Source organism: Jeongeupia chitinilytica (assembly GCF_014652315.1).
Taxonomy (GTDB): Bacteria; Pseudomonadota; Gammaproteobacteria; order Burkholderiales; family Chitinibacteraceae; genus Jeongeupia; species Jeongeupia chitinilytica.
The window spans coordinates 396,228-509,198 of record NZ_BMYO01000001.1; the positions used below are offsets into that span (position 1 = coordinate 396,228).

General features: G+C 65.4%; 105 protein-coding genes (2 of these 105 running past the window's edge). 48 read left to right on the top strand and 57 right to left on the bottom strand.

Annotated elements, in window-relative coordinates:
* Window positions 1–499: the 5' portion of a pseudouridine synthase gene (locus IE097_RS01910; RefSeq protein ID WP_189458446.1), read on the bottom strand. It extends 236 nt beyond the left edge of the window; only the first 499 of its 735 coding nucleotides appear in the window; it begins with the start codon at window positions 497–499; the stop codon falls past the left edge of the window.
* 339 nt (window positions 500–838) lie between these two features.
* Between IE097_RS01910 and IE097_RS01915 the strand changes: the two genes are divergently transcribed.
* The 5 genes from IE097_RS01915 to IE097_RS01935 all read left to right on the top strand — a co-directional run bounded on the left by IE097_RS01915 (window position 839) and on the right by IE097_RS01935 (window position 5,258).
* Window positions 839–2,071, top strand: a complete 1,233-nt coding sequence (locus tag IE097_RS01915; RefSeq protein WP_229797364.1) for a nucleotidyl transferase family protein — start codon at window positions 839–841, stop codon at window positions 2,069–2,071.
* The gene (locus IE097_RS01920) at window positions 2,068–2,703 is read left to right on the top strand and encodes a GNAT family N-acetyltransferase (protein ID WP_189458447.1); all 636 of its coding nucleotides are present in this window, start codon (window positions 2,068–2,070) and stop codon (window positions 2,701–2,703) included. Before IE097_RS01915 ends, IE097_RS01920 begins: the two co-directional genes overlap by 4 nt.
* Window positions 2,700–3,899 carry a M20/M25/M40 family metallo-hydrolase gene (locus tag IE097_RS01925; protein WP_189458448.1) on the top strand — a complete coding sequence of 400 codons (1,200 nt, stop codon included), beginning with the start codon at window positions 2,700–2,702 and terminating at the stop codon, window positions 3,897–3,899. The genes IE097_RS01920 and IE097_RS01925 overlap by 4 nt, the downstream gene beginning before the upstream one ends.
* Window positions 3,896–4,438: a cysteine hydrolase family protein gene (locus tag IE097_RS01930; protein ID WP_189458449.1), complete on the top strand. Its 543-nt coding sequence runs from the start codon at window positions 3,896–3,898 to the stop codon at window positions 4,436–4,438. The genes IE097_RS01925 and IE097_RS01930 overlap by 4 nt, the downstream gene beginning before the upstream one ends.
* Window positions 4,439–4,517: 79 nt before the next feature.
* Window positions 4,518–5,258: a DUF6671 family protein gene (locus IE097_RS01935; protein WP_189458450.1), complete on the top strand. Its 741-nt coding sequence runs from the start codon at window positions 4,518–4,520 to the stop codon at window positions 5,256–5,258.
* Window positions 5,259–5,285: 27 nt separating this feature from the next.
* Here the strand turns inward: IE097_RS01935 and IE097_RS01940 are convergent, their stop codons facing one another.
* From IE097_RS01940 to putA, 8 genes are all read right to left on the bottom strand, one after another.
* Window positions 5,286–6,221: a LysR substrate-binding domain-containing protein gene (locus IE097_RS01940; protein ID WP_229797365.1), complete on the bottom strand. Its 936-nt coding sequence runs from the start codon at window positions 6,219–6,221 to the stop codon at window positions 5,286–5,288.
* A 234-nt stretch (window positions 6,222–6,455) separates the two neighbouring features.
* Window positions 6,456–7,361, bottom strand: a complete 906-nt coding sequence (locus tag IE097_RS01945) for a DMT family transporter (RefSeq protein ID WP_229797366.1) — start codon at window positions 7,359–7,361, stop codon at window positions 6,456–6,458.
* A gap of 40 nt (window positions 7,362–7,401) precedes the next feature.
* Window positions 7,402–8,121, bottom strand: a complete 720-nt coding sequence (locus IE097_RS01950; RefSeq protein ID WP_229797367.1) for an ABC transporter ATP-binding protein — start codon at window positions 8,119–8,121, stop codon at window positions 7,402–7,404.
* Complete coding sequence (locus IE097_RS01955; RefSeq protein WP_189458452.1) at window positions 8,118–8,936, bottom strand: ABC transporter ATP-binding protein; 819 nt, start codon at window positions 8,934–8,936, stop codon at window positions 8,118–8,120. The genes IE097_RS01950 and IE097_RS01955 overlap by 4 nt, the downstream gene beginning before the upstream one ends.
* Window positions 8,933–10,219, bottom strand: coding sequence for a high-affinity branched-chain amino acid ABC transporter permease LivM (gene livM, locus IE097_RS01960; RefSeq protein ID WP_189458453.1), 1,287 nt, complete (start codon window positions 10,217–10,219; stop codon window positions 8,933–8,935). Before livM ends, IE097_RS01955 begins: the two co-directional genes overlap by 4 nt.
* A complete protein-coding gene (locus IE097_RS01965) occupies window positions 10,219–11,133 on the bottom strand; it encodes an ABC transporter permease subunit (RefSeq protein ID WP_189458454.1) in 915 nt (304 codons plus the stop codon). The genes livM and IE097_RS01965 overlap by 1 nt, the downstream gene beginning before the upstream one ends.
* 195 nt (window positions 11,134–11,328) lie before the next feature.
* Window positions 11,329–12,435, bottom strand: coding sequence for a branched-chain amino acid ABC transporter substrate-binding protein (locus IE097_RS01970; RefSeq protein ID WP_229797368.1), 1,107 nt, complete (start codon window positions 12,433–12,435; stop codon window positions 11,329–11,331).
* A 268-nt stretch (window positions 12,436–12,703) separates the two neighbouring features.
* A complete protein-coding gene (gene putA, locus IE097_RS01975; protein ID WP_189458456.1) occupies window positions 12,704–16,603 on the bottom strand; it encodes a trifunctional transcriptional regulator/proline dehydrogenase/L-glutamate gamma-semialdehyde dehydrogenase in 3,900 nt (1,299 codons plus the stop codon).
* Window positions 16,604–16,916: 313 nt separating this feature from the next.
* On the opposite strand from putA, the gene IE097_RS01980 reads away from it, so the two are divergent.
* Window positions 16,917–18,638, top strand: a complete 1,722-nt coding sequence (locus IE097_RS01980; protein ID WP_189458457.1) for a serine hydrolase domain-containing protein — start codon at window positions 16,917–16,919, stop codon at window positions 18,636–18,638.
* A 106-nt stretch (window positions 18,639–18,744) separates the two neighbouring features.
* On the opposite strand, the gene kdpC is transcribed toward IE097_RS01980, so the two are convergent.
* The 4 genes from kdpC to kdpF are packed head-to-tail and all read right to left on the bottom strand — an operon-like array spanning window position 18,745 to window position 23,402.
* Entirely contained in the window at window positions 18,745–19,326 is a 582-nt protein-coding gene (gene kdpC / locus IE097_RS01985) for a potassium-transporting ATPase subunit KdpC (RefSeq protein ID WP_189458458.1), read from the bottom strand.
* 12 nt (window positions 19,327–19,338) lie between these two features.
* On the bottom strand, window positions 19,339–21,468 hold the full coding sequence (gene kdpB / locus IE097_RS01990) for a potassium-transporting ATPase subunit KdpB (protein ID WP_189458459.1): 2,130 nt from the start codon (window positions 21,466–21,468) through the stop codon (window positions 19,339–19,341).
* 52 nt (window positions 21,469–21,520) lie between these two features.
* Window positions 21,521–23,302 carry a potassium-transporting ATPase subunit KdpA gene (kdpA, locus tag IE097_RS01995; RefSeq protein WP_189458460.1) on the bottom strand — a complete coding sequence of 594 codons (1,782 nt, stop codon included), beginning with the start codon at window positions 23,300–23,302 and terminating at the stop codon, window positions 21,521–21,523.
* Between the two features lies 1 nt (window position 23,303).
* Entirely contained in the window at window positions 23,304–23,402 is a 99-nt protein-coding gene (gene kdpF / locus IE097_RS02000; protein ID WP_189458461.1) for a K(+)-transporting ATPase subunit F, read from the bottom strand.
* 400 nt (window positions 23,403–23,802) lie between these two features.
* Here kdpF and leuA point away from each other — a divergent pair, with 400 nt between their 5' ends.
* Window positions 23,803–25,497, top strand: a complete 1,695-nt coding sequence (gene leuA / locus IE097_RS02005; protein ID WP_229797369.1) for a 2-isopropylmalate synthase — start codon at window positions 23,803–23,805, stop codon at window positions 25,495–25,497.
* A gap of 48 nt (window positions 25,498–25,545) precedes the next feature.
* Here the strand turns inward: leuA and IE097_RS02010 are convergent, their stop codons facing one another.
* Window positions 25,546–26,847: an SUMF1/EgtB/PvdO family nonheme iron enzyme gene (locus IE097_RS02010; protein WP_189458463.1), complete on the bottom strand. Its 1,302-nt coding sequence runs from the start codon at window positions 26,845–26,847 to the stop codon at window positions 25,546–25,548.
* A 232-nt stretch (window positions 26,848–27,079) separates the two neighbouring features.
* Between IE097_RS02010 and IE097_RS19515 the strand changes: the two genes are divergently transcribed.
* The 4 genes from IE097_RS19515 (at window position 27,080) to IE097_RS02030 (ending at window position 29,672) form a co-directional block, all read left to right on the top strand.
* Entirely contained in the window at window positions 27,080–27,835 is a 756-nt protein-coding gene (locus tag IE097_RS19515) for a methylated-DNA--[protein]-cysteine S-methyltransferase (RefSeq protein ID WP_189458464.1), read from the top strand.
* Complete coding sequence (locus tag IE097_RS02020) at window positions 27,832–28,545, top strand: 2OG-Fe(II) oxygenase (protein ID WP_189458465.1); 714 nt, start codon at window positions 27,832–27,834, stop codon at window positions 28,543–28,545. Before IE097_RS19515 ends, IE097_RS02020 begins: the two co-directional genes overlap by 4 nt.
* A 22-nt stretch (window positions 28,546–28,567) precedes the next feature.
* Window positions 28,568–29,227, top strand: coding sequence for a DNA oxidative demethylase AlkB (gene alkB, locus IE097_RS02025; RefSeq protein ID WP_189458466.1), 660 nt, complete (start codon window positions 28,568–28,570; stop codon window positions 29,225–29,227).
* 91 nt (window positions 29,228–29,318) lie between these two features.
* On the top strand, window positions 29,319–29,672 hold the full coding sequence (locus IE097_RS02030) for a YkgJ family cysteine cluster protein (protein ID WP_189458467.1): 354 nt from the start codon (window positions 29,319–29,321) through the stop codon (window positions 29,670–29,672).
* 35 nt (window positions 29,673–29,707) lie between these two features.
* Here IE097_RS02030 and IE097_RS02035 read toward each other — a convergent pair whose 3' ends face one another.
* Entirely contained in the window at window positions 29,708–29,896 is a 189-nt protein-coding gene (locus tag IE097_RS02035; protein WP_189458468.1) for a hypothetical protein, read from the bottom strand.
* A gap of 174 nt (window positions 29,897–30,070) precedes the next feature.
* Here IE097_RS02035 and IE097_RS02040 point away from each other — a divergent pair, with 174 nt between their 5' ends.
* Window positions 30,071–30,448, top strand: coding sequence for a hypothetical protein (locus IE097_RS02040; RefSeq protein WP_189458469.1), 378 nt, complete (start codon window positions 30,071–30,073; stop codon window positions 30,446–30,448).
* Window positions 30,449–30,510: 62 nt separating this feature from the next.
* Here IE097_RS02040 and IE097_RS02045 read toward each other — a convergent pair whose 3' ends face one another.
* Entirely contained in the window at window positions 30,511–31,770 is a 1,260-nt protein-coding gene (locus tag IE097_RS02045) for a 6-phosphofructokinase (RefSeq protein ID WP_189458470.1), read from the bottom strand.
* Between the two features lie 11 nt (window positions 31,771–31,781).
* Window positions 31,782–32,768: a LacI family DNA-binding transcriptional regulator gene (locus tag IE097_RS02050; RefSeq protein WP_189458471.1), complete on the bottom strand. Its 987-nt coding sequence runs from the start codon at window positions 32,766–32,768 to the stop codon at window positions 31,782–31,784.
* Between the two features lie 286 nt (window positions 32,769–33,054).
* Here IE097_RS02050 and pfkB point away from each other — a divergent pair, with 286 nt between their 5' ends.
* Together pfkB and IE097_RS02060 are read left to right on the top strand one after the other, a co-directional pair.
* A complete protein-coding gene (gene pfkB, locus IE097_RS02055) occupies window positions 33,055–35,172 on the top strand; it encodes a 1-phosphofructokinase (RefSeq protein ID WP_189458472.1) in 2,118 nt (705 codons plus the stop codon).
* A gap of 3 nt (window positions 35,173–35,175) precedes the next feature.
* Window positions 35,176–36,939, top strand: coding sequence for a fructose-specific PTS transporter subunit EIIC (locus tag IE097_RS02060; protein WP_189458473.1), 1,764 nt, complete (start codon window positions 35,176–35,178; stop codon window positions 36,937–36,939).
* A gap of 67 nt (window positions 36,940–37,006) precedes the next feature.
* Here IE097_RS02060 and IE097_RS02065 read toward each other — a convergent pair whose 3' ends face one another.
* Genes IE097_RS02065 through IE097_RS02085 form a run of 5 tightly spaced genes read right to left on the bottom strand, consistent with a single transcriptional unit; the run spans window position 37,007 to window position 42,170 of the window.
* Window positions 37,007–38,416, bottom strand: coding sequence for an erythromycin esterase family protein (locus tag IE097_RS02065; protein ID WP_189458474.1), 1,410 nt, complete (start codon window positions 38,414–38,416; stop codon window positions 37,007–37,009).
* On the bottom strand, window positions 38,413–39,414 hold the full coding sequence (locus IE097_RS02070) for an ABC transporter ATP-binding protein (protein ID WP_229797370.1): 1,002 nt from the start codon (window positions 39,412–39,414) through the stop codon (window positions 38,413–38,415). The genes IE097_RS02065 and IE097_RS02070 overlap by 4 nt, the downstream gene beginning before the upstream one ends.
* Window position 39,415: 1 nt before the next feature.
* The gene (locus IE097_RS02075; protein WP_189458475.1) at window positions 39,416–40,222 is read right to left on the bottom strand and encodes an ABC transporter permease; all 807 of its coding nucleotides are present in this window, start codon (window positions 40,220–40,222) and stop codon (window positions 39,416–39,418) included.
* A complete protein-coding gene (locus IE097_RS02080) occupies window positions 40,219–41,037 on the bottom strand; it encodes an ABC transporter permease (protein WP_229797371.1) in 819 nt (272 codons plus the stop codon). Before IE097_RS02080 ends, IE097_RS02075 begins: the two co-directional genes overlap by 4 nt.
* Entirely contained in the window at window positions 41,034–42,170 is a 1,137-nt protein-coding gene (locus tag IE097_RS02085; RefSeq protein ID WP_189458476.1) for a serine hydrolase domain-containing protein, read from the bottom strand. Before IE097_RS02085 ends, IE097_RS02080 begins: the two co-directional genes overlap by 4 nt.
* Before the next feature lie 196 nt (window positions 42,171–42,366).
* Between IE097_RS02085 and IE097_RS02090 the strand changes: the two genes are divergently transcribed.
* The 5 genes from IE097_RS02090 to IE097_RS02110 all read left to right on the top strand — a co-directional run bounded on the left by IE097_RS02090 (window position 42,367) and on the right by IE097_RS02110 (window position 47,459).
* Window positions 42,367–43,152, top strand: coding sequence for a type 1 glutamine amidotransferase (locus IE097_RS02090; RefSeq protein ID WP_189458477.1), 786 nt, complete (start codon window positions 42,367–42,369; stop codon window positions 43,150–43,152).
* A gap of 46 nt (window positions 43,153–43,198) precedes the next feature.
* Window positions 43,199–45,826: a DUF4118 domain-containing protein gene (locus IE097_RS02095; protein WP_189458478.1), complete on the top strand. Its 2,628-nt coding sequence runs from the start codon at window positions 43,199–43,201 to the stop codon at window positions 45,824–45,826.
* Complete coding sequence (gene kdpE / locus IE097_RS02100; protein ID WP_189458479.1) at window positions 45,826–46,533, top strand: two-component system response regulator KdpE; 708 nt, start codon at window positions 45,826–45,828, stop codon at window positions 46,531–46,533. Before IE097_RS02095 ends, kdpE begins: the two co-directional genes overlap by 1 nt.
* A gap of 135 nt (window positions 46,534–46,668) precedes the next feature.
* Window positions 46,669–47,040, top strand: coding sequence for a MerR family transcriptional regulator (locus IE097_RS02105; protein ID WP_189458480.1), 372 nt, complete (start codon window positions 46,669–46,671; stop codon window positions 47,038–47,040).
* 2 nt (window positions 47,041–47,042) lie between these two features.
* A complete protein-coding gene (locus tag IE097_RS02110) occupies window positions 47,043–47,459 on the top strand; it encodes a carboxymuconolactone decarboxylase family protein (protein ID WP_189458481.1) in 417 nt (138 codons plus the stop codon).
* Window positions 47,460–47,541: 82 nt separating this feature from the next.
* Here IE097_RS02110 and IE097_RS02115 read toward each other — a convergent pair whose 3' ends face one another.
* The 10 genes from IE097_RS02115 to aroQ form a co-directional block, all read right to left on the bottom strand.
* Window positions 47,542–48,498 (bottom strand): carbohydrate-binding protein, encoded by a 957-nt coding sequence (locus tag IE097_RS02115; RefSeq protein WP_189458482.1) that lies wholly within the window; start codon window positions 48,496–48,498, stop codon window positions 47,542–47,544.
* Between the two features lie 295 nt (window positions 48,499–48,793).
* Window positions 48,794–49,552 carry a DUF3025 domain-containing protein gene (locus IE097_RS02120; RefSeq protein ID WP_189458483.1) on the bottom strand — a complete coding sequence of 253 codons (759 nt, stop codon included), beginning with the start codon at window positions 49,550–49,552 and terminating at the stop codon, window positions 48,794–48,796.
* A 24-nt stretch (window positions 49,553–49,576) separates the two neighbouring features.
* Window positions 49,577–50,062: a hypothetical protein gene (locus IE097_RS02125; protein WP_189458484.1), complete on the bottom strand. Its 486-nt coding sequence runs from the start codon at window positions 50,060–50,062 to the stop codon at window positions 49,577–49,579.
* A gap of 93 nt (window positions 50,063–50,155) precedes the next feature.
* Window positions 50,156–50,656, bottom strand: coding sequence for a thiol peroxidase (gene tpx / locus IE097_RS02130; protein ID WP_189458485.1), 501 nt, complete (start codon window positions 50,654–50,656; stop codon window positions 50,156–50,158).
* A gap of 114 nt (window positions 50,657–50,770) precedes the next feature.
* On the bottom strand, window positions 50,771–51,148 hold the full coding sequence (gene gcvH, locus IE097_RS02135) for a glycine cleavage system protein GcvH (protein WP_189458486.1): 378 nt from the start codon (window positions 51,146–51,148) through the stop codon (window positions 50,771–50,773).
* Complete coding sequence (locus tag IE097_RS02140) at window positions 51,145–52,074, bottom strand: DUF3426 domain-containing protein (protein ID WP_189458689.1); 930 nt, start codon at window positions 52,072–52,074, stop codon at window positions 51,145–51,147. The genes gcvH and IE097_RS02140 overlap by 4 nt, the downstream gene beginning before the upstream one ends.
* Window positions 52,075–52,111: 37 nt before the next feature.
* A complete protein-coding gene (gene prmA, locus IE097_RS02145; protein WP_189458487.1) occupies window positions 52,112–52,999 on the bottom strand; it encodes a 50S ribosomal protein L11 methyltransferase in 888 nt (295 codons plus the stop codon).
* A gap of 104 nt (window positions 53,000–53,103) precedes the next feature.
* Window positions 53,104–54,471 carry an acetyl-CoA carboxylase biotin carboxylase subunit gene (gene accC / locus IE097_RS02150; protein ID WP_189458488.1) on the bottom strand — a complete coding sequence of 456 codons (1,368 nt, stop codon included), beginning with the start codon at window positions 54,469–54,471 and terminating at the stop codon, window positions 53,104–53,106.
* Window positions 54,472–54,522: 51 nt separating this feature from the next.
* On the bottom strand, window positions 54,523–54,981 hold the full coding sequence (gene accB / locus IE097_RS02155; RefSeq protein ID WP_189458489.1) for an acetyl-CoA carboxylase biotin carboxyl carrier protein: 459 nt from the start codon (window positions 54,979–54,981) through the stop codon (window positions 54,523–54,525).
* A 64-nt stretch (window positions 54,982–55,045) separates the two neighbouring features.
* A complete protein-coding gene (aroQ, locus tag IE097_RS02160) occupies window positions 55,046–55,501 on the bottom strand; it encodes a type II 3-dehydroquinate dehydratase (RefSeq protein WP_189458490.1) in 456 nt (151 codons plus the stop codon).
* 223 nt (window positions 55,502–55,724) lie between these two features.
* Between aroQ and queA the strand changes: the two genes are divergently transcribed.
* The 5 genes from queA to IE097_RS02185 all read left to right on the top strand — a co-directional run bounded on the left by queA (window position 55,725) and on the right by IE097_RS02185 (window position 62,446).
* Entirely contained in the window at window positions 55,725–56,771 is a 1,047-nt protein-coding gene (gene queA / locus IE097_RS02165; RefSeq protein ID WP_189458491.1) for a tRNA preQ1(34) S-adenosylmethionine ribosyltransferase-isomerase QueA, read from the top strand.
* A 123-nt stretch (window positions 56,772–56,894) separates the two neighbouring features.
* Window positions 56,895–59,714 (top strand): bifunctional 2',3'-cyclic-nucleotide 2'-phosphodiesterase/3'-nucleotidase, encoded by a 2,820-nt coding sequence (locus tag IE097_RS02170; protein ID WP_229797372.1) that lies wholly within the window; start codon window positions 56,895–56,897, stop codon window positions 59,712–59,714.
* Between the two features lie 58 nt (window positions 59,715–59,772).
* A complete protein-coding gene (locus tag IE097_RS02175; RefSeq protein ID WP_189458492.1) occupies window positions 59,773–60,552 on the top strand; it encodes a tetratricopeptide repeat protein in 780 nt (259 codons plus the stop codon).
* Between the two features lie 144 nt (window positions 60,553–60,696).
* Window positions 60,697–61,827 carry a tRNA guanosine(34) transglycosylase Tgt gene (tgt, locus tag IE097_RS02180; protein WP_189458493.1) on the top strand — a complete coding sequence of 377 codons (1,131 nt, stop codon included), beginning with the start codon at window positions 60,697–60,699 and terminating at the stop codon, window positions 61,825–61,827.
* Between the two features lie 157 nt (window positions 61,828–61,984).
* On the top strand, window positions 61,985–62,446 hold the full coding sequence (locus IE097_RS02185) for a bacteriohemerythrin (protein WP_189458494.1): 462 nt from the start codon (window positions 61,985–61,987) through the stop codon (window positions 62,444–62,446).
* 11 nt (window positions 62,447–62,457) lie between these two features.
* Here IE097_RS02185 and IE097_RS19520 read toward each other — a convergent pair whose 3' ends face one another.
* The gene (locus tag IE097_RS19520; RefSeq protein ID WP_189458495.1) at window positions 62,458–63,162 is read right to left on the bottom strand and encodes a glycine zipper 2TM domain-containing protein; all 705 of its coding nucleotides are present in this window, start codon (window positions 63,160–63,162) and stop codon (window positions 62,458–62,460) included.
* A gap of 144 nt (window positions 63,163–63,306) precedes the next feature.
* Here IE097_RS19520 and yajC point away from each other — a divergent pair, with 144 nt between their 5' ends.
* The 7 genes from yajC (at window position 63,307) to IE097_RS02225 (ending at window position 69,071) form a co-directional block, all read left to right on the top strand.
* Window positions 63,307–63,630, top strand: a complete 324-nt coding sequence (gene yajC, locus IE097_RS02195; protein ID WP_189458496.1) for a preprotein translocase subunit YajC — start codon at window positions 63,307–63,309, stop codon at window positions 63,628–63,630.
* Window positions 63,631–63,708: 78 nt separating this feature from the next.
* Window positions 63,709–65,568 carry a protein translocase subunit SecD gene (secD, locus tag IE097_RS02200; protein WP_189458497.1) on the top strand — a complete coding sequence of 620 codons (1,860 nt, stop codon included), beginning with the start codon at window positions 63,709–63,711 and terminating at the stop codon, window positions 65,566–65,568.
* Window positions 65,569–65,580: 12 nt separating this feature from the next.
* The gene (gene secF, locus IE097_RS02205; RefSeq protein WP_189458498.1) at window positions 65,581–66,516 is read left to right on the top strand and encodes a protein translocase subunit SecF; all 936 of its coding nucleotides are present in this window, start codon (window positions 65,581–65,583) and stop codon (window positions 66,514–66,516) included.
* A 76-nt stretch (window positions 66,517–66,592) separates the two neighbouring features.
* Window positions 66,593–67,234 carry a DedA family protein gene (locus tag IE097_RS02210; RefSeq protein WP_189458499.1) on the top strand — a complete coding sequence of 214 codons (642 nt, stop codon included), beginning with the start codon at window positions 66,593–66,595 and terminating at the stop codon, window positions 67,232–67,234.
* The gene (bioC, locus tag IE097_RS02215) at window positions 67,231–68,127 is read left to right on the top strand and encodes a malonyl-ACP O-methyltransferase BioC (protein WP_189458500.1); all 897 of its coding nucleotides are present in this window, start codon (window positions 67,231–67,233) and stop codon (window positions 68,125–68,127) included. Before IE097_RS02210 ends, bioC begins: the two co-directional genes overlap by 4 nt.
* Window positions 68,128–68,132: 5 nt before the next feature.
* Entirely contained in the window at window positions 68,133–68,456 is a 324-nt protein-coding gene (locus IE097_RS02220; RefSeq protein ID WP_229797373.1) for a low molecular weight protein tyrosine phosphatase family protein, read from the top strand.
* 27 nt (window positions 68,457–68,483) lie between these two features.
* Window positions 68,484–69,071, top strand: coding sequence for an acyl carrier protein phosphodiesterase (locus tag IE097_RS02225; RefSeq protein ID WP_189458502.1), 588 nt, complete (start codon window positions 68,484–68,486; stop codon window positions 69,069–69,071).
* Between the two features lie 41 nt (window positions 69,072–69,112).
* Here IE097_RS02225 and IE097_RS02230 read toward each other — a convergent pair whose 3' ends face one another.
* Both IE097_RS02230 and IE097_RS02235 read right to left on the bottom strand, forming a co-directional pair.
* On the bottom strand, window positions 69,113–70,384 hold the full coding sequence (locus IE097_RS02230; protein ID WP_229797374.1) for a DUF1615 domain-containing protein: 1,272 nt from the start codon (window positions 70,382–70,384) through the stop codon (window positions 69,113–69,115).
* Window positions 70,385–70,451: 67 nt separating this feature from the next.
* Window positions 70,452–71,588 (bottom strand): BamA/TamA family outer membrane protein, encoded by a 1,137-nt coding sequence (locus IE097_RS02235; RefSeq protein WP_189458503.1) that lies wholly within the window; start codon window positions 71,586–71,588, stop codon window positions 70,452–70,454.
* A gap of 107 nt (window positions 71,589–71,695) precedes the next feature.
* Between IE097_RS02235 and fumC the strand changes: the two genes are divergently transcribed.
* Window positions 71,696–73,102: a class II fumarate hydratase gene (gene fumC / locus IE097_RS02240; protein ID WP_189458692.1), complete on the top strand. Its 1,407-nt coding sequence runs from the start codon at window positions 71,696–71,698 to the stop codon at window positions 73,100–73,102.
* Window positions 73,103–73,114: 12 nt separating this feature from the next.
* On the opposite strand, the gene IE097_RS02245 is transcribed toward fumC, so the two are convergent.
* Together IE097_RS02245 and IE097_RS02250 are read right to left on the bottom strand one after the other, a co-directional pair.
* Window positions 73,115–74,041 (bottom strand): DUF7916 family protein, encoded by a 927-nt coding sequence (locus IE097_RS02245; protein WP_189458504.1) that lies wholly within the window; start codon window positions 74,039–74,041, stop codon window positions 73,115–73,117.
* 102 nt (window positions 74,042–74,143) lie between these two features.
* Window positions 74,144–75,004: a polysaccharide deacetylase family protein gene (locus tag IE097_RS02250; protein WP_189458505.1), complete on the bottom strand. Its 861-nt coding sequence runs from the start codon at window positions 75,002–75,004 to the stop codon at window positions 74,144–74,146.
* Between the two features lie 142 nt (window positions 75,005–75,146).
* On the opposite strand from IE097_RS02250, the gene IE097_RS02255 reads away from it, so the two are divergent.
* Both IE097_RS02255 and IE097_RS02260 read left to right on the top strand, forming a co-directional pair.
* Window positions 75,147–76,034 carry a carbohydrate ABC transporter permease gene (locus IE097_RS02255; protein WP_189458506.1) on the top strand — a complete coding sequence of 296 codons (888 nt, stop codon included), beginning with the start codon at window positions 75,147–75,149 and terminating at the stop codon, window positions 76,032–76,034.
* Between the two features lie 2 nt (window positions 76,035–76,036).
* Window positions 76,037–76,924, top strand: coding sequence for a carbohydrate ABC transporter permease (locus tag IE097_RS02260; protein WP_189458507.1), 888 nt, complete (start codon window positions 76,037–76,039; stop codon window positions 76,922–76,924).
* On the opposite strand, the gene IE097_RS02265 is transcribed toward IE097_RS02260, so the two are convergent.
* Window positions 76,921–77,640 (bottom strand): glutathione S-transferase family protein, encoded by a 720-nt coding sequence (locus tag IE097_RS02265; RefSeq protein WP_189458508.1) that lies wholly within the window; start codon window positions 77,638–77,640, stop codon window positions 76,921–76,923. The genes IE097_RS02260 and IE097_RS02265 overlap by 4 nt on opposite strands.
* Window positions 77,641–77,738: 98 nt before the next feature.
* On the bottom strand, window positions 77,739–78,344 hold the full coding sequence (locus IE097_RS02270; RefSeq protein WP_189458509.1) for a LysE/ArgO family amino acid transporter: 606 nt from the start codon (window positions 78,342–78,344) through the stop codon (window positions 77,739–77,741).
* Between the two features lie 168 nt (window positions 78,345–78,512).
* Between IE097_RS02270 and IE097_RS02275 the strand changes: the two genes are divergently transcribed.
* Complete coding sequence (locus IE097_RS02275; RefSeq protein WP_189458510.1) at window positions 78,513–79,406, top strand: LysR family transcriptional regulator ArgP; 894 nt, start codon at window positions 78,513–78,515, stop codon at window positions 79,404–79,406.
* A 23-nt stretch (window positions 79,407–79,429) separates the two neighbouring features.
* Here IE097_RS02275 and IE097_RS02280 read toward each other — a convergent pair whose 3' ends face one another.
* The gene (locus IE097_RS02280) at window positions 79,430–80,302 is read right to left on the bottom strand and encodes an energy transducer TonB (protein WP_189458511.1); all 873 of its coding nucleotides are present in this window, start codon (window positions 80,300–80,302) and stop codon (window positions 79,430–79,432) included.
* Window positions 80,303–80,528: 226 nt separating this feature from the next.
* Here IE097_RS02280 and IE097_RS02285 point away from each other — a divergent pair, with 226 nt between their 5' ends.
* The gene (locus tag IE097_RS02285; RefSeq protein WP_189458512.1) at window positions 80,529–80,735 is read left to right on the top strand and encodes a hypothetical protein; all 207 of its coding nucleotides are present in this window, start codon (window positions 80,529–80,531) and stop codon (window positions 80,733–80,735) included.
* Between the two features lie 106 nt (window positions 80,736–80,841).
* Entirely contained in the window at window positions 80,842–81,819 is a 978-nt protein-coding gene (locus IE097_RS02290; protein ID WP_189458513.1) for an MBL fold metallo-hydrolase, read from the top strand.
* Between the two features lie 56 nt (window positions 81,820–81,875).
* On the opposite strand, the gene IE097_RS02295 is transcribed toward IE097_RS02290, so the two are convergent.
* Together IE097_RS02295 and IE097_RS02300 are read right to left on the bottom strand one after the other, a co-directional pair.
* Window positions 81,876–82,070, bottom strand: a complete 195-nt coding sequence (locus IE097_RS02295; RefSeq protein ID WP_189458514.1) for a hypothetical protein — start codon at window positions 82,068–82,070, stop codon at window positions 81,876–81,878.
* A gap of 21 nt (window positions 82,071–82,091) precedes the next feature.
* Window positions 82,092–82,496, bottom strand: a complete 405-nt coding sequence (locus IE097_RS02300) for a YkgJ family cysteine cluster protein (RefSeq protein ID WP_189458515.1) — start codon at window positions 82,494–82,496, stop codon at window positions 82,092–82,094.
* 176 nt (window positions 82,497–82,672) lie between these two features.
* Between IE097_RS02300 and IE097_RS02305 the strand changes: the two genes are divergently transcribed.
* Window positions 82,673–83,176, top strand: a complete 504-nt coding sequence (locus IE097_RS02305) for a GyrI-like domain-containing protein (protein WP_189458516.1) — start codon at window positions 82,673–82,675, stop codon at window positions 83,174–83,176.
* A gap of 23 nt (window positions 83,177–83,199) precedes the next feature.
* Complete coding sequence (locus tag IE097_RS02310) at window positions 83,200–84,096, top strand: glycoside hydrolase family 16 protein (protein WP_189458517.1); 897 nt, start codon at window positions 83,200–83,202, stop codon at window positions 84,094–84,096.
* A gap of 60 nt (window positions 84,097–84,156) precedes the next feature.
* Here the strand turns inward: IE097_RS02310 and IE097_RS02315 are convergent, their stop codons facing one another.
* From IE097_RS02315 to IE097_RS02350, 8 genes are all read right to left on the bottom strand, one after another.
* On the bottom strand, window positions 84,157–84,936 hold the full coding sequence (locus IE097_RS02315; protein WP_189458518.1) for an EI24 domain-containing protein: 780 nt from the start codon (window positions 84,934–84,936) through the stop codon (window positions 84,157–84,159).
* A gap of 127 nt (window positions 84,937–85,063) precedes the next feature.
* The gene (locus tag IE097_RS02320; protein ID WP_189458519.1) at window positions 85,064–85,306 is read right to left on the bottom strand and encodes a VF530 family protein; all 243 of its coding nucleotides are present in this window, start codon (window positions 85,304–85,306) and stop codon (window positions 85,064–85,066) included.
* 111 nt (window positions 85,307–85,417) lie between these two features.
* Window positions 85,418–87,085 carry an energy-dependent translational throttle protein EttA gene (ettA, locus tag IE097_RS02325; protein ID WP_189458520.1) on the bottom strand — a complete coding sequence of 556 codons (1,668 nt, stop codon included), beginning with the start codon at window positions 87,083–87,085 and terminating at the stop codon, window positions 85,418–85,420.
* A 119-nt stretch (window positions 87,086–87,204) separates the two neighbouring features.
* Entirely contained in the window at window positions 87,205–87,807 is a 603-nt protein-coding gene (locus tag IE097_RS02330) for a hypothetical protein (RefSeq protein WP_189458521.1), read from the bottom strand.
* Window positions 87,808–87,820: 13 nt separating this feature from the next.
* Window positions 87,821–88,360 (bottom strand): hypothetical protein, encoded by a 540-nt coding sequence (locus IE097_RS02335; protein WP_189458522.1) that lies wholly within the window; start codon window positions 88,358–88,360, stop codon window positions 87,821–87,823.
* A gap of 211 nt (window positions 88,361–88,571) precedes the next feature.
* Window positions 88,572–89,888, bottom strand: a complete 1,317-nt coding sequence (locus IE097_RS02340) for an MFS transporter (RefSeq protein WP_189458523.1) — start codon at window positions 89,886–89,888, stop codon at window positions 88,572–88,574.
* Between the two features lie 178 nt (window positions 89,889–90,066).
* Window positions 90,067–90,810, bottom strand: a complete 744-nt coding sequence (locus IE097_RS02345; RefSeq protein WP_189458524.1) for a pseudouridine synthase — start codon at window positions 90,808–90,810, stop codon at window positions 90,067–90,069.
* The gene (locus tag IE097_RS02350; RefSeq protein WP_229797375.1) at window positions 90,807–94,415 is read right to left on the bottom strand and encodes a DNA translocase FtsK; all 3,609 of its coding nucleotides are present in this window, start codon (window positions 94,413–94,415) and stop codon (window positions 90,807–90,809) included. The genes IE097_RS02345 and IE097_RS02350 overlap by 4 nt, the downstream gene beginning before the upstream one ends.
* 356 nt (window positions 94,416–94,771) lie before the next feature.
* On the opposite strand from IE097_RS02350, the gene IE097_RS02355 reads away from it, so the two are divergent.
* On the top strand, window positions 94,772–95,884 hold the full coding sequence (locus tag IE097_RS02355; protein WP_229797376.1) for a VIT1/CCC1 transporter family protein: 1,113 nt from the start codon (window positions 94,772–94,774) through the stop codon (window positions 95,882–95,884).
* Window positions 95,885–95,887: 3 nt separating this feature from the next.
* On the opposite strand, the gene IE097_RS02360 is transcribed toward IE097_RS02355, so the two are convergent.
* The 3 genes from IE097_RS02360 to IE097_RS02370 form a co-directional block, all read right to left on the bottom strand.
* A complete protein-coding gene (locus tag IE097_RS02360) occupies window positions 95,888–97,198 on the bottom strand; it encodes a hemolysin family protein (protein ID WP_189458525.1) in 1,311 nt (436 codons plus the stop codon).
* A 216-nt stretch (window positions 97,199–97,414) separates the two neighbouring features.
* Entirely contained in the window at window positions 97,415–98,323 is a 909-nt protein-coding gene (locus tag IE097_RS02365; RefSeq protein ID WP_189458526.1) for an alpha/beta hydrolase, read from the bottom strand.
* A 45-nt stretch (window positions 98,324–98,368) separates the two neighbouring features.
* Window positions 98,369–99,262, bottom strand: coding sequence for a helix-turn-helix transcriptional regulator (locus tag IE097_RS02370; RefSeq protein ID WP_189458527.1), 894 nt, complete (start codon window positions 99,260–99,262; stop codon window positions 98,369–98,371).
* A 256-nt stretch (window positions 99,263–99,518) separates the two neighbouring features.
* On the opposite strand from IE097_RS02370, the gene IE097_RS02375 reads away from it, so the two are divergent.
* From IE097_RS02375 to IE097_RS02405, 7 genes are all read left to right on the top strand, one after another.
* Window positions 99,519–101,579, top strand: coding sequence for a TonB-dependent receptor domain-containing protein (locus tag IE097_RS02375; protein WP_189458528.1), 2,061 nt, complete (start codon window positions 99,519–99,521; stop codon window positions 101,577–101,579).
* Window positions 101,580–101,658: 79 nt separating this feature from the next.
* Window positions 101,659–101,955 carry a DUF2218 domain-containing protein gene (locus IE097_RS02380; RefSeq protein WP_189458529.1) on the top strand — a complete coding sequence of 99 codons (297 nt, stop codon included), beginning with the start codon at window positions 101,659–101,661 and terminating at the stop codon, window positions 101,953–101,955.
* A 103-nt stretch (window positions 101,956–102,058) separates the two neighbouring features.
* Window positions 102,059–103,183 carry an ABC transporter substrate-binding protein gene (locus tag IE097_RS02385; protein ID WP_189458530.1) on the top strand — a complete coding sequence of 375 codons (1,125 nt, stop codon included), beginning with the start codon at window positions 102,059–102,061 and terminating at the stop codon, window positions 103,181–103,183.
* The gene (locus IE097_RS02390; protein WP_229797377.1) at window positions 103,180–104,247 is read left to right on the top strand and encodes a FecCD family ABC transporter permease; all 1,068 of its coding nucleotides are present in this window, start codon (window positions 103,180–103,182) and stop codon (window positions 104,245–104,247) included. Before IE097_RS02385 ends, IE097_RS02390 begins: the two co-directional genes overlap by 4 nt.
* A complete protein-coding gene (locus tag IE097_RS02395) occupies window positions 104,247–105,026 on the top strand; it encodes an ABC transporter ATP-binding protein (RefSeq protein WP_229797378.1) in 780 nt (259 codons plus the stop codon). Before IE097_RS02390 ends, IE097_RS02395 begins: the two co-directional genes overlap by 1 nt.
* Before the next feature lie 117 nt (window positions 105,027–105,143).
* On the top strand, window positions 105,144–105,644 hold the full coding sequence (locus IE097_RS02400; RefSeq protein WP_189458532.1) for a PadR family transcriptional regulator: 501 nt from the start codon (window positions 105,144–105,146) through the stop codon (window positions 105,642–105,644).
* Between the two features lie 58 nt (window positions 105,645–105,702).
* Window positions 105,703–106,527 carry a siderophore-interacting protein gene (locus IE097_RS02405; protein ID WP_189458533.1) on the top strand — a complete coding sequence of 275 codons (825 nt, stop codon included), beginning with the start codon at window positions 105,703–105,705 and terminating at the stop codon, window positions 106,525–106,527.
* A 32-nt stretch (window positions 106,528–106,559) separates the two neighbouring features.
* On the opposite strand, the gene IE097_RS02410 is transcribed toward IE097_RS02405, so the two are convergent.
* Complete coding sequence (locus IE097_RS02410) at window positions 106,560–107,411, bottom strand: carboxylate/amino acid/amine transporter (protein WP_189458534.1); 852 nt, start codon at window positions 107,409–107,411, stop codon at window positions 106,560–106,562.
* Window positions 107,412–107,540: 129 nt separating this feature from the next.
* Here IE097_RS02410 and IE097_RS02415 point away from each other — a divergent pair, with 129 nt between their 5' ends.
* A complete protein-coding gene (locus IE097_RS02415) occupies window positions 107,541–108,545 on the top strand; it encodes an LLM class flavin-dependent oxidoreductase (protein ID WP_189458535.1) in 1,005 nt (334 codons plus the stop codon).
* Window positions 108,546–108,550: 5 nt separating this feature from the next.
* Here the strand turns inward: IE097_RS02415 and IE097_RS02420 are convergent, their stop codons facing one another.
* The 3 genes from IE097_RS02420 to IE097_RS02430 form a co-directional block, all read right to left on the bottom strand.
* A complete protein-coding gene (locus IE097_RS02420; protein WP_189458536.1) occupies window positions 108,551–109,267 on the bottom strand; it encodes an MgtC/SapB family protein in 717 nt (238 codons plus the stop codon).
* A gap of 194 nt (window positions 109,268–109,461) precedes the next feature.
* Window positions 109,462–112,155, bottom strand: coding sequence for a magnesium-translocating P-type ATPase (gene mgtA / locus IE097_RS02425; RefSeq protein WP_189458537.1), 2,694 nt, complete (start codon window positions 112,153–112,155; stop codon window positions 109,462–109,464).
* Between the two features lie 360 nt (window positions 112,156–112,515).
* Window positions 112,516–112,971, bottom strand: the 3' portion of a protein-coding gene (locus IE097_RS02430; RefSeq protein ID WP_189458538.1) for a 4'-phosphopantetheinyl transferase family protein. The gene runs 177 nt beyond the window's last position; the window shows 456 of its 633 coding nt (coding positions 178–633); its start codon lies off the right edge, out of view — the gene reads right to left on this strand; its stop codon occupies window positions 112,516–112,518.

Sequence of the window (112,971 nt, forward strand, 5' to 3'; positions counted from 1 at the left end):
GCAGCGAGACCATTTCCTCGGTGATCGTCCCGGCGACGCGGACCTGGTATTCCTTCTCGTAATCGAGGTCGTCGGCGAGCAAGGCCTTGGCGACGCGGCCGTCCTGCGTCAGGACCAGGAGGCCCGACGCGGCGAGGTCGAGCCAGCCGGCGGCGGCCAGATGGCTGAAATGGCGCTTGAGCGGATGGATGCCGGAACGGTCGCCGGCAAAGTGCGTTTCCGGCTTGACCAGCTGCCAGGCCGGGCGGATGCCCGGTTCGCCGGGGCCGGCCAGAAAACCGGCCGGCTTGTGCAGCAGGATCGTCACCCTTTCGGCCTGCACCGCCGTCGCGCGGCGCTGCAGCTCGATCTTCTGGTGCGGAAACACGCGGCTGCCGAGCACATCGACGACCTGGCCATCGACGCGGACCCAGCCCTGTTCGATGAACTCGTCGGCTTCGCGGCGCGAGCACAGCCCGAGTTCGGTCATGCGTTTGGAAAGGCGGATGGAGTCGGTCATGGCGTGCGTCTTCGGCGTGTCAATCCACCATTGTACGCGGCTTGCCGGCCGCGGCGGTTCCAGTGTCGCACGGCGGTCTTGAACTCCGACGAGCCCGCGGAAAACCGGCACGACCGGATCCTCCGGCATTCCGTACGCGCATGCAGCGCGTGCGAAAAAGTCATTTGTCGGTGACGGAATTGATCACCAGAATTGCCGGTATACCGATGGTATTGGATTTCTGCCGGATCGATTGCGGTCATTCCATGAAAGCCCGCATCGCAACGCTCAATCCGGCAGGGCCCCGCATTGCATCAATGCAGGTGCCGTTTTCGCTGTCTTGATATTCGAGAGGAAGTGATGAAACGACCAATGTATCTATTGAGTCCTTCGGTTCAACTTGGGCTGACCATTGGCGCGCTGATGTATGCCAGTTACGGCATGGCCCACAATGCGTTTGATAATGCAGCCCTGATCGGATTGTGCACCTTTGTGGGGTTTTTCATTCCCTACTATTCGAAATTCAGCAACCGGATCGAGGAATACATCAATCTGCGCACGGCGTGCGTGAGTCTCGGGCGACTGGGGCGCTTTGTGCCGCAGCTCGCGTTCAATATCGGCATCTTCCTGATCCTGACCCTGGGCGGGGTATTTCCGGCGACAAGAATCGATACGCTGGGGGGCGTGCTGGGCGTTGCCCTGCTGACCACGTGTGCCTCGCAGGGGATGCAGTACCTGGCGCTGGCGCTGTCCAATCGCGAAATCGGTGACCGGAACCGGAATGTCCTGCTGGCGCTGTCGATCAACATCGTCGTCACGGCGCTGGCCACACTGGGGCTGGCGTGGTCGCGCGGGCTGTTCCTGACGCTGGGCTGGACATTCGGCGCGGCATTCTTCGTCATCGGTCTGCTGTCGGACTGGCGCTCGCTGCGCTATCGCCGCGGCGGGATCGGCGTGTTCTTCGGCACGTTCAATCCGATCCACAAGACGCATCTGGCGCTGATTCGCGACGCCATCGAAACCCGCGGGCTGGAAAAGGTTTACCTGCACAGCACCACGATTCCGAAACTGCACGCCCAGGCCCTGCAGCGCGGTGAAATCCGCATCGCCCGGCACGACCAGGGAATGCGCATTTACGAGAAAACCGAACGGGCCGACGTCCACGTCAATTACTTTCCGACCGGATCGCGCTTTTACGAGTATGAAACGCGCCTGGCAATGATGCGGGCTGCGGTGGCCGAGGCGGGCCTCGGGGACAAGGTGGAGGTGCTGTCGCTGCCGAACGAATACGCGCAGGGCGGCTTCTACGCGGTGCTGCAACGGATCCGGGAAGCGGCCGGGCCGTTGCCGGTGCACGGCATCCACGGCAGCGACCTTGGCGGGATGTGGGTACGCAGCATCTATGACGAGTCCGGCTGGATCTATCCGTACCCGGTGGTCCGCCGCGACAAGGTCTCCGCCACCGCGATCCGCAACGGCGAAATCGGCCTGACGACCCCGTCGGTGCAGAAAATGATCGTCGCCTTGCGCAAGTCGGGCGAAGCGGGTGCGCCGACGCGGAGCGCCGGGGCGCAGTTGGTGGGGCAGCCATGACCGTCCACCCCTTCCTCAAGTCCGGCCCGGCCGTGACCGAGACCGAGACCGCGAAACTGACGATCAAGGTCGTCGAAAGCGAGGACGAGCGCTTCAAGGCCATGCTGGTCCGCGCCATCGTCTACATGCACGAGCAGCTGTGCCCGTACCGCGAGGAGTTCGACCTCAACGACCACGCTGCCACGCAGATCATCGGCCTGACCGACGAGGGCGAACCGGTGCTGACCGCGCGGATCCGCTACTTCAACGGCTTCGCCAAGATCGAGCGTCTGGCGATCCGCAAGGAGTACCGCGGTCGCGGCTATGCACACCGGTTGCTGTCCTTCGTGCTGGACGTTTGCCGCAACAAGGGTTACTCGCGGTTCTACCTGCATGCCCAGGAGCGCCTGCAGCCGTTCTATGCCGGCTACGGATTCCGCGCCGTCGGCGGCGATTTCTCGTTCTCGGACCACGACTATCTCGAAATGGAAATGCACGAACGCGAACCCCACGGCCAGCCGGCCCAGCACATCGGTCTGGAGCCGATGATCCTCAACCGCCCGGAAAACAACCTGCATCACGCCGGGCCGCTCGAGCACGGGGCATTCCGGCATGCAAAACGGGCCGTTACCGTTGAACGGGGGCGGGTATGAAGCGCTGGCTGTTCGTTTCCGCCCTCGCGCTGGCCGGTACGGCCGGTGCGGCGACGCAGGCGATCGACCCTGCCCACCTGCAGCTTTTGAAGCAGATCGTCGACATCAATACCGAAACCCGGAATCTGGCCGGACTTGCGCAGGTGCGTGACGTGCTCGTTCCCAGGTTCGAATCGCTGGGGCTGAAGACCACGCGGCATTCGCTGGGCAACGGCCGCGAAGTCCTGAGCTTTGACACGCCGGGCAGCACGCCGAAGGTGCTGCTGGTCGGGCATATCGATACGGTTTTTGCGCAGACCGGCGATTTCCAGCGCCTGAGCGAGCAGGGCGACCAGTTGGTCGGGCCGGGCGTGATCGACATGAAGGGCGGCATCGTGCTGATGCTGAACGTGCTGGCACAACTGAAACAGGCTGGGAAGTTGCAGCACGTTCGCGTGGTGCTCAACGACGACGAGGAAATCGGCTCGCCGTATTCCAAGCAGACGCTCAGGACGCTGGCCGGGGGGATTCCGTACGGACTCGTGTTCGAGCCCGGGCTGGAGGATGGCGCGGTGGTGCGAAGCCAGTCCGGCGTGCGCTGGATCAAGCTGACGACGAACGGAAAAGCCGCCCACGCCGGGCTGGAGCCCGAGAACGGCATCGATGCCTGCCTCGACCTCGCCCGGAAGATCGCAAAAGTGAGCCAGCTGGCGCAGCCGTCGAAAGGCCTGACCCTCAACCCCGGCGTGATCGAGGGAGGCTCGAAACCCAATGTGGTGTGCGACAGGGCCAGCGTGACCTTCGATGTCCGTTTCCGGGCCGACGCCGACTGGCAGGCCGTATCCGCTGCCATCGGCGAGATCGGCCAGCACAGCGACGTCTACAACCCGCAGCTCAAGCAGGGTACACGGACCGAAGTGACGCAGCTGGCCGAAATGCCGCTGCTGCCCGAACAGCAGACGCAGGCGCTGGCCGCGCGCGTCGAAGCCATCGCCGGCGCGATCGGCCAGCCGTTCCACGCCCGGTCGGTCGGCTACGGCAGCGACGGCAACAACCTTGCGGAAACCGGCATGCAGTTGCTCGTCGGCGTCGGCCCCTACGGCGGCGGCATGCATTCCAGAAACGAACACATGCTTGTCAGTTCCTACCAGAACCGTTTGACCCTGATGACCCAGCTGATTTCGCAGCTCACCGATACCCAAGGAGATAAACCATGAAGGCACTCGTCGTTATCGATATCCAGCGCGAATACATTGCCGCCGGACGCAAATTCCAGATCAAGTTGATCGGCAATTCGCTCAACAATGCCTATTCGATGCTGAATTTCGCCCGCAATGAAGGCTGGCCGATCATTCACGTCCAGCATTTGCAGGACGGCGATCTTTTCAATCGGGCCTCGGATACGTCCGATTTCATCGACGGTTTCGTCCCGCAGGCCAATGAAGCACTGGCCGTCAAGGGCAATTACTCGTCGTTCTCCTCGCCGGCATTTGTCCAGTTCGTTGCCGCGCATGCCGATCACGAATTCGTCGTCATCGGCTACGGCAGCACGATGTGTTGCCTCTCGACCATCGTCGACGGTTATCACCGCGGTTACCGCTTTGCCTTCGTCAAGGACGCCAGCGCTGCGCTGGCGGTGAACGGCCACTCGGAAACGTCGATGCACGAACACGCGTCGGCCATTCTCGAACGCTTTGCCCGCGTGACCGGCACCGACGAAGAAAGCATGGTCGAACCGTTGCATCTGGCGGCGTGAGCGGTGCGGACACGACACCGGATGAACCGCCTGATGCATTGCCTGCAAACCCCCGATACGCCTGAAAGGCGAGGATGTCATGGCCGCTAGTATGCCCTTGCAGTTGAAATCCATTGCCGGCCCGCAAGACGGCCCGGAGTTGCTCATCGCCACCATGCACGGCAAGGAGTCGGTGCTGGGCCCGTCACTGGCCACGCTGGGCTTCAACGTCCTGCTGCCGCTGGACTACGACACCGATGCACTCGGGACGTTTTCCGGCGACATCCGCCGGCCGGGTACCGCGTTCGAAGCGGCGCTCGAAAAGGCCCGCCGTGCCTGCGACGCCACCGGTGTGCCGCGGGCGGTGGCGAGCGAAGGCTCCTACCGCCCTTGCCAGACGCTATTTCCGGGAGCCCGGAATGCCGAGCTGCTGGCCTTCGTCGACCGCGAGCGCGGCGTGGAGTTCGTCGAATATCTGACGGACCTGCCGACCAGTTTCGTCAAGGGGCGGGTTCCGGCGGATCCGGCATCGCCGGCGGCCCGGGCGTTGCTGGCGGACATGGGCTGGCCGGGCATCCGGGCCATGGTGGTGCCGCATGATCCGGGCAACGGCGTCCCGCCGACGCTGGTGTTCAAGGGGCTCGGGACCGAAGCCGAGCTGACACAGGCATTCGCCGTTTGTGCGGCGCATTCGCAGGACGGTCAGGTCCATCTGGAGACCGACCTTCGCGCGCACATGAACCCGACGCGCATGACCTCGGTGGCCCTGATGGGCATCCGCCTGATCGAGCGGCTGCAAAGGGAAGGCTATGCAGATCTGAAGCACGTGCTGGCCGCGTGAGTTGACTGCGTTGCCGCGACGGTGACGTCAGTCGCCGTCGTCGCCCTCGGGGGGCCACGGCGGGCGGGCCATGGCGGCATGCAGCCACTGGACGAACGACGCCACCTGCGCATCGCGCCGCAGGCCGTGACAGAGAAAGAACGAACGCGGGCTGACCAGACGTTCACCGAGCGGCGCGACCAGCACGCCTTCCTCAAGCAGATGGTCGACCAGCGGCGAGCTGCCCAGCGCCACGCCGTGCCCGCGGGTTGCAGCCTGGATCATCTGGTCGAGCTGACTGAAACGGAAGCCGATGTCGCCGACCGGCAGGTTGGCGCCGATGTCCTTGAACCAGGTCGACCATTGCAGCCACGGCCAGGCATTCAGCGGATCGGCCAGATGCAGCAGCGTGTGGTGCCGCAGGTCATCGACGCAAGCGAGCTTGCGGCCGTTGCGGCGCAGGAGTGCCGGACTGCAGACCGGGAAGACCTCTTCGCCGGACAGCAGGACGCTGTCGTCCGGCGGCGCCTGATCGCGGGTGCAGTAACGGATGGCCAGGTCGATGCCGGGCTGTTTCAGGTCGACAAGCCGGTTGTCCGCCTCGATGTGCAGCGCGACCTCGGGACAGAGCGCCCGCAGCCTGGCCAGCCGCGGCACCAGCCAGAGTGCGGCAAAGGCCGTTGTCGTGGAAATGGTGATGCCCTGGCTGAGCGGCTTCTTGCGCAGGCTTTCGACGGTGTCGGACAACTGGGCCAGCGAATCGCTGACGACTTCGAAAAGCACGCGTCCCTGTTCGGTCAGTGCCAGCGATCGGTGGCCGCGCTCGAACAGTTCCAGTCCGAGGTGTTCCTCGAGTTTGCGGATCTGCCGGCTGATGGCCGACTGGGTCAGGAAAATCTCCTCGCCGGCTTTCGAGAAACTGAGCTGACGTGCGGCGGCTTCGAAACCGATCAGCAGGTCCAGGGGAGGAAGGGGTCGGGCCATGTCGTTGATCTTCTGGGTACGCAGCTGGGCAGGGGACCGCCGCGCGAGCCGGCAGACGGGCCGTACCGGGCGATCGGGGCGCTCACCGGGGAGGCGTACTCGTTGGCACGATCCGGTCGCCCGGAAAAGGCTACCACGAATGCAATTCTGGCGAAATTTGCGTGAATGGAATGCGCAGGGCATGCCGGTGCAACGCGAACGCCCGCCGACCGGTTGCCGGGGCGCGACGACGCGTCAGTGCGATTCCCTGGCGCTGGCCAGCACGATGGCGCCGAGCACGCACAGCAGGGCGATCGCGTGGGCCGGCGCCGGTTTTTCCTGCAGGAAGACGATGGCGTAGCCGACCGCGGCGACCGGCAGTGCGGCGGTGAAGACACCGGCCTGCTGCGCCGGAACGTGGCGGATGCCCTTCATCCACAGCCAGAACGACAGCACGCTGGCGGCGAGGCCGTACCAGAACACCAGTGCCCAGGTCGGTGCGTCGACGCTGGTGAAATCGAAATGCCACCACGCGGAGAGGCCGAGCGGCAGCATCAGCCCGAGGCCGATCAGGTGCGTGTACGCGCAGATGTCGATCGCCGGCAGCGACTGCGTGAGGCGTCGTGACAGGATCACGTAGACCGATTCGCAGACGACCGCGCCGGCGATCATCGCGTTGCCCAGCAGCGACGATTCGCCGGCATCGCCGGCCCGGTTCACGTTGATGATCACCATGCCGAGCACCGCCAGCGCAACGGCGATCAGCGCGCGCGGGCCGAGCTTTTCGCGCAACAGCAGCCACGAGAGCACGATGACGACAGCCGGAATCGTGCTGGTGATCACGCCGGCGGCCAGCGCGCTGGTGTGCGACACGCCGTACAGCATCAGCAGCGTGAACAGGAAGGTGCCGAACAGCGCCTGCAGGAACAGCCCCAGCCACTGCCGGCGCGTGACGGTGCGCATTTTTTCGAGACGGTAGCGCGGCAGCAGCACGCCGACGCCGATCACGAAGCGCAGCAATGCGAACAGCGTTACCGGCAGCGCCATCACGATGGTCTTGCCGATGCCGACATTGGCACCGACGAGCGCCATCGATGCGATCAGGTACAGCGTGTAGCGGTTGAAGTTCATCGGGGCGGCGTGGCAGGAGGAATGAAACACGCCCGGGCAAGCCGGGCGTGGGGCGGGAACGAAGGGGCGGTCAGTGGCTGCCTTCGAGGTAGGCGGCGCGCACCTCGGCGCTGGCGAGCAGTTCCTCGCCGGTGCCGGTGAGGACGATTTCGCCGTGCTGCAGCACGTAGGCGCGATGCGCGACCTTGAGCGCGTGGTGGGCGTTCTGCTCGACCAGCAGGATGGTCATCTTGTCGCGGGTGTTCAGCTCCTTGATGATCTTGAACACCTGCTTGATGTACAGCGGTGCGAGCCCCAGCGACGGTTCGTCGAGCAGCAGCAGCTTGGGCCGGCCCATCAGCGCGCGGGCAATCGCCAGCATCTGCTGCTCGCCGCCCGACAGCGTGCCGGCACGCTGCTGCTGGCGCTTTTCGAGGATCGGGAACATCTCGAACATGCGCTTCAGGTCGGCATCGAAATTCGCCTTGTCGGCGAAGGTCGCGCCCATCTGCAGGTTTTCCATCACCGTCATGCGCTGGAAGATGCGACGGCCTTCCGGCACCAGCGCAATGCCCTCGCGCGAGATCTTGTGCGTCTGCGTCCGGGTGATGTCGTCGCCCTGGAAGCGGATCTGCCCGCTCGACGCGGTCGGCTTGCCGAACAGCGTCATCATCAGCGTCGACTTGCCGGCGCCGTTGGCGCCGATCAGCGTGACGATCTCGCCTTCGTTGACGACGAGGTCGACGCCGCGCAGTGCGTGGATCGCACCGTAGTAGGCGTGCACGCCCGAGTATTCAAGCATGGTGCTCATGCAGCCTCCTTGTCGTCGGCGTCTTCTTCGCCCAGGTACGCCTTGATGACGTTCGGATCGTTCTGGACCTGCTCCGGTGTACCTTCGGCGATCTTGGTGCCGAAGTTGAGCACGCAGATGTGGTCGGAGACGCGCATCACGACGTTCATGTCGTGCTCGATCAGGAGCACGCCCTTGCCGTGCTCGCGGCTCAGGTACAGCAGCAGCTCGTTCAGCTCGGCCGATTCGCGCGGGTTCAGGCCGGCGGCCGGTTCGTCGAGGCAGAGCAGCAGCGGGTCGACGCACAGCGCGCGGGCGATCTCGATCCGCCGTTGCGTGCCGTACGACAGGTTGCCGGCGGCGGTGTCGGCCAGCTCGATCAGCTTGAGCCGGGTCAGCCACATCTCGGCCTTTTCCAGCGCGGCTTCGCGTGCCTGCCTGAAGCCGGCGCGGCCGAACAGGCCGGCGAGCGAGAAGCGCGATGCGGCCTGCAGCGCGTTGTGCTGCGCAACGATCAGGTTTTCCAGCACCGACATGTTCGGAAACAGCCGGATGTTCTGGAAGGTGCGCACGACGCCGGCCTTGCGGGCGACGTGGTACGACGGCATCTCGTTCAGCAGCAGCGGGCCGTGCACCGGGTGGTGCATCCGCACGCTGCCCTCGGTCGGCTTGTAGAAGCCGGTCAGGCAGTTGAAGAACGTCGTCTTGCCGGCGCCGTTCGGGCCGATGATCGACGTGATCTTGCCCTTCGGCACGGCAACCGACAGGTCGTCGATCGCGGTCAGGCCGCCGAAGCGCATCGTGAGGCGGTCCACCTCGAGCAGCATTTCGCTCATGCCTTCGCTCCTTGTTTGCCCAGGCGGTAGGTCGGTTCGCGATGGGCGATCAGGCCGCCCGGTCGCCACACCATGATCAGGATCATTGCCGCACCGAACATCAGCATCCGGTATTCGGAGAAGTCGCGGCCCAGCTCCGGCAGCAGCACCAGCAGCACCGAGGCGATCACCACGCCGAGCTGGCTGCCCATGCCGCCGAGCACGACGATGGCGAGGATGGTGGCCGATTCGGAGAACACGAAGCTTTCCGGCGAGATGAAGCCCTGGCGCGCGGCGAAGAACACGCCGGCAAAACCGCCGAGCATGGCGCCGATCGCGAAGGCCGAGAGCTTGACGTTGGTGACGTTCATCCCCAAGGCCTTGCAAGCCACTTCGTCCTCGCGCACGGCTTCCCAGGCCAGGCCGACCGGCAGCTTGCGCATGCGCGAGACGAACAGGTTGGTCAGCAGCGCCAGCACCAGGATCAGGTAGTAGAGGAACATCACCCGGTGTTCCGGCGAGTACTCGAGGTGGAAGAACGAGGCGAAGGTCGGGCCGGCGTCGCTGTCCGGCGAGAACGGCAGGCCGAAGAAGGTCGGACGCGGGATCGAACCGATGCCGTTCGGGCCGCCCGAGAAGTCGGTCCAGTTGACCAGGATCAGCCGGATGATTTCACCGAAGCCCAGCGTCACGATGGCCAGATAGTCGCCGCGCAGCCGCAGCGTCGGCCAGCCGAGGATGACGCCGAAGGTCGCCGCAGCCGCGCCGGCGACCGGGAGGGTTTCCCAGAAGCCCCAGCCGAAGTGGGTCGACAGCAGCCCGTAGGTGTAGGCACCGACGGCATAGAACGCGACGTAGCCGAGGTCGAGCAGGCCGGCGAGGCCGACGACGACGTTCAGGCCCCAGCCCAGCATCACGTAGATCAGCACCGTGGTCGCGGTGTCGACGACGTAGCGGTTGCCGGAAAACGCGATCGGCAGCACGAGGGCAAAACCGACCACGGCGTAGCCGATCCATTTGAGCCACGGCCGCGTCGCGCCGATTTCGGGACGGGTACGGGCACGCTTGGCCTTGTTCAGCTTCACGTGATCGAGCACGAACTGCAGGACGAGGCGGCCGACGAACATCGTGGCGACGAAGGCCAGCAGCCACGGCCAGCGCGTCGCGATGGCGAGCGCGCCGCCGGCGTCGACGGTCTTCAGGCCGATCATCGGCACGCCGAGCAGCAGGGACACCAGCGCGATGCCGGTGGCGTCCTTGAGCCGGCTGGCCACGTTCGGCAGGTGGTGGGCGTGTGTGGTCATCAGACTTTCTCCACTTCCGGACGACCCAGCAGGCCACTGGGACGGAACATCAGAACAAGGATCAGCAGCACGAAGGTGGCGACGTCCTTGTATTCGGGCGACAGGTAGGCGCTCCAGAACGATTCGATCATGCCGATGATCAGGCCGCCGAGCATGGCGCCGGGCAGCGAGCCGATGCCGCCGAGCACCGCGGCGGTGAACGCCTTGATGCCGGCAAGGAAGCCGATCGAAAAGTCGACCACGCCGTAGTAGACGGTGACCATCACCCCGGCCACGGCCGCCAGTGCGGCGCCGATGACGAAGGTCATCGAGATGGTCCGGTCGACGTTGATGCCGAGCAGTGCCGTCATCGTACGGTCCTGCTCGCAGGCGCGCTGCTGGCGGCCGAACGAGGTCTTGGTGATCAGCCAGGTGAACACCGCCAGCAGCACGGCGGTGACGACGATGATCATGATCTGCGTATAGGCGAGGTGGACGGTGAAGCCGTTGCTGGTGAACAGCTCGAAACCGCCGGGCAGCAGGGCGTTGATCGGCTTGACGCGGGCACCCTGGGTCAGCTGCACCATGTTCTGCAGGAAGATCGACATCCCGATCGCCGAGATCAGCGGTGCCAGTCGGGAGGCGTTGCGCAAGGGCCGATAGGCGATGCGCTCGACCGACCAGCCGTAGACCGAGGTGAAAATGATGGCGACGACGAGGGTGATGAGCAGGGCGACCGGCACGGCCATGATGCCGAGCGAGCCGAGCAGCGTCAGCACGGTGACGGCGATGATCGCCGCGATCATGTAGATGTCGCCGTGCGCGAAGTTGATCATGCCGATGATGCCGTACACCATCGTGTAACCCAGCGCGATCAGGCCGTAAACGGAGCCCAGCGTCAGGCCGTTGATCAGCTGTTGTATGAGTTGTCCCATGAATGCGTGCTCCGGAGTATTGAAGGTGCTGCGGAGGCGTGCCGGCCTTGTGGCGCGGGCGTTGCCTTCTTTCAAGGAGTCGGGTGGATGCCCGGTTTTCCCTGGCACCTGTGGTGCGTGCGGGCCGGCGGCCTGGGGGCGGTGCCGGCCGGCCCGGATGCCGCGCCGGCAAGCCGGCGCGGACGGGTCAAGGACTTACTTGACCATTTCGTACTTGTTGCCCTTCCACTGGTAGACGACGAAGCCCGGGGCCTTCAGGTTGCCCTTGGCATCGAACGACAGCTTGCCGACGACGGTGTTGAACGTGCCGCTGGCCAGCGCCTTCTGCAGGTCGCCGTACTTCACGCTCTTGGCCTGGGTCGCGGCTTGCTGGAACAGCTGCATGGCGGCGTAGGCGTAGAGCACGTAGCCGTCCGGCTCGACCTTGGCGTTGCGGAACTCCTTCACCACGTCGGCTGCGGCCGGGTTGGCGCGGGCGTCCGGCGCGAAGGTGAACATCACGCTGTCGGCGTTGCCGCCGGCGGCGGTCACCAGTTCGTTGTTGCTCATGGTGTCGCCGCCCATCACGGTCAGCTTCATGCCGGCCTGCTTGGCCTGACGCAGGATCAGCGCGACTTCGGTGTGGTAGCCGCCGTAGGCCAGCACTTCGACACCGGCCGCCTTCAGCTTCGACACCAGGCCCGAGTAGTCCTTTTCACCGGCGGTGATCGATTCGCGCAGCGCCGGCTTCAGGCCCTTGGCGGTCATGCCCTTGGCCATTTCGTCGGCCAGGCCCTTGCCGTAGGCGCTCTTGTCGTCGATCACGGCGACCTTCTTGCCGGCGAAGTGCGAGGCGATGTAGCCGCCGGCGATGCCGCCCTGCTGGTCGTCGCGGCCCATGATGCGGAAGATGTTCTTCAGGCCGCGCTCGGTGACCTGCGGGTTGGTCGACACGGTCGCCATCGGGATCTGCGCTTCGTTGTAGATGTCCGATGCCGGGATGGTCGAGCTGGAACACCAGTGGCCGTGCATGAAGACGATCTTCTTGTTGACCATGGCGTTGGCGACCGACACGGCCTGCTTCGGATCGCAGGCGTCGTCGCCGATTTCGAGTTTCAGCTTCTGGCCGAGGACACCGCCCTTGGCGTTGATGTCGGCAACGGCCATTTCCGCGCCGCGCTTGATCTGCTCGCCCGCCGACGCGTAAGCACCGGTCATCGGGCCGGCAATGGCCACCGAGTAATCGGCGTGGGCCTGCGCGGTGAACAGGGCACCCAGGCCCAGACCGGTCATGGCAATCAGTTGCTTCATGTTCGACTTCATCGTGCCTTCTCCTAGATGGACTGTCGTCCGTTGCTACAGCGGTAATGCCGTCAGCCCTTGCAGGCTGCCGATACGTTTTTCAAAACAGCTTACGAACAAAGCTTTCAACCAAACCTACACCAGGCGCCGATTTGTCTGATGTAGGTGCTTTCCAGCATCTCTGCCGGGCCCGCAGCCGCCCGGGGGCTTCCGGCGCGTCGCGGGAACGCCGTGTCCCTGCGGAACCACCGGTTTGCCGCGCGGTCGGCGTGCGGCCCGCGAGTACCCGTCAGGCGATCGTCATCAGGCTGGCATTGCCGCCGGCCGCCGCGGTGTTCACGCTGACCGACTGCTCGGCAAACAGCCTGATCAGGTCGTAATCGTCACCGGCGTCGAGCTCGGCGCCCGACAGGCCGAATACCGGCACGATGGGGCCGTCGCGGCGGGCAATCCGGCGGCCGAGCTCGAGCAGCGCATCGCTGTCGCCCTCGAACAGCACCGCGCCGACCGGGCTGGCCGTATCGATCTCCTCGGCCGAAACACGCCGCACCTGCGAGGCCAGCGCTGCCGGCAGGCCGGCAATCAGCGCATTGGCCACCGCGCTGTCGACGAAGCATGCGACATTGCCGCTGGCCAGTGCCGCCGCGAGTTGCGCCTGTGCGCCGGTCGTTGTCGACGCAAGGCACAGCAGCGGGCCGCGCGGCATGAGCCGGTAACGGTTCAGCTCGCCGGTCGGTCCGGTCAGCGTCACGTCGGCACCGAGCGGCGAGACCGCGCGGTAACGATCGCAGCGGGCCGCGGCATTATCGGCACCCTCGGCGGCGAGTACATTGCGGTAAGTCGCAAGTGCCGCCAGCGCCGAATCGGTGGCAGCGGGCAGGGCGCAGGTTCCCTGGGGACGGCGCGACAACAGTCTGGACAGGTAGAGCGGGCCGCCGGCCTTCGGGCCGGTGCCCGACAGGCCTTCGCCACCGAACGGTTGCACCCCGACGACGGCGCCGACAACGTTGCGGTTTACATACAGGTTGCCGGCGTGAATGCGGCAGGTGGCGCGGGCGATGGTTTCGTCGATGCGGGTATGCACGCCGAAGGTCAGGCCGTAGCCGGTGTCGTTGATGGCATCGACCAGTGCATCGAAGGCATCGCGCTTGTAACGCAGCACGTGCAGCACCGGACCGAACACCTCGCGTTCGAGCGAAGCCAGCGTGTCGATCTCGATCAGGGTCGGCGGTACGAAGCTGCCGTGGCGGGCTTCGGCCGGCATGGGCAACTGGCTGACCGCGAAGCCGGCGCCGCGCAGCCGGGCGATGTGGCGCTCGATGTTCTGCCGGGCTTCGACGTCGATGACGGGGCCGACGTCGGTGGCCAGCCGGTCCGGGTTGCCGATCGCCAGCTCGCGCATCGCGCCCTTGAGCATGGTCAGCACCTTGTCGGCGACATCCTCCTGCAGGCAGAGCACGCGCAGTGCCGAGCAGCGCTGGCCGGCCGAGTCGAAGGCCGAGTTCAGCACGTCGAACACCACCTGTTCGGGCAGCGCCGACGAATCGACGATCAGTGCGTTCTGACCACCGGTTTCGGCGATCAGCGGAATCGTCCGGCCTTGCGGGTCGAGCCGGTCGGCCAGCGTGCGCGAGATCAGCCGGGCGACTTCGGTCGAGCCGGTGAACAGCACGCCGCGGATGCGGGCATCGGCGACCAGCGCCGCGCCGACGGTTTCACCGCGGCCGGGCAGGAGTTGCACCGCACCGGTCGGTACGCCGGCCTCGCGCAGCAGCCGCACCGCTTCGAAGGCAATCAGCGGCGTCTGTTCGGCCGGCTTGGCGATCACCGGGTTGCCGGCAGCCAGCGCTGCGGCGACCTGGCCCATGAAGATCGCCAGCGGGAAGTTCCACGGGCTGATCGCCAGCACGGGGCCGAGCGGACGGTGGCTGTCGTTGTCGAACTCGCGTTCGATCTCGCCGGCGTAGTAGCGCAGGAAGTCGACCGCCTCGCGGACTTCGGCGACGGCATTGGCCAGTGTCTTGCCCGCCTCCCGGACGATCAGGCCCAGCAGCGAGGGCATCTGCGCCTCGAGCCGGTCGGCGGTGCGGCGCAGGATCGCGGCGCGTTCGGACACCGGTGTCGCGGCCCAGATCGGCGCGGCGGCCACGGCATGCTGCAGCGCGGCCTCGACGTCGGCCAGGTCGGCTTCGACCACGGTGCCGATCACGTCGCGGCGATCGGCCGGGTTGCACACGGGCTGGGCGGTGCCGGCGCTGGTACGGTCGTCGCCGAACAGCGGGGCCGCGCCCCATTGTCCGCCGGCAAGCAGCGCGGCCGACAGGGAGGCCAGCCGCTGTTCGTTGGCCAGATCCAGCCCGGCCGAATTGTCGCGCTCGGCACCGAACAGGGCGCGCGGCAGCGGGATCTTGTCGTGCGGTGCGCCGACCGGGCGGACCGCGCTGGCGGCGCTGACCGGATCGGTGATCAGGCTGTCGATCGAAATCTTTTCGTCGGCAATCTGGTTGACGAAGGAGGTGTTGGCGCCGTTTTCCAGCAGCCGGCGTACGAGGTAGGCCAGCAGGGTTTCATGCGTGCCGACCGGCGCATAGACGCGGCAGGGGCGGCCGAGCTTGCCCTCGGTCACGGCGCCTGTGACTTCCTCGTACAGCGGTTCGCCCATGCCGTGCAGGCACTGGAATTCGTACTGGCCCGGATAGTAGTTGGCGCCGGCAAGGTGGTAGATCGTCGCCAGTGTCTGTGCATTGTGGGTGGCGAACTGCGGGTAGATCGCATCCGGCACGGCCAGCAGTTTTTTCGCGCAGGCGAGGTAGGACACGTCGGTGTAGATCTTGCGCGTGTAGACCGGATAGCCCTCGAGGCCGTCGAGCTGGGCGCGCTTGATTTCGCTGTCCCAGTACGCGCCCTTGACCAGCCGCACCATGATCCGGTGCCGGCTGCGGCGGGCCAGATCGATGATGAAGTCGATCACGAACGGGCAACGCTTCTGGTAGGCCTGGACGACGAAGCCGATGCCGTTCCAGCCGGCGAGGTCGGCATCGAAGCACAGCGCTTCGAGCAGGTCGAGCGAGAGTTCTAGCCGGTCGGCTTCTTCGGCGTCGATGTTCAGGCCGATGTCGTAGCGGCGGGCCAGCAGCGCCAGCGCCTTTACGCGCGGCAGCAGCTCGCTCATCACGCGCTCCTGCTGCGCACGGCTGTAGCGCGGATGCAGGGCGGAGAGCTTGATCGAAATGCCCGGACCTTCGTAAATGCCGCGACCATTGGCAGCCTTGCCGATGGCGTGGATCGACTGTTCGTACGATGCGTAGTAACGCTGCGCGTCTTCCTCGGTCGTCGCCGCTTCGCCGAGCATGTCGTACGAGTAGCGGAAGCCCTTGGCTTCGAACTTGCGGCTGTTGGCCAGCGCGTCGGCAATCGTCTCGCCGGTGACGAACTGCTCGCCCATCAGCCGCATCGCCATGTCGACGCCCTTGCGGATCAGCGGCTCGCCGCCCTGGCCGATCAGCCGGGTCAGCGCCTTGGAGAGACCGGCCTCGCTGCTGGTCGCGGTGAGCTTGCCGGTCAGCATCAGCCCCCAGGTCGCGGCGTTGACGAACAGCGACGGCGAGTTGCCGAGGTGCGAATGCCAGTCGCCCTTGCTGATCTTGTCGCGGATCAGCGCGTCGCGGGTCGCCTTGTCCGGAATGCGCAGCAGCGCTTCGGCCAGACACATCAGCGCGACGCCTTCCTGGCTCGACAGCGAGAATTCGTGGATCAGCCCCTCGACGCCGCCGCCCTTGCGCTTGCCGCGCAGGCGGGCCACGAGCTTGTGGGCCAGCATCTGCACGTCGCCGTGCATTTGCGGATTCGGCAACCGGGCCTGTTCGACCAGCAGCGGCACGCATTCGGTTTCCGGCCGGCGCCAGGCGGCGGTGATCGCCGCACGCAGTACCGATTGCGGTGCCACGTTCTGGGCAAACTCGAGGAAGGGAACCGGCAGGGCCTCGGCCGACGGTTGCGCCTCGTCGATCTCGGCGGTGCTACCGTTGCCGAGCTCGGCCGGCCGAACGCCCTGTTCGACGCGCTCCAGATAGGCGTAGATCGCCTGCTTGATCAGCCAGTGCGGCGTGCGTTCCAGCGTTTGCGCCGCGTCGCGGATCCGTGTCCGCAATGCGTCGTCAACCTTGATCCCCAGCGTGGTATTGGCCATGTCCGTTGCTTACAAGTTGAATGTTCGGTCCATAGTACGATCTAGTTCGACCGGTACAACTACGGACAATCCCTAGGGGTTGCACCGTTGCGCAGGCCATAAAAGTGATGCAATGCAAGGGGTTGGGCGCGGTTGTGCATTTCGGGTTGCACCCTTGCAAGGCTTGATTTGACTACATCACTACATCTTTTTGATTGATTTACGCATCTTTTTTGTAAGAGTTGAAGATCGGTCCGTTGCCGTCCTTCGGGGCATCCCGGCCTCGAAAAATGCGTCCTTCAAATGGCAGGCAGGCAGATGAACGGTTGGTTTTTTGCATCGGCATGCGGTCGATTCGCATTCGTACAACGATGCGGCGCGTGCCAATCGCCGCCCGCGATGGTGTGCGCAGCGGGAGGATCGATTCAGCGGCCCGGGAGCGGCTGCATGCACAGCACAACCTTGGCATGGCCGCCATCGAACGCGGCCACGGCGCGCCGGGTATACTCGAATGTTTTCGTTTGCTGACTTGATTATGAAGAAAATTGAAATTTTCCTTGCGGCCGCATGCTGTGCGGTGGCGCTGCATCCGGCTGGGGCCGCCGATTCAGGCTGGCCGCGGGCGCGGCCGGAGACGGTCGGCATTGCGCCGGCGAGCATCGGGAAAATGCTCGACTATCTGGCGATGGTGTCGCGCAACGGCGCAAGCCTTGATGGCCTCGTGATCGTGCGCGACGGCAAGCTGGTGTTCGAGCACTACACCCCGCCTTATCGCGGCGACATTCCCCACCAGCTCAATTCGGTGACCAAATCGTTCGTCAGTACCCTGGTCGGCATCGCGCAGGGTGAAGGCAAGATCGGCCCGGTGACGACGCCGGTGCACGCCTTGCTGAAGGACTGCCGTGGCGCGTTGTGCGACAGCCCGGCCACGCTGAAAGACGTGCTGACGATGAGTTCGGGGCTCGAGTGGTACGAGGCCGGCTTCTCGGAGGAGGAAGACCCGAGCAAGATCTTGCGGAGTGCCGACTGGCGGCGCTATGTGCTCGACAAGCCGATGGCCGAAGCGCCGGGGCAGACCTTTGTCTACAACAGCGGTGGCTCGCATCTGTTGTCGCTGATGCTGCAGGACAGCCTCGGCGGTGAATCCGAAGCGGCGTTCGCGGATGACAGGTTGTTCAAACCGCTCGGCATCAGCGACTACCATTGGCCGGTTGATCCGCAAGGCGCGCTCATCGGCGGGCGCGGATTGACGCTGCGGCTCGACGATCTGGCCAGGTTCGGTCAGCTTTTCCTGCAAAACGGCCAGTGGCAGGGCAAGCAGATCGTGCCGGCGACATGGGTACACGATGCGACACACGCGCAGATCAAGACCGTGCCGCCATTCGGCTGGGTGCCGCAGTACGGCTACCAGTGGTGGGTCGATGGCTCGGGGCACAACTATTCGGCGCAAGGCTGGGGCGGACAGGTGCTGATCGTCGCTCCCAAACTCGGGATGGTCGTCGCCATGCTGACCAGCTCCGATGCCAACGGCAACGGTGCGTGGATGACGCCCGATATGCTGGAGCAGTTTTTTGCGCAGGAGCTCAAGTGGCAAGGGCCGATTCCGCTTGACGATGCTGGATGGGGACGTTTGCAGCAAAGACTGGCGGCCATGGCGCCGAAGCCGGAAAAAACGGTCCTGCCCGCATGGTTCAAACGGCTCGACGGCAAAACGGCGCAGTTCTCCGGTCTGGGCTGGCAAAGCAAGCCGCAGTTCAGGCTCGATGCCGACGGCGTGCAAATCGTCGCCGACTACCGCAACCGGCAGCAGCAGGACCGCGCGACCTACAGTTACGGCCTTGGCCAGTGGCGCAACTTCGATCACCCGGTCTATGGGCCGTGTGTCGGAAAACTGACGGTCTCGGGCGACAAGGTTCAGTTGCGGGCGCGCTCGTTGCGCGAGGGGAAAGAGATTCAGACGAGCTACCGCATGCAGGATGCCAAACGCATCGAGAGCGTCAGCGAAAATGGCGGCAACGCGGTGAGCGAACGCGCGGTCGGCCTGATCGCGAACTGAGCCGATTGCGCCACTCCATCCCTTCAGCCCGCCTCGCGCGGGCTTTTTGCACTCAAAAAAACGCCCGCGCGAGGCGGGCGTATCAAGGCGCACGGAGGGTGGTGCTTTACTTGCCGAGCGCGTCGAGTGCGAGGTTGAGCTTCAGTACGTTGACCCGGGCTTCACCGAGAAAGCCCCACTGCTTGCCGGTGGTATTCGCGGCGACCAGCGCCTCGACCTGCGGGATCGACAGATTGCGAGCCTTGGCAATGCGGCCGATCTGGTAGGCGGCGGCTTCCGGGCTAATGTCCGGGTCGAGGCCGCTGCCCGAGGCGGTAACGAGGTCGACCGGCACCGGCGCGGTGTTGCCCGGATCGGCGGCCTTCAGCGCGGCAACGCGGGTCTTGACCGCATCAAACAGTGCCGGATTGGTCGGACCGAGGTTGCTGCCGCCCGAGCCGGCGCCGTTGTACGGCATCGGCCCGGTGGCGGACGGACGTCCCCAGAAGTAGCGCGGCTCGGTGAAATTCTGGCCAATCAGCCCGGAGCCGACGGCGCGGCCGTCCTTGCTGATGACGCTGCCGTTGGCCTGGTTCGGGAAGACGCCCTGGGCGATACCTGTGACGGCGGCGGGGTAGAGCACGCCGGTCAGTGCGGTCAGCAGCACGAAGATGGTCAGCGCCGGGCGGAGTTGGGAGGAAAGGTTCATGGTGTTTCTCCGTTAGGCCAGATGCAGGGCAACCAGCAGCAGGTCGATCAGCTTGATGCCGACGAAAGGCACGATCAGGCCGCCCAGTCCGTAGATCAGCATGTTGTTGCGCAGCAGTTGCGCCGCCGATTGCGCGCGGTACTTCACGCCTTTCAGCGCCAGCGGGATCAGGAAGACGATGATGATCGCGTTGAAGATCACCGCCGACAGGATCGCCGACGCCGGCGTGTGCAGGCCCATGACGTTGAGCGTGCCGAGCTGCGGGTAGGTGGTGGCGAACGCGGCCGGGATGATCGCGAAATACTTGGCGATGTCGTTGGCGACCGAGAACGTCGTCAGCGAACCGCGCGTCATCAGCATCTGCTTGCCGATCTCGACGATCTCGATCAGCTTGGTCGGGTTGCTGTCGAGGTCGACCATATTGCCGGCCTCTTTCGCGGCCTGCGTGCCGGTGTTCATCGCCACGGCGACGTCGGCCTGTGCCAGCGCCGGGGCGTCGTTGGTGCCGTCGCCGGTCATCGCGACGAGGCGGCCCTCGGCCTGGTGATCGCGGATCAGCTTGAGCTTGTCTTCCGGTCGAGCCTGCGCGAGGAAGTCGTCGACGCCGGCTTCGGCGGCGATCGCCGCGGCGGTCAGCGGGTTGTCGCCGGTGATCATCACGGTCTTGATGCCCATCGCGCGCAGTTCGGCGAAGCGTTCCTTGATGCCGCCCTTGACGATGTCCTTGAGTTCGATCACGCCGAGCACGGTGGTGCCGTCGACGACGACCAGCGGCGTGGCGCCACGGCGTGCAACGTCGTCAGCCGCCTTGCTCACGGCATCGGGGAACAGCCCGCCGACATCGGCGACGTGCTGGCGCACTGCGTCGAGCGCACCCTTGCGGATCTGCCGGCCGTCGTAGTCAACACCGCTCATGCGGGTTTGCGCGGTAAACGGCACGAACACGGCCTGGTGCGCGGCGAGTTCGCGGCCGCGCAGGGCAAAACGCTGCTTGGCGAGTACGACGATCGAGCGGCCTTCCGGCGTTTCGTCGGCCAGCGACGCAAGCTGCGCGGCATCGGCCAGTTGCTGCTCGGTGACGCCCGGTGCGGCGATGAAGGCGGACGCCTGACGGTTGCCGAGCGTGATCGTGCCGGTCTTGTCCAGCAGCAGCACGTCGACGTCGCCGGCGGCTTCGACCGCGCGGCCCGAGGTGGCGATCACGTTGGCCTGCATCATCCGGCTCATGCCGGCGACGCCGATGGAGGACAGCAGCGCGCCGATCGTGGTCGGAATCAGGCAGACCAGCAGCGCGATCAGCGCGGTGATCGTGATCGGCGTACCGGCGCCGGCGACCGAGACGCTGTACTGCGAGAACGGCAGCAAGGTGACGGTGACGACGAGGAAGACGATGGTCAGCGCGACCAGGAGGATGGTCAGCGCGATCTCGTTCGGCGTTTTCTGGCGCTTGGCACCTTCGACCATCGCGATCATCCGGTCGAGGAAGGCTTCGCCCGGGTTGACCGACACGCGCACGACGATCCAGTCCGACAGCACGCGGGTGCCGCCGGTGACGGCCGAGAAGTCGCCGCCCGATTCGCGGATGACCGGCGCCGATTCGCCGGTGATCGCCGATTCGTCGACCGAGGCGACGCCGTCGAGCACTTCGCCATCCATCGGGATCGTGTCGCCAGCCTCGATAAGGATGAAATCGCCCTTGCGCAGGCTGGGGCTGTCGATCAGCTCGTAGGCACCTTTCTTGGGGGCCTTCAGCTTCTTGGCGATGACGTTTTTCTTGGTCGCGCGCAGCGCCGCGGCCTGCGCCTTGCTGCGGCCCTCGGCCAGTGCTTCGGCGAAGTTGGCGAACAGCACGGTGAACCACAGCCACGCCGCAATCGCGCCGATGAAACCGGCCGGTGCTTCGCCGGTGCCGAACAGTGCCTGGCCAAACAGCACTGTGGTCAGGATGCTGCCGACGTAGACGACGAACATCACCGGATTGCGCCATTGCACCTGCGGTGCGAGCTTCTTGAACGCGTCGGTCACGGCCGGCGTCAGCAGTGCCGGATCAAGCAGCGGCAGCTTGCGCTTGTCGTTGCCCGAGCGTTCGTCCGTGCCGGTTTCAACGTGATCCGGGATCGGTGTTTCGAATCTTTTGGTCATTTCTCTATTCCCCTGAAGGGTATCGCCCGGGCCCGGTCGGGCCCGGAACGAATCAGCCAATCATCTGCAAATGTTCAACAATGGGTCCCAGCGCCAACCCCGGAATGAAGTTCAGCGCACCGACCAGCAGCACCGCGCCGATCAGCAGCACGACGAACAGCGGGCCGTGCGTCGGCAGCGTGCCGGCGGTCACCGCGAGGCGCTGCTTGCCGGCGAGCGAACCGGCCATTGCGAGTACCGGGACGATGATCGCGAAGCGGCCGAACCACATCGCCAGACCGAGCATCACGTTGTAGAACGGCGTGTTGGCGGACAGGCCGGCGAAGGCCGAACCGTTGTTGTTGGCGGCGCTTGAGAAGGCGTAGAGGATTTCCGAGAAGCCGTGCGCCTGCGGGTTGAGTACGCCTGCCTGGCCGGCGCTGACGCTGACGGCGATCGCCGTGCCGGCGAGTACGAGGATCGGTGTGGCGAGGATGGCGATGGCGGTCATCTTCATCTCGAACGATTCGATCTTCTTGCCGAGGTATTCCGGCGTACGGCCGACCATCAGCCCGGCGATGAACACCGCGAGGATCGCGTACACCAGCATGCCGTAAAGCCCCGAGCCGACGCCGCCGAACACCACTTCGCCGAGCTGCATCAGCGCCATCGGCACCATGCCGCCCAGCGGCGTGAACGAGTCGTGCATCGCGTTGACCGCGCCGCACGACGCGGCGGTGGTGATCGTTGCGAACAGGCTCGACGCGACGATGCCGAAGCGCGTTTCCTTGCCTTCCATATTGAGGCTGCTGGCGGCACCGGCGTGCTGCAGGGCCGGGTTGCCTGCCAGTTCGGCCCAGACCGTCACGCCATAGGCGGCGACAAACAGCACCGTCATTGCCGCAAGCACGGCCCAGCCCTGGCGCTTGTCGCCGACCATGCGGCCGAAGACGAAGCACAGCGCCGCCGGGATCAGGAAGATCGCCAGCATCTCGATGAAGTTGGACAGCGGCGTCGGGTTCTCGTACGGGTGCGCCGAGTTGGCGTTGAAGAAGCCGCCACCGTTGGTGCCGAGCATCTTGATCGCTTCCTGCGAGGCGACCGGGCCCATCGGCAAGGTTTGCGTCGTCGCTGCGGTGTCGACCATCAGCGGTTTGCCGTCGGCGCCGTTGACCGGTGCACCGTGCGCATCAAGCCTGGCGGTCTGATAGACCGTCGCCTGCACCGTCTGTACTTCGGTGTACGGCCTGAAGTTCTGGATCACGCCCTGGCCGACCAGCAGCACGGCGACAACCAGCGAGAGCGGCACCAGCACGTACAGCGTCACCCGGGTCAGATCGGCCCAGACGTTGCCGATGGTTTCGAGGCTCTTGCGTGCAAAGCCGCGGATCAGTGCGATCACCACGGCAATGCCGGTCGCCGCCGACAGGAAGTTCTGCACCGACAGGCCGAGCATCTGGGTCAGATAGCTCATCGTCGATTCGCCGGCGTAACCCTGCCAGTTGGTGTTGGCGACGAAGGAGATCGCCGTGTTGAACGACGAATCCGGGCTGATCGTGCCAAAGCCTTGCGGGTTGAGCGGCAGCACGCCCTGCAGGCGCTGCAGCGCATAAACGGCGACGACGCCGGTCAGGTTGAACAGCACGAGGCCGACAGCGTACGACTTCCAGCCGGTTTCACGGCCGGCATCGACGCCGGCGAGTTTATAGAATAGCCGCTCGACCGGTGCGAGCAGCCGGGTCGGGCCGAGGTGTTCGCCGCGCATGACGCGCGTGATGTAGCCGGACAGCGGCCACGCAAGAACCAGCAGCACCGCGAGGTAAAGCGCGAGCTGCATCACTGCATTGGTGTTCATGTCAGAAACGCTCCGGATTGAAGAGGGCGTAGACGAGGTAGCCGAGCAGGCCGATGGCGGCGATGCCTGCAAGGGCGGCCAGCAGTGCGATCGTTGTCATGACGGCCTCCGCGTGAGGTGGCACAGCTGGATCAGCAGAAATATCAGCGCGGCGATCAGGCCGGTGAGCGCGAGGTAAGCGAGGTCCATGGCTTTCTCCCTGGGTGGTAGGTCAGGCGTCTGTTGCGGCAAAGGCCGGCGGGCACCTGTTCACCCCGAACTCTAGGGAGGACGGCATAAAGACCCCGGTAAAAGGCGGGGCAGGGATGTAAAAATTGCGTAAACGACGGTTCGCCTGAGTCTTTTACTTCTTGTTTTGACGTTATGTCTGATTTTGTGGTGACTTGGTCAAAACAAAGTACTGTTTCTGAATTCTTGTTGACGATTTCAGGGACGTTTTGTAGATTTTCAAATGAATCCATTTGATTTGTTTACAAAATGTCCAATCAATGAGGTCGATGATGCTTGCCCTGCCCGCCACCAAGTACCGTGCCTTTACGCCGATTGCCTTGCCGGACCGCACCTGGCCCGATCGCGTGCTGACCGCGCCGCCAATCTGGATGAGCACCGACCTGCGTGACGGCAACCAGTCGCTGATCGAGCCGATGAGTGTCGAGAAGAAGCTGCGGATGTTCGAGACGCTGGTTGCCATCGGCTTCAAGGAAATCGAGGTGGCGTTCCCGTCGGCGTCGCAGACCGATTTCGACTTCGTCCGCAAGCTGATCGACGAGGGCCGGATTCCCGACGACGTGACGATCGAGGTGCTGACGCAGGCGCGCGAGGACCTGATCGAGCGGACGGTCGAATCGCTGGTCGGCGCACGCCGCGCCATCGTCCACCTGTACAACGCGATCGCGCCGAACTTCCGCCGCATCGTGTTCAATACCGACCGGGCCGGCGTGAAGGCGCTGGCGGTGAACGGCACACGGATGGTCAAGGCGGCCACGGCCCGGCATCCGGACACCGAGTGGGTGTTCCAGTACTCGCCCGAGGTGTTTTCCGGCTCCGAAACCGATTTCGCCAGGGAAGTCTGCGATGCGGTGTCCGACGTCTGGCAGCCGAGCCCGCAGCGCAAGATGATCATCAACCTGCCGGCAACGGTGGAAATGGGCACGCCGAACACCTACGCCGACCAGATCGAATGGATGAGCCGGCATCTGGCCCGGCGCGACAGCATCATCCTGTCGGTGCACCCGCACAACGATCGCGGCTGCGCGGTGGCGGCGGCCGAGCTGGCGGTGATGGCCGGCGCCGACCGTGTCGAAGGCTGCCTGTTCGGCAGCGGCGAGCGCACCGGCAACGTCGATCTGGTGACGCTGGCACTCAACCTCTACAGCCAGGGCGTGCATCCGGGGCTGGATTTCTCAGACATCGATGCGATCCGCCGTACCGCCGAGTACTGCACCCAGTTGCCGGTGCATCCGCGCCATCCGTATGCCGGCGATCTGGTGTTCACGGCGTTCTCCGGTTCGCATCAGGATGCGATCAGGAAGGGGCTGGCGCAGCAGCGTGCCGATGCGGTCTGGGAAGTGCCCTATCTGCCGATCGACCCGCTCGACGTCGGCCGCAGCTATGACGCGGTGATCCGCGTCAACAGCCAGTCGGGCAAGGGCGGTGTGGCTTACCTCCTGCAGCAGGAGCACGGTTTCGAGCTGCCACGGCGGCTGCAGATCGAGTTCAGCCGCGCGATCCAGCGCGAGTCCGATGCGACCGGCCGCGAGGTCACGCCGGACGACATCCACGCGCTGTTCCGCCGCGAATACCTTGATCGCGTCGCACCGTGGACTTACGTGCGCCACAGCCTCGAGGAAACCGGCGGCGCCGGTGGCGATGCCGGTTCGGGCGGGGCCGTGATCGAAGTCGAGCTGGCGTACGAGGGCGAATCGCGCATCGTCATCGGCACCGGCAACGGCCCGATTGCCGCGTTCGTCGCGGCACTGGCCGGTGCCGGCATCGAGCTGGCCGTGCACGACTATCACGAGCATGCGCTCAGGGGCGGCGCCGACGCGCAGGCGGCGTGCTACATCGAGATGGCCGTGAACGGTGCGCCGTCCGGCTTCGGTGTCGGCGCCGATCGCAACATCGTTGCCGCGGCGATCAAGGCCTTGCTGTCGGGCGTCAACCGCGCGCGGGTGGTCGAGGCGGCAACGGCCTGAGCAAACACCCCGCCGGCGGCGGGGTGTTTTCAACAAAGGTCGGCGTCCTCAGTCTTCGCGATCATGGGCCTGACCGGCGACGACCGAGCGGGCCAGCCGCAGACCGGTGGCCGAGGTCGACTCGGCCGGGTCGCCGGCGTAGCGGTCGGTGATGTGCATGTCCTGCCCGTTGTCCCAGCTGGCGCCGCGCATCACCCGCCCCGGCGCGTCGCCGGTGCCGACCGGGTTGGTCTGCGCCTGCGTGGTGTAGGTCCGCTCTCTGTCGCCGGTCCATTCCCACGCGCTGCCGGACATGTCGAACAGCCCCAGCGAGTTGGCGACGAAGCTGCCCACCGGCGCCTGCCGCGCGTAGCCGTCGGTCACCGGCCACGGCACCAGCCACGCCGGCAGCGGTTCGCCGAACAGGTCTTCGAAATACTGCTTGAAGCTGTTGTCGGCGATGTTGGCTGCCGGCTTGCCGTTGACCAGCGGTGCGCCGTTGCCCCAGGCGTTGACGATGTCCTGGCCGCGATCGCGCGCCGCGTACTCCCACTCGGCTTCGGTCGGCAGCCGGTAACCGATCACCCTGGCGACATCGGTCGTCGGCTGGCCGGCGGCGTCGAGCAGGTCGCCGGTCGTTTCGTCGTAGGCCCTGGGCCAGCCCTTGCGCTGGTTCAGCCAGTTCACGTACCTGATCGCCGCCCACCACGTGACGTTGACGGCCGGATTCTCGCCCCGCCCCATGTCGACGCCGCCCATGTCGGCCGAGCTGAGCGGCGCCTGACCGGTGGCGCGGGTGTAGCGGTCGAACTGGCGGTAGGTGACTTCGGTGGCGCCGAGCCAGTACGGCGACAGCGTCACCGTGTGAACCGGATACTCGTTCGGATAATTGACCGGGCCGGCGATCGTCGCACCCATCACGAAGCTGCCGCCGGGCACGCGGACGAACTGCCGGCCGTTGACGCCGGTGCCGAGCGCCCGCCAGACCGGGCTGCCGGCACCCGGTGCGTCGCCACGTGTCCACCAGCGTGCCTGATACAGCTCGCCACCGAGTGCGGCCAGTTCGCCGGCGGCATACGCACGCGCAACTTGCCAGTCACCGGCCGTGTCTTCGGCCGGCGCGGCCAGCCACGGCGCTACGCCGGCAGCCGGTGTGTCGCCACGGGTCCACCAGCGGGCCTGCCATTCCTGTCCCTGATGCGTCACCACATCGCCCTGAAGGTAGACGGCACCCGGCTGCCAGGCTGCCGCAAGCGCGCCGTGCATGCCGGTGGCGAGCAGCACGCCGAGCAGCAGCCGGTGCAGGCGCGTACCGGGTGGTTTTGCCGATGCCGGGTGGCGGGGCGGGATGGCGTGATTGACGTGTTTCATTGGTAATTCCCCTGTCCTTGGTGTCTTTCTGTTTGATTGCATGACATTGTCATGTTTTGCCAAATTGCCAGCGGCAGACCAAGGACTCAAGTGCCGGAGTGCCGGGAAGCGGCCGGTACAACAGCTGCATCAGCCGATGCTGATCCGGGGAAATGAAACGTGCGCAAGAACCGGAGTGCGGCGTGGCCCGAGCGGGCGCAGCATGAGGCCATGATCTCTACGGGAGCCGATCATGAAGCCGAACCCGACCGCCGCGCGTGCCCTGGCCACGCAGTCCGATCCACGCTGGGCCGCCGTGCTCGCCCGCGACCGCGAAGCGACGTTCTATTACTCGGTCGCGACGACCGGGGTGTATTGCCGACCGTCGTGTGGCGCGCGACCCAAACCGGAGAACGTCGCCTTTCACGCCAGTTGCGATGCCGCCGAAGCTGCCGGCTTCCGGCCATGCAAACGCTGCCGGCCGCGCCTACAGCCGGAAGTGCTGCGCCATGCCTGCGGCGAATCGCTCCTCGGCACGGTGCTGGTTGCACAGAGTGCCGGTGGCATCTGTGCGGTGCTGATCGGCGATGCAGCTGCATCGCTGCTCGACGATCTGCAGGCACGCTTTCCGAAAGCGCGGATCGGTCAGGGCGACGAAACGACGGTGGCGCTGCTCGCGCAGGTGCTGGCGCTGATCAGCCGGCCGGCACACGCGATTGCCGTGCCGCTCGACGCGCGCGGCACCGCGTTCCAGCAGGCCGTGTGGCAGGCGCTGCGGCAGATTCCGGCGGGCGAGACGCGCAGCTATGCCGAGCTGGCCAAAGCGCTCGGCGCGCCCTCTGCGGTCCGTGCGGTGGCAGGGGCGTGCGCCGCCAACCCGCTGGCCGTCGTGGTGCCGTGCCATCGGGTCTTGCGTAGCGACGGCACGATCTCCGGCTACCGCTGGGGCGTGGAACGCAAGCAGGCGTTGCTGGCGCTGGAAGCGCGCGGGGCGGAGGCGAGGGCATGAACGCGCCACTGCATGCGCCGCTGGCTGCGCTCGACTGGACCGGCACCGAAACCGCGCTGGACGCGCAGGGCTGGGCGCTGCTGCCCGGCCTGCTGTCCCCGGCCGATTGTGCGGCGCTTGCCGGCCTGTACGCCGGCGATGCGGGCTTTCGCAGCCGGGTCGTGATGGAACGGCACGGCTTCGGTCGTGGCGAATACAAATACTTCGCCCATCCGCTGCCGGACATCGTTGCCCGCCTGCGCACCGCGCTGTACCCGCTGCTGGTGCCGGTTGCCAATCGCTGGAACGCGGCGATGGGGTTGGACGTGCGCTATCCGGCCGACCATGCGGACTTCATCGCCCGCTGCAATGCCGCCGGCCAGCTGCGGCCGACACCGCTGCTGTTGCAGTACGGCGCCGGCGACTACAACTGCCTGCACCAGGACCTGTACGGCGAACACGTGTTTCCGCTGCAAGTGGCGATCCTGCTATCCGAGCCGGGGCGGGATTTCGATGGCGGCGAGTTCGTGCTGACCGAGCAGCGGCCGCGGATGCAGTCGCGCGCCGAGGTCGTGCCGTTGCGGCAGGGCGATGCGGTGGTGTTCGCCGTCAACCAGCGGCCGGTGCAGGGCACGCGCGGCGTCTACCGCGTCGCCATGCGTCATGGCGTCAGCCGGGTGCGCGCCGGGACGCGGCATACTGTCGGCATCATCTTCCACGATGCCCAGTGAAGTGCATGACGAGCAACCCGCGATGACCGCCGACCTGTTTGCTGATCTGTTCAACGAGGCCCCGCCCGACTGGCGCGAAGACCTCGCCCCCGGTGCCGTGGTGTTGCGCGGCTTCGCGCTGCCCATGGTGCCGGCGCTGCTGGCCGGCGTTGAAGCGGTCACCGCCAGCGCGCCGTTCCGCCATCTGGTCACGCCGGGCGGGCAGACGATGTCGGTGGCGATGAGCAACACCGGCGCGCTCGGCTGGGTCAGCGACCGGCGCGGCTACCGCTACGATGCGACCGACCCGCAAACCGGCCGACCGTGGCCGGCGATGCCGGCGGCGTTCGCGCAACTGGCGCTGGACGCCGCGCACGCAGCCGGTTTCGACGGTTTCACGCCCCAAGCCTGCCTGATCAACCGCTACGCCATCGGCGCCCGGCTCAGCCTGCATCAGGACAAGGACGAACTCGACTACGACCACCCGATCGTTTCGGTGTCCTTGGGGCTGCCGGCGGTGTTCCTGTTCGGCGGGTTCGAGCGCAGCGACAGACAGGCGCGGATTCCGATCGCCCATGGCGATGTCGTCGTCTGGGGCGGGCCGTCGCGATTGCGCTACCACGGTGTGCAGCCGATCAAGCCCGGGGTGCATCCGCTGCTGGGCGATGTGCGGATCAATCTGACGTTCCGCAAAGTGCGCTGAGCCGTGCGCGTCGCGCAGGCGGCGGCAATGATGCGATGGCAAAGCCGCACGATTGGCGTAGATTGCGGGCAAACTTAGCCCGAAGTGACCGATGACGCCGCACGCCCAGACCATCCGCTTTTTCCGCGAACGCATACCGTCCTTCGAGTGCGAGCCGGGTTGCCACGACTGCTGCGGGCCGGTGACGACGTCGAGCGAGGAAATGGCGCGCTTGCCGCGCAAGACCCGTGCCGAGCGCGACGCGGCGCTGACGGAGCTGAGCTGCCCGCACCTCGGCCCCAGGGGCTGTCAGGTCTATGCGGAGCGGCCGATCATCTGCCGGCTGTTCGGCACGACGCCCAAGCTTGCCTGTCCGCGCGGACGGCGGCCGGAGACGATGGTCGATCCGGCCGTCGAGCAGCTGGTGTACGACTTCTTTGCCAGGGTCAGGCACGTGCTGGTGTGAACCCGGCCGGTACCGCGGACCGGAGAAACGGATGGCTACAGATACTTGGGCGGGGGCAGTACCTGCTTGTACACGACCTTGCCGTCGGATTTTTCGCTGCGCATCACGTAGTTGCGGGCCCCGCACAAGGGGCAGCGGAACAGCTCGCCCTGGCCTTCGTTCCTGATTTCAACGTCCTCGACCTTCCACTGCGCCTCGCAGGCTTGGTTCAGACAGGTAAACATGGGCACCTCCGGTGTACGGTAAAAACAGCCGCGCAGGGTAGCATGCCGCTACATTGACTGCCTGGATATGGCAGCCATTTGGCGGTGTTCAAATTGCGGCCGAATTGCGCGATCGGTCAACGAAGGCAAGAGGATGCGTCGCGTCAGAAAGCGTTCGCGTCTCGGGAGGAGGGAATGAATCCACGTCGCGTACATGATCTGCTGCGCCAGAATTTTCCGGACTATTTCCGGCTCGATTTGGACTGGCGCAATATCGCCGACCGGACTGGTTCAATTGATGTCGAGGTACTGGCGCAGTATCTCGACCGTTACATCGATGCGGACGACGTGCTGGTCGAAGCGGGCAGGAAGACGGGCGCGTATCTTTCCAAGGCCGAGGTTGCGGCCTATGTCGCAACGCATTCCCGGCAGGGGGTCAGAATGACCGACCGAAAATTCGACGGTTTCGTTGTCCTCGGCGGGAACGGCGTCATTGCCGGCTGGCGTAGGGCTTCGCCGCCCGCAGATTTGGCGCTGCCTCCACCCAGGAAACGAGCCCATGAGTCCGAATGAGGGTTTCGCCCTGAGCGCCTCGAACGGCCTTGCCCCGCAGGGCATGCTCCGGGAAGTGAACCTCAGTCCTTGAAAGGCACCAGCCGCTTCGTCACGTTGTCAAAGCGCCAGTCCGGTAGCGCCGGCATGCCGTCGACGAAGGGCGGGAAGGCCTCGCCGCGGATCAGCGGCGCGAAGTACTCGCGGCCGGCCTCGGTCAGCCGGTAGCCCTCGGCATCGAGATAATCGCGCGGCAGCGTTTTCTCCCTGTTGGCGACGTCGGCCAGCGGTACCGCGGCGATGTGCCAGCGGTACGGCGTGGCCTGATCGCGGACGATGGCGGCCATCACGCTCCTTTTGCCTTCGAGCGCGAAGCCGACGGCAGCCTGGCCGACGGCGATCGCCTGTTCCAGGTCGGTGGCGGAGGCGATGTGGCGCGATGCACGCTGAAGATAGTCGGGCACGGCCCAGTGCACCTTGGCACCCAGTTTCGCCTTGACCAGATTGGCGAGCACCGGTGCGACGCCGCCGAGCTGGGCGTGGCCGAAGGCGTCGGTGGCGCCGCTTTCGGCGAGGAAACGGCCTTCGCCATCGCGGATGCCTTCCGACGCGACGACCACGCAATAGCCGACGCGCTCGACGGTCTGCGATACCGCAGCGATGAAGCGCGCCTCGTCGAAGGCGATCTCCGGCACCAGGATCAGGTGCGGCGGGGTATCGGCGTTGGCGGCAGCAAGGCCGGCTGCGGCGGCGGTCCAGCCGGCGTGGCGGCCCATCACCTCCATGATGAAGACCTTGGTCGATGTCGGCGCCATCGACGCGATGTCGAGACCGGCTTCGCGCACCGAGGTGGCGATGTATTTGGCGACCGAGCCGAAGCCCGGCGAACAGTCGGTCAGCGGCAGGTCGTTGTCGATGGTTTTCGGCACGTGCACGGCGGTCAGGTCGAGCCCGCGCGAGCGCGCCAGTTCGGCGACCTTGAGGCAGGTGTCGGCCGAGTCGCCGCCGCCGTTGTAGAAGAAGTAGCCGATGTCGTGCGCCTCGAACAGCGCGACCAGCCGGTCGAATTCGGCGTCCTTTTTCAGCTTGTGCCGGCAGGAGCCGAAGGCGCCGGCCGGCGTGGTTTTCAGCGACGCCAGTTGTGCATCGGTGAGCGTTGCCGCGTCGATCAATGCCTCGTTCAGTGCGCCGAGAATGCCGTTGCGGGCGAGGAACAGCGAGCCGATCCGCTCCGGATGCTGGCGCACGGCATCAATCACGCCCCAGGCCGAGGCGTTGATGACCGGGGTGACACCGCCGGACTGGGCGTACAGCGCGTTGCGCGGGCGCGTGGAAGTGGACATGGCAATCTCCGTCAGGCGGTGCGGGGTCGGGTCGAATCGCGCACGATCAGTTCGCCCGACAGGGCGACGACGCGGCGCGACAGCGCGGGTTCGTGGATCCGGTTCATCAGCATGCGCATCGCGGTGTCGCCGATGTCGTAGGTCGGCTGGCCGATCACGGTCAGCGCCGGTTCGACCAGCTCGGTCCATGCCTCGTTGTCGATGCCGGCGAGCGCGATGTCGTCGGGAATGCGCAGTCCGCGCTGGCGGATGGCGCGCATCGCGCCGAGCAGGGTCAGGCCGTTGCTGGCGATCAGCGCCTCGGGCGCGTCACCGGCATCGAGCCAGTCGCCGACCAGCTGCTGCGCGGCGTCCATCGTCGGCACCAGCCGGCGCGCGTCGGGCGTCAGGCCGTGGCGGTGCATGGCCGATACATAAGCATCGTGCCGCGCCTGGCCGGTGGCGCTGGTATTGCCGAACAGCCCGCCGATGCGGCGGTAGCCGTTGGCGACGAGATGGTCGACCAGCTTGTCGAGCGCCTCGTGATTGTTCAGTGCGACGCAGTCGGCATCGCCGAGCGCCCGGTCGATGGTGATCAGCGGGAAGTCGAACGTCGTGCCGGCGATGGCGGCACCGGCCGACAGTGTCGGCGAGAAGATCACGCCGCCGACCTGTTCTTCCTGCATCAGCCGCAGATACATCGCTTCCTTGGCCGGGTCCTCGTCGCTGTTGCACAGCAGTACGCGGATGCCTTCGCGGTAGGCGGCATCCTCGATCGCGCGGCTGACCGCGGTGAAAAAGGGATTGCGGATGTCGGCAACGATCAGCCCGATCGTCTGCGACTGCTTCGAGCGCAGCCGTCGTGCCTGCAGATTGGGCCGGTAGCCGAGCGCCTCGGCGGCGGCCAGCACTTTCTGCCGGGTCTGTTCGTTGACGAGGCCGTTGTCGGTCAGCGCCCGCGACACCGTCGCCAGCGACAGCCCTGATGCAGCGGCAACGTCCTTGATGCTGGGTTTCATGACCATGGATCGATAAAAACCTGAAAACGTTTTCTGCAAATCTATCAGCGTCACCCCGGCTTGGCTAGCGCCGTACGGCTGGATCTTGTCGGTTTCCGGCGTGAGACAACGCCTTTTGTCGGCTGTGTACACCATTGGTGCGCGCCAAATTGGCGTATTTGCTCGCTTTCAGCCGTAGGTGCACCACGATGAAGGATGCTCTTGGTGCGTCCGGGGTGTAACCCGTATTGACGCGACTACTGAAAACGTTTTCAAATTATTGCGTCATCCGACAGGAGTCTCCGACATGGCTTTACTGCTCACCCCGGCGCTGGTGCGACTGAACGCCGGCCCGGCCGACAAGAAGGCGGCAATCGCCGACGTGGCTGCGCTGCTGGCCGAGGCGGGGTTCATCGATCCGGCCTACGGCGACAGCATGCTGGCGCGCGAGGACCAGGCGAACACCTATCTGAGCCACGGCGTGGCGATTCCGCACGGCATCCCGAAAGACCGCCATCTGGTGAAGAAAACCGGGATTGCCGTCCTGCAGGTGCCGGCCGGCGTGACGTGGCTGGGCGAGGAGAAGGCACGCTTCATCGTCGGCATTGCCGCGCAGAACGACGAACACATTGCCGTGCTGCGCCGGCTGACCCGGCTGCTGGGCGACGAAGCACGGCTGGAGAGACTGTTCGTGACCGGCGACGTGAACGAGATCGTCGCCGCGCTGGCCGACGAGGCGCCGGCCGCGGCGGCACCGGCCGGCGGCGGGGTGGATTTTTCGGTCAAGGCCGAAATCGTGCTCGACTACCCGAGCGGCCTGCATGCCCGGCCGGCCAGCGGCTGGGTCGGTACGGCCAAGCGCTTCAACGCGCAACTGCGCATCCGCCACGGCAACGAGATCGCCAACGCCAAGAGCATGGTGTCGCTGCTGCAGCTCGGTGCCGAGTACGGCGCACGGCTGACGGTGTCGGCCGAAGGTGACGACGCCAGCGACGCGATCGCCGCGCTGTGCGCCACGATTGCCGAGCTGAGCCACGCCGAGAAGGCCAACGCACCGGCCGGATTCAGGCCGGCCGCCGGCGCGCCGCCGGTCGCGGCGCTCCCTGCGAACAGGCGAACCGGGCCGGGCCCGGATGATCCGGTTGCGGCCGGCAGGGCGCTGGAGCTGGCCTTGCGCCGGGTCGAGCGCCACCTGGCGCGTGATGCCGCCAGCCCGCTGACCGATGCCGTGACGCGGGAAGTGTTCGCGCGCCGGCAGGTTTACCTTGGCCATCTGCCGCTGCTGCAGCGGGCGTCGGCACGACTGCTGTCCGGTCAGCATGTCGTCGATGCATGGCGCGATGCCGTCGGCGAGACCGTGCAGGATGTCGCGGCAAATGCGCGGAGCGATCTGCAGGCGCTGGGCGAACAGGTATTGCTGGCGCTGAAGCAGAAGCCGGTGGTGACCGTCACGTGCAATCCGGCCATCGATCTGACCGTGACGCTGCCGGCCCTGCGGACCGGTGAGGTCAATCTGGCCGCCGACGCCGGCCGGAATGCCGGCGGCAAGGGCATCAACGTCGCAGCCTGCCTCGCCGATTACGGTCTTGCGGTGACGGTGACCGGCTTGCTCGGTCGCGACAACGCGGCGGTGTTCGAGCGCTTTTTCGACGACCGCGGCCTCGACAACCGCATGGTCGGCGTCGACGGCGAAACGCGGATCAACATCAAGCTGGTCGACGAACAGCGCCGGCAGACGACCGACCTGAACCTGCCGTCGTTCACGGTCGACGCCGACGCGCAGCAGGCGCTCGAGCGCGAACTCGACACGCTGGCCGGCAACGCGGCGTGGGTGGTGCTGTCGGGCAGCCTGCCGATCGGCGTGCCGGCCGGCTTCTACCGTTTCATCACCGCGCTGATGCATGCGCAGGGCGTGAAGGTGGCGCTCGATACCAGCGGCGAGGCGCTGCGCGCCAGCCTGTCGGGCACCGCGTCGGCTGCGCTGCCGGACCTCGTCAAACCGAACCGCCGCGAACTCGAGCAATGGGCCGGCCGTGCCTTGCCGACGCTCGCCGACGTCGTTGCCGCCGCGCAAGAACTGCAGCAGCGCGGCATTGCGCAGGTCGTGGTGTCGCTCGGCGAGGAGGGGGCGCTGCTGGTCGAGGCCGATCTGGCCCGGCTGGCCCTGGCGCCGGCACTGGCCACCGGCAGCACCGTCGGTGCCGGTGATGCGCTGGTCGCGGGGCTGATCGCTGCACAACTCGAAGGCCGTTGCGGGGACGATGCGCTGCGCCGCGCGGTGGCCTGCGCCAGCGCCAAGCTCGCCGTCGTCGGCCCGGCGCTGCCGGCGCAGGCCGACATCGACGCAATGGCCGCGCGGGTCGAGATCCGCCGCATCGACCTGCCGTCCAGTCACGTGGCGCCCGTCCACGCTACCGAGGAATAAACCATGTCCCCATTGTCCCCCTCCCTGGTTGCCGTGGTGGCCAGCCGTGACGGCCTGACCCGGCCGCTGATGGCCGCCGAGGCGCTGTCGCGCGCCGCCGACACGCTGGCATTCGCACTGAACATCGAAGTCCGCACCCGGCTGGGCGTGCAGCAGGCGCTCAGCGGCGACGCACTGCGCGGTGCCCACGGCGTGATCGTTGCCGCCGATGACGACGTCGATTTGACGCCGTACCAGGGCAAGCAGATCTACAGGCTGGGCCTCGACGAGGCGATCACCGGTGCCGCCACCGCGCTGGCGCGGATCGTTTCGGCCGCGGCAGCCGTCGGCACGCCCGACGCCGCAGCGGTTGCCGCATCCAAGGCGTTGAAAATCGTCGCGATCACCTCGTGCCCGACCGGCATCGCGCATACCTTCATGGCCGCGGAAGGCTTGCAGGCTGCCGCCGCCAAACTCGGCCATGTCATCCATGTCGAAACGCAGGGCTCGGTCGGTGCGCAAAGCCCGATGAGCGCGCAGCAGATTCGGGATGCCGATCTGGTGATCATCGCCGCCGACGCGCAGGTCGATCTGGGCCGTTTCGGCGGCAAGCGCGTGTACGAAACCGGCACCAAGGGCGCGATCAACAACGGTGTGAAGCTGATCGAGGATGCGATCGCCGGTGCAACGGTGCAGGGGGCGGTGACGGCAAAGCAGGGGCTGGCCGACGAAGCGGCCGAGGCCAAGAAGGCGCGCAACAATTTCAGCGGACCGTACAAGCACCTGATGACCGGCGTGTCGTTCATGCTGCCCTTCGTCGTTGCCGGTGGCCTGCTGATCGCGGTGGCGTTCGCACTCGGCGGCATCTACGCCTTCGACGACGCGCACAAGGGCATGCTGGCGTGGACGCTGTTCCAGATCGGCGCCAAATCGGCGTTCGCGCTGATGGTGCCGGTGCTGTCGGGCTACATCGCCTACTCGATCGCCGACCGGCCGGGCATCACGCCGGGGATGGTCGGCGGCATGCTGGCGGGTGCGATCGGCGCGGGCTTCCTCGGCGGCATCATCTCGGGCTTTCTGGCCGGCTATACGACGCTGCTACTCAATCGCCACATCAGGCTGCACCGCAATCTGGAAGGGCTGAAACCGGTACTGATCCTGCCGCTGTTCTCGACGCTGATTGTCGGCCTGCTGATGATGTACGTCGTCGGCGAGCCGGTGGCCGCGGTCCTGCACGCGATGGAAACGTGGCTCAAGGGCATGCAGGCGGGCAGCGCACTGGCGCTCGGCGCGATCATCGGCGCGATGATGGCGTTCGACATGGGCGGGCCGGTCAACAAGGCCGCGTATGCGTTCAGCACCGGGCTGATCGCCAGCCAGATCTACACGCCGATGGCCGCGGCGATGGTCGCAGGGATGACCCCGCCGCTGGGGATTGCGCTGGCATGCTGGCTGTTCAGGAACCGTTTCACCGCCGAGGACCGCGACGCGGGCAAGGCCGCCGCGGTGCTGGGCATCTCGTTCATCACCGAGGGCGCGATCCCGTTTGCCGCGCGCGACCCGCTGCGGGTGATTCCGTCGTGCATGCTCGGCTCGGCCGTCGCCGGGGCAATCTCGCTGTCGGCCGGTGCCGAACTCAAGGTACCGCACGGTGGCGTGTTCGTGCTGCCGATCCCGAATGCAATCACCCATCTCGGGATGTATCTGGTTGCGTTGCTGGCGGGTACCGTGGTTACCGCGCTGGCTTTGTGGGTGCTGAAAAAGCCGATCCGGACCGCTGCGACATGACGGCCGCACCATAAAGAACGGGGCGCCATGGCGCCCCGTTCTGACGTGTGGGCGTAACCGGAAACGCTCAGGGAACCGGCGTGGCCGGGACAGGCTGGTCGATGTAGAACAGGCCGTCGAAGGCGTTGAAGATCGGCCAGTCGACGTCCTGATAGTTGAAAGGACGAGCGGCAATCGACGACATCCAGTCCGGTTTTTTCTTTTGCTGTTTGAAGTCGATGAACGCCATCGGCAATCCGGCAACGCGCCATTCCGCTTCGATCAATCCGGCTTTGGGGGGCGGGACATCGAGGACGGTCGTGTTATCCATGTCACGCATTTGGCCGCTGTATCCGACAAATCCCGCCGAGTAGATCTGTTCCGGCCCGAAATGCTGGACGACAAAGTCGCCCAAAGTCATGCCCCAGAACTTGCCGGCGTGGAAGTTATGCGCCCAAACGATCAGCTTCTTGCCGGTGTAGAACTTTTCGGCAAGCCAAGCGACGTTCTCTGCCGCCTGCTGGTCACGCGCAGCCCAGTAAGGCACATTGCCGATGCTGATCTGCCATTGTTCGCTGGCTGCCGCGCGAATGCTGGCGACTTGCGCGCGCCAGAAGCCGGGCGATTCGAACATCCGGCCGCTGGCGGCGACGCTGTCGTCGAGTTCGGCGAGGACGGACGGTGTGAGGTCGATCAGTGCCTGCTTGTCCGCATCGCTGGGGGGACCGTTGAAGTTGTCGGCGACGACCGCTTGGGCAGCACGCACGAAAGCGTTCCATCGAGGGTCGGCAAGTGCTGGCGAGTGACGCAATGCGAGGAAGGCTTGCAGCGACGGCAGCAGATTGTTGACCGATTCGAGCCCCGCGTGCGGGGTGTCGTAGCTGGTGAGGATCAGCGGGCGTTTGCCGGTACGCTGGCTGTCGACATATTCGAGCACGCCACGGCCTTCTCGGGTGCGCGAATACATGTAGAAAATGCGGTCCGGTGCCAGCTCTGCCACTTTGCCGCCCGCCTGGGCGTAGTTCCACAGTGCCGTGCCGTCGAACATGCCGCTTTCGATCAGCAGCACGTCGAAGCCTTTTTTCTTGTGCAGGTACTGGACGATGCGGTTCTTCAGTTCGAACACATTGCCTTCGCCGTGCGACTGCTCGCCGATCAGCACGATGCGTGCATCACCGATCGCCTTGCCGAAGGCGCCCAGATCGGCGTAATCCGGATAGTTCGGACTGCTACTGATGATCTGGGTATTGTGGGCTTCGAGCCATTGGCCTGGTGTCATGTCCGAAGCGCTCCGGGCACCTGCATTCAGGCCAAGTGCCATAAGCACGACATACAACGTCTTGCGGAAATCCATGTCCGTATCCTGAGAAAAGGGAGGAGCTTGAATTATCCGTTTGGCATTTTTTTTGGCTGCCGAATTGCTTTGCCTTGCTTGGCTTTTGTGTTTCCAGATTGATCGCAGCCCGAACCGAAAGAGGGAAACGGGGGGCAAATTCACGCGTACAGCGTCTTGATGATGTCCTCGATCGGCACGTCCTCGATGACCAGATCGTGAATTCCGAAGGCGTCGTCGGCCCAGCGCACGAAGGCCGGCAACGGCTGGCGGCGGACGTCGAGCTCGAGCAACACCCGCGTCTCGCCGATGCGCTCGAGCAGCGTGACGCCCGGGAGGTCGATCTCGCCAGGCGGTCGGGCCGTCGCCAGCCGGATGCGCTTGGTCTGGCCGACACCGTGCTGCAGCGCCGCCATGTCGCCGTCGAAGACGACACAGCCGTGGTTGATGACGATGACGCGCCGGGCCAGCTGTTCGATGTCGTCGAGGTCGTGCGTCGTCAGGATGAAGGTCGTGCCGCGCGCGTTCATTTCCCGGATGAAACCGCGGATCCTTTCCTTGGCGAACACGTCGAGGCCGATGGTCGGTTCGTCGAGGAACACCACCTTGGGCTCGTGCAGCATTGCCATGATGAACTCGCACTTCATCCGCTCGCCGAGCGACAGCTGGCGCGTCGGCTTGCGGACCTGATCGCCGACGTCGAGCAGCGTCACCAGCGTCTGCAGCGTGTGCTCGAAGCGCGCCGGGTCGAGCCGGTAGATCGCCCTGTTCATGTGGAAGGCATCCAGCGGCGGGATGTCCCACATCAGCTGCGATTTCTGGCCGAACACCGCGCCGATGTGTGCGACGTAACGCTTGCGGTCGTGCCACGGCGTCATGCCGAGCACGGTCGCTTCGCCGTCGCTCGGATACAGCACGCCGGTGAGCATTTTCAGCGTCGTCGATTTGCCGGCGCCGTTGGGCCCGAGAAAACCGACGATCTCGCCGGCGCCGATCGCGAACGAAATGCCGCGCACCGCATCGACCTCGCGGGTCTTGCGCCAGAACACGCTCTTCAGCGTTTCGGCAAAGGTCGATCCGCGTTCGAACGTGGTGTAGGTTTTCCGCAGCGTGCGCACGCTGATGATCGGTTCGACCGCAACGGTACCGGCCTGTCTGTCCACTTCAACCTCCCGCGCTGGCGTAACGCGCCAGCATCATGCGCCACAGGCCGATGACGACCAGAACGAAGCACAGCGCACCGCCGACAGCCAGCGGCAGCGCCGGATCGGGGCGCCCCAAGAGCACCGACGCCGGCAGGTAGCCGAGGACCGAAACGGGGATGACCCAGGTCAGCCAGCCGAGCGCACTGCGCGTGAAAATGCCGTGCGGATACAGCGCAAATGCCGACACGGCGTCGAAGATTTCCTGCAGCCGGCTGTTGCCGATCCAGACGAAGCTCAGGCAGGTCATCAACAAGGCAAAGCCGAACAGCGTCAGTACCGCCAGCAGCAGCAGCGCGGCAAAACCGAGCAGCGCTGCGCTGCTGTCGGCGTCCGCGCCGATGGTGACGTTCGGCAGCGCAAGGCAGAACAGCGCGATGCCGCCGAGCAGCTTGCCGGTGTCCTCGGGCTGGAAGCTGTGGCCGAGCAGCAGCAGCAAGGTCGAGCGGGGCTTGAGCAACAGCAGCTCGAACGTACCTTCGCGCACCAGCTCGGTCGTGGTCCAGATCATGCCGAAGCAGAACGGAAAGGCAATGCCCTTGGCGATCAGGAACGTCGCCTGCAGCAGCAGTGCCTCGTCGCGCTGCCAGCCGGTGAAGCCGGCGCCATGCTGGTAGACGAGCAGGGTGGTCAGCGGCACGACCAGATCGGCGAGCAGCATGATGATCATGCTGATGCCGAGGTCGGCCCGGTCGGTCATCCGCGCGGCAAGCGCGCCACGCAGCAGGCAGAAGTAGACGGCGAGGCCGTCGCGCAGGCGGGCGATCATGCGCCGGCCGCACTGAAACGACGGATGCCCAGCCGCCACAGCAATTCGGACAGTCCCCACATCAGCAGGGCCATCAGCGCCTGACAGCCGACGATCTCGGGAATGCCCAGGCGGATGCCGGCCAGCTCGTAGTGGCCGAGCAGCACCTGGACCGGCACGTAGGTGATGAACTGGAAGGGCAGGAAGAACAGCAGTTGCTGCAGCTCGTGCGGAAACAGTGCCAGTGGCAGGAACACGCCCGCGCACACATCGCGCAGGAAACCGATCAGCCGGCGGGCGCCGGCCGTGCGCGTGAGCCAGAACGCCAGCGTGCCGACGCAGTAATTGACGAGGAACATGATGAGGAAACCGAGTGCCAGCGACAGCACGAACCAGCCGGTGCTGGCCGGCACCAGCCTGATCGAGAACACCAGCCAGAGGATCAGCCAGATCGGCAACGCCTCCATCCAGAGGCCGAGACAGCGGTGGCCGAGTTTTTGCGACAGCGCGAAGCCGCGGTGCGACATCGGCCGCAGCAGCACGGTCAGGAACTTGCCGCTGCGGATCAGCATCTGCAGGTTCCAGTCGGCAAAGTCGAACACCAGCGTACTGACGATCAGCACCGCGCCGTAATAGCTCATCAGCGCGGTGCGATCGTAGCCGCCGATGGTGCCGCCGTCGGCGAGCAGCGCCTGCCAGATCACCACCTGGACGAGGAAATAGGTCGGGCCGATGAACAGCGAAATCAGCATGTGCGAGCGGTACGCCGCCCATTCCTGATAGGTCGCGTAGGCAATGGCGCAGGTGCTGCGCCAGGCGGCAAGCAGCCGGTTCAAAGCAGCCCGGACCAGATGATGCCGCGCGGCGCGATGACCGCTTCCTGACTCCAGCCCGGGTTGTTCGGCACCATGTAGACGACCACCAGCTCTTCCTGCGGATCGATGAACAGTGCACTGTGCCACGCGCCTTCGTGCGCATAGGTGCCGGGGCTCACCAGACCGAAGTTGCTGTAGGTCTGTACGCCCAGCCCGTGCTCGAACGCCTTAAGCTTGTTGCCCCAGTAGTACGATTCGGTGTTCGGCGGCAGCCAGTTGCGTGTCATTGTCTCGACCGACTTGCGGCTGAGGATGCGCACGCCGTCGAACGCACCCTTGTTCAGCATCATCTGGCCGAGCCGGTACAGGTCGGCCAGCGTCGAGTACATCCCGCCCGCTGCCTGCGGAATCCCGTGCGGCGGGGTGCGCAGCAGCAGCCTTTCGTATTGCCAGGCGTTGTTGAGACAGACCTCGTCGAACCGCGACTCGGGCACGATGAAACAGGAGTCCTTCATGCCCAAGGGCTTGAGGATGTGTTCCTCGACGTAGGCTTCGAACGTCTGCCCGGAAACGCGGGCGATGATCTCGCCGAGGATGGCATATCCGACCGAGCTGTAACTGCTCCTGGTGCCCGGTTCGTACTCGGTCGGGCCGGTCAGCGCCGCGGTAATCCAGTTGTCCTTGACCCGGCTCGACAGCCATTCGTGCGGATACGGTTCGTTGTAGAAGCCCGGATCGGCCGGCAGCCCCGAGCAGTGGGTCAGCAAATGCCAGAGCTGGATCTGGTTGTGCTTCGGGTTCTGCATTTCGTCGATCAGCGCACAGGCGAAGGTTTCCAGGCAGAGCTTGCCCTGTTCGACCAGTTGCATCGCCGCAATTGCCGCAACCAGCTTGGTGATCGAGTAAACACAACGGAGCGAATCGGGCTTGAATGCCCCGGCCACCGGGTCTTCGCGCAGCTGGCCCATCGACCTGTGCGCGAACACCTTGCCGCGCCGCGCCAGCAGGTAGGACGCACCCTGAAGCTTGCCGTTGGCGATCAGGCGCTGGAAGTGGCGGTCGAGGTCGTCGAGCTTGACCGGGTCGAATCCGGCTTCGCGGGGGCTGATCTGGACCGGGGCGAGGTGAATGGGGGACTCTTGCTGAACGGACATCATCCATCTCCTTGCTGACGTTTTATAGTGCAAAGAGCTTACATTGATATTCCATTCAATGGGGGTTGAAAGGTGATTCTGGCGTTGCCAGGCTTGCTTTCTTTACGGGTTTTTTACATCCGCAGCTGACTTCTTTGCGCGCTTTTGACGCATGCCTCCTTAAAGTGGTGGCGTGTTCATCACCACGAGCGACGCCATGCAGCCTGTAGCCATCTGCCGTCACGACGCGGCGCAAGGCCCCGGCCACCTGATCGACTTCTTCGATGCGCATGCGATTCCCTGGCGGCTGTTTGCCGTCGATGCCGGTGAAATGCCGCCGACCCGGGCGGGCGAGTACAGCGGCGTGGTGATTCTCGGCTCGCCGGCCAGCGTCAACGACGGCCTCTTCTGGATGCGCCGCGAGGAAGCGCTGCTGCGCGATGCGCTGCGGCTCGAACGGCCGGTGCTCGGCCATTGCTTCGGTGGTCAGTTGCTGGCCAGGACGCTGGGTGCGCGCGTGCGGCGCAACAGCGTGCCGCACATCGGCTGGGGCCGGGTGCTGGTGACCCGGTTTGACGAAGCGGCCGAGTGGTTTGGCGCAAGGCGTGAACTCGAGCTGTTCCACTGGCATTTCGATACCTTCGAAATCCCCCGCGGTGCCAAGCGCGTGCTGTTCGGCAGCTACTGCATGAACAAGGGATTCGCGATCGGCGCGCATCTGGGTCTGCAGTCGCATCTCGAGGTCACGGCCGACAGCGTCAGGCTGTGGTGCCGCAACGACGGCGACGAAATCCGCCGCAACCTCTCGGTGTCGGTGCAGTCCGAGGCCGACATCCTTGCCAACCTCGACGCGCGCGTGACCGCGCTGCACCGGCTCGCCGACCGCGTCTACGGCCGCTGGGCCGCGCGCCTGCCCGGCTGGCACCGCATCGTCGTCCCGGTGCGCCCGCACACCCGGCCACGCGGCGGCGAAAGCTGGGGCGAACGGCTGATGCGTGCCTGAGTGCCCGCAGGCATAAAATGACTCCAGACCCCAACCGTTCCGACTGATGCCAAGCGACCAACGTCCCGATCCCGACCTGCTGCTGGCCGAACTCCAGGCCGACGAGGCGCGCGCGCAGCGCGGCCATCTGAAAATCTTCTTCGGTGCCAATGCCGGCGTCGGCAAGACCTATGCGATGCTGACGCAGGCCCGTGCGCAGGCGGCGCAGGGCGTCGACGTCGTCGCCGGTCTGGTCGAGACGCACGGCCGTGCCGAGACCCAGGCCATGCTCGACGGGCTGTCGGTGTTGCCGCGACGGGCAATGCCGCATCAGGGCCGCACGCTGTTCGAGTTCGATCTCGATGCGGCACTGGCCCGAGCCCCCGGACTGCTGCTCGTCGACGAACTGGCGCACAGCAACGTCGCCGGCAGCCGCCATCCGAAGCGCTGGCAGGACATCGACGAGCTGCTGGCTGCCGGCATCGATGTCTATACGACGGTCAACGTCCAGCATCTCGAAAGCCTCAACGATGTCGTCGGCCAGCTCACCGGCGTGCGCGTGCGCGAGACCGTGCCCGATCACGTCTTCGATGCGGCCGACGACGTCGTGCTCGTCGACCTGCCGCCGGACGAGCTGCTCGGCCGGCTCGCCGAGGGCAAGGTCTATCTCGCCGAAGCCGCCAGCCGGGCACGCGAGTATTTCTTCCGCAAGTCCAACCTGATTGCGCTGCGCGAGCTGGCGCTGCGCCGCACCGCCGAGCGTGTCGATGCCGAGCGGCGTGCGTCCGGCGTCGTGACGACCGAAGGGCGGGTGATGGTGGTGCTGGCGCCGATGGCCCAGCCGGACCGGCTGGTACGCCATGCGGCCAGACTGGCGGGGCGCTTCAAGACCGGCTGGTTTGCCGTACTGGTCGAATCGCCGTTGCTGGCGCGCGATGCGGCGATGCAGGCCCGGCTGTTTGCCGCGCTGAAGTTCGCCGGGTCGCTGGGCGCCGAAACGGCGACGCTGCCCGGACGCGATGTTGCGGCGACCCTCGTGGCCTATGCCAGCGAGCACGATGTCGGCACCGTCATCGTCGGTGCATCGCCCCGACGCTGGCGACCCGGGCTGGCCGAGCGCCTGCTGGCGCTGGCACCGGGAATCGCGGTGCAGACGGTACGCGTGGCCGCGGCACCGGCACGCTGGCTGCCCCGGTTCGGCCGGCGTTCGGGGGGCGTGCTGGCCGCCATCGCCGGCTGCGCCGTTTCCTCGGCCTTGCTGGTGCCGCTGGCGACCCTGCTGGCGCTGCCGAACGTGGTGATGCTGTATCTGGTGTCGGTGCTGCTGGTGTCGATCCGCTTCGGCCGGATCGCCGGCGCGACATCCGCGTTGCTCAGCGTTGCGGCATTCGATTTCTTTTTCGTGCCGCCGCGGCTGTCGTTCAACGTGTCGGACACGCAGTACCTGCTGACCTTTGTGGTGATGCTCGGCGTGGCGCTGACGATCAGCCAGCTGTCGGCACGACTACGCTTCCAGGCCGACGCGGCAACACGGCGCGAACGGCGAACCGCCGCGCTGTACGAGCTGTCGCAGGCGCTGTCGGCCGCACTGACGCACGAGCAGGTGGTCGACATCGCGCTGGCACAACTGGCGCCACGCATCGATGCCGACGTCGGCCTGGCGCTGCCGAGCCGCGACGAGGTGCTGTCGCACGTCGGCGGCGGCCCGGTCGATCTGGCCGTTGCCGACTGGGTGTTCCGCCACGGCCAGCCGGCCGGTCGCGGCACCGGTACGCTGCCGGCCGCACCGGCCTACTATCTGCCGCTGGCGGCACCGGTGCGCGTGCGCGGCGTGCTGGCACTGACGCCGCGCGGCGACTGGCAGCCCGGTCCCGAGCACGAGCGCTTCCTGTCGACCTGTGCGGCGCAGATCGCGCTGGCGCTCGAACGGGTGCACTTCGTCGAGGTGGCGCAGGAGGCGCTGGTGTCGATGCAGGGCGAACAGCTGCGCAACAATCTGCTGTCGACGATCTCGCACGACCTGCGCACGCCGCTGACCGTGCTGCACGGACTGGCGAGCACGCTGGTCGCGCAGCCGGCGCTGGGCGAAATACCACAGTCGCTCGCCGCGCAACTCGTCGACGAGACCGCGAGGATGAACGAGCTGGTTGCCAACCTGCTCGACATGGCGCGGCTGCAATCGGGTGAGGTCAGGCTGCGGCGCGACTGGCAATCGGTCGAAGAAGTCGTCGGCGGCACCGTGCGCGCGATGGGCGGACGCTTGAGTGCCCACGCGCTGAAGGTCGACCTGCCGGCCGGCCTGCCGCTGGTCGAATTCGATGCGGTGCTGATCGAGCGGGTACTGGTCAACCTGCTCGACAACGCCGCCAAGTACACCCCGCCGGGCAGCACGATCACGCTGGGTGCCAGTGCACCGCCGGGCAGCCTGTTGCTGACGGTGGCCGACGACGGTCCGGGCCTGCCGTCCGGGCAGGAGGAGTCCCTGTTCGCCAAATTCAGCCGCGGTGCGGCCGAAGGCAATACCGGCGGTGTCGGACTGGGGCTGGCGCTGTGCCGCGCCATCGTCCATGCCCACGGTGGTACCATCGCCGCGGCCAATGCCGGTGGCGCGGTCTTTACCGTGCGCCTGCCACGCCGGCCGCCGCCGACGCTCCCCGATCCATTCCAGAACGACCCGCCGCCGGAACCCGTCTGATGTCCGTACCCCGATCGATCCAGCCGCCGACCGTCGTCATCGTCGAGGACGAAACGCAAATCGCCCGCTTCGTCGCGCTGGCCCTCGAAGGCGAGGGCATGGTGAGCCATGCCGCGGGCAGCGTGCGTGACGGACTGATTGCTGTCGGGACACGCCAGCCGGATCTGGTGATTCTCGACCTCGGGCTGCCGGACGGTGACGGCGTGACGCTGATCAGCGAGTTGCGGGCGTTTTCCGACGTGCCGGTGCTGGTGCTGTCGGCCCGCAGCCAGGAGGGCGACAAGGTGGCTGCGCTCGACGCCGGCGCCGACGACTACCTGACCAAGCCGTTCGGCGTGGCCGAGCTGATGGCGCGCGTGCGCGTGCTGCTGCGCCGCCATGCGAGGCAGGACGCCGACAGCCGCGACGGCAGGATCACGATCGGCAACGTCGAGGTCGATCTGGTCGCGCGCGAAGTGCAGCGCGGCGGGGAGGCATTGCATCTGACGCCGATCGAATACCGGCTGCTGTCGGTGCTGATCCGCCATGCCGGCAAGGTGCTGACCCACCGGCAGCTGCTGCTCGAGGTCTGGGGGCCGGCCTATGTCGAACACAGTCATTACCTGCGCATCTACATGGGCCACCTGCGGCAGAAGCTCGAGACCGACCCGGCCCAGCCCCGGCACCTGCTGACCGAAACCGGCGTCGGCTACCGGCTGGTGCTGTAACGCCTGTCAGCCGTACAAACCGACCGGGCCTCGCGGGTCCGGTGTGCGGCGATGTCATTCCGGATGAGTGGCATTGTGAGGCGCTTGACCTGGAGTAAGCTCCAAGTATTAGCCTAGGCTCACCTGTCCATTCCCATGAACATCAGCGAATTTGCCAGTACCGTCGGCCTGAGCGCCGATACGCTGCGTTACTACGAAAAGATCGGCCTGATCGATCGCGTGGCACGCACGGCTTCGGGTCACCGCAGCTACGGGCAGGCCGATCTGGCCTGGCTGGGTTTCCTGATCCGGTTGCGCGAAACCGGCATGCCGATCGAAACGATGCAGCAGTACGCCGCGTTGCGGCGCGAAGGCGACGCGACGCTGGCACAGCGACGCGGTCTGCTGGAGGCGCACGCGGCCAGGGTCGAGGCCGAGATCGAACGCTTGCAGAGCCATCTGGGCAAGCTGGCCGACAAGATCGCGCTGTATCGCCGCATGGAGGTGGGCAGACTCAAAGGAGCCTGACCATGACCGTACCCGAAAGTCCAATCCCCACGAGCCGCTATGAACGCGGCCTGAACCGGCTGCGCGAGATCGACGGCGACGCCGGTGAAGCGGTGATCGCGTCGCTCGCCGACATTGCCCCCGATTTCGCGCGTTACGTGATCGAGTTTCCGTTCGGCGACATCTACTCGCGCCCCGGACTCGATCTCAAATCGCGCGAAATTGCCGTCGTTGCCGCACTGACGGCGCTGGGTAACGCCGCTCCGCAACTCAAGGTGCATATCGGCGCGGCGCTCAACGTCGGCTGCACGCGTGAAGAAATCGTCGAAGTCATCATGCAGATGGCGGTATACGCCGGTTTTCCGGCTGCGCTGAACGGCCTGTTTGCGGCCCGCGACGTGTTCGCCAGCCGCGACGCGGAACCGCGCGACACCGTCTGAATCCTTCCACCCGCTTGCCGCGCAGTGCGCCTTGACGGTCCGGCAGAAGATCAGCGCCGGAGGCTGGCCGGCGCCCGAGGGACTACGGCTTCGGAAACGGTTCGCTCGTGTGTCCGGTCATCGTGATGCCGGGTGCAAACCGGGTCGCCTGGCTTGGCCGGCACTCGTTGGCACCGTTGCAGAGCCAGGCCGAGAGCCACTGCTTCAGGTTCGTCAGAACGAAGCTGCCGTCGGCACGCGTGTACACACCGGGTGTGCAATGGCTGTCGGCCGGAGAACAGGTCTTGTCGAGCGGGTAAAACCGGTTGGTCTGCCACAGCACGGTGTCGCCATCGCGGACTTCCAGCCGTGCCGGCGCCGCCGGCTGTGCAAGCAGAACGCTGCTCATCGACACCGATACGACGCCGTCGTTGTTCGTGTAACTCACGCTGAAGCGTGGCGGAATGTGTTCGCTGAGCAACGGCGCCTCGTCCGTCCTGGCCCATGCGCCCCATTCGCTGGCCCCGGGCACTTCGCCCTGGACCGGCCATTTGGCGCGCCAGACGGCTCCGGCATGGACGGCCTTTTCGTCGCTTGCGTACGTACGGCCGGCCGACCAGGGCGACAGGCCGTTCGGGTCAACCGGCTGCCATGCACCCCATGCCGATCCGGGCGCTTCGTTCTGTGTCCACCACCTGGCCTCGTAGTCGGCGCCGAGGTGGCTGACGCGATCGCCCTTGTTGTAGACGCTGCCGGCCTGCCAGGCCGGAGCCTGTGGCGGCAGGGTCACCAGCCCGGTTGCCTGCCATTCGCTGTCGGTCAGGCCGTGCACGATCGCGGTGTTCAGGTAGTTGAAGTAATGCCATCCGCCGCCGTACGGATACATGTTGCAGACATAGTCGTGGCCGCCGTCGGTCAGGGGCGGAATGAGGGGCAGCTTTGCGCTCTGTCCGGTCGGGCGTGTGCCGTCAAAGGTGAAGTAGTCCGGCAGGGGCGGCGTGCAGGCGAGTGCGGCGGTGCTTGCGAAAGTGGCGATCAGGGCCAGGGCCAGGCGTTGCATTGTCAGTCTCCTTTTATTGGTATTGTCATCGCATGATGACAAATCAATAGTCTGAGACTATTTTTCGACTGTCAAATCACCATCCGGAATGTGCAGCGGCAACGCTGGAAGTAGTGTGGCTCGCGTTCTGTCACGAAGAATAAGGTGGCGCATCGCAAGTCGACGCTGCCCGGCGCGAATGAAAGTGTGCTGATTGCCGGCATCGGGCCGGCCGATCCGGCATCGGAATCGGTGCGAACGAAGGCAAAAGCCGGGTTGGATCCGACGGCTGACCGGACGAAAGGTGGCTGCGGTTTCAGGCTGTCGTGCGCTTGGGGCGGAAATAGCCGGTGTCGGCATAGAACGCCTCGTCCTGATCGGGCCACCAGCCGGGGATGCCGAGAAACGGCAGTGGCGGCAGCTGCTTCGGCCGCAGCAGCCGGTCAGCGTCGAGCTCGCTGGCGAGGTAGGCATCGAGCGCAGCAATGCGTTCGGTCAGCGGCAGCGCAAAGTGGGCGTCGTCGACGGCAACCAGCCTGCATTTGCCGGTCAGACCGCGGAACGGGGCGAGCAGGTATTCGTAATTGGCGTGGCCGAAGCACAGCGCTTCGATATGGCGGCCCCATGCTTCGCGGCGATGCCGGAACAGCGTGGACCAGTCGTGGTGGATCAGGGCGTCGGTCAGTGCCGGTTCGCTGCAGGCAACGATCAGCCCGCACTCGTCGAACAATGTGGCCGCATCGCGGACCGGCCCGCGGGCGCCGTCGCGCGTATGCCGCTGATGCAGCGCGTTCAGCGCGACCTTGGCCTGCGGAAAGGTGTGCCAGACCGCGGCATTGAAACAGTCGTGCCAGTTGTGCCGCGTGGCGATACGCCCGGCAGCGTGGATTTCGAGTTCGTAGTACTGCGTCAGCGAATCCGGATCGACGAACGACAGCGGCAGGCCGAGCCGGTTGGACGCCGGCGGTCCGAGCGTCTGCCAGTCGGTCCAGTCGGGCAGGCGGTCGAAGCGCGCCAGCACCGGGCGGATCGGCGCATAGGCAGGGTGCTGTGCAAACGCCGGCCAGCCGTTCATGGCTGCCGGTTCAGTTCAACGGGCTCATTGCAGCTTGCCGAGCTCCAGCCGGCCTTCGCCCAGCGGTTTGCCACCGGCGTCGAGCGCTTTCACGACGAGATAGTAGCCGGCACCCTTGGTGCACGGCGGCTGGTAGCCGCCGGCCGCCGACTGGCTGACCCACGAGAAGCCGCCGGGCAGTGCGGCCTGCGAACCGGTGACACTCGGCAGCTGGACGCTGGCCGCACCCTGCGCGACGCTGTAGCGCAACACGCCGAGGCTGGCGCCGCCGCGCTGGTTGTACTCGAGCTGCAGCGCCGCGGTGCCGCTGGGCAGGTCGAATACGTTCAGGGCTGGCGTGTTGCCCTTGCCGCCGAGCTGACTGCATTGCTGGCCGGCGGGAATCGCCATGCCGTTCCACGCCGGATTGGCAAAACGGACCGTCAGGCGCGGACCGTCGGCCATCGCGTACTGGATGGTGAACAGCACGGCAAGCAGCGCCGCGGCAATCAGGGGCAGGGACTTCTTCATTCGGAGGCCTTCAAAAACAAATCGGCTAGAACGTTCATTCTAGCCGATCCGGTCATGCGGTAACCGTGACCGCGGTCACGGTTTGTACGGTCTTTACGCCAGTGCCTTCAGCGCGGCGTCGTAGTTCGGTTCGTCCTTCACTTCGGCGACGAGTTCGGCATGCAGCACCTTGTCGTTGGCATCGAGGACGACGACCGCGCGGGCCGCGACGCCGACCAGCGGGCCGGTGGCGAATTCGACGCCGTAGTCGTTCAGGAACTGGCGGCCGCGCATGGTCGACAGCGTCACGACATTGGCCAGACCTTCGGCGCCGCAGAAGCGGTTCTGCGCGAACGGCAGATCGGCCGAGATGCACAGCACGACGGTATCGGCGAGCTGGGAGGCCGATTCATTGAAGCGGCGTACCGAGGTCGCGCAGGTCGGCGTGTCGATGCTCGGGAAAATGTTCAGGACTTTCTTCTTGCCGGCGAAGGACGCCAGCGAGACGTCGGCCAGATCCTTGCCGACGAGGGTGAACGGCTTGGCGCTGTCGCCGGCCTTCGGGAATGCGCCGCTGACTTCGATCGGGTTGCCGCCGAGGGTAACGCTGGACATGGGGTGCTCCTGGTGAGTGGTATCGTCGAGGTGGCTTGGGAGAGGGCGGCTTCTGGCGAGCCGCATCCAGTAAAAATGGCGCCGATTCCGCAGGAATCAAGCACCATTTCGTTTTCAGGCGATGGCCTTTTCGTACGCCGCGGCATCGAGCAGCGCCGCACGCTCGGCCGGATCGCTCGGCCGCAGCCGGAACAGCCAGGTGTCGTACGGTGCGTCGTTGATCGATTCCGGCGCATCCACCGCTTCGGCATTGGTGGCGACAATCTCGCCCGACAGCGGGCAATGCACGTCGGATGCGCTCTTTACCGACTCGACCAGCGCGACGGCTTCCTGCTGCTTGACCTGTCGGCCGACGGCCGGCAACTCAACGTAAACGAGGTCGCCAAGCGTCGACTGGGCGAAATGGGTGATGCCGACGGTAACCAGACCGTCGTCGTCGAAGCGGGCCCACTGGTGGGTTTCGGAGTACAGCAGATCGGCAGGAATTGTCATGGATAGAACCAGTAGATCGAATAACCGGAGGAGTCGAGTTGACCAAGGTCGAGTTGCAGGTAGGCACGCAATTCGTCGTTCGGTGCGAGCCGTGTGCGCTGCTTGTCGGCCGCGGGCAGGTATTGGGCTGGGGTGAAGCGCTTGCGGGCAACGACTTCCTCGCGCTCGTTGGTCAGCGTCAGTTCCAGCGTCGGCAGTGCCTGCTCGTACGACGCCAGATTGCGCACGCTGGCCGAGAGCTGGACGAGGTTGGGGCGGCCCGGCACGTAACTGAGTTCGGAGTAGTCCGAGCGCAGCAGTTCGGCATGGCGCGGCAGCGGCATTTCACAACCGAGTACATCGCAGGCCGAAACGTAGATCGGCCGCAGCCAGGGGAGTTCGGTCGACAGCGTGGCACGGTAGCGCAGGGCGATCTGCGTCAGCAGCACGAACACCGCGAGCGCGGCAAGACCGACGGCCACCCAGCGCCATGGTGACGGCGGTTTCGGCGGTGCCAGCAGCGCTTCGTCTTCGAGGGTGCGGATCGGCCGGTAACCCGATGGCGTGTCGTCGGTTGCGGCAGGTGCCGGTGCGGTGTCGATCGGTTCTACTGTTGCCGGTTCCGGTTCCGGTTCCGGTTCCGGTTCCGGTTCCGGTTCCGGTTCCGGTTCCGGTTCCGGACGGCTTGCAAGGTATTCAGCGACACTGAGCGCTTCGGTCGCCGTACTCGCCGGCTGTACGGTGGCCCCGGTCTGCGCGGGCATCGATTCAACGCCGGCAGCTGCCTCGCCGGCATCGGCAGCCGGTTCCGGCTCGGTCATGCATTCGTGCGCATTGAACACGAACGCGCACTTGCCGCAGCGCACCTTGCCCTTGTGGGCGGCGAGTTGCGCGGCAGTGACGTTGAATGCCGTATGACAGTTGGGGCAGCGGGTAATCGAACTCATCGCCGCCGATTGTAGCCCGGAATCATTGCGGCGCGTGTCAGCGCTTGCGGCCGGACAGGCACACCCAGCCTTCCGACTGCTTCGGCGGGTCGAAATCGAACCAGGCGCCGTAGATCGCGATCACATCGTCGGCCTGTTCGGCCAGGATGCCCGACAGGGCGATCCGGCCTCCGGCCCGTACGCGACCGGCCAGCATCGGTGCCAGCGCTTTCAGCGGATTGGTGAGGATGTTGGCGACAACGACGTCGTACTCGCCCTCCGGCAGGGCATCGGGCAGGAAGAAGTCGATGTCGACGCCGTTCTGCTCGGCATTCTGCTTCGAGGCGATCATCGCCTGCGGATCGATGTCGACGCCGTGGGTGGCGCCGGCACCGACCTTCTTCGCGGCAATGGCGAGAATGCCCGAACCGCAACCGTAGTCGAGCAGCGTTTCACCGCCGGCGATGTTGGCATCGAGCCATTGCAGGCATAGGTGCGTGGTCGGGTGGCTGCCGGTGCCGAAAGCCAGGCCCGGATCGAGTGCGATGTTGATCGCTTCGGGATTTGGCGATTCGTGCCAGGTCGGCGTGATCCACAGCCGTTCGGAAATCCGGATCGGGTCGAACTGCGACTGGGTCAGACGCACCCAGTCCTGTTCCTCGACGGTGACGACCTCGAAGCCCGGCAGCGCGATGCCGGCGGCGTTGGCCGCGGCGGCAACGGTCAGCTGCGGGTCCATGTCGTCGGAGAGATGGGCGACGACGACGCTGTGGTCCCACATCTGGTCGACCGGTTCACCCGGTTCGCCAAAGATCGGCTTTTCCAGATCGGTGCCGGCGGCAGCGTCTTCGATCGACACCGACAGTGCGCCAAGGTCGAAGAGGGCGTCCGACAGGGCTTCGGCGTGTTTCGAGTCGGTGGTGATGCGCAGTTCCTGCCAGGCCATGTCGGGTCTTCCTGAATCGTGTGATGGCCGTGATTGTCTCACGGCTTGGATGAACATGAAAAAAGGGCCGTTGCGGCCCTTTTTTCTTCCGTGCTGGCCGAGGCTCAGCCCAGGTTTTCCAGCAGCGCCCGGATCTCGGGCATCTTGTGCTCGAGGTAATGGATGCTGGTACCGCCCTTGGCGAATTCGCCGTCGAGCAGCAACTGCTGGTGCAGCGGAATGTTGGTGTTGATGCCCTGAACCACCATTTCCGACAATGCAATGCGCATCCGTGCCATCGCCTGCTCGCGGTTGTCGCCGTAGGTGATGATCTTGCCGATCATCGAATCGTAGTTCGGCGGCACGAAGTAGCCCTGGTAGACGTGCGAATCCACGCGTACGCCGGGGCCGCCCGGCGTGTGCCAGGTGGTGATCCGGCCGGGGCTCGGCACGAACTTGAGCGGGTCCTCGGCGTTGATCCGGCACTCGATCGAATGGCCCTTGATCTTCACGTCCTTCTGCGTGTAGCGCAGCGGCAGGCCTGCGGCGACGCGGATCTGCTCCTGGACGATGTCGATGCCGGTGATCATCTCGGTGACCGGGTGTTCGACCTGAACGCGGGTGTTCATCTCGATGAAGAAGAACTCGCCGTTTTCGTACAGGAATTCGAAGGTGCCGGCGCCACGGTAGCCGATCTGGCGGCACGCTTCGGCGCAGGCTTCGCCGATCTTCTTGCGCTGTGCGTCGGTCACGCCCGGTGCCGGCGCTTCTTCGATCACCTTCTGGTGGCGGCGCTGCATCGAGCAGTCGCGTTCGCCCAGATAGATCGCGTTGCCGTGCTGGTCGGCAAGGATCTGGATTTCGACGTGCCGCGGCGTCTGCAGGAAGCGTTCCATGTAGACGGTCGGGTTGCCGAACGCGGCGCCAGCCTCGGACTTGGTCATTTCGACCGACCGCAGCAGCTCTTCCTCGTTGTGGACGACGCGCATGCCGCGACCGCCGCCGCCGCCGGCGGCCTTGATGATCACCGGATAGCCGACCTTGCGGCCGATCGCGAGGACTTCCTTCGGGTCGTCCGGCAGTGCACCGTCCGAGCCGGGCACGCAGGGGACGCCCGCCTGCTTCATCGCGTTCTTGGCCGACACCTTGTCGCCCATGATGCGGATCGACTCGGGCGTCGGACCGATGAAGGTGAAGCCGGATTCCTCGACGCGCTGGGCGAAGTCGGCGTTTTCCGACAGGAAGCCGTAGCCGGGGTGGATCGCGTTGGCGTTGGTGACTTCGGCGGCCGAGATGATGGCCGCCATGTTCAGGTAGCTCTGCGGCGACGGATTCGGTCCGATGCAGACCGATTCGTCGGCGAGCTTGACGTATTTGGCTTCGCGGTCGATTTCCGAGTGGACGACCACGGTCTTGATGCCCATTTCGCGGCAGGCGCGCAGCACACGCAGCGCGATTTCGCCGCGGTTGGCGATCAGTACTTTTTCAAACATCTGTGAACTCCGTGAGACGTGCTGCATCCGTCAGGCGGATGCGGCACCGCATCAGCCGATGACGAACAGCGGTTCGCCGTATTCGACCGGCTGGCCGTTCTCGACGAGGATGGCCTTGATCACGCCAGAGGTTTCGGCCTCGATTTCGTTCAGGAGTTTCATTGCTTCGATGATGCACAGCGTATCGCCGGCGTTGACCTGCTGGCCGACTTCGACGAAGGACTTCGCGCCCGGGCTGGCCGCGCGGTAGAAGGTACCGACCATCGGCGACTTCACCGGCGTGCCGTCCGGCAGGGCGCTGTCGGCGGCTTCGGCCACGGCGGCCGGCGCAGCAACTGCTGCAGCGGCGGCCGGCGCCTGGAATTGCATCGGCTGCTGGATGTAGGCCGGTGCGGCGTTCTGGTTGACGCGGGTAATGCGGACTTTTTCTTCGCCCTCGGTGACCTCGAGTTCGGCAATGCCGGATTCCTCGACGAGGTCGATCAGTTTCTTCAGTTTACGCAGATCCATACGGCAACCCTCTTATCAGGTAATGCTTATTGACGCATTTATGGGGAAAAACGACGACGTCCGTTCAGGGCGTCGGATTGAGTGCTTCCAGGGCGTGGGCCAGCGCGTATTCGTAGCCCTTGGCCCCGAGGCCGCAGATCACGCCGATGGCGAGATCCGAGAAGTAGGAATGATGTCGGAACGATTCACGTGCGTGCACATTGGAGAGGTGCACTTCGACGAAGGGAATCTTGACCCCGGCCAGCGCATCGCGGAGTGCGACGCTGGTGTGGGTGAATGCGGCGGGATTGATGACGATGAAGCCGGTGCCGTCCGACAGGGCGGCATGGATGCGGTCGATCAGTTCGTATTCGCGGTTGGACTGGAAGGTCTCGACCAGTGCGCCTTGCTGTGCGCCGATTTCAACCAGACGGGCATTGATGTCCGCCAGGGTATCGGCGCCATAGTGCTGTGGCTCACGCACCCCCAGCAGATTGAGATTGGGGCCATGCAGCACCAGGATTTTGCGGGCTTTTGCCATGCTCACCTCCCAGTCTCGTTCCAAATCATCGGCCGGAGTTTGCCGAGGCGAAACGGCCTTGTCTAGCAAATTCGACGAAATTCCCGGCACTTTCGCGCTAAAACAGCTGTTTGAAAGTGCCGCGCCATCAAGCGGGTCGCGGCTTGCTGGCGAGGGGCGCTGGTATACTGCTGTAGTTTTGCTACGCGCCTGTTCGCAGCATTTTCCTACGTGATGGACCCCGATGCAGCTCTCCGACTTCGACTATTTCCTGCCCGAACACCTGATCGCCCAGTTTCCGCCTGCCGAACGCGGTGCGAGCCGTTTGCTGCACGTTGACGGCAGGACGCTGCATGACGGCCGGTTCCGGGAGCTGCCGACGCTGCTGCGTGCCGGCGACCTGCTGGTGTTCAACGATACCAAGGTGATCAAGGCACGGCTGTTCGGCCAGAAGGAAAGCGGTGGCGCAATCGAAGCGCTGGTCGAGCGCGTGCTCGATACGCGCCGCGCGCTGGCGCACGTGCGTGCGAGCAAATCGCCCAAACCCGGCAGCCGTTTGTGCTTTGCCGAACGCTGGTGGGCGACCATGGTCGAGCGCCGTGGCGATCTGTTCCTGCTCGAATTCGATCGATCCGGGACGGACGGCGATCAGTCGGTGCTCGACATCCTCGATCAGGCCGGTGCATTGCCGTTGCCGCCGTACATCACGCACACGCCCGACGACGAGGACGCCAGGCGTTACCAGACCGTTTACGCACGCGACCCCGGCGCGGTGGCTGCGCCGACTGCAGGATTGCATTTCACCGATGCCCTGCTCGAGCAGCTGCGCACGCAGGGCGTCGGTACGGCTTTCCTGACCCTGCATGTCGGTGCCGGCACCTTCATGCCGGTCCGCGTCGACGACATTGCCGAACACACGATGCATCACGAACGCTATTCGATTCCGCAGGCGACGCAGGAGGCGATCCGTGCCACCAAGGCGGCCGGCGGCCGGGTGATTGCCGTCGGTACGACCAGCCTGCGCGCGCTCGAGGCATCGTCGCAGCAGGGGATGCTGGCCGAGCCGGAGGGTGATACCGACATCTTCATTACACCCGGCTATGAATTCCGCGTCGTCGACCGGCTGATCACGAACTTCCACCTGCCCAAGTCGACCCTGCTGATGCTGGTGGCGGCATTTGCCGGGCTGGAGACGATGAAAGCCGCTTATGCGCATGCCGTGGCGCACGAGTACCGCTTCTTCAGTTACGGCGATGCGATGCTGCTCGAGCGTGCCGTTTCTATACCGTAATGTTTTCAATACATTGAAACAGTACCGACGCTAATCTTTCACTCGTCCTTTTCTTCGCTGTCATGGGGGCTCGCTAGGCTGCGCGCTCCCAATGACAAAATCCCCGAGAAGGGAAGGATGAGCATGTATCCGATTCACAAGAAGGCCGCGTTGTGCGCCACGCTGGCGCTTGCGCTGAGCGCCTGTGGCGGTTCGGACGGCAACAACGCCACGCCGGCCGCCGGCAGCACCAGCCTGCAGGTCCAGCCGTCGCTGGGTCAGATTTCGAATGCCGACGTGACCGTCAAGTCGCTCGACGGCAAGGTGATCGGCAGTGGCAGCATCGACGCCAGCGGCGCGGTCAAGCTGGGCCTCGGCAACGTCAGCGGTCCGCTGCTGGTCGAAGTGAGCGGCAAGGCCGGTGCCCGTTACTATGACGAAGGCCTGAATGCCGAGCTGGATTTCCCGGCCGGCGAAACGCTGCACGCATTGCTGCCCGGTGCGCAGGCGCAGGTCGGCGTGACGCCGCTGACCGAGATCGCTTACCAGCGCCTGCTGGCGAACAAGAGCGGCAAGCTGGCCGAGGTCACGGCCGCCGACATCGGCAAGGCCAATGACGATGTCCGCGTGCAGTTTGCGCCGGAACTGAAAAACCTGCTGTCGGTGCCCAAGCTGGTCAACGCCAGGACCGGCGCCGGCGCGCTCGACGACGACGAAGCCGGCCGTTACGCGCTCAAGCTTGCGGCGCTGGCCAAGGCCGGCGTGCAGGGGCTCGATGAATCCAAGCCGGAGCTGGCCGCCGGGGCCGACGACGCCAAGGCGGCGCTCGGCGCGCAGCGACCGATGCTCGCGCTCGGCCGCCAGCTGGGGCGCGACTTTGCCGACGGCCAGTTCGACGGCAAGGAAGGCAGCAAGGCACTGAGCGAGGCGCTGTACAACGCCGACGATTTCCACGACCGCATCCAGGACAAGCTCTTGCAGGCCGCGCAGCAGCTCGGTACCGCCAGACTGGTCGAACTGGTGCAGCAGGGCGGCGCGATGCCGCGCGGCAACGCGCTGTCCAGGGCCGAGAAGGGTACGCAGCTCGATCTGGCCATCCTGCAGACCACCGACCTGCACACCAACATCAAGAGCTACGACTACTACAAGACGCAGGACGACATCACCCTCGGCTTCGAGCGCACCGCGACGCTGATCGACAAGGCGCGCGCCGAGCTGCCGAACAACCTGCTGTTCGACAACGGCGACACCATCCAGGGAACGTCGCTGTCCGACTACCAGGCGCTGGTCAGTCCGGTCAGCTGCAATGCCACGCTGGCGCAGTACAAGGTGATGAACCTGATGCGCTATGACGCCGGCAACGTCGGCAACCACGAGTTCAACTACGGTCTGCCTTTCCTCGCCCAGGTCACCGGTGCGGCAATGCGCGTGCCGGGGACCGAGGACCGCAAGGGCTGCATGGGCCCGCGCTTCCCGCTGGTGCTGTCGAATGCCTACGCCGTCAGCGACAAGCAGCCGCTGTTCGCGCCCTACGTGATCCTCAACCGTACGTTCAGGACCGCCGACGGCAAGCGCATTCCGCTCAAGGTCGGCGTGATCGGCTTCGCCCCCCCGGGCATCATGAGCTGGGACAAGCGCAACCTCGACGGCAAGGTCTACGTCGAGGGCGTGAAGGAAGCCGCCGAGAAGTACGTGCCGGCGATGCGCAAGGCCGGTGCCGATATCGTCGTGGCGCTGTCGCACGGCGGTATCTCGGCCGCGCCGTATTCGCCGGACATGGAGAATGCCGTGTACCACCTGGCCAAGGTGCCGGGCATTGACGCGATCGTGTCGGGGCATTCGCACAGCTATTTTCCTGACGGCAAGAACTACGCCGGGATTGCCGGCGTCGACAACGTCAAGGGGCTGGTCAACGGCGTGCCGACGGTCATGGCCGGGTTCTGGGGCAATACGCTCGGCGTGCTCAAGCTGGGCGTGACCTACGACGGCGCGCAATGGAAAGTCACGCAATCACAGGGCGAACTGCGCTCGATCAACAGCAAGGTCGGCAACGACACGGTCGCGGTGGCGCCGCACGCCGCGGTCGGCAAGCTGGTACAGAAGGAGCACGAGGGCACGATCCGCTACGTGTCGACGCCGGTCGGCACGACCGAATTCCGCATCAGTTCGTTCTTCTCGCAGGTCGGCGATACCGCGGCGATGCAGTTGATCAATGCGGCGCAGAAGGACTACGTCGAGCGCTACGTCAAGGCCAGCCTGCCGCAGTACGCCAACCTGCCGGTACTTTCGGCGGCGGCACCGTTCAAGGCCAATTACCGCGGTACCGGCTACACCGACATCCCGGTCGGTGGTGTCGCGATCAGGAACGTCGCCGATCTGTACCTGTACCCGAACACGCTGCAGGCGGTGAAGATCGACGGCACGGCGTTGAAGGCATGGCTGGAGAAGGCGGCCGAGCAGTTCAACCAGATCAGTCCGACCCAGACCGCGGATCAGCAGCTGATCAACGGCAGCTTCCCGTCGTACAACTTCGACCAGATCGATGGCGTCCAGTACGAGATCGACGTGACCCGGCCCAAGGGCAGCCGCATCGTCAACCTGCGCTGGAACGGCCAGCCGGTCGCTGCCGGCCAGCAGTTCATCGTCGCGACCAACAACTACCGCGCCAGCGGTGGCGGCGGTTTTGCCAGCCTCGATGGCAGCAAGACGATCTTCGACGCGCCGGATGCCAATCGCGACATCATCGTCGCCTACATCAAGGCGCAGAAGACGCTGACGCGTGCAGCACAGGGCGCCGACGGCAACTGGCACTTTGCCAGGGCGACGCTGGCGGGCCGCGTACTGTTCGAGTCGGCGTATGACGCCGAGGCGGTTGCCCGCGCCGACGGCATCGCCAATGTGTTCAAGGTCGAGGACAAGGCCGACAGGAGCGGCTCGATCTACAAGCTCGACCTGAGCCTGTAATCGACTCACGGCAATCCAGCCCCGGCGCCGGCCGGGGTTTTCCCATTTGGAGGGTGACATGTGGGCATTGATCAGACGCTGGCGCTGGCCGGTGATGCTGTTGCTGGTGGCGCTTGCTGCCGCCGCGGGCCTGTCGGCCAGCGCATCGGCGCAGCGCCGTGCGGCGCTGGCGCAGCCGGCGAGCGCGATCCGGCAGCTTCGGTTCGACGTGCAGGCGCATCGCGAAGGCGGCGAGCGGACATTGCGGCAACTCGCCGACTACGGCCATCCGCTGGCCGCGCGGACGATGGCCGAACTTGCGGCGGTCGACCCGACGCCGGACGCACAGCAGCGTGCACTTGACTGGTACCGCCGCGGCGCCCGGTCTGGCGATGCCGAGTCGGCTTACCGGCTTGGCCTGGCCTATCTGCAGGGGCGGACGCTGCCGGGCGATCCGCTTGCGGCCCGGCACTGGTTCGAACGTGCCGGTACCTTGCCGGCGGCCCGCCACCGGCTGGCCATGATGCTGCTGCGCGGCGAGGGAGGCGTGGCCGATCCGGTGCTGGGACAGCAATGGCTGGCGCAGGCGGCGGCCGATGGCGATGCGGATGCCATGTTCGCGCTGGCCAACCGTTACCGCGACGGCGACGGCCTGCCGCATGACGAGGCGCTGGCGCTGTACTGGTATCAGGCGGCGGCCAGCGACGAGCATCCGGCGGCGCTGCAGACGCTGTCGCTCGCGTATGCACGCGGCGAGCTGGGGCTGCCGGTTGATCCCGCTCAGGCACAGTTTCTTGGCGAGTACGCCGGCCATGCGGCGAAGTGCCATACACCGCATACCCGGGTTGCGCTGTTCTGAGTGCGCCCCCGGACGCTGGCCGCCGGTAATCATCCTGTGGTCATGCGGCGTCCGGCCGTGGTAATTTCGGCACCTTGCGGGGGCTGCGTTGGCAGCCCCTTTGATATTGCGCCGGACTGTTTTCCGGCGGCACGAGGAATCAGTATGGCTCAACAGCAAGGCTTGCAGTTCACGCTGCACAAGACCAGTGGCGGTGCCCGGCGCGGCACGATGGTGCTCAATCACGGCGTGGTCGAAACGCCGGTGTTCATGCCGGTCGGCACTTACGGGACCGTCAAGGCGATGACGCCGCGCGACCTGAACGAGATCGAAGCGCAGATCTGTCTCGGCAACACCTTCCACCTGTGGCTGCGTCCGGGGCTGGAAGTCATCAACAAGTTTGGCGGCCTGCACCGGTTCATGGGCTGGGACAAACCGATCCTGACCGACTCGGGCGGTTTCCAGGTGTTCAGCCTGGGCGACCTGCGCAAGATCACCGAGGAAGGCGTCAAGTTCCAGAGCCCGGTCAACGGCGACAAGCTGTTCCTGACGCCGGAAGAGTCGATGCGGATTCAGCGTGCGCTCAATTCCGACATCGTGATGATCTTCGACGAATGCACGCCGTACCCGGCCGACCGCAAGCAGGCGGCCGATTCGATGCGCATGTCCTACCGCTGGGCCAAGCGCTCGCGCAGCGAGTTCGACAGGCTGGAAAACCCGAACGCGCTGTTCGGCATCGTTCAGGGCGGGATGTACGAAGACCTGCGCGACGAATCGCTGGCCGGCCTGAACGACATCGGCTTCCACGGCATGGCGATCGGTGGCCTGAGCGTCGGCGAGCCGAAAGAGGACATGGAACGCATCCTCGCGCACACCGCCCCGCGCCTGCCGGTAGACAAGCCGCGCTACCTGATGGGTGTCGGCACCCCCGAGGATCTGGTCTACGGCGTCAGCCAGGGCATCGACATGTTCGACTGCGTGATGCCGACCCGCAACGCGCGCAACGGCATGCTGTTCACGCGCTTCGGCGACATCAAGATCAAGAACGCCAAGCACCGTCTCGACGAGCGGCCGCTCGACGAAACGTGCGACTGCTACGCGTGCCAGAACTTCAGCCGCGCCTATCTGCACCACCTGTTCCGCTCGGGCGAGATCCTCGGTTCGCAGCTCAATACCATCCACAACCTGCGCTACTACCAGGTGCTGATGGCCGAGATGCGTGCCGCGATCGATGCCGATGCCTTCCCGGCTTTCGTCACACGCTTTCACGCCGATCGCGCCCGTGGCATCGATTGATGGGCGCGTGCGCTAGAACAAAAAACCCGGCCAGGCCGGGTTTTTTGTTGTCGGTGCTAGGGACTTTCACCAGCATGCCGGGCCGGCTTGATCTGGATCAAACTTGGCCGGCGCGTGCCTCTGCACCATGCCGCTCCATGACAATGGAGAGAAAACGATGCAGCCACTGGTTGAATGGCATGACGGCCTGTCGGTCGGGATTCAGGAAATCGACGAGCAGCACAAGGTGCTGGTCGATCTGCTGAACGAGTTGTACGACGCGATCCGAGAGCACCACGGCCGCGAAGCATCGGTGGCCATTCTGGCGCGGCTGGCCGACTACACGCGCATCCACTTCACCGTCGAAGAGAGCCTGATGCGCATCCTCGGCTATCCCGAGTACGACGAGCACAAGGTGCACCACGAATCGCTGATCGCACAGTTGCAGGCCTTCCAGCAGCGGGTGGCCGACGGCGATGCCATCACCTTCGAGCTGCTGCATTTCCTGCGCAACTGGCTGACCAAGCACATCCAGGAGGGCGATACCCGCTACACCGAGTTCTTCCTGTCGCGCGGCGCCCAGCGCAACTGGCAGAAAAAGGGCTGGCTGGACCGTTTCTGGTCGGGTATCGCCGGCTGATTCCGGCCGGGCTAGCGGTGGCTGAGCAGGCCGTTCTCGAAGCGGATCTTGTCGCCCTTGTGGAAGCCGTGGTCGGCATCGTCAAACTTCACCGTCTGCATGGCGCCACTGTTGAGCTTGAAACTGACTTGGTAGACCGTCTTCTTGCTGACGTGTTTCTGCACTTCGTTGCCGGCATAGGCGCCACCCGCCGCGCCGGCGACGGTGGCGATCGTCTTGCCGGTACCGCCGCCGATCTGGTTGCCCAGCAGGCCGCCGACGACCGCGCCGCCGATCTTGCCGGTCCAGCCGCCTTCGCCTTCCTGTTCGACCGCCTGCACCTTGGTGACAACGCCGCAGTCGTTGCAGCTGGACGCTGTCGCCCGTTGCGGCACCCTGGTGCCGGTCCCGGGCGGCTCGGCGCTGGCCAGTTGCCGATGGCCGGCAATCAGCTCCTTGCAGTCCCGGTTGATGTGGACCTTGCGCACGCCGCCGCTGTAGCAGCTCGGCGTTTCGTCCGGGCTGCGCGCCGACCGCACGAGGTCGAGAGTCGTCGTCCGATGGTCGATGGCGGCATCGATGCAACTTTTCTGTCCGCCGGCTGCCTGTTCGATGCACGCGACGGTGCCGGACTGATGTCCGGTGCCGTGGATGGTTCCGGTGTCGTTCAGACCGTCTGCGTGCGCCCAGCTACCGGCTGTCAGCGCGGCGGCGGCAATCCACAGTGCAATTCGCATGATCGGGGTTTCCGTTTATTGCAGGCACCCTCATTTTAGGGGGGGGCATCCGTCGCTGCGTGAAGGATGTCGGTAGATTTCAGACAGGGGGCGGGCTAGAATGACCCGCTTCGTTTTTTGCCACTCTCAATAAAGGCCCGATCGATGTTTATCGCTCCCGCTTACGCCGCCGACGCGGTTCCCGCCGCTGCCGGTTTCATGCAGTTCCTGCCGATGATCGTGATCTTCGTGCTGTTCTACTTCCTGCTGATCCGTCCGCAGCAGAAGCGTGCCAAGGAACAGCGGGCGATGCTCGACGCACTGCAGAAGGGCGATGAAGTCGTGACCAGCGGCGGTACCCTGGGCCGCATCGTCAAGGTCAGCGAGCAGTACATCACGCTCGAACTGGCCGACAACGTCGAAATCCTGGTGCAGCGCGGCTCGGTGTCGCAGCGCCTGGAAAAAGGCACCATCAAGAACAACAAGTAATCGCTCCGGGGCGGCCATGGTCGCCCCGTTGTGCTTTCTGGCCGGCGCCTGCCGGCCACTTCAGGTTTAAGGGATGCAATGAACCGCTACCCGTTGTGGAAATTCGTATTGATCGCCGTGGCACTGGTTGCGGCCTTCTTCTATACGCTGCCGAACTTCTTCGGTGAAAGCCCCGCCGTGCAGATCTCGAGCGCGCGCACCATGGTCAAGGTCGATACGTCGACGCAGACCCGTGCCGTGGCCGCAGTCAAGCAGGCCGGCCTGAATCCGGAAGACGTGCTGTTCGACGGTGCGTCGGTCAAGCTGCGCTTCAAGGACATCGATGCCCAGCTCAAGGCCAAGGACGCGCTGCAGGCTGCGCTTGGCGACGACTATGTCGTGGCGCTGAACCTGCTACCGCAGACGCCGGCCTGGCTGCAGGCGATCGGTGCCAAGCCGATGTTCCTCGGCCTCGACCTGCGCGGCGGTGTGCACTTCCTGCTCGAAGTCGACATGAAGGCCGCCGTCGACAAGGCGCTCGAGAAGACCGCCGGCGACGTTCGTCGCGAGCTGAAGGACAAGAAAATCCGCTATGGCGCCGTGGTTCGCGGTCGCGACAGCGTTGAAGTCCAGCTGCGTGATGCCGAGACCGTCGATGCGACGCTGCCGGTCGTCACCAAGCTGCTGCCGAACCTGAAAGTGACCCCGGTCAAGGGCGACAGCAACAAGATCGTCGTGACCTATCCGCAAGCGGCGCAGCAGAAGCTGTCCGAGGACGCGGTGAAACAGAACATCACCACGCTGCACAACCGCGTGAACGAACTCGGCGTGGCCGAACCGATCATCCAGCAGCAGGGCGCCGGCCGCATCGTCGTCGAACTGCCGGGCATCCAGGACACCGCCAAGGCCAAGGACATCCTCGGCCGGACCGCGACGCTGGAAGTCCGTCTGGTCGATGACGACCCGGCCAACCTGCAGGCCGCGATCGGCGGCAACGTGCCGGCCGGTACCGAGCTGATGACCGAACGTCGCGGCAGCAACGGTCAGAACGTGCCGATTCTGGTGAAGAAGGAAGTCGAACTGACCGGCGACAACATCAACGATGCACAGGCCGGTTTCGACGAGCACAACAATGCTTCGGTGAACATCAACCTCGATTCGACCGGTGCGACGATCTTCAAGGACCTGAGCCGCGAGAACATCGGCAAGCGCATCGCGATGATCCTGGTCGAGAAGGGCAAGGGCGAGGTCGTGACCGCGCCGGTGGTCCGCAGCGAAATCGGCGGCGGCCGCGTGCAGATTTCCGGCTCGATGGGCGTTGCCGAAGCCAATGACACCGCGCTGCTGCTGCGTGCGGGTTCGCTGGCTGCGCCGATGAACATCGTCGAGGAACGCACCATCGGTCCGAGCCTGGGCAAGGACAACATCAAGAAGGGCTTCGATTCGACGCTGTACGGCTTTGCGGCAATCGCGATCTTCATGGTGATTTACTACCGCGTGTTCGGTCTGGTCTCGGCGGTTTCGCTCGGCGGCAACCTGCTGTTGCTGGTGGCGCTGCTGTCGGCGATCGGCATCACGCTGACGCTGCCGGGTATTGCCGCCATTGCACTGACGCTGGGCATGGCGATCGACTCGAACGTGCTGATCAACGAACGGATCCGCGAGGAGCTGCGCAACGGCATGACGCCGCAGGCGGCGATCTCGAACGGCTACAGCCACGCCTGGGCGACGATTCTCGATTCGAACGTCACCACGCTGATCGCCGGTGTCGCGCTGCTGATCTTCGGTTCGGGTGCGGTTCGCGGCTTTGCCGTGGTGCATTGCCTCGGCATCCTCACGTCGATGTTCAGTGCCGTGGTCGTGTCGCGCGGCATCATCAACCTGATTTACGGCTACCGCCGCCGCCTGACCTCGCTGTCGATCGGCCAGGTCTGGGTGCCGGACCAGAAGAACGCATAAGGGCCGCTCAAGATGGAATTTTTCCGTATCAAACGCGACATCCCGTTCATGAGCTACGGCAAGCTCACGACGGCGATTTCGCTGCTCACCTTCGTGGCCGCGGTGTTTTTCCTGGTGTTCAAGGGCCTCAACTTCGGTGTCGAGTTCACCGGCGGCACCGTGATGGAGCTGCGCTACCAGCAGGCGGCCGACCTGAACCAGATCCGTACCCAGGTCGAACACCTGAAGTACGGTGAGGCGCAGGTGCAGTCGCTGGGAACGACGCGCGACGTGATGGTGCGTCTGCCGAACATCAAGGACAAGACCAGCGCCCAGCTCTCGAACGAAGTGATCACGGTGCTCAAGACCGAGCGTCCGGACGTCGAGTTGCGCAAGGTCGAGTTCATCGGTCCGTCGGTCGGTGACGAACTCGTCACCCACGGTCTGACGGCGATCATCCTCGTCTGCCTCGGCATCATCGTTTACCTCGCGATCCGCTTCGAATGGCGTTTCGCGGTGTCGGCGGTGATCGCCAACATGCACGACGTGGTGATCATTCTCGGCTGCTTCGCGCTGTTCCAGTGGGAGTTCAACCTGACGGTGCTCGCCGGCGTGCTGGCGGTGCTCGGTTACTCGGTGAACGAATCGGTCGTCGTGTTCGACCGGATCCGCGAGAACTTCCGCTCGCCGAAGATGCGCGGCAAGACCGTGCCGCAGGTGATCGACAACGCGATCACCGCGACGATGAGCCGGACCATCATCACCCACGGTTCGACCGAGGCGATGGTGCTGTCGATGCTGGTCTTCGGCGGTGCGGCGCTGCACGGCTTCGCGATGGCGCTGACCATCGGTATCCTGTTCGGTATCTACTCGTCGGTCCTGGTCGCATCGCCGCTGCTGCTGATGTTCGGCGTGACCCGCGAGAACATGGTCAAGCCGGTGAAGATCAAGGAAGAAGCGGTCGTCTGATCGGCACATGCCGAACGCATGAACCATTTGCGCGCCGGCGGGTCCATCGCCGGCGTTTTCTCGTTTAAGGACTGTGATGGAATTCAATCCGATCGACGTTTTCCTGCATCTGGACGTCTACCTTGCCCAACTGGTGAACCTGTACGGCCCGTGGGTCTACGCGATCCTGTTCGCGGTGATCTTCTGCGAAACCGGCCTCGTGGTCACACCGTTCCTGCCCGGTGATTCGCTGCTGTTCATCGCCGGCATGATCGCCGGTGGCGGCCACATGAACGTGCATTTCCTGGTCGTGCTGCTGTTCATCGCCGCGGTGGCGGGGGATGCGCTCAACTACGTGATCGGCCGCTACTTCGGCCACAAGCTGTTCGCCAATCCGGACTCGAAGATCTTCCGCCGCGACCACCTCGAGAAGACGCATGCCTTTTACGAGCGCCACGGCGGCAAGACCATCATCCTCGCGCGCTTCGTGCCCATCGTCCGGACCTTCGCACCGTTCGTGGCGGGCATGGCCGAGATGACCTACAAGCGCTTCGTGCTCTACAACATCGTCGGCGCAGCCATCTGGGTCGTGTCGCTGCTGTACGCCGGCTACTTCTTCGGCGGGATCACCTTCATCCAGAAGAACATCGGCCTGATCGCCATCGGCATCGTGCTGGTTTCGATCATTCCGGTCGTCATCGAAGTGCTTCGGCAGAAGTACAGCAAGAAACCGGCATGAGCGAGGCGTTTTACACCGACAAGGCGGCGATCCGCGCCAGCTTCGACGCGGCGGCCGCCAGTTACGATGCGGCGGCAGTGCTGCAGCGCGAGGTGGCCGACCGGATGGCCGACCGGCTCGATCTGGTGCGGATGCGCCCCGCACGGGTGCTCGATGCCGGTTGCGGTACCGGCTACATGGGCAAGGCGCTGCTGGCACGCTATCCGGAGGCCCAGCTGGTCGAACTCGACTTGGCGCCGGCGATGCTGCAGATCGCCCGGGAGCGCCACGCCGGCGGCGGCCTGAAGAAGCTGCTGTCACGGTTCGAGCGCAACCGCCCGGTGCAACTGTGCGGCGACATCGAAACGCTGCCGCTGGCCGATGCATCGGTCGACCTGATCTGGTCGAATCTGGCAATCCAGTGGTGCAACACGCCGGATGCAACCTTCTGCGAGTTCCTGCGCGTACTCAAGCCCGGCGGCCTGCTGATGTTTTCGACGCTGGGGCCCGACACGCTCAAGGAACTGCGTGCGGCCTTCGATGGCGTCGACGGCTACAACCATGTCAACCGCTTCATCGACATGCACGACCTTGGCGATGCGCTGTCGCACAGCGGCTTTTCGACCCCGGTGATGGACATGGAAACGCTGACCATGACCTATCCGGACGTGAAGAGCGTGATGCAGGACCTGAAAGGAATCGGCGCACACAATGTCACCGAAGGCCGGCGACGGGGCATGATGGGCAAGACCGCCTGGCAGCGCGTGACGGCCCAGTACGAGGCCTTCCGGCGTGACGGCGTACTGCCTTGCAGCTACGAGGTCGTCTACGGCCACGCATGGAAGCCCGAGCATGCGCCGAAAGCGCGGGCCGACGGCGCCCAGGTCATCGAGTTCCGGCCGCGCAACCGGTGACGCGGGTGCTGTTCATCTGCAGCCGCAACCGCTGGCGCAGTCCGACGGCTGAAACGGTTTTTGCCACATGGCCGGGAGTCGAAACCGATTCGGCCGGGCTGGCCGCGGATGCGGAAACGCCGCTGTCCGCCGATCAGCTGGCGTGGGCCGATCTGGTCTGCGTGATGGAAAAGCGTCACCAGCGCCTGCTGAACAACCGGTTCGGCCGTGCGCTGCGGGACAAAAAACTGGTCTGTCTTGCCATTCCGGATCAGTATCGGTTCATGCAGGCCGAACTCGTCGACCTGCTCGAAGCCAGGGTCGGCCCGCTGTTGCGCCAGTCGGACTGACCTGCGGAAGTCCGCCCGGGAAGATCGATGAACTACCTTGCCCATGCCGTTCTCGCAGGGCCGGCCCCCGCCGATCGTGCCGGCGGCGTCGCCGGTGATTTCGTCAAGGGCGTGTTGCCGGGCGCGCTGCCGGCGGCACTCGCCGACGGTGTGGCACTGCATCGCGAAATCGACGCCTATGCCGACCTGCACCCGGCCTTTGCCGCCAGCCGCGCCCGCGTCAGCCCGTTGCGGCGGCGTTACGGCGGCATCATGGTCGACCTGTTTTACGACCACCTGCTGGCCGTGCACTGGACGGCATTTTCGCCCGGCGAAACGCTGCCGCGGTTTACCGCCAGACTGTATGCCGAACTGGCCGCCCAGCCCGGGCTGCCGGACGGATTCGTAGCCGTGCTGCCGCGCATGGCGCAGACCGACTGGCTGGCCTCGTACCGGGACATCGACAACGTTGCGCTGGCGCTGGACCGGATGTCGGCGCACCGGATCCGCCGCGACAACCCGCTGGCCGGTGCTGCCGACGAGCTGCGCGAGCACTATGCCGGTTTCGAAGCCGACTTTCTGGCATTCATGCCCGATGCGCTGGCTTACGCGCAGGCGGTGCGGCAGCAGCGCTGAACGCCATGTCGTCGTGGCGACCGAGGAGTGTCACCCGGTGATTACTTCGCCCGCGCCAGGCAAGTCTGGTAGCGACCGTCGACCCGGTTGGCGAACCATTCGGTCGTCAGTTTTCGGGTGATCTTGGGGCTGATCAGCCGGATCTGCGGCATCGCCACGCGTGGCATCGGCTTGCCGTTCCTGGCATCGGCAAGCGCAAACACCTTCTTGTACAGACCGGTCTGGCCGAAGCCGACCAGTTTTTCGCTCGTCAGGTCGCGACGGATCGCGTCGCGGTTCATCCCGAGCTGGCCCGAGATCGATGCCAGCGCTTCCTCTACATCGCTCGATTTTGCCGCCGGCCGGCCGTTCTGGTAGCTCAGCAGGTCGCCGTCGAGGTCGACCGACCGGCCGCTGAGTTTGGACAGCGCGGCCTGGAATGCGGCATTGCGGCTGGCGTAGCGGCCGGCATTGAAGTCGGCGAACCGGTAGCGCATGTCGTCATAGGGTGCCGGATACTGCAGCAGGATGGCGATACCGAAATACGTGCCACCGCGCTGGGTGAACACCGTGTCGCGGATGCTGCGGGTGCGCGGGTAGGGGTAGGGCCAGACGCGCACGTGCGACTCGGCGAATTCGACGCTGACCTGCATCGGTCCGCCGGTACGGATCGGGTTGTTCATGTTCATCGGCAGGCCGAGGCGCGCGGCGTCGGCGCTGAGGTCCTCGAAGATCGCGTTCATCTCGCGTTCGGTGCGCAGTTTGTCGATGCGTGCCTTGTAGCTTTCGCCGGTCGGCGACGTCTTCAGCAGCGCGGTCTTCACCGCGATCAGCGGAATGTGCTTGTCTGCCGCCTTCTCGCCGATCTTGTTCCAGACGATGGTCGGCAGGCCGGGCACGGTCGGATCGCCCTGCCAGCTCGATTCCTGCTCGATCACGGCTGCAGCGGCGCAGAAGTACTCCGGCGTATAGGGAATCTTCAACGCGGTAAAGGCATCGAGGATGTCGGCATTCCACTCCGCACGGCCCGGGATTTTTGCCGGCAACACCTTGTTCAGCAGCGCTTTGGCTTCGGCCTGATTGAGACCGCCCGGTCGGGCGGCTTGTACGGGCGGCGGCTCGACCACGACCGGGGCGCTGGCAACCGGAGCCGAGACCGGTGCACTGGCGACATCGACCGGCGTGGCGACCGCGGCTTCGCTGGCGACGGCTGCGGGGGCGCTGGCAAGCGGCGGGGTGACGGGAACAACGGCGGGCGGCGGGCTGGCACAGGCGGTGAGCAGGGCGAGCGGCACCAGGCAGGCGAACGGGCGGACGAGCGATTCGGACTTCACGGCGGCGGGCGGGATCGGTGAAAAGTGCCAGCTTACAGGCTCGCCCCGTGCCGGTCATGCTTTGCCTTTACTTCCAGGCGCTGCCGACCTGGATGTAGAAGGCGTTTTCGCCATCGGGGCCCCAGCCGAAATCGAGGCCGACCGCCATGCCGAGCTTTTTGGCGATCAGGTAGCGGAAACCGGTGCCGTAGCCGTAGACCGTCTGCGCGTCGCCGTAGTCGTTCCAGGTGCCCCAGGCCTTGCCGACACCGCCGAAGGCGAGCAGCGACCAGCGGGGTGTGACGTCCCAGCGCAGCTCGACTTCGGTCGCGACGGCGTTCTTGTCCTGATAACGCCCCTTCTGCACGCCCCGCAGATCGACGTAGGGCTGCAGGTAGAACGGGAAGTCGCCATCGATCGTGTCGCCTTCGACACGCAGCCCGACCGTCCAGGCCTTCGACAGCGGCAGCCATGTATACGCACGGGCGCCGTAGAGCTCGAATTCGCTGCTGCTGCCCAGCCAGTCGCGCGCGGCTTGCAATTCGAGTTCCAGATAGTTGCCGTGACGCGGAAAGAAGATGTTGTCGCGGCTGTCGAAGTCGACAACGAGGCCGGCCATGCCGATGCGGCGGCTGGCGTCGAAATCGCCCAGTTCGGTCGCCTTGTTGTCACCGAAACCGACGTCGCTGCTGAAGTAGACATAGCGTGGCCCGACGAACCAGTCGCTGTCGCCAAGGCGGAACAGGAACTGCTGCAGCAGGAAGTCGCCGTCGAGCGTGTAACTGCGCGCCTGGCTCAGTGCGCCGTAATAATCCAGATTGAGCGAGGTTTTGCCGATGCCGCCGAGGTAGCGGTACCGGTCGCCGTCGATGGGCTGGAAGTGGAAGGCCGCGCCGAGCCAGGTGCCGTTCTGCGTACCGAAGCCGCCGAGGCCGCTGATTGTCGGCGGCGTTTTCCGGCCGGATTCTTCCATGCCCTCGGCGGCGGCTTCGGCAAACGACTCGCGGAAGTACAGCAGCATCGCGCCGCCGCCGTAACCGATCGCCGGTTCGGTGATGAGGATGGGGACCGGAAAGATGCCCTTGTGGTTGAGCAGGTAATCGCTCAGGTCGAGTGCGCCGTCGTCCGGATCGAACAGCGTCAGCTCGTCGTCGGCATGCGCCGGGGGAATCAGCGCTGCGATCAGGCCGAGTGTTGCGAGCAGGTGGCGTAGGCGTGGGATCATGAAGGAACGGGCAGAGGCGGTAACTGCATTGTACGACCGCGATTTGCAGGTCGCGATGCTGGCATCGCCGGTGCGGCATTTTGATCGGAAATCTGGGAGAAAGCGTGATGACGGAGTACCGGACCGAAACCGATTCGATGGGCGCGATCGACGTGCGCGCCGACCGCTACTGGGGGGCGCAGACGCAGCGCTCGATGGGCAACTTCCCGATCGGCGTTGCGCGCTTTCGCTGGCAGCGGCCGGTGATTCGCGCGCTCGGCATTCTCAAGCATGCGGCCGCCGAGGCCAACCTGTCGCTTGGCGAGCTGCCGGCCAATGTCGCGGCACTGATTGCCGAGGCGGCCGACGAGGTGATCGCCGGCAAGCTAGACGAGCATTTTCCGCTGGTGGTGTTCCAGACCGGCTCGGGCACGCAGTCGAACATGAACGCCAACGAGGTGATCGCCAACCGGGCGATCGAGATCGCAGGCGGAGAACTCGGCCGCAAGACACCGGTGCACCCGAACGACCACGTCAACCGTGGCCAGAGTTCGAACGATACCTTTCCGACCGCGATGCATATCGCCGTCGTCGAAGAACTGCACACGCGCTTGCGGCCGGCAGTGGAAAAGCTGCGGGCGACGCTGGCGGCGAAGGCGGACGACTACGCGCATGTGGTCAAGACCGGCCGGACCCACCTGCAGGATGCGACGCCGGTGACCTTGGGGCAGGAGATCGGCGCATGGGTGGCGCAGATCGACTTCGGGCTCCAGGCGATCGTCGCGGCCGAGCCGGGGCTGCTGGAACTGGCCATTGGCGGCACTGCGGTCGGTACCGGGCTGAACGCGCATCCGAAGTTCGGTGCGACGGCGGCGGCGCGCATCGCCAAGCTGACCGGCCACCCTTTCGTCGATGCGCCGAACAAGTTCTTCGCACTCGCTGCGCACGATGCGCTGGTGCAGACGTCGGCAGCGCTGCGCACGCTGGCCGGCGGGCTGTTCAAGATGGCCAACGACGTGCGCTGGCTCGCGTCCGGGCCGCGTTGCGGCATCGGCGAGCTGGTGATTCCGGAGAACGAGCCGGGCTCGTCGATCATGCCGGGCAAGGTCAATCCGACCCAGTGCGAAGCACTGACGATGGTGTGCGTGCAGGTGTTCGGCAACGACGCGGCCGTGGCGTTTGCCGGTACGCAGGGCAACTTCCAGCTCAACGTCTACAAGCCGGTGATGGTGCACAACGTGCTCGAGAGCATCACGCTGCTGGCCGACGCGTGCGCGGCGTTCAACGATCATTGCGCGGTCGGCATCGAGCCGGCGCTCGAACGGATCGACGAGAACCTCGACAAGAACCTGATGCTGGTGACCGCGCTGAACCGCCACATCGGCTACGACAAGGCCGCACAGATCGCCAAGAAGGCGCACCACGACGGCACGACACTCAAGCAGGCGGCACTGGCCCTCGCTTACCTGAGCGAAGAGGAGTATTCGCGCTGGATCGTGCCGATGGACATGACCCGACCCAGCGCCGGCCACTGAGCGGACGCCGGATCAGCGGTTGATCGAGCGGGCGATGCGGGCGTAGGTGTGGCGCCGGCCGCGGATGGCGATGCTGTAGGCGGTGATGTTCTCCGGCAGCGCCATGCCCATGTAGCCGGTGTCGCCGAGGTGGTGGAGATCGGTGCCGGTCATCTTGGCCATCAGCGCGATCTGGCGGATCGTCGCCTCGTCGGCACCTTCCTGTGACGTACCGACGGCAGTCAGCGTCAGCACGCCGAGCTTGTGCGCGTAGCCGACCAGATCGCGCACATACTCGAGCGTGATGCCGGGCACGGTACCCGGTGCCGGCAACAGGATGACGTTGGCGCCGGCGGCGACGAATTCGTCGATGTCGGCACGGGTGATGATCTGCTCGGCACCTTCGCCAAGGATGCCCGATGCATGCATCTTGCCGGCCACCAGCACTAGCCGGTCGCCGACCTCGGCGTTGATCGCCCTGAGGGTGTGGGTGATCGCCGCGTTGGACACGCCGTTGCCCGGATTGCCGGTCAGCACCAGCAGGTTGACCCCCATGGCTGCGGCTTTCTGCGCGTTGGCGACGGTGGCGAGCCGGCCCGGCTGCATGCCCCACAGCTCGTCCTCGCTCTCGCCGAAGGCCGGGTCCACCGGCTCGAGGTTGATGCCGATGACCCGGCCGGTCAGGTGCTTGATCGTGCGGACCACGTCGTCCGGCGCGGTGTCCTTGGGCAGTCCGTTGACGACCGGATGGTTGACGTCGAACAGGTTGAGCAGCAGGAGGTCGGCGCCCATGCTGGCAGCAAACTCGGCATTGCTGATCGTCACCAGCATGGGCTGGACCGCACCGATGGTTTCGCAGACCAGCACGCGTCCCTCACTGGCGTGGATGGCGTGCAGCAGGTCGGCCTTGCCGATGCGTGCAAGGTCCGAGGCGTTACAGTCGAGCAGGCGCTTGTGCATGACGGTCTCCGTGAACGTGAACCGGACTACTGTAAACCCGTTCGTTCCGGTGTGGTGGCCCCGGATTTCCCGTATTCGTGCCAGATCAGCGCAAGCAGAGCGTCAATGCGCCTCCTGCTGATAGGGGGGCACGCCGAGCAGCGCGTCGACAGTGGCAAAGCCGTAGCCGCCGGCCTTGAGCCACGGGATCAGCCGGTCGACCGCGGTCACGGTGTCGCCGCGTTTGCCGCCGCCGTCGTGCATCAGCACGATCGCTTCTTCGTGCACATAGGGTTGCACGCCGCGTTCGATTTCGTGCGCACCGAACAGCATCCGGTTGCGGTACCAGTCGATGGCGTCGATCGACCAGAGGATGACCTTCATGCCGTGTTTGCCGACGATGCCGATCTGCGCGTCGTCGATGCTGCCGTAAGGCGGACGCATCAGGGTCGGGGCCTTGCCGATGATGCGGCGGAATTCGGTCTGGGTGCGGGCGATTTCCTCGTTCCAGAAATAGCTTTCGTCGGTGCCGGCCAGATTCGGGTGGCTCCAGCTGTGGTTGGCCAGCGTATGGCCTTCGGCCAGTGCCCGGCGGACGATCTCTTCGCGGCCGGCCATCTGGCTGCCGAGCCAGAAAAAGGTTGCTTTGACGCGGTGCTTTTTCAGGACGTCGAGCAGGTCGGGGGTCCAGGGGCTCGGGCCGTCGTCGAAGGTCAGCGCAATCACGCGCCGGTGCGTCGGCCCTTCCAGCCGGACGACGCCCGGATGCTGATTGGCCTGCCGGGCCATCGTCGCCAGCGGAACCTGATCCCAGTTGTCGAGAAAGGGCGTGCGGACCGATTGCGTCGTCTTGGGCACCTCGGCGGCGATCGGACCCGCAGCCGGCGGCGCCGGTGGCCACCAGACAACGACAAGCCAGGCCGCGGCCAGTAACAGCAGCAGGAGTACGGCAAAACCGAAAACGGTGCGGGGCGCAGGCTTCATGGCATCGGAATCCCTGTGTGCATTCGTCAATCTTACTTGTTTGTGTGTTTTTTAATTCACGAATATTTCTTGTTGGCAAGTAAGGCAAAGACATTATGTAGTCGATATGCATAAACTACGTCAACCACACAAGGAGCACCCGATGCCCATGCCCGGTGTCCACCCGCGTACCGCCTACCTGTTCATTGCGCCTTTTTTCACGGTGTTTGCGGTATTCACGCTCTGGCCGATGCTGTTCAACCTCTGGCTGGCATTCCGCGATTACTTTCCGCAAACCGGCAACAGCATGTGGAACGGCTTTGCCCATTTCGTCGAACTGGCCGACTCCGAGCGCTTCGGCCATGCGCTGAAGAACTCGCTGATTTTCCTGTTGCTGGTCCTGCCGCTGCAGGTTGGCGCCTTCGGGCTGGCTTTGCTGGTGCATGTGCGCATGCCGGGCATCGGCTTCTTCCGGGCGCTGTATTACCTGCCGGTGGTGATTGCGGTGTCGATTGCCGCGGTGGTCTGGCAGCAGGTGCTGCGCTTCGACGGACTGTTCAACTGGTTTCTGGAGTCGGTCCACCTGATCGGCTTCGGTGAACAGCCGGACTGGCTCGGCGACCGGCAGCTGGCGCTGTATGCGGTGATGGCGTTCTCGTTCTGGAAGAACGTCGGCTACTACATGGTGCTCTACCTCGCGGGCTTGCAGACCGTGCCGCGCGAGCCGCTCGAGGCCGCGCAGATCGACGGTGCCGATGCCTGGCAGCGCCTGCGCCACGTGGTGCTGCCGGCGCTGCAGCCGGTGATCCTGCTGTGTACGCTGCTGGCGACGATCCAGGCGCTCAAGGCGTTTCAGGAAGTGATCGTGCTGACGGCTGGTCAGGCCGATACCCAGACGGCGCTGGTCTACGTTTTCGGCGTGGCGTTCTACGGCCACAATTTCGGGCTGGCGGCGGCGGCGGGGCTGATCGTGACGCTGGTCTGTCTCGCGCTCGCCGCGCTGCAGCTGCGCTTCTTTGGTGAACAGGGTCTGCTGCGCCGCGGAGGATGATCATGAATCGGGAACTTGTTCTTGCGCCACCGCTGGCGCCGCCGCGCTGGTACCGATTGCGCCGGCAGTTGCGCGATGCCGTGCTGGCGCTGCCGCGCTATGCGGCCTTGCTGCTGTTCGGCGCGTTCACCGTCTTTCCGTTCTGGTGGGCCACGGCGGCCGCACTGTCGAGTGACGGGGCGGGGATCTGGATATTCCCGGCGGCCTTCCTGCCGAACGATCCGGGCTTGCGCTGGTTCGGCCGGGTATTTTACGAAATGCCGTTCTGGCGCTATTTCGGCAACTCGTTGCTGATCTCGACCGCGACCACGCTGCTGGTCCTGCTGCTGACGATTCCGTGTGCGTATGCGCTGTCACGGATGGCGTTCCGCGGTCGCAACGCGCTGTTCGTGCTGCTGCTGGTGACATTGATGGTGCCGGCCGAAGTGGCGATCGTGCCCAATTTCATCACCTGCGCGCAGCTTGGCCTGCTCGATAGCTATGTCGCGGTGGTGTTGCCGAATGTCGCCGGTGCTTTCGGTGTGTTCCTGATGCGTCAGGCGTTCCAGGATACGCCGGCCGAAGTGCTCGATGCGGCAAGGGTCGACGGCGCCGGCGAGTTCGGCGTGATGTGCCGGGTGGCGGTACCGATGGCCAGACCGATGATCGCGACGCTGGCGGTGTTCACTTTCGTGGCCGCCTGGAACGACTATCTGTGGCCGGCGGTGGTATTGAAGGAGCGACTGAAGATGCCGCTCGCGGTCGGCATCTTCAACGACCTGACCGGGCCGTTCGCGGTCTCGACCAATCTGGTGATGGCCGCAATCGTGCTGTCGGTGATCCCGGTGGTCGGTGCGTTCGCGCTGACGCAGCGCTTTTTCCTGAGCGGCGGCGGTCTGGTCCGGCGCTAGTCCTTCTTGCAGCCGGTGAAGTCCGGATAGAAGCGGGCCATCATCCGTTCGACATAGGCGACCAGCGGCTTGTGCTGTTCGGTATAGCGCCGCAGCGGCGATTCGAAACGCGGGCACAGGGTGCCGAGCAGGAAGGCGAACACCGTCGCATCGGTCCCGCAGGGCCTGTCGCCAAGCAGATAGGGCTTGTCGCCGAGCAGTTCGGCGACCGCATCGATGTCCCGGCGGGCCAGTTCGAACTGTTCGTCGGCCGTATGCCGTCCCATGCCCTGACCGTAGAGGTCGCGGCTGACGCGGCGGCGGATCATGGCCTTGACGCCGGCGCGCATCGGCGCGGGGACGTTGCGGAAGAACTCGGCCGGACCGCGTTCGAAGTTCGCGTCGTTTTCCCAGCGCAACGCCTGCACGGCGAAATACAGATGGTCTTCGAGCATCTTCTCGACCGCCCAGGCCAGCGCCCGCTGCGACGGCGAGTAGCCTTCGTCGAAGTCGAGGTCGTAACGCGATTCGAGATACGCCCGGATGAAGGTCGAGTCGGCGACCTTGTGGCCGTCGTCGTCGATGTGCGGCAGTTTGCTCTTCGGCGCACTGAAAATGCTGCCGCTCTGCGTCCGGTAGGGCAGACCGGACAGCTTGAGCAGCACCTCGGTCTTGGTGACGAAGGGGCTGGGATCGGGCAGGCCCATGCCGGGGCCGAAGGTGAACAGCGTGATCATTGGCTATGCGAATACGTTGAACGGGTGTCAGCTCCAAGTGTAAGCGGTTCTGCGTTGCAACGGGGTGTTCGATGTCAAAGTCGCTTGCCGCGCCGGCCTCAGCCGCGCAGCAGCATGACTGCCAGCCCGGCCATGACCGCTGCGGTGAGCCCGTCGAGCAGCCGCCAGACCATGGGCCGCGCGAGCCACGGGGCCAGGGCTTTTGCGGCAAGCGCCAGTCCGAAGAACCACAGCAGCGATGCCGACACCGCGCCAAGGCCGAACTGCAAGCGGGCGATGCCGTCGTAGCGGCCGCCAACGCTGCCAAGCAGCAACACGGTATCGAGATAGACGTGCGGGTTGAGCAGACTGAAACCCAGCGCCGTCGCCAGTGCTTGCTGCCGGTTGAGACTGCTTCCCTGTTGCGTTGCATCCAGCGCGGCCGGTTTGAAGGCAGCACGCAGTGAACCGAAGGCATACCAGAGCAGGTAGGCGGCCCCGCCCCAGCGTGCAGCCGCCATGAGTGCCGGCGAATCGGCGAGCAGGGCGCCCATGCCCAGCAGGCCCAGCGAAATCAGCGCGATGTCGCACAGCGCGCAAACCGCAGCGGTCAGCATTGCGTGCCGGCGCAACAGGCCCATGCGCAGGACGTGGGCATTCTGGGCGCCGATGGCGACGATCAGGCTTCCGCCCAGTGCCAGCCCCTGCCAGAAGGTCGGATTCATGTCTGCAAGCTCCTTGTCATCCGCCGGTTCCGCTGCACGCCGGCCTTGTGGCTTGGGAGCGGCGGACTGGTACCGGTCGGTGTGGTTGTCGGCTTGCAGCTTAAAAATTGCCGTTGCTGATGACGACCTGGATTAATCTGTTTCAGTAATCATCAGAAATTCTTATTCATGTTTGACGGCAAACTCACCGAGGCGTTTCTGGGCGTGGTCCGCGAAGGCAGTTTCGAGCGCGCCGCAACGGCATTGCACCTGACCCAGTCGGCGGTTTCGCAGCGCATCCGCGCGCTCGAGTCACGCTTCGGCCAGACCCTGCTGACTCGCGGGCGACCCTGCGTGCCGACCGGCGCCGGCCAGACGTTGCTGCGCTATCTGGACCGCATCCGCTTGCTGGAGGAAGAGGCACTGAGGACGCTGGCCGGCCCGGGGGAGGGACCGTCGCGTCTGGCGCTGGCGGTCAATGCCGACAGCCTGCACGCCTGGTTGCCCGGCGTGCTGGCCGGCGTACTGGCCGGATCGCCGTTCACCGTCGAGCTGCAGGTCGACAACGAGGACTACACCCACGAGTTGCTGGCACGGGGCGAGGCGCTGGCGTGCGTGTCGGCTAGGTCCGATGCGATGCGTGGTTGCGTCGCCGAACCGCTGGGGGCGCTGCGTTACATTTGTGCCGCAACGCCGCGCTTTGCAGACCGGTACTTTGCCGACGGGATCAATCGGGCGGCACTGTTGCGGGCACCGGGGCTGCTGTACAACCGGAAGGACGCCATGCTCGGCGGCTATCTGGCACGCCATTTCGGCATTGCCGAGGGACACTACCCGGCGCACCTGATGCCGTCGTCGCAGGCCTTTGTCGATTTCGCGCTGCTCGATGTCGGCTACGTCCTCGTGCCCGAGCTGGCTGTCGGTACGCAACTGGCCGCCGGCACGCTGATCGACCTGCTGCCGGCCAGACCGCACGATGTACCGCTGTACTGGCACGCATGGCAGATTCAGGCGCCGATGGTCGACGCGCTGTTCCGGCGCATCGTCGCTGCAGCCCGTTCGGTGCTGCGCCAGCCTGCGTAGGCCGGCCCGTACGGGCCGGGCGGTCAGTTGCTCCAGCGCGTGCGTTCGTTGACGAAGCGGTAGTAGCGCACCAGCGTGATCCGGCCGTTTTTGTCCAGCAGCGGGCGCGGAACCGGACCGAACGGCGCGGCGTAACGGATGATCTTCAGCGTCTCGGCGTCGAGTCGCGGATCGCCCGAGGTCTCCTCGACGCCGGCATCGTAAATGGTGCCGTCGGCGTTGAGTACCAGCCGGAAGCGCAGCAGCCCCTGCAGCGGGTTGCCCTTTTCGTCGCGCGGGTAGTTCATCGTGCCAATGCGCTCGACCTTGTTGCGGATCTGGGCTTCCCACAGTCCGAACATCGCCCGGGTGTCGGGCCGCTGCTGCGCGCGGGTCGCGCTGTCTTCCTCGACGTCGCTGCCTTCCTTGGGCAGGTCGGCATAGCGGGTGACGAGCTTTTTCTGCTTGCCGTCCGGGCGAACACCGATGGCCTCGTCCAGGCCGTTCATTTCGATCTCGTGATAACTCGGATCAAGCTGTTTCTGCGGTACGGCGGGGGGGGCGCTGGCCGCGGCTTGCTTGCGCCGTGCCAGCGGTTTGGCGACCGATTTCGGCACAGCATGGTCCGACCGGTCACGCGTCTGGATCTGCTTCTTTTCCGGGACCAGTCTGGTCTGCGGCTCGGCGGGCGTCGGCGGGACGGGCGGCGTCGGCTGGACCGGCTTGGCGGTCCGCACCAGCCGCATCTGCAGCGGTGGCGAATCGACGGCGGCGGTATCGCCCTGCTGCAGCGGTTTGAGCAGCAACAACGACAGGTGGCCGAGCAGCGATGCCACCAGCGCAAGCCAAAGCCAGCGCGGCGTGCGTGGCGCTTCGGACGACAGGTCGACGGACGAGGGCGAACTGAGGCTGTGCAAGGGTTTCGGGTATGGGCGGCAAAGCCGTGACGTTAGCATGGTTCCGCCCTGGCTAGGTCGCTCTTGGGAACTGATACCAAAATTTCGAGTCCCCCTAAGGACTTGATATCTGCCGGCGGGTACGCATCTTCAGCCGGTCGGCCCTTGCCTGCTGCCGTAGCGCGTTCCGCCCGGCCAGGCATGAACCTCGCCGCCCGTAGGGGCGACGCCCGTCGAGGACAATCCCATGAGCATGAAATCCCGCGTTGCCCTGATGTCGCTGTCCGGTTTTCTGATCGTCGGCATGGCCAATGCCGCTGGCGAGATCACCACCGCCAGGATCAGCGACATCGAAAACCAGATCCGGCTGGCCCGAGAGCAGCAAAGCGTTCCGGCCGGGGTCGACGTGCTGGTGCCGGCGAGTACGGAAACGGCAGACCGTGGACGGCGTTGATGACGTCGGGTTTGCTTACTTGATCTCCTGAATTTTCTGTTGAATTTGTGTAAGTTTTGTTATCTTTCCGGACAAGCGGCACAAGCCGCGCCCCCGGAGAGATGAAATGATCCGCAAGTCCCTAGGCTCGATACTGCTCGCGCTGGCCGTGGCCGGCCTTGCCGCGCCCGTGGTGCACGCCGCGCCGCCGGCGCAACTGAAAACCCAGGCGCCGGGCTTTTTCCGGATGGCGCTTGGCGACTTCGTCGTCACCGCGCTCTACGACGGTTACATCGATATCGACCCCAAGTTGCTGAAAGGCGCCAGCGCTCAGGATATCCAGACGCTGCTGGCGCGGATGTTCCTGCAAACCACGCCGGGCGTGCAGACCGCGGTCAATGCCTTTCTGGTGCATGCCGGCGACAAGCTGATCCTGGTCGACAGCGGCAGCGGCAAGTGTTTCGGCCCGAACTTGGGCAATATCGGCACCAACCTCAAGGCGGCCGGCTACACACCGGAACAGGTCGATCTGGTGCTGCTGACCCACCTGCACCCCGATCACGCCTGTGGCCTTGCCAGCGACGACGGCAAGCCGGCGTTTCCGAATGCCGATGTCTATGTGTCCAAGGCCGAAAGCGGTTTCTGGCTGGACGACGAAACCGCCAGCAAGGCGCCGAAGGAAATGCAGCCGTTCTTCAAAATGGCCAAGGACTCGGTTCTGCCTTACGCCAGACAGGGGCGCCTCAAGGTGTTCGGCGCTGGCGACAAGCTGCTGCCCGGTGTGACATCGGTCGCTGCTGCCGGCCATACGCCGGGACATACCGGCTACCTGATCAGCTCGAAGAACCAGAGCCTGTTGCTGTGGGGGGATCTGGTCCACAGTCATTCGGTACAGTTCTCCCGGCCGGAGGTGTCGCTCGAGTTCGACGTCAACAGCGAGCAGGCGATCGCGACGCGCAAGGCCATCTTTGCCAACGCAGCCAGGGACAAGCTCTGGGTCGGCGGTGCGCATCTGCCTTTCCCTGGCCTTGGCCACGTGCGCAGCGAGGGCAACGCCTATGCCTGGGTGCCGATCGAGTACGGGCCGATCCGCGGCGATCGCTGAGCGGCGAGCATGCAAAACGGGAAGGCGCTGCCTTCCCGTTTTGTTTTGGGACTCGGTTACTTCAACCGGTTCCAGACCGCAACCGCTTCCTTGCGGGTCGGCTGCGGCGAGCAGATCACGTTGCAGTTGCCGTTGGCGCCGAACTTGGCGCACTGCACCCAGACACGGTTGGCACCGGCCTTGCGCACGTCGGGCGGCGCACCGCATTTGGGGCAGGACTGGGGCAGGATGGCGGGCTTGGCGTCGGTCATGGGCTGGGCTCGAAACGAGTGTTACTTGTTGCGGTAGGCGCAGAAGCCCGGGCGCGGGCCGATCTTCGGGTGGTTTCTACAGGTGTTGGGCCGCAGGTCGTAGATCGTGCACAGGCGGGTGTCGGCGTCGAGATAGCTGCAGTCGCCGCTGGCGCGCTGCGCCAGTGTGAAGACGTTCAGCTTGAAATTGAAGTGCTGGATCACGCCGGCCTTCTGCAGCCGCTTGGCGATCTGCTTCGGCTGCTCGTGTTCGGCCTCGAACGCATCGACCACGCCCATCCGCACCAGATCGGGCAGCTTCACTTCGACCGGCATGCTGCAACAGCCGGACCGGCAGTCCAGACACATGCCGTTGCGGTAGCGCGCCCAGGTATCGAGATTCTCGAGCGTGGAAACGTGGATCAGTTTTTTGTACGGAGCGGGCATGGCTGGCAGGGCGGACGTGAAGCGGGGCGATTATACGCAGCCACCGGCCCGGGCGGCGCATGGCCAGCCAGGTGGTTTTGCCACGCTTGCCTAACCGGCAGAGGCACATTGTTGTGGTCGACGCACAGGTCTACGATCCGGGTCAGATTGACGTCATCATCGGAAAGGAGTTGGCCATGAACCTGCGTCTGGATTGCAATCCGCAACACACGCTGATCGGCATCAATGTCGCGACGACACTGCGCGACGGATTGAACCATCGCGACATTCCGGCGGCATGGCGCCGGGTGTTCGAGCAGAACCTGTTCGCAAAAATTCCCGGCCAGCACGACGTGCCCCGCGCCTTCTTTGGCGCGATTTACGGTTTCGACGACCAGTCGACCGACTTCAACTACCTGATCGGTCTTGCCGTGCCCGCCGGAACTGCGGTACCGGAGGGCTACGCGACACTGACGATCAACCCCGGCGACTACGCGGTGCTGACCACTGCGCCGACGCAGAGCGAGTCCGATTTCATCGCGGCCATCGGTCAGGGGTGGTCCGATCTCAAGCAATGGCAGGCGAGCGCGCCTTACCGGCATGACGTTGCCCGCATCGGTTTCGAATACTACGACGAACGGGGCGAACCGGGGCAGGCCGAGCGGACGATGGAAATCTGGTGGCCGGTCGCGAAACCCTGATACTCCCGGTGAGGGCTGTCGACATGATGCGTTCCCTGATTTTGCTGGCCGTGTTGCCGTTGGTCGCTTGCGGTCCGAAACCTGCGCCGGTACCGCCGCAGAAGCTGTTGTTCGACGACTTCAGCTACGCCGATCCGGCTGCGCTGACCCGGCAGGGCTGGACCGTTCGCAGCGAGGCCGGCTGGCCCGGTGTCGGCGGCGCAGCTTGGGGCGGTGTCGGCTTGGTCGATGATCCGGAGCACAAGGGCAACCGGTTGCTGCGGCTCTCCGCGCAGACCGACGGCGAAAAAACGCAGCAGGCGCAGTTGTGCCAGCAGCGCAAGTTCCTCGCCGGCACTTACGCCGCACGGGTGCGTTTCAGCGACGTACCGGTGTCCGGGCCGGACGGTGATCGCATCGTGCAGACCTTCTACACGATCAGCCCGCTCAGGCAGCAGATGGATCCGGACTACAGCGAGCTCGATTTCGAGTACCTGCCGCACGGCGGCTGGGGCGCGAGTGGTCCGACCCTGTTCATGACGAGCTGGGAAACCGTGCAATTGCAGCCGACGTTCAAGCCGTACGTGGAAAGCCACCGCGAACGCGGCAACCTGGCCGGCTGGCACACGCTGGTCGTGCAAGTGAAGGACGGCAAGACGGTCTGGTTCGTCGACGGCAAGCGCAGCGGCGAGCACGGCAAGGCCAGCTATCCGCGCGTGCCGATGTCGATCAACTTCAACCTCTGGTTCATCGCCGACGGACTCGCCCCGGCAAAAGGGCTGCGGCGCTGGGAGCAGGACGTCGACTGGGTGTTCCACGCTGCCGACGAAGTACTGACGCCCGATGAGGTCGAGGCGCAGGTGGCCGGGCTGCGCAGCAAGGGTGTGGCCCACGTGGATGGCGTGCCGGCATCATCGCTGCCGTCGCCCTGCAATATGTAAGTCCGTCGTATCCGCCCGGATGGCCCGGGGCAGCGGGTCGCAGGCTAAGTCGTTGCTTGACTAGGGCTTCGGCTGCCGCGCCAGCCAGCGAAATCCCAAGTGGCAGGCCGTGGCGCCCAGCATGCCGGGCATCAGCAGCGCGGCGAACGGAATCAGGGTGACGCCGCCCAGCAGCAGGCCTGCCCACAGCATCTGCCAACGATGACTGCGAATGAATCGGCGTTGCTGCTCGGCCGTCGCTACCCCATCCAGCGCATCGTTGATCAGACCGCGAATGTTCAGGTACGCGTTGAGCATCACCAGCAAGACCGGGCCGAGGAGCGGAATGCACATGCACAGCACGGAGCCGATGATCAGCGTCCCCAGATTGCCGGCCAGGTCCCTTACGTTGGCGCGCCAGGGACGGAACACGTGGTTTTCGATGACCGGATAACGTGTCAGCACCAGTGCCTGAACCTGCCCCATCAGCACCATTTCCAGCACGATGCGCGCCACCAGCATCGTGCCAAGTACGTAGCCCATGAAGGCCAGTACGTATTCGATTCCGACCGTCGCGCCGGCGTTGACATGCCCTGTCCAACCGGCGGGGTCGGGGGCCCAGCCCAGTCGACCGGGCAGGTCTTGTGTGAGAAAGCGCGCGACTGCGCCAAAGCCCTGACTGAGCGGTTCCCAGGCGAGCCAGTAGGCCACAGCCATGATCACCAGAGTCAGGAGCCAGACGCCCAGCGACACAAGCAGCAAGCGCGGATGAATACTGTCGCGCAGGCCCAATGCGACGCAACGGATGACTTCGCCCAAACCGGTCGATGCTGGCGGGTTAGTCGATGGCGTGTCGGACATGGGGCGCTCTGAACGGGAAGATTGGAAAAAAAGAAGCTGCGTGATTATGCCTTTGTCGTAACGGCCGGCAAAGCAGCCTGACCCTCCGTGTGTTCGGAGGCGAGATGCTGCGCCCGGACGCCGGCGGCTAGCGCTGGGCGTCGGGGCCGTAATTGCGCAGGCTGTAGAGGTAAAAGGCTTCCACCTGTTCGCGTGCCCAAGGGGTCCGGCGCAGAAAGGTCAGGCTGGACTTGATGCTGGGGTCGGACTGAAAGCAGCGGAGCGGGACCTGCCGCGCCAGTTCGGCCCAGCCCCAGAAATCGAGCAGGTCCTCGAGCATTTTCGCCAGCGTCACGCCGTGCAGCGGGTTGTTCTGTTGAGCATCCAGCATGTGTCTTGTGTGAGGTTCCATGAAGAAACGGGCCGTTTCCGGCCCGTTGTGCGGGTTGCAAAGCAAGCCCGATTGGACTGGCGGTCGGCATCTGCCGACCGCCATCCGTTCTTAGCGCGTCACCGGCTTGTAGCGGATCCGCTTCGGCTTGGCACCTTCCTCGCCGAGGCGCTTGCGCTTGTCGGCTTCGTATTCCTGATAGTTGCCGTCGAAGAACGTCCACTGCGAATCGCCTTCGGCGGCGATGATGTGCGTGGCGATCCGGTCGAGGAACCAGCGATCGTGCGAGATCACGAACACGGTGCCGGCGAACTCGAGCAGCGCGTCTTCGAGCGCGCGCAGCGTTTCGACGTCGAGGTCGTTGGACGGTTCGTCAAGGAAGAGCACGTTGCCGCCCTGCAGCAGCGTCTTGGCCAGATGCAGCCGGCCACGCTCGCCCCCGGAAAGCATGCCGACCTTCTTCTGCTGGTCGCCGCCCTTGAAGTTGAAGCGGCCCAGATACGCGCGGCTGCTCATCTCGAACTTGCCGACGTTGAGGATGTCGTTGCCGCCCGAAACGTCGTCGAACACGGTCTTGTCGGCTTCGAGGCCTTCGCGGCTCTGCTCGACGAAGGCCATCTGTACGGTCTGGCCGATGTCGATCTCGCCCGAATCCGGCTGTTCCTTGCCGGCGATCATCTTGAACAGTGTCGACTTGCCGGCGCCGTTCGGACCGATGATGCCGACGATGGCGCCAGCCGGCGCGTTGAAGCTGAAGTTGTCCATCAGGAGGCGGTCGCCGAAGCTCTTCGACACGCCCTTGAACTCGATCACGCGGTCGCCGAGGCGTTCGGCCACCGGAATGAAGATTTCCTGCGTTTCGTTGCGCTTCTGGTGTTCGTACGACGAGAGTTCCTCGAAGCGGGCGATCCGCGCCTTCGACTTGGCCTGACGGCCCTTCGGGTTCTGGCGCACCCATTCGAGCTCCTGCTTCATCGCCTTCATGCGGGCGCCTTCGGACTTGGCTTCCTGCTCGAGGCGGGCTTCCTTCTGCTCGAGCCAGCTCGAGTAGTTGCCCTTCCACGGAATGCCTTCGCCGCGGTCGAGTTCCAGAATCCATTCGGCGGCGTTGTCGAGGAAGTAGCGATCGTGGGTCACGGCAACCACGGTGCCCGGGAAGCGCACGAGGAACTGTTCCAGCCATTCGACCGATTCGGCGTCGAGGTGGTTGGTCGGTTCGTCGAGCAGCAGCATGTCCGGCTTCGAAAGCAGCAGCTTGCACAGCGCGACACGACGCTTTTCACCGCCGGAGAGGTTGCCGATCCTAGCATCCCACGGCGGCAGGCGCAGCGCGTCGGCGGCGAGTTCGAGCTGCAGCTCGGTGTTGTCGCCGGCGCCGGCCGAAATGATTGCTTCGAGGCGGCCCTGTTCTTCGGCCAGTGCGTCGAAGTCGGCGTCTTCGAGTGCGTACTCGGCGTAGACCTCTTCGAGGCGCTTCTGCGCGGCCATCACTTCGCCCATGCCGCTTTCGACTTCTTCGCGCACGGTGGCTTCGTTGTTGAGCTTCGGTTCCTGCTCGAGGTAGCCGATCTTCACGCCGGCAAGGTGCTGGACTTCGCCGTCGTATTCCTTGTCCGCGCCGGCCATGATGCGCAACACGGTCGACTTGCCGGCACCGTTCAGGCCCAGAAGGCCGATCTTTGCGCCGGGGAAGAAGGAGAGGGAAATGTCCTTGATGATCTGCCGCTTGGGCGGAACGATCTTGCTCACGCGGAGCATCGACATCACATACTGGGCCATTGCTTGTCGCCAATCGGTTGGAATGGCGCGATTCTACCAAAGCCGCGCTTGCGGGGCCGGCAGAAAACGGCAACGCCCGGTGAACCCGGGCGTGGCCTGCCGATTGTTGCGTCGTTTCGCTACTGTGGAACCGCTTCATCGGTGAGTTGCTGGCTGAACTTCCGCATTGCATCGGTGCTCGCGCGTTGGGCAGACAAGTTGAAGTTGTGCTTGAACTCGTCAAACTCGGCCTCGCCCTGGCCGGTGACCTGATTGACCCAGACGGATTTGCCGCTGCGATCAATCGCCGTGGTGTCGAGCTTGACCGAGAAGCGGGTCGGCGGCCAGGTCAGCATGCTGTCGGAGGAGGAGTCGGTGGTCAGCGTCGGTTTGAAAATGTAGCTCACCTGCTTTTCGTCGAGCACTTTGGCATCGTCCGGAGTCGTCAGGCTGACGACCTTGTTGTAGCGGTCTGCCAGGGTCATGTAATAGGCCACTTCCAGATCGCGGTAAGGCTGGTAGCGCACCTGGTCGCCGCCGCCGCCCGGCGTGACGACTTCGCGGTTGCGATCTTCTGCCGAAATGTAGTAGGCAACGGTTTTGTCGATTTTGGCAGGTTTGTCTGCACCGGCCTGTGCTGCCTGTTTTTCCGGCGTAATCACAATCGGGTGGGCGCAACCGGTCAGGCTGAGCAAAATGGCGGCACCGGCGATGCCTGCAAGCGTCTTGAGCAAGGTTTTCATTTCTGTTCGGATCTTATCGGGTTGCATTGATGAAGTCGTTGTCGCTGGCCAGATTGCCCAGCAGCTTCTGTACGGTAATCGGGTAATTGTTCGCGGCCTCGGGAATGGCAATGGCGCCGGCAAAAGAAGAAGGCCATTCGTTCTCCGCGGAGATTTCCTTGCTGTAGGTCGCCTCTGCACCTTTCCTGAGCATGAAGCGTGCACGCAGCCTGGCGGTGCCGACCGAGAATCCGCTCGCATCCACGGTGTTCTCCAGGAGTTCAGCGCTAAGTTCCACTGCTGCGTCGTCGGAGAGCCGGTGGGCGAGTTCCAGTTCCTGTTTCGTTGAGTCGTGGAGATAGTCGGCAAAGGTCTTCCCCACCGATGACTGCAGCGAAGATGCGCGCAAACCGACCTTGTTCAGTTCGGGGTTTGCCAGCGCAAAGGTGCCAAGTTTCATTGCGCCGGCATTTTCAAACTTTTGCATGTTCTGAATGGACGGGGAATAGGGCGGAGTCGAGACTGCGCAGGCGGACAAGGCCATGGCAGCAACAACGATGATCGACCGGGTCATTTATGCTCCCTGAATGGAATTTTTTTATGGTTTGAATTTGTAGCACAGGGATTGTAAGAATTTTCTGAGCCCGGAGTAAATGAATGGCTGACGCGGCGTCGTCAACTGTGGTTTGTGCAGAACCCGACTGCCGCCAGTGCAGGGCAAAGCGGCGGTCAAAACGACAACGCCCGGTATCAGCCGGGCGTTGTCGTTTTGACGGGAACCCGCTCTAGGCGGATTCGCCCGCCAGTTTGGCCGCAGGGGAGGTGGTCTTGCGGCCGGCGAGCGGCACGAAGGCCAGTGCGATGCCGAGCACGGCCAGCGCGGCAACGTAGTGACCCGGCGCCAGCGGATCCTTCTGCAGCCACAGCGTCAGCAGCATCGGTGTCAGGCCGCCGAAGATCGCGTAGGCGACGTTGTACGAGAACGAAAGCCCGGTGAAGCGCACCGCGGCCGGGAAGGCGCGGACGGCGACGAAGGGCACCGTGGCGATGGCACCGACGAAGAAACCGGTCAGGCCGTAACTGAACAGCAGGTTGCCGGCATCGCCGGGCAGGCCGGTGTAGAAGTGGTAGCTGCTGGCCAGCAGGCCGATGAAGCCGACGATCATGGTGGCGCGTGCGCCGAAACGGTCTGCTGCCGCACCGAAAACGATGCAGCCGAGTGTCAGCGCCAGCGTGGCCAGACTGTTGGCCTGCAAGGCCAGCGCCGGCACGATGTGTTGGACTTTCTGCAGATACGTCGGCGTGAACAGGATGACGACGACGATGGCCGCCGACAGCACCCAGGTCAGCAGCATCGACACGACGACGGCGCCGATGTGGTTGCGCAGCGTGGCCTTCAGCGGCAGCTCGTCGGCAATCGCGCGCTGGGCGTGCAGTTCCTTGAAGATCGGCGTTTCCTCGAGGAAACGGCGCAGGTAGACGGCGAAGAAGCCGAACACGCCGCCGAGAATGAACGGAATCCGCCACGCGTAGCCGGCGACGTCTTCGGGGCTGTAGCGGGTGTTGATCGCGGTGGCCACGAGTGAGCCGAGCAGAATGCCGGCGGTGAGGCCGGCGGTCAGCGTGCCGACGGCAACGCCGGTGCGGTTGGCCGGTGCGTGCTCGGCGACGAACACCCAGGCGCCGGGGACTTCGCCACCGATCGCCGCGCCCTGCATCACGCGGAACAGCAGCAACAACAGCGGCGCAGCGATGCCGATGCTCGCGTACGTCGGCATCAGGCCGATCGCCAGCGTCGGCACGGCCATCAGGAAGATCGACAGCGTGAACATCTTCTTGCGGCCGAGCTTGTCGCCGAAGTGGGCAATGATGATCCCGCCGAGCGGGCGCGCCAGATAACCGGCGGCGAAGATGCCGAAGGTCTGCAGCAGCCGCAGCCAGTCCGGCATGTCCGGGGGGAAGAACAGCGTGCCGATGACGGCGGCGAAAAAGACGTAGATGACGAAGTCGTAGAATTCGAGCGCGCCGCCAAGGGCGGACAGCGTCAGCGTGCGCAGGTCGTCGCGGTTGAGCGGCCGGTGGGCCGGTTGTGCGGTAGTCATGGAATGGAAGCCGTAGTCGTTGAAAACGGCTGCGCGACAACGGGTCGGGATAGGGCCTGCCGGCGGATCGCCCTCGGGGTGGTGGGCGGTGGTGCGGGACGGGGTGGGGCCCGCGCAGGTGCCGGGAGTGCACAGCCAAGGTGCATTCTAGCGCCGGATTGCGGCGGCGGGATTGGCGTTATCGGCGATGTGGTGCGTCGGCCCAACCCAGTGCGTCGATCACGCTCTGCATGTCGGCCGCCAGCGGGCAGGCCAGATCGAGCACCGCCCCGGTGTGCGGATGCGCGAGGTGCAATCCGGTACAGGCGAGCAGCATCCGGTTGGCACCGAAGTGCTCGGCAAACATCCGGTTGTGGCGACCCTTGCCGTAGGTCGCGTCGCCGATGATCGGGTGGCTCAGGTGCTTCAGGTGGCGGCGCAGCTGGTGGCGCCGGCCGGTGAGCGGCGACAGCGCGGCCAGCGAGTAACGGCTGGTCGGGTAGCGGTCGACGGCGACCGGCAGCTCGATCGTTGCCAGCCGGCGGTAGTCGGTGACTGCATCCTGTGCGTCGGTCGCACTGGCGTCGCCGGCAAACTCGTAGGCGTCGACCAGCCGGGTCAGCGGGTGATCGACGGTGCCGGTCTCGGGCAGCCAGCCGCGCACCACGGCCAGGTAGTCCTTTTCCACCGCACGGGTCTCGAACGCCGCCGTCAGCAGCCGTGCGGTGTCCTGATCGAGCGCGAACATCAGCGTGCCGGATGTGCCCTTGTCGAGCCGGTGCACAGGGTAGACGCGCCGGCCGATCTGGTCACGGACGATCTGCATCGCAAAGCGCGTTTCGTGCCGGTCGATCATCGACCGGTGCACGAGCAGGCCCGAGGGTTTGTGGACCGCGATCAGCGCATCGTCGCGGTACAGCTCGGGCAGCGTTTCTCGGCTCATTCGGAGGGCGGCGCCAGCACGGTGCGGTTGCCGTTGGTTTCCATGCCGCTGACGAGGCCGGCGGCCTCCATGCTTTCGATCAGCCGCGCTGCGCGGTTGTAGCCGATGCGCAGCGAACGCTGTACTGCCGAGATCGACGCGCGGCGCGATTGCAGCACGAAGGCGACCGCCTCGTCGTACAGCGGGTCGGCCTCGGCATCGCTGTTGCCGCCGCCGGCGTTGCCGGCTGCTTCGGCATCGAAGCCGCCGTTGAGCACGCCGTCGATGTAGTCGGGCTCGCCGAACTTGTCCTTCAGGTACTCGACGACCTTGTGCACCTCGTCGTCGGCGACGAAGGCACCATGGATGCGCTGCGGGTAGCCGGTGCCCGGCGGCAGGAACAGCATGTCGCCCTGACCCAAGAGTGCTTCGGCGCCCATCTGGTCGAGGATGGTGCGACTGTCGATCTTGCTCGACACCTGGAACGCCAGCCGCGTCGGGATGTTGGCCTTGATCAGCCCGGTGATCACGTCGACCGACGGCCGCTGCGTCGCCAGGATCAGGTGGATGCCGGCGGCACGGGCCTTCTGCGCCAAGCGGGCGATCAGTTCCTCGATCTTCTTGCCGGCGACCATCATCAGGTCGGCGAATTCGTCGACGACGACGACGATGAAGGGCAGGTGTTCGACCGGTTCCGGGTTGTCCGGGGTCAGCGTGAACGGGTTGGTCAGCTTCTGACCGGCCTTCTCGGCTTCCTTGACCTTCTGGTTGAAGCCGGCAAGGTTGCGCACGCCGAAATGACTCATCAGCCGGTAGCGCTTTTCCATCTCGGCCACGCACCAGTTCAGCGCGTTGGCGGCGAGCTTCATGTCGGTGACCACCGGCGCCAGCAGGTGCGGAATGCCGTCATAGACCGACAGCTCGAGCATTTTCGGGTCGACCATGATGAAGCGGACTTCTTCCGGCGTCGCCTTGTACAAGAGCGAGAGGATCATCGCGTTGACGCCGACCGACTTGCCCGAGCCGGTGGTGCCGGCGACCAGCATGTGCGGGGCCTTGGCGAGGTCGGTGACGACCGGCTGGCCGGTGATGTCCTTGCCCAGCGCCATCGTCAGCTTCGAGCCGGACTCGGTGAACACCGGATCGTTGAAGACTTCGGACAGCCGGATCATCTGCCGGGTCGGGTTCGGCAGCTCGAGGCCCATGCAGGTCTTGCCCGGAATCGTCTCGACGACGCGGATCGATGCCAGACCGAGCGCGCGCGCCAGATCCTTCATCAGGTTGACGATCTGCGCACCGCGAACGCCGACGGCGGGTTCGACCTCGAAACGGGTGATCACCGGGCCGGCGTAGGCGTCGACGACGGCGACCTTGACCTTGAACTCGGCCAGCCGCTCCTCGATCAGGATGCCGCGTTCGAGCAGCTCTTCCTCCGACACCGTCTGCACTGCGCTGGTCGCCGGTTGCAGCAGCGATACCGGCGGCAACTCGCTGTCGTCGTAATGACGGATCGGCGCCGGAGCGTGTGCTGCCACCGTCGCGGTGTTTACCGGTGCGGGCGAGGGGGATGCCGGCTCCTCGTCGTCCCAGTCGAGCGTCGTCGGCGCATGCTGCCATGGCGAGACGGCCACTTGCATCGCGGGAGACGAAAGCGGCTGGATGGCCGGCGGAACGGGGGCCATCGGTGTGGCCGGGACCGGCTCGGCGATCGCAAGGACTGGCGGCACATCGATCGGTGCCACATCGATCGAAGGCGGCACGACTGCCATCGGCGGGGGTGCAGGCATGAATGCCGGTGTCGAACCGGCTTCCGGCCCGGCGTCGCTGCTCGTACCGGTGAACGGTGCGATGTCCTCGCCCGGGGTTTCCGGCAAGGTTTCGGCAATGATCCCGGCATCGACGACGACCGGTTCGGCGTCTGCAGCCGTCACGGTCGCTTCGACGACCGGTTGCGGCTCGATGACCTCCATCGGCGCAACAGGCCGGGTGGCCATGAGCTCGCCGGTCCACTCGAGCGGCGGCAGCTCTGCGGCCGGCACGGCAGCGGCGATCGCCGGTGTTTCAGCCGTGGCCGGGGTGATCGGGGGGGCGGCGGGTACCGGCGCCGCTGTTACGCTGGCCGGCGGCGTGCTGGAGCCCGCTGCCGCGGCGGGCTTGCCCGGAAAAGGGCGGGTGGTCACTCGCGGTTGCGGCACGGCGGCTGCGCGCTGGATCGGCTGAGGCACGACGCGCCCGGACGCACGCAGCGCCTGGTCGGCCTGCATCCGCAGCGTGCGGGTATTGAGTTCGGTCGTCTGGGCCGTGCGGCCGGCGCTTGGCGACGGTGCCGGTGTGCGCTCGCCATGGATTTCGCGCAAGCGTGCGCGGACTTCGTCGGCGCCGATCACCGGCATGACCGCCGGCGCCGCGGCGCTCGGGCGCGTGGCCCGGTTGCGGTAGACACGCTGCAGGTTGTCCATCACCTGTTGCGGCCCGATCACCGGCAGCTCGCGGCGTGGCCTTTGTGCCGTCTCGAGTGGCTGGCGGGGAGCGGCTTCGACGACCGGGCGCGCAGGCCGGTCGGCGCCACGGGCTGTCGGGCGCTGGAGGGGCTCGACAATATCCGGCACCGGCTGACGCGCTGCGACAGCGGTGTTGCGATGCGTGCCGTCGCCGGCATCCGGTGCGTTGCGCCGGCTGGGAACGGGCTCCCGGCGGACCGGTTCCGCCACGACCGGATCGGCAAATGCGCTTGCGACCGATGCAGCTTCGCTGCGGCGGTCGCCGTGTTGCGGAGCAAACGGCAGCGGGTCGAACGCGGATTCGACCGGCTCGTCGTCGGCTTCGTTGTCCAGCGCGGCCTGCCGTGCTTCGGCGCGACGTTCCTGCATCGTGCGCCACCATCCCGAAATCCGCTCGGTCGGCAGCAGTTGCGACGCGGCGTTGCCGGCGCTGCTGAGCATTTTCGATGTCGTTTCGCGCAGGCCGATCGACGGCGTGTTTTCGGCATACTCGGCCGGATCGAACGGCGCCTCATCGGCTTCCGGTTCGGGTTCTGCCGTTTCGCTGGCCGGTGGCGAGTAATACGGGGTATCGCGCAGGTCGCGCCACCAGTCGGCCAGGCGCTCGAACGGGTGGAAATCCTTCAGTGCCGGGATGCCTTCGCGCAGCGCTTCACCGCTTGCGCCGATCAGCGCCGGCCAGTGGTGTTGCGTCGTCAGCGGAATGCCGATGCCGAAGCCGAGGAGCAGCGTGACGAGTGCGGCAACGGCGTTGCCCGGTGCAAGGCCAAGGCCGCCCAGCAGCCAGTGGCCGAGTTGCGGCAGACCGTTGTCGCCGGCCAGATAGTCGGCCAGTACCAGCGTCGTGAACAGCAGGACGGCGCCGCCAACACGCAGCGGCCGGCCGGGGCGCGGCTCGCCCTGCAGCGGCCAGCGGGTGCGCCAGGCCTGACGCGCCAGCGGCAGCGCCAGCAGCCAGCCGACGTGGCCGAACAGCACGAACAGCGGGCCGCCCGGCAACGCCATCACCAGTACGATCAGCGTCGCGAAGATCCACGACAGCGTTTTGACGAAACGGAACTGGCGGTGATCGCCCGGTTCGGCGAAATCCGGTTCGGCGTCCGGCGGGAGGGATTCGTGAGACATGGTATCCAGTGCGCAGGGCCGCGACGGCCCGAAACAGGCAGCCGCGGCGCAAGCGGGGCGGCGCCTGGAATTCAAGACGGTGCGAAGGCGGCAGCGGCGGTCCGGACATGGCGCCAAAGCGTGGCGGAATGCGGGCCGGCGGCGGGTAAGCCGCTTGGTGCAGCGCGATCGACGAGGCCGCAAAGTGTATCACAGCGCCTGTCCCGCCCGGCAGGCAGCCGGGCCCGTTGGCGTGCCGTTTGTGACGCTGCTTACTGTCGGGAGCCACAGGGCGCGAGGAGCGGGACCGGTGGCTGTTTGGTGGGCCGGGGGCTGCGGCGTATGCTGGATCGTGTCCGAGTCGACGTGAACCCCGCGTGAGAACCGCATCCCCCATCCGCCGCTATCTGAACAACTGGCACGACGAGCAGAACAGCGCCGCGCTGTATCAGGCGTTGGCCGACGCCGAACCCAATCCGGACCGGCAGGAGATTTTCCGCCAGCTGGCCGACGCCGAACGCGGGCACGCGCAGGTCTGGCGCAAGCGGCTCGAGGCCGCAGGTGCGGCCGTGCCGGTGTTCCGCCCCGATTTCAAGACCCGCCTGTTGCGGCGGCTGATTCGCTGGTTCGGCCCGTCTTTCGTCATCGCCTCCGTCGCCGCCGCCGAAGCGGCGGACCGCGACAAGTACGCCGGCCAGGCCGATGCGCTGGCGCTCTCGTCGGACGAACGCGGCCACGCAGCGATCATCGGTGCGGTCGCGGGCGGCCCGGTCGACGGAGCGGCGATTTCACGCGCCGAACCATGGCATCGTGGCGTCGGCTCGGGGAACGATCTTCGCGCGGCGGTGCTCGGCGTCAACGACGGGCTGGTGTCCAACTTCTGCCTGATCATGGGCGTCGCCGGCGCCGGAAGTGCCCAGCACGTGGTGCTGCTGACCGGCGCGGCCGGGCTGCTGGCCGGGGCGATGTCGATGGCGCTGGGAGAATGGCTGTCGGTGACCAATGCACGCGAGCTGGCCGGTTCGCAGCTGGCGAAGGAGGCCGAGGAGCTTGAACAGACCCCCGAGGCCGAACAGCACGAGCTGGCGCTGATCTATCGCGCCAAGGGGCTGCCCCGGGTCGAGGCCGAACAGCTTGCGGCGCGCCTGATGCAGGACCCGCAGACCGCACTGCAGGCGCTGGCCCGCGAAGAACTCGGCATCGATCCGGACGAGCTGGGGGGCAACCCGTGGCGTGCGGCCGGCGTGTCCTTCCTGCTGTTCTCGCTCGGTGCGCTGATGCCGCTGCTGCCATTCCTGCTGCTGCAGGGGACCGTGGCCATCGCCGCCAGTGCGGGACTCAGTCTGGCTGCGCTGTTGCTGGTCGGCGCGGTCACGTCGCTGTTCAACGGGCGCTCGGCGGCGTTCTCGGCCATCCGGCAGACACTGACCGCCGGTGCGGCGGCCGCGATCACCTTCGGCCTCGGACACTGGCTGGGAACGGCGCTGTAGGCGTCAGCCGTCTTCCTGTGGCGTGGATTCGCCGCTGTCGACCGCTTCGGCCAGCACCTTGTCGATGCGCTTGCCGTCCATGTCGACCACCTCGAAGCGCCAGCCGTCCCATTCGACGAAGTCGGCGGTCGCCGGGACGTGCCCCAGCAGCAGCATGATCATGCCCGACAGCGTGTGGTAGCGGCCCTTGGATTCCTCCGGTGCCGTTTTCAGGTCGAGCCGGTCCTTGAGTTCCGGGATCGGAATCATGCCGTCGAGCAGCCACGAGCCGTCGGCGCGCTGTACCGCCCAGGCATCGTCGGCGTTTTCGGAATGGAATTCGCCGGTCACCGCTTCGAGCAGGTCGTGCAGGGTGACCAGACCTTCGATTTCTCCGTATTCGTCGAGCACGAACACCATCTGCATGTTGTTGGCGCGGAAGTTGTCGAGCAGCTCCATCCCGGTCAGCGTTTCCGGCACGTACACGCAGGGCACGAGGTCGGCGGCGAGGTCGGGCTGTTCGCCGCGCAGCGTGTAGGCCAGCACCTGCTTGGTGTGCAGGACGCCGAGGATCTCGTCGAGCCCGCCCTTGCAGACCGGGAAGCGCGAGAACTCGGATTCCGAGATGCGCTTCAGGTTGTCGGCCAGCGGCAGGTTCAGGTCGAGGTAGACGATGTCCGAGCGCGGAATCATCAGCGAGCCGAGCTGACGGTCGTCGAGGCGGAACACGTTGCGCACCATTTCGTGCTGGTGCTGCTCGATCACGCCCGATTCCGAGCCTTCCTCGAGCAGGGCCTGGATTTCCTCTTCGGTCACGCCCTGGTTGCCGTTCTGCTTGACGCCGAGCAGGCGCAGGATGGTGTGCGTCGAAACGCTGAGCAGGTAGACGAAGGGACGCGTCAGCGTCGCCAGCCACTGCATCGGCCGCGCGACGAGGCGGGCAATGGCTTCCGGGTTCATCTGGCCCAGCCGTTTGGGCACCAGTTCGCCGACGATGATCGACACGTAGGTGATGACCACGACGACCAGCGCGGTCGAAAACACGCTGGTGGTCTTTTCGGGCAGATCGAACGTCTGCAGCCATGCCGACAGCGGCGCGGCCAGCACCGATTCGCCGACGATCCCGTTGAGGATGCCGATCGAGGTGATGCCGATCTGGATGGTCGAGAGGAAACGGGTGGGGTCTTCGCCGAGGCGCAGTGCCGTCGAGGCGGCGGCGTCACCGTCGGCGGCCAGCTTCATCAGCCGTGCCTTGCGCGCGGTGACGAGCGCGATTTCGGACATCGCGAACAGGCCGTTCAGCAGGATCAGGCCCAGCAGCAGCAGGATCTCCATTTCAGCGCTCCCGGCCGGACGGGCTGAAGGCCCGGCTTGGCGTCAGCCCGGCGGTACGTCCGGACTGGCGTGAACTGGAAAGGGGATAAGCGTATGCGAAGCTGCTACTGGGAATGTCCATATGGTGAGGGGCCGTGGCCCGTCACTCCTTGAGCTGTAAAGGGACGCTTATGTTAGCGGCAGAGGCCGCGTCCCGACAATGCACGCGCGGGGTGGCTAGCGGCCGGCGGTCGTGTCGGTGGCCGGCAAGGTCGGGTAGAAGGCAAAGCGCAGCGCGCGGCCGAGGCTGGCCGGGACGACCGAGCCGTGGTCCTCGCCGTCGAAACGCTGGAAGGCCACGCGTTCGCCGGCGCCGGGAACGGCCGCCAGCCGCTGCGCGAGTGCGGCGGCGTCGCCGGCCATGTTGAACTGGTTTTCGCGGCCGCCGACGGTGATCAGCAGCCGGGCTGCATCGTCAGGATGACCGGCGGCGTAGTCCGTTGCTTCGGTGACGATGGCGCGTTCGTCCCACCACATTGACGGGCTGGCGGCGATGTAGCCGGCGAACAGCGTCGGCCGGGAGAAACGCAGGTGCAGCGTGAACAGGCCGCCGAGGGAATGGCCGAACAGCACCTGCTGTCCGGCGTTGACCGGATAGCGGGCGGCGATCGCCGGCAACAGCTGTTGTTGCAGGAAATCGGCAAACGCTTCGCGGCCGCCGGTTCTGGGCGGTCGGTCGAATTTTTTCGGAATGCGCTCGTCCGGCACTTTCGACGTCAGGTCGAAGTAGCGCCGGTCGCTGTCGAACGGCTGTTCGGTCGGGTAGCCGATGCCGACGACGAGTACGTCCTGCAGCGGACGCTGCATGCGTGCCGCGCCGGCGGCAATCGGAAAGTGCGCGTTGCCGTCGAGCACGTAGAACACCCGGTAGCCGGTGGCCGGTGGCGGCGCATCGGGGCGGGACACGAAGATCCGGTAATCGAGCCCGCTGCTTTTGGCCCTGACGTCATACACGTCGCCGCCGTTCACCGTCAGCGGCCGGGCGGGCGGCAGCGGTGCGGCAGGTTGGGGCGGTGTGGCGGCGAGGATCGGGTTCATCAGCGTGCAGAGCAGAAGCGGGGCAAGCCAGCGGGTTGGCAGTGTCATGGCAGTTTGGCAGAGGGATGTTCGGTCGGACGCGGGAACGGCACTTCAGCGTTGCCGGGCGGCTTTGGGCGTGATGCCGAACCGGCGCTTGAACGCGGTGGCGAAGTTGGCGGCGCTGGTGTAGCCGGCCAGATCGGCGGCTTCGGCCACGCTGACGCCGTCGCGCTCGAGCGCGTCGCGTGCGGCCAGCAGCCGGCGCAGCCGCAGGTAATCGAACACCGTGTGGCCGTACAGCAGCTTGAAGCGCTGCTGCATCGCGTTGACGTTGAGGCCGACGTGACGGGCAAGGTCGTCGAGCGAATGCGCGTCGGCGGCACCACTGTCGAGATAGTCGCGCAGCGCCTGCATCTGGCGCATTTCGCGCGGCCGCAGTCCCGGCGCTGCCGGGGCCGAGATCTGCGCCAGCGTCTGGACGACGAGTTCGATCGCCTTGCTTTCCAGATAGAGTTTTTCCAGCAGCGGCGCGTAGGCCGGCGGGCGCAGCATTGCCTCGGCCAGTGCAATCTGCCGGGCCGACGGCCGCCAGCGCTGCACCGACAGGTGGCAGGTGCAGAAGCGGCGCAGCGCGGCGTGCTCGTCACTGTCGAGCAGGCCGCTGGAATCCAGCCATTCCCGGCTGAGCGTCAGGCTGACCTTGCGCTCCGTGGTGCTGTCGGTGGCGCGGCGCATGAATACGTCGGGCTCCGCCACCGAGACGAGCGCGGCCTCGTTGACGAGCCGGCCGGCTTCGTCGCATTGCGAGCCCAGCTGCAGCCGGCGCTTGCCGTACGACACGTCGGCGCTGCCGGCAAGGAACAGTGCGAGGTTGAGCCCGCAATCGAGTTCGGCCTCGGCGCCGGTGCAACCGAGGTCGCGCTTGTGCAGCACCGGCGCGTCGGTCCGCGTCAGCATCAGGCCGTCGCGGAGCGGCAGCGGTTCAAAGTGTTGTGCGATCTGCATCTCTGGCTCTCCTCGGAGCCTGTTCAAGGTCTTTTCGAACCGCCTTTCGCGCACGCGTTTTTTGCGAAAAGGCCTTGAGCAGGTTCCTGGTCATGGCGTTTGCAAAGGTTTTTCTGTTTTTCCGCAAACGCTTGTCATACGAACGTGTGGAATACTATGCGCCATTAAATTCAAATGCAAATCATTCTCATTTGAGTGGCGGGCGGCATGGGGCCGGCCGCAAAACAATTACAAAGTAGCTGCAGAGAGTGTGAAGATGATCCCCCCGTTCAAGTCCCTTCCGATCCCGCTGATCGTATCCGCGCTATGGGCCGCCGCGCCCGCCACGGCGGCTGAAAACGAAACCTTGCTCGATTCGATGGTCGTGACCGCCGCCGGTTACGAGCAGCAGATCAAGGAAGCGCCGGCGAGCATTTCGGTCATCACCCGCGAACAGCTGGAAACCCAGCCGTTCACCAGCCTGTCGGATGCGGTTCGCCATATCGAAGGCGTCAGCGTTGTCGGTCCCGATCCCAACGAAACCGACATCTCGATTCGCGGCATGCCGGGCGAGTACACGCTGATCCTCGTCGACGGCAAGCGCCAGAACACCCGCGAAACCATGAACCGCGGCACCGGTGGCGTGCAGGCGTACCAGATCCCGCCGCTGGATGCGATCGAGCGGATCGAGGTCGTCCGTGGTCCGATGTCGTCGCTGTACGGCTCGGATGCGATGGGTGGCGTCATCAACATCATCACCCGCAAGGTACAGAAAGCCTGGCACGGCTCGGTGACGGTCGGCGGCACGCTGCAGGAAGACAAGAACTACGGCAACACCGGCGAAGGCAGCTTCTGGCTCGGCGGTCCGCTCAAGGACGACCTGCTCGGCCTGCAGATCTACGGCGACTACAGCAACCGCCGCGAAGACGACATCTACTACCCGAAGAACTTCACCGAAGGCGCCAACGGCACGAAGAACAAGAACTACGGTGCCAAGCTGACGATCACGCCGAACAAGGATCAGGACATCACGATCGAGGCCGGCCACAACGAGCTGACCTACACCAACACCCCGGGCAAGTCGATTGCCGAGTCCGATCCGGCGATCAGGACCGAACACGAGCGCACCAACTGGGCGGTTACCCACAACGGCCGCTGGGGCTGGGGGACGACGACCGTGGCGCTGTACCAGGAAATCGGCAAGGAAAAGAACTCCGGCGCCGGAGCCGAAGCGTCGATGTCGAATCCGGAAATCACCAATACCGTGCTCGACGGTCTGGTGACGCTGCCATTCGATACCAACATCCTCAAGCTGGGCGGGCAGTACAACCACAACAAGCTCGAGAACATCGCCAACGAATCGCCGGTCGCCGGCCATCGCCCGAGCCCGGACTCGGTCACCAACAAGGTGTGGGCGCTGTTTGCCGAGGACGAGTACTTCGTCACCGACAAGCTCAGTCTCACCGGCGGCCTGCGTCTGGACAACGACGACCGTTACGGCAGCCACTGGACGCCGCGTCTGTATGCCGTCTACAAGGTCACCGACACGATCACGGTCCGCGGCGGCGCGGCCAGCGGTTTCAAGGCGCCGACGCTGCGCCAGACCACGCCGGGCTACTGCATGACCTCGGGCGGTGGCACCCAGAAGCGCGGCGCGCTGTGCGGCAACCCGGATCTCGAACCGGAAACCAGCGTCACCGAAGAGATCGGCATCCGCTACGACGCGCCGAACGGCACCAACGCCAGCCTGACGCTGTACAACAACGACTTCAAGAACAAGGTCGTCAGCTACGATACCGGCGTGCCGGACCCGTACAACCGGGCACTGACCACCTACATCTACGACAACGTCGACAAGGTCAACATCAAGGGCGTCGAGCTCGGCGGTGCGCTGCCGTTCGCGAAGGACTGGAAGGTGAGCGGCAATTACACCTACACCAAGTCCGAGCGCCAGGGGGGCGGCGAGCCGGCATTCGACGGCGGCTCGCTCGACGGCCGTCCGCTCGACAAGACGCCCGAGCACATGGCCAACCTGCGTCTGGACTGGACGCCGATCGAAAAGCTGACCACGTTTGCCCGCATCACCTACACCGGCACGCAGTACTGGGCGGCATTCCGCAACGGTGCGATGAACGTGCGCAAGGCCGATGCCTACACCACCGGCGACATCGGCGCGACCTACACCTTCAGCAAGAACCTGTCGCTGAACTTCTCGGTGCTCAACGTCACCGACGAAATCGATCCGGTCGACGACCGCGGCCGTTACGACGGCCTCGACGGCAACTGGATGGTGCAGGAAGGCCGCCGCTACTGGGCCAGCCTCAACGCCAGCTTCTGATCGTCAACGATCCCTCTTGCCCGGTGCCGGCCTCCCGGCCGGTCCCGGGCTTTTTCCTTTTTTTGATGTGAGCCTTTCAATGCCAGCAGCCTACGCCAGTGTCGCCACGCCGGATGCTTCCCGTTTCCTGTTCAAGTTGTGCAAGCACTTTGCCAAGAAGATTCCGGTCGAGTTCGACGAACACCACGGTCGGGCCGAGTTCGCCTTTGGTGCCTGTACGCTCAGCGCCAGCGAAACCGAACTGCGCTTCGATTGCGATTCGCAAAGCGACGAAGCACTGGCCCGGCTGCAATCGGTGCTGGTCGAGCATCTGGCGCTGATGACGCGTGCCAATCCGCTTCCGGTGGTCTGGACTGCCGGCGCACGCGGCGCGTGATGCCGGTTTGCGCCGGCGCAAACCGTTTTCGGACCGGTCGGCGTACAAATGCGGTATAGAATCATTCTCATTTGAAGAACGTTCCACAGATTGGGGAGTAGCGATGATCCAGCGATGGCTGAAATACACCGGTTTGGCGCTTGCCGGCGCAATGGTATTGCTGGCGGGGCCGGTCCGGGCGGTGACGGTGACCGATCTGGCAGGCCGCAAGGTCGAACTGCCGAAGAAGGTCGACCGCATCCTGCTCGGTGAAGGCCGGCTGTTTTACTCGCTGGCGCTGCTCGAAGGCGACAGGCCGGTGGCGCGCATTGCCGGCTGGCAAGGCGATTTCCGCCAGCTCGATCCGCAGACGTATGGCCAGTACCGCGCCAAATTCCCCGAAATCGACAGGATTCCGCTGATCGGCAAGACCAGCGAAGCAACCGTCAGCGGCGAGAAGGTCGTCTCGCTCAAGCCCGATATCGCCGTGTTCAGCCTCGCCGGCCATGGTCCGAGCGTGCACAACCCGCTGGTCAGGCAGCTTGAAGCCGCGAAAATCCCGGTGATCTTCGTCGACTTCCGGCTCAAGCCGCTGGAAAACGCCGTGCCGAGCCTGCGGCTGATGGGCAAGGCCCTGCAGCGCGAGGCGCAGGCGGAGAAGTTCATCCGTTTTTACGAACAGAACATGAAGCTGGTCACCGACACGGTGAAGGGCATTCCGTCGTCGCAACGTCCCAAGGTCTTCCTCGATCTGCGCGCCGGCACCATGGAGGGGATTGCCACGGCCGGCAACGGCAATATCGGTGAAATGATCGATGCGGCCGGTGGCATCAATATCGGCAGTGGTCTGCTGAGTACCGAGATCGGCGAAGTGAACCTCGAGAAAGTCATCGCGACCAATCCGGCTGCTTACATTGCGACCGGCGCCGGAGCGCCCGACGCCAGGCTCGGGCTCAAACTCGGGCAGGATGTGTCGCCGGCCATGGCGCGTGCATCGCTCGACGTGGTGGCGACGCGCGCGCAGCTGGGCGCGCTCGGTGCCGTTCGCAATGGCAAAACCTATGGCGCGTGGCATCACTTCTACACGACGCCGTATCACGTCGTGCTGGTGCAGCAACTGGCCAAATGGCTGCAGCCGGCTGCATTCGCGAAGCTGGATCCGCAAGCGACCTGGAGCACGATGTACAAGGAATTCCTCGCGGTACAGCCGCAGGGCACATTCTGGGTTGAGGGCGGGGGCAGTCGGTGAGCGCTCCGGAAGTGGCCCTCCTGCAGGCGGCCGATACCGTCGCCGGCTACCGGCGCCTGCTGGGCCGGCGCCTTGCGATCATCGCCGTGCTGCTGGTGGTGATCGTGGCGTCGCTGCTGCTCGATTTCACGCTGGGCCCGTCGGGCATGCCGGTCGCCGAGGTCCTGCAGGCCCTGTTCGACCGGGCCGGCGCCGATCCGGGCAGCGTGGTCATCGTCCGGGACATCCGGCTGCCGTATGCGCTGATTGCCGTTGCCGTCGGCCTGGCGCTGGGCCTAGCCGGTGCCGAGATGCAGACCATCCTGAACAACCCGCTGGCCAGCCCGTTCACGCTCGGCGTCTCTCAGGCCGCGGCCTTCGGCGCCGCACTGGCGCTGGTGCTGGACCTGACGATTCCGGGCGTGCCGCAAGAGTGGAGCGTTGCGGTCAATGCCTTCATTTTTGCGATGCTGTCCGCATGGCTGCTCGATTTCGTCACCCGCGTCGTCGGCATGAGTACCTCGGGTGTCGTGCTGTTCGGCATTGCGCTGTTCTTCAGTTTCGATGCCTTGCTGGCGCTGCTGAAATACGTGGCGACGGCCGAAGCATTGCAGGGCGTGATCATGTGGACGATGGGCAGCCTGTCGCGTGCGACCTGGCCCAAGGTGATCGCCCTGTTTGTCGCCTGTGCGCTGCTGCTGCCGTGGTCGATGCGCAATGCCTGGCGGCTGACCGCACTGCGGCTCGGCGAGGATCGCGCCGCGAGCTTCGGCGTCGACGTGCGCCGGCTGCGGCTCGGTTCGCTGACGCGCATCAGCCTGCTGACCGCACTGGCGGTGTCCTTTGTCGGCACGATCGGCTTCATCGGCCTGATCGCACCGCACATGGCGCGCAGGCTGGTCGGCGAGGACCACCGTTTCTACCTGCCGGCGAGCGCGCTGGTCGGTGCCGTCGTGATGTCGGTCGCATCGGTCGCGTCGAAGAACATCGTCCCGGGCGTGATCGTGCCGGTCGGCATTGTCACCGCGCTGGTGGGGATTCCGCTGTTCATGGCGATCGTGTTCCGCCATGGCGGGAGGGCATGATGACGACCTTGTCGATTGAAAACATCCGCGTCCGCTACGGTCGCCGTGAGGTGATTCCCGGACTGGACGTGACCGCGCTGCAGCCCGGTGAAGTCACCGCCTTGCTCGGCCCGAACGGCTGCGGCAAGACGACGCTGCTCAAGGCGATTGCCGGGCTGATCCGTTGTGACGGCCGGGTGGTGTTCGACGGCCAGACCTTCGGCTACGGCGATTTCGCCGCGCGGGCACGGCATATCGCCTACCTGCCGCAGACGCTGCCGCCGACGGTCCACCTGCGCGTGTTCGAATCCATCCTCGTCGCCCGCCAGGCGACGGCGGTCGGCTTGGCACGCGGCGGCGATCATGCCGAAGTGCTGCAGGTGCTCGACCGGCTCGACATCGGCCATCTGGCGATGCGCTACCTGAGCGAGCTGTCCGGTGGCCAGCGGCAGCTGGTCGGCATTGCGCAGGCGCTGGTGCGCGCGCCGGCGGTGCTGTTGCTGGACGAGCCACTGTCGGCGCTCGACCTGAACCACCAGTTTCAGGTCATGGACCTGCTGCGACAGGAAACGCGGGCACGCGGCATGGTGACCGTGATCGTGCTGCACGACCTCAATGTCGCGTTGCGGCACACCGACCGCGCGCTGCTGCTCAAGGCCGGCCAACTGGTCGCCGAGGGGCCGCCCGCAGCCGTGATCAACGGTGCGACGCTGGCCGAGGTTTACGGCGTGCGCGGGCGGGTCGAACCCTGCTCGCAGGGCTTCAGCCAGATCATGGTCGACGGCCTCGTCGGCGCCTGAATCAGCAACGCCACCTTCGGGTGGCGTTCTGCATTCCGTCGGTCCGCGCTGGACAGTTCACCTCTTGAAGATATATCTTAAGTTGCATCGTTAGATATATCGAAGGAGCGCGTCATCATGAGGAACGAACTGGGGCATCGTGGCGGCGGCCGGCGTGGCCGCGTGTTCGATCACGGCGACCTGCGGCTGGTGGTGCTGGCGCTGACGGCGCAAAGCCCGCGCCACGGCTACGAGATCATCAAGGCGATCGAGGAAAAGTTCGGCGGCAATTACGCGCCGAGTCCGGGGGCGATCTATCCGACGCTGACGCTGCTCGACGAACAGGGCCTGCTCAGGGGCGAAGTCGATGCCGATGGCAAGCGCCACTACACGGTCACGCCGGACGGCGAGGCCTACATCGCGGCAAACCGGGCGACGATCGACGGCGTCATGGTGAGGATGGAACTGATGGCGCGGCGCATGGCCGGCCACCTGCCGCCGGAGCGGGTGATGCAGGCGATGCAGACGCTGAAGCAGGCCTTGCTGCTGCGCGAGCACGGCTGGAGCGATGCGTCGGTGGCCGTGGCGGCGAAGGCGATCGAGGATGCGGCGAGGGCGATTGTCGATGCGCCGAACTGAATCCTGTTGCAGCGGAACATGGGCCACCGCTGAATTCCCGGCTTGAAGAGGACATGGAATGGAAAAGCACATCCAGGAAAAACACAGCGTTACCCGAGTTCGCCACCCGCTCAAGCTGCGCCTGATCACGGTGCGGAAAACCGAGCGGATTGCACCGCACATGCTGCGCGTGACTTTTGCCGGCGAGTCGCTGCAGGACTTCGTCTCGGCCTCGCACGATGATCACGTGAAGCTCTTCTTCCCGGCGCCGGGCCAGGCTGCGCCGATTCTGCCGTCGCTGAGCGAAACCGGCCCGGAGTACCCGGAAGGCGCGATCCGGCCGAGCATGCGCGACTACACGCCGAGCAGCTACGATCCGGTCGCGGGCGAGCTGGTCATCGATTTTGCCCTGCACGGCGACGGGCTGGCCGCCAGTTGGGCCGAGCAGGCCGCGCCGGGGCAGGTGATCGGCGCCGGCGGCCCCCGAGGCTCATTCGTCGTGTCGGACGATTTCGACTGGTATCTGCTGATCGGCGACGAAACCGCACTGCCGGCGATTGGCCGGCGACTGGCCGAACTGCCGGTCGGCGCCCGCGCGATCGTGATTGCCGAGGTGGCCGATGCCGGCGAGGAAATCAACCTGCCCAGCGAGGCCGAGGTGTCGCTGACGTGGCTGCACCGCAACGGCGAGCCCGCCGGTTATCCGCAACGGCTGGAGGGCGCCGTACGCGCGCTGGCGCTGCCTGCCGGTGAAGGCTATGTCTGGGCGGCGGCCGAGCTGTCGGTGATCGGGGCGATCCGCAAGGTGCTGGTCGACGAGCACGGCATCAACAAGAAGCGCATCCGTGCCGCCAGCTACTGGAAGCACGGTGCGGTGGCGCACCACAGCGCACTCGAGGACTGAGTGCGACAGGTGTTCGTGAAGGCAAACCCCGCTCAGGCGGGGTTTTTCTTGGGCGCCAGCAGCAGCGACGAGGCGATCACCGCGCCGCCGAGCAGCATCCGGCCGATGCCACCTTCCGGGTGGCTGGTGACGAGGCTGATCGCGATGCCGACCGGGATATGCATGTTGTTCATCGCGCCAAGCCGGCCGGCATCGACCATGCAGGCACCCTTGTTCCACCAGAAGTAGCCGAGCGCGGTCGACACCAGACCGAGGAAGACCAGCACCGCCCACTGTGCCTCGGTCGTCGGCAGTTTGGCCGGATTGCCGAACAGCAGCCACGACGGCAGCGCCACCGCGAGCGCGCCGACGAAGAACAGGCCGAAACTCGCGTGTTGCGGCAGCGGGCTCGGATGGCGCCGCAACAGGTGCTTGTAGCCGATCTGGCCGGCGGCGAAGCTCAGGTTCGCCAGCTGCAGCAGCAGGAAGCCGGCGAGATAGTCACCGGTGAGCGCGTCATAACGGACGATGGCCGCGCCGGCCACCGCGACCAGCGCCGCCAGCAGCGCACGCGGATTGAAGCGGCGGCTCATCGCATCGTCGATCAGCGTGATGTAGATCGGCGTGAAGATCGTGAACAGCAGGACTTCGGGCACGGTCAGGAAGCGGAACGCCCGATACAGGCACAGATAGGTGACACCGAACTGCATCGCGCCGACCATGATCAGGCCGATACGCAGCGGCGGGCTGACCTGCCGCCAGCGCAGGAAGGGCAGGAATACGAGACCGGCCAGCACCACGCGGGTCAGGACCGCGAAATCGGCGTCGACGCGGCCGGCGAGGAAGGTGCCGATCAGGTTGAACGACAGTGCCCAGATGACGGTGATGGCGGCGAGATAGGGCACGGTGGCCTCGTTGCGGTCAGGAGTCGCGATGATACCGGAGCCTTGGTGCTTGAAAATGCAATCATCGCCAGCACCTGTTAGCGAGCCGCTCCTGCCGAGCGCCTGTCCAGTCAACCGCGAGCCTTCACGATGAAACGCCTGTCCGATATCCGCTTTTCCGTCCTCGATCTCGCCACAGTCGTCCGTGGCGGCAACGCCGCCGATGCCTTCGCCCGCAGCGCCAGGCTGGCGCAGACGGCCGAAAGGCTCGGTTACACGCGCTTCTGGCTGGCCGAGCACCACAACCTCGACGGCATCGCCAGCGCCGCAACCAGCGTGTTGATCGGCCATGTCGCTGCGCAGACCCGGACGATCCGCGTCGGCTCGGGCGGGGTGATGCTGCCCAACCATGCGCCGCTGATCGTGGCCGAGCAGTTCGGCACGCTGGAGTCGCTGTTCCCGGGCCGGATCGACCTCGGCCTCGGCCGTGCGCCGGGCACCGATGGCCAGACGGCAAGGGCGTTGCGCCGGCATCTGGTCGGCAACGAGCAGGAATTCTCCGACGAGGTCGCCGAGCTGCGCGGCTATCTGGCGCCGACCCGTGCGGGCCAGCACGTGCGGGCGATCCCGGGTGAAGGGCTGGATATCCCGGTCTGGCTGCTCGGTTCCGGCTCGTACGGCGCGCAGCTGGCCGGCCAGCTCGGCCTGCCGTTCGCGTTCGCCAGCCATTTCGCCCCGGACTACCTGCTGCGGGGCATCGAGCTGTACCGCCAGACGTTCCGGCCGTCAAAGCAGCTGGCCGAGCCTTACGTGATGATGGGCGTCAACGTGATCGCCGCGCCGACCGACGCCGAGGCGAGCTATCTGGCGACGTCGATGAAGCAGCGCTGGCTGCGGATGATCCGCGACCAGCGCGGCCCGATCGACCCGCCGGTCGAGACCATGGACGGCTTGTGGAACGAGCTGGAAGCCGCGCAGGTCAACGCCCGGCTGGCGGCGTCGGCGATCGGCTCGCCGGAGACGGTGGCACGGCAGCTGCAGGCGCTGCTCGACCAGACCCAGGTCGACGAGATGATCGTCGTCACCGACACCTACGATTTCGAGCACCGGCTGCGTTCGTACGAGTTGCTGGCCGATCTGGTCCGGCCGGGCTGAGGCGGTCACTCGGTCGTACTGGCGTTCCAGAACACCTGCTTCACATAGGGGCGGGCGACGAGCAGCGTGCTGATCCGCTCGAGTTCGCGCGAATCGACCGAGGTCGACTGCAGTGTCGCGGTGATCTCGACGTCGTCGTCGCCGAACGGCTCGATCTCGAGGTCACCGAGCGGGTAGTCGGCCTGCTCGAGCAGGGCTTCGAGTTCGACCAGCATCTGCTTCTGGCGGTCGTCGGCGACGATCATGCACAGCTGGTAGGTGACTTCGCTGCGCGCGTCGTCGATCGGCAGCCGGTTGATCCGGTTGACCACCGGGCGCAGCAGTGTGTTCGACGCGATCACGAAAGCGGCGGCGAGCACCGCTTCGGCGATCAGATCGGCGCCGGCGCAGGCACCGACCGCGGCCGAACCCCACAGCGTCGCCGCGGTGTTCAGGCCGCGCACGTTCAGCCCTTCCTTCATGATCGTGCCGGCGCCGAGGAAGCCGACGCCGGACACGACGTAAGCGACGACGCGCACCGCGCCGCCGCTGCCGTCGAGCCGGTAGGCCATGTCGACGAAGATCGCCGCGCCGACGGCGACCAGCGTGTTGGTGCGCAGCCCGGCGGTGCGCTGCCGGTACTGGCGCTCGAAACCGATCACCGAACCGAGCACGAAGGCGGTGACGAGGCTGACTAGCGAATCGAGCAGCGCCGGCAGGTTGAACTGGATGATGGCTTGCATCGGCAGGCTCCATGGAAAAACGGCGCGGATCAGGCGCCGTTGTTCTTCATTATGTGGATGTTTGATGACAGTCTCTGCGGGGCGCTGCGAATGAAACGCAGCGCAGCGGTGCTGGCAAGGCGTGTGCACGAAGACTGTACGTTCAGTACGGCGAGTGCGCACAACGCCGCCAGCAGCGTTTCATTCGCAGAGCTTCATTGCCAGCCGTAGCGGCGGGCGTAGATGCCCTTGATCAACTGCGTCAGCACCATGTAGCCGAGCAGGATGCCGATCAGCCACGGGAAGTAGGACAGCGGCAGCGCCTGCAGCTTGAAGTAGCCGGCCAGCGGGCCCATCGGCAGGAAGATGCCGATCGCCATGATCGCCGCCGTCATCGCCAGCAGCGGCCATGCGGCGCGGCTCTGGATGAACGGGATCTTGCGGGTGCGGATCATGTGCACGATCAGCGTCTGCGACAGCAGGCCGACGACGAACCAGCCGGACTGGAACAGCGTCTGGTGCTCGGGCGAGTTCGCGCCGAACACCTTCCACATCAGCACGAAGGTCAGGATGTCGAAAATCGAGCTGATCGGCCCGAAGCACACCATGAAGCGCGTCAGTTCGTCCGGGTTCCAGCGTTGCGGTTTCTGCAGCAGCTCGTCATCGACGTTGTCGAACGGGATGGCGATCTGCGAGATGTCGTACAGCAGGTTCTGCACCAGCAGGTGCATCGGCAGCATCGGCAGGAACGGGATGAAGGCACTGGCGACCAGCACGCTGAACACGTTGCCGAAGTTCGAGCTGGCGGTCATCTTGATGTACTTGAGCATGTTGGCGAAGGTCTTGCGGCCTTCGGTCACGCCCTGTTCGAGCACCATCAGGCTCTTTTCCAGCAGGATCAGGTCGGCGGCTTCCTTGGCGATGTCGACGGCCGAATCGACCGAGATGCCGATGTCGGCGGCACGCAGCGCCGGCGCGTCGTTGATGCCGTCGCCCATGAAGCCGACGACGTGGCCGCGCTCGCGCAGCAGCCGGACGATGCGCTCCTTGTGCATCGGCGTCAGCTTGGCGAACACCGTTGCGGCTTCGGCCACGACCGACAGCTGCAGGTCGCTCATCGCATCGATCCTGTCGCCGAGCACGACACCGTTCACCGTCAGCCCGACCTCGCGGCAGACCTTGAGCGTCACCAGTTCGTTGTCGCCGGTCAGCACCTTGACGTCGATGCCCACGGCCTTCAGCGCCTTCAGCGCCGGTGCGGTGCTTTCCTTCGGCGGATCGAGGAAGGCGATGTAGCCGGCGAGCACCAGTTCGCGCTCGTCGGCGACGCCATAGTTCGTCACGTCCAGAGGGACCGGCTTGCTGGCAACGGCGACGACGCGCAGGCCTTCGCGGTTCAGCCCGGCCGCGACGTCGCGGATCCGCGTCAGCAGGCCGGCCGAGAGTGGCAGCGTCTCGTCACCGTGACGAACGTGCGTGCATGCGGCGAGCACTTCCTCGAGCGCGCCCTTGCAGATCAGCAGTTGCTGCGCGTCGCGCTGCTTCACCACCACCGACATCCGGCGGCGGACGAAATCGAACGGCACCTCGTCGACTTTTTCCCAGCCGTGGTCGGTGTCGAACTCGGCCTGCAGCTCGGCGTGTTCGAGCACGGCAACGTCGAGCAGGTTCTTCAGCCCGGTCTGGTAGGCGCTGTTCAGGTAGGCCATGTCGAGCACCGTATCGAAGCGCTCGCCCCACGCGTCGGTGTGGCGTTCGAGCGCGATCCGGTCCTGCGTCAGCGTGCCGGTCTTGTCGGTGCAGAGGATGTCCATTGCGCCGAAGTTCTGGATCGCATCGAGCCGCTTGACGATGACCTGCTTGCGGCTCAGTACCACCGCGCCCTTGGCCAGCGTCGACGTGACGATCATCGGCAGCATTTCCGGCGTCAGACCGACGGCGATCGACAGCGCGAACAGCGCGGCCTCGGTCCAGTCGCCCTTGGTGAAGCCGTTGATGAACAGCACCAGCGGCGCCATCACGAACATGAAGCGGATCAGCACCCAGCTGACCTTGTTCACGCCGGCCTGGAACTGCGTCGGCGCGCGGTCCTGCGCGGTGACCTTCTCGGCCAGCGCGCCGAAATAGGTCCGGTTGCCGGTGCCGATCACCAGTGCCGTGGCCGAACCGCTGACGACGTTGGTGCCCATGAAGCACAGGTTGGCCAGCGCCAGCGGGTTGCGTTCGGCAGGGTCGGGCTGGTCGGCGAACTTCTCGACCGGTAGCGATTCGCCGGTCAGCGCGGCCTGGCTGACGAACAGGTCCTTGGCGGCGAGCACGCGCAGGTCGGCCGGAATCATGTCGCCGGCCGAGAGCTGGACGATGTCGCCCGGCACCAAGTCACGAATCGGCAGTTCCAGCCGGACACCGTCGCGCAGCACCGTCGCGGTGTTGCTGACCATGGCCTTGAGCCGGTCGGCGGCGCTGTTCGAGCGCTTTTCCTGGACGAAGCGCAGCACCGTCGAGATGCCGACCATGGTGGCGATGACGACGGTCGCCTTCATGTCGTCGGTCGCCGCCGAGATCAGCGCCAGCACGGTCAGCAGCACGTTGAACGGATTGCGGTAGCACAGCCACAGGTGGGTCGACCACGGCATCGGCTTTTCGTGCTCGACCTCGTTCGGGCCGGTGCGTTCGCGTTTGGCTTCGGCCGCATCGGAGGCGAGGCCGTCGGTGCGGCTGCCGAGCCGCTTGAGCGCCGCGACCGGCACGAGGTGGGCGAGGGCGATCAGCCGCTCGGACAGTTGCGACGAGACCGTCTGGCCGACCGCCTGGCCGCGCAGCAGGTCGAGCAGCGCCAGCCGGCGCAGTTGGCGGGCCGACAGGCCCTTTTGCAGGAGCGCGAGAACGCGCAGTTTGAGAAAACGCATACGACTTCCCCGACCGGGACGCGCGCAGGCGGCCCGGCTCGACGGGTCGTGAACGCACGGCGACGCAAGGCGTGCCGGACTGGCGCCGGACGCGCAAGGGCATCGTCGTGAACGTCACGAACGAACAGAATTCAGGAAGGGAGAAGAACGGACCCGTCGGGCCCGGAAGACGCCACTACCCGCCAGATCGGCAAGGGCAGCAGCAGGGGAAGACCTGCGTTGACCTCGCCGCTAGCGACCGATGCAGGATCGGCAACTAGAACCACTTTCCACGAGGGAACTCCATCTCAAAAAGACCGGCGGAAGGTACGCCCGCAACGCGGGGCTTGTCCACCCCTCATGCGGCCGTAACGGGAAAATTCACGCTGGCCGCAGCGCCAGTGTTGCGCGCCAGCCGCGCGCGTAATCGCTTGGCAATACCAGCGAAAAGGTGGTGATCGTGTCGTGAATGGCGGTCAACGACGGATGCCATTCGCACAGGTCGGTATGCGCGGCCTTGTTGCAGGCTTCCAGTGCCGACCAGACGCTGGCGAAGGTACCGGCACGTTCCGGGAGGGGCGCAGCCGTCACGGCGGCGTGGCTGGCCGGCGGCAGGTAGAGCCGGGCGACGTCGTCCCAGTCATCCGGTAGCGCGATCGGACACAGGTCGACGCCGATCGCCGCGATGCCGTGTCCGGTCACCGGCGCCAGTGCGATCAGCGCGCAGCCGTTGCCGGATGCGTGATTGCCGTAGGCGAGACTGACGTGAAAGCGCGCGTCGCCGGCGACGATCTGCGGCACGCGGTCCGGCCGCAGGTAGTCGGCGTGTGGCTGGCC

Coding starts and splice junctions, on each gene's coding strand:
- IE097_RS02375 (WP_189458528.1), top strand. CDS start 99,519: ATGATCCCCCCGTTCAAGTCCCTTCCGATCCCGCTGATCGTATCCGCG.
- IE097_RS02350 (WP_229797375.1), bottom strand. CDS start 94,415: ATGTCTCACGAATCCCTCCCGCCGGACGCCGAACCGGATTTCGCCGAA.
- IE097_RS02040 (WP_189458469.1), top strand. CDS start 30,071: ATGAATCCACGTCGCGTACATGATCTGCTGCGCCAGAATTTTCCGGAC.
- IE097_RS02050 (WP_189458471.1), bottom strand. CDS start 32,768: ATGAAACCCAGCATCAAGGACGTTGCCGCTGCATCAGGGCTGTCGCTG.
- leuA (WP_229797369.1), top strand. CDS start 23,803: ATGCTTGCCCTGCCCGCCACCAAGTACCGTGCCTTTACGCCGATTGCC.
- IE097_RS02285 (WP_189458512.1), top strand. CDS start 80,529: ATGAGCATGAAATCCCGCGTTGCCCTGATGTCGCTGTCCGGTTTTCTG.
- secD (WP_189458497.1), top strand. CDS start 63,709: ATGAACCGCTACCCGTTGTGGAAATTCGTATTGATCGCCGTGGCACTG.
- IE097_RS02420 (WP_189458536.1), bottom strand. CDS start 109,267: ATGCAAGCCATCATCCAGTTCAACCTGCCGGCGCTGCTCGATTCGCTA.
- kdpE (WP_189458479.1), top strand. CDS start 45,826: ATGTCCGTACCCCGATCGATCCAGCCGCCGACCGTCGTCATCGTCGAG.
- pfkB (WP_189458472.1), top strand. CDS start 33,055: ATGGCTTTACTGCTCACCCCGGCGCTGGTGCGACTGAACGCCGGCCCG.
- tgt (WP_189458493.1), top strand. CDS start 60,697: ATGGCTCAACAGCAAGGCTTGCAGTTCACGCTGCACAAGACCAGTGGC.
- IE097_RS02260 (WP_189458507.1), top strand. CDS start 76,037: ATGAATCGGGAACTTGTTCTTGCGCCACCGCTGGCGCCGCCGCGCTGG.
- IE097_RS02345 (WP_189458524.1), bottom strand. CDS start 90,810: ATGAGCCGAGAAACGCTGCCCGAGCTGTACCGCGACGATGCGCTGATC.
- IE097_RS01950 (WP_229797367.1), bottom strand. CDS start 8,121: ATGAGCACCATGCTTGAATACTCGGGCGTGCACGCCTACTACGGTGCG.
- fumC (WP_189458692.1), top strand. CDS start 71,696: ATGACGGAGTACCGGACCGAAACCGATTCGATGGGCGCGATCGACGTG.
- prmA (WP_189458487.1), bottom strand. CDS start 52,999: ATGGCCTGGCAGGAACTGCGCATCACCACCGACTCGAAACACGCCGAA.
- IE097_RS01935 (WP_189458450.1), top strand. CDS start 4,518: ATGGCCGCTAGTATGCCCTTGCAGTTGAAATCCATTGCCGGCCCGCAA.
- putA (WP_189458456.1), bottom strand. CDS start 16,603: ATGGCCAATACCACGCTGGGGATCAAGGTTGACGACGCATTGCGGACA.
- IE097_RS02405 (WP_189458533.1), top strand. CDS start 105,703: ATGGAAAAGCACATCCAGGAAAAACACAGCGTTACCCGAGTTCGCCAC.
- IE097_RS02370 (WP_189458527.1), bottom strand. CDS start 99,262: ATGCAGATCGCACAACACTTTGAACCGCTGCCGCTCCGCGACGGCCTG.
- IE097_RS02415 (WP_189458535.1), top strand. CDS start 107,541: ATGAAACGCCTGTCCGATATCCGCTTTTCCGTCCTCGATCTCGCCACA.
- IE097_RS02170 (WP_229797372.1), top strand. CDS start 56,895: ATGTATCCGATTCACAAGAAGGCCGCGTTGTGCGCCACGCTGGCGCTT.
- IE097_RS02030 (WP_189458467.1), top strand. CDS start 29,319: ATGACGCCGCACGCCCAGACCATCCGCTTTTTCCGCGAACGCATACCG.
- IE097_RS02175 (WP_189458492.1), top strand. CDS start 59,773: ATGTGGGCATTGATCAGACGCTGGCGCTGGCCGGTGATGCTGTTGCTG.
- IE097_RS01930 (WP_189458449.1), top strand. CDS start 3,896: ATGAAGGCACTCGTCGTTATCGATATCCAGCGCGAATACATTGCCGCC.
- IE097_RS02010 (WP_189458463.1), bottom strand. CDS start 26,847: ATGAAACACGTCAATCACGCCATCCCGCCCCGCCACCCGGCATCGGCA.
- IE097_RS01940 (WP_229797365.1), bottom strand. CDS start 6,221: ATGGCCCGACCCCTTCCTCCCCTGGACCTGCTGATCGGTTTCGAAGCC.
- IE097_RS01965 (WP_189458454.1), bottom strand. CDS start 11,133: ATGGGACAACTCATACAACAGCTGATCAACGGCCTGACGCTGGGCTCC.
- IE097_RS02210 (WP_189458499.1), top strand. CDS start 66,593: ATGGAATTCAATCCGATCGACGTTTTCCTGCATCTGGACGTCTACCTT.
- IE097_RS02140 (WP_189458689.1), bottom strand. CDS start 52,074: ATGAGTTCGATTACCCGCTGCCCCAACTGTCATACGGCATTCAACGTC.
- IE097_RS02095 (WP_189458478.1), top strand. CDS start 43,199: ATGCCAAGCGACCAACGTCCCGATCCCGACCTGCTGCTGGCCGAACTC.
- IE097_RS02020 (WP_189458465.1), top strand. CDS start 27,832: ATGAACGCGCCACTGCATGCGCCGCTGGCTGCGCTCGACTGGACCGGC.
- kdpA (WP_189458460.1), bottom strand. CDS start 23,302: ATGAACACCAATGCAGTGATGCAGCTCGCGCTTTACCTCGCGGTGCTG.
- alkB (WP_189458466.1), top strand. CDS start 28,568: ATGACCGCCGACCTGTTTGCTGATCTGTTCAACGAGGCCCCGCCCGAC.
- kdpF (WP_189458461.1), bottom strand. CDS start 23,402: ATGACAACGATCGCACTGCTGGCCGCCCTTGCAGGCATCGCCGCCATC.
- IE097_RS02335 (WP_189458522.1), bottom strand. CDS start 88,360: ATGACCCGGTCGATCATCGTTGTTGCTGCCATGGCCTTGTCCGCCTGC.
- yajC (WP_189458496.1), top strand. CDS start 63,307: ATGTTTATCGCTCCCGCTTACGCCGCCGACGCGGTTCCCGCCGCTGCC.
- accC (WP_189458488.1), bottom strand. CDS start 54,471: ATGTTTGAAAAAGTACTGATCGCCAACCGCGGCGAAATCGCGCTGCGT.
- IE097_RS02305 (WP_189458516.1), top strand. CDS start 82,673: ATGAACCTGCGTCTGGATTGCAATCCGCAACACACGCTGATCGGCATC.
- IE097_RS02275 (WP_189458510.1), top strand. CDS start 78,513: ATGTTTGACGGCAAACTCACCGAGGCGTTTCTGGGCGTGGTCCGCGAA.
- IE097_RS02045 (WP_189458470.1), bottom strand. CDS start 31,770: ATGTCCACTTCCACGCGCCCGCGCAACGCGCTGTACGCCCAGTCCGGC.
- IE097_RS02035 (WP_189458468.1), bottom strand. CDS start 29,896: ATGTTTACCTGTCTGAACCAAGCCTGCGAGGCGCAGTGGAAGGTCGAG.
- livM (WP_189458453.1), bottom strand. CDS start 10,219: ATGACCACACACGCCCACCACCTGCCGAACGTGGCCAGCCGGCTCAAG.
- gcvH (WP_189458486.1), bottom strand. CDS start 51,148: ATGACAATTCCTGCCGATCTGCTGTACTCCGAAACCCACCAGTGGGCC.
- IE097_RS02105 (WP_189458480.1), top strand. CDS start 46,669: ATGAACATCAGCGAATTTGCCAGTACCGTCGGCCTGAGCGCCGATACG.
- IE097_RS02300 (WP_189458515.1), bottom strand. CDS start 82,496: ATGCCCGCTCCGTACAAAAAACTGATCCACGTTTCCACGCTCGAGAAT.
- IE097_RS02385 (WP_189458530.1), top strand. CDS start 102,059: ATGATCCAGCGATGGCTGAAATACACCGGTTTGGCGCTTGCCGGCGCA.
- IE097_RS02250 (WP_189458505.1), bottom strand. CDS start 75,004: ATGAAGCCTGCGCCCCGCACCGTTTTCGGTTTTGCCGTACTCCTGCTG.
- IE097_RS02225 (WP_189458502.1), top strand. CDS start 68,484: ATGAACTACCTTGCCCATGCCGTTCTCGCAGGGCCGGCCCCCGCCGAT.
- queA (WP_189458491.1), top strand. CDS start 55,725: ATGCAGCTCTCCGACTTCGACTATTTCCTGCCCGAACACCTGATCGCC.
- IE097_RS02360 (WP_189458525.1), bottom strand. CDS start 97,198: ATGGAGATCCTGCTGCTGCTGGGCCTGATCCTGCTGAACGGCCTGTTC.
- IE097_RS02395 (WP_229797378.1), top strand. CDS start 104,247: ATGACGACCTTGTCGATTGAAAACATCCGCGTCCGCTACGGTCGCCGT.
- IE097_RS02125 (WP_189458484.1), bottom strand. CDS start 50,062: ATGAAGAAGTCCCTGCCCCTGATTGCCGCGGCGCTGCTTGCCGTGCTG.
- IE097_RS02290 (WP_189458513.1), top strand. CDS start 80,842: ATGATCCGCAAGTCCCTAGGCTCGATACTGCTCGCGCTGGCCGTGGCC.
- IE097_RS02255 (WP_189458506.1), top strand. CDS start 75,147: ATGCCCATGCCCGGTGTCCACCCGCGTACCGCCTACCTGTTCATTGCG.
- IE097_RS19520 (WP_189458495.1), bottom strand. CDS start 63,162: ATGCGAATTGCACTGTGGATTGCCGCCGCCGCGCTGACAGCCGGTAGC.
- IE097_RS02330 (WP_189458521.1), bottom strand. CDS start 87,807: ATGAAAACCTTGCTCAAGACGCTTGCAGGCATCGCCGGTGCCGCCATT.
- IE097_RS19515 (WP_189458464.1), top strand. CDS start 27,080: ATGAAGCCGAACCCGACCGCCGCGCGTGCCCTGGCCACGCAGTCCGAT.
- mgtA (WP_189458537.1), bottom strand. CDS start 112,155: ATGCGTTTTCTCAAACTGCGCGTTCTCGCGCTCCTGCAAAAGGGCCTG.
- tpx (WP_189458485.1), bottom strand. CDS start 50,656: ATGTCCAGCGTTACCCTCGGCGGCAACCCGATCGAAGTCAGCGGCGCA.
- IE097_RS01915 (WP_229797364.1), top strand. CDS start 839: ATGAAACGACCAATGTATCTATTGAGTCCTTCGGTTCAACTTGGGCTG.
- IE097_RS02340 (WP_189458523.1), bottom strand. CDS start 89,888: ATGACTACCGCACAACCGGCCCACCGGCCGCTCAACCGCGACGACCTG.
- bioC (WP_189458500.1), top strand. CDS start 67,231: ATGAGCGAGGCGTTTTACACCGACAAGGCGGCGATCCGCGCCAGCTTC.
- IE097_RS02075 (WP_189458475.1), bottom strand. CDS start 40,222: ATGATCGCCCGCCTGCGCGACGGCCTCGCCGTCTACTTCTGCCTGCTG.
- IE097_RS02120 (WP_189458483.1), bottom strand. CDS start 49,552: ATGAACGGCTGGCCGGCGTTTGCACAGCACCCTGCCTATGCGCCGATC.
- IE097_RS02235 (WP_189458503.1), bottom strand. CDS start 71,588: ATGATCCCACGCCTACGCCACCTGCTCGCAACACTCGGCCTGATCGCA.
- IE097_RS02270 (WP_189458509.1), bottom strand. CDS start 78,344: ATGAATCCGACCTTCTGGCAGGGGCTGGCACTGGGCGGAAGCCTGATC.
- IE097_RS02295 (WP_189458514.1), bottom strand. CDS start 82,070: ATGACCGACGCCAAGCCCGCCATCCTGCCCCAGTCCTGCCCCAAATGC.
- IE097_RS01955 (WP_189458452.1), bottom strand. CDS start 8,936: ATGAGCGAAATGCTGCTCGAGGTGGACCGCCTCACGATGCGCTTCGGC.
- IE097_RS01920 (WP_189458447.1), top strand. CDS start 2,068: ATGACCGTCCACCCCTTCCTCAAGTCCGGCCCGGCCGTGACCGAGACC.
- IE097_RS02185 (WP_189458494.1), top strand. CDS start 61,985: ATGCAGCCACTGGTTGAATGGCATGACGGCCTGTCGGTCGGGATTCAG.
- IE097_RS02320 (WP_189458519.1), bottom strand. CDS start 85,306: ATGCTGGATGCTCAACAGAACAACCCGCTGCACGGCGTGACGCTGGCG.
- IE097_RS02245 (WP_189458504.1), bottom strand. CDS start 74,041: ATGCACAAGCGCCTGCTCGACTGTAACGCCTCGGACCTTGCACGCATC.
- secF (WP_189458498.1), top strand. CDS start 65,581: ATGGAATTTTTCCGTATCAAACGCGACATCCCGTTCATGAGCTACGGC.
- ettA (WP_189458520.1), bottom strand. CDS start 87,085: ATGGCCCAGTATGTGATGTCGATGCTCCGCGTGAGCAAGATCGTTCCG.
- IE097_RS02265 (WP_189458508.1), bottom strand. CDS start 77,640: ATGATCACGCTGTTCACCTTCGGCCCCGGCATGGGCCTGCCCGATCCC.
- IE097_RS02110 (WP_189458481.1), top strand. CDS start 47,043: ATGACCGTACCCGAAAGTCCAATCCCCACGAGCCGCTATGAACGCGGC.
- IE097_RS02365 (WP_189458526.1), bottom strand. CDS start 98,323: ATGACACTGCCAACCCGCTGGCTTGCCCCGCTTCTGCTCTGCACGCTG.
- IE097_RS02310 (WP_189458517.1), top strand. CDS start 83,200: ATGATGCGTTCCCTGATTTTGCTGGCCGTGTTGCCGTTGGTCGCTTGC.
- aroQ (WP_189458490.1), bottom strand. CDS start 55,501: ATGGCAAAAGCCCGCAAAATCCTGGTGCTGCATGGCCCCAATCTCAAT.
- IE097_RS01925 (WP_189458448.1), top strand. CDS start 2,700: ATGAAGCGCTGGCTGTTCGTTTCCGCCCTCGCGCTGGCCGGTACGGCC.
- IE097_RS02315 (WP_189458518.1), bottom strand. CDS start 84,936: ATGTCCGACACGCCATCGACTAACCCGCCAGCATCGACCGGTTTGGGC.
- IE097_RS02090 (WP_189458477.1), top strand. CDS start 42,367: ATGCAGCCTGTAGCCATCTGCCGTCACGACGCGGCGCAAGGCCCCGGC.
- IE097_RS02085 (WP_189458476.1), bottom strand. CDS start 42,170: ATGTCCGTTCAGCAAGAGTCCCCCATTCACCTCGCCCCGGTCCAGATC.
- IE097_RS02060 (WP_189458473.1), top strand. CDS start 35,176: ATGTCCCCATTGTCCCCCTCCCTGGTTGCCGTGGTGGCCAGCCGTGAC.
- kdpC (WP_189458458.1), bottom strand. CDS start 19,326: ATGAACCTTTCCTCCCAACTCCGCCCGGCGCTGACCATCTTCGTGCTG.
- IE097_RS02400 (WP_189458532.1), top strand. CDS start 105,144: ATGAGGAACGAACTGGGGCATCGTGGCGGCGGCCGGCGTGGCCGCGTG.
- accB (WP_189458489.1), bottom strand. CDS start 54,981: ATGGATCTGCGTAAACTGAAGAAACTGATCGACCTCGTCGAGGAATCC.
- kdpB (WP_189458459.1), bottom strand. CDS start 21,468: ATGACCAAAAGATTCGAAACACCGATCCCGGATCACGTTGAAACCGGC.
- IE097_RS01970 (WP_229797368.1), bottom strand. CDS start 12,435: ATGAAGTCGAACATGAAGCAACTGATTGCCATGACCGGTCTGGGCCTG.
- IE097_RS02115 (WP_189458482.1), bottom strand. CDS start 48,498: ATGCAACGCCTGGCCCTGGCCCTGATCGCCACTTTCGCAAGCACCGCC.
- IE097_RS02380 (WP_189458529.1), top strand. CDS start 101,659: ATGCCAGCAGCCTACGCCAGTGTCGCCACGCCGGATGCTTCCCGTTTC.